At 67.8% G+C, this 110,864-nt stretch carries 110 protein-coding genes, 1 tRNA gene and 1 other RNA gene (1 of these 112 only partly in view); 51 read left to right on the forward strand and 61 right to left on the reverse strand.

What is annotated here, in order from left to right:
• The 3 genes from ACVPT3_RS00780 to ACVPT3_RS00790 all read right to left on the reverse strand — a co-directional run.
• Positions 1–197: the 5' portion of a hypothetical protein gene (locus ACVPT3_RS00780; RefSeq protein ID WP_492042337.1), read on the reverse strand. The gene continues 1,582 nt to the left of window position 1, outside the view; only the first 197 of its 1,779 coding nucleotides appear in the window; the start codon lies at positions 195–197; its stop codon lies beyond the left edge, outside the window.
• An 85-nt stretch (positions 198–282) separates the two neighbouring features.
• On the reverse strand, positions 283–1,029 hold the full coding sequence (pdeM, locus tag ACVPT3_RS00785) for a ligase-associated DNA damage response endonuclease PdeM (protein WP_492042338.1): 747 nt from the start codon (positions 1,027–1,029) through the stop codon (positions 283–285).
• Complete coding sequence (locus tag ACVPT3_RS00790) at positions 1,026–3,551, reverse strand: ligase-associated DNA damage response DEXH box helicase (RefSeq protein WP_492042339.1); 2,526 nt, start codon at positions 3,549–3,551, stop codon at positions 1,026–1,028. The genes pdeM and ACVPT3_RS00790 overlap by 4 nt, the downstream gene beginning before the upstream one ends.
• A 49-nt stretch (positions 3,552–3,600) precedes the next feature.
• Here ACVPT3_RS00790 and ACVPT3_RS00795 point away from each other — a divergent pair, with 49 nt between their 5' ends.
• From ACVPT3_RS00795 to hisC, 4 genes are all read left to right on the forward strand, one after another.
• Positions 3,601–6,462 carry an ATP-dependent DNA helicase gene (locus ACVPT3_RS00795; protein ID WP_492042340.1) on the forward strand — a complete coding sequence of 954 codons (2,862 nt, stop codon included), beginning with the start codon at positions 3,601–3,603 and terminating at the stop codon, positions 6,460–6,462.
• Positions 6,463–6,528: 66 nt separating this feature from the next.
• Positions 6,529–7,581, forward strand: coding sequence for a DUF2125 domain-containing protein (locus ACVPT3_RS00800; RefSeq protein WP_492042341.1), 1,053 nt, complete (start codon positions 6,529–6,531; stop codon positions 7,579–7,581).
• Positions 7,581–8,267 carry a hypothetical protein gene (locus ACVPT3_RS00805; protein ID WP_492042342.1) on the forward strand — a complete coding sequence of 229 codons (687 nt, stop codon included), beginning with the start codon at positions 7,581–7,583 and terminating at the stop codon, positions 8,265–8,267. Before ACVPT3_RS00800 ends, ACVPT3_RS00805 begins: the two co-directional genes overlap by 1 nt.
• A 14-nt stretch (positions 8,268–8,281) precedes the next feature.
• Positions 8,282–9,385 carry a histidinol-phosphate transaminase gene (gene hisC, locus ACVPT3_RS00810; protein WP_492042343.1) on the forward strand — a complete coding sequence of 368 codons (1,104 nt, stop codon included), beginning with the start codon at positions 8,282–8,284 and terminating at the stop codon, positions 9,383–9,385.
• A gap of 18 nt (positions 9,386–9,403) precedes the next feature.
• Here hisC and ACVPT3_RS00815 read toward each other — a convergent pair whose 3' ends face one another.
• The 5 genes from ACVPT3_RS00815 to ACVPT3_RS00835 are packed head-to-tail and all read right to left on the reverse strand — an operon-like array spanning position 9,404 to position 13,244.
• Entirely contained in the window at positions 9,404–10,216 is an 813-nt protein-coding gene (locus ACVPT3_RS00815; RefSeq protein ID WP_492042344.1) for a MipA/OmpV family protein, read from the reverse strand.
• A gap of 27 nt (positions 10,217–10,243) precedes the next feature.
• A complete protein-coding gene (locus tag ACVPT3_RS00820) occupies positions 10,244–10,975 on the reverse strand; it encodes a lysophospholipid acyltransferase family protein (RefSeq protein ID WP_492042345.1) in 732 nt (243 codons plus the stop codon).
• On the reverse strand, positions 10,976–11,629 hold the full coding sequence (locus ACVPT3_RS00825) for a YdcF family protein (protein ID WP_492042346.1): 654 nt from the start codon (positions 11,627–11,629) through the stop codon (positions 10,976–10,978).
• On the reverse strand, positions 11,626–12,528 hold the full coding sequence (locus ACVPT3_RS00830; protein ID WP_492042347.1) for a cell division protein FtsX: 903 nt from the start codon (positions 12,526–12,528) through the stop codon (positions 11,626–11,628). Before ACVPT3_RS00830 ends, ACVPT3_RS00825 begins: the two co-directional genes overlap by 4 nt.
• Complete coding sequence (locus ACVPT3_RS00835; protein ID WP_492042348.1) at positions 12,525–13,244, reverse strand: cell division ATP-binding protein FtsE; 720 nt, start codon at positions 13,242–13,244, stop codon at positions 12,525–12,527. Before ACVPT3_RS00835 ends, ACVPT3_RS00830 begins: the two co-directional genes overlap by 4 nt.
• A gap of 71 nt (positions 13,245–13,315) precedes the next feature.
• Here ACVPT3_RS00835 and ACVPT3_RS00840 point away from each other — a divergent pair, with 71 nt between their 5' ends.
• The 5 genes from ACVPT3_RS00840 (at position 13,316) to ACVPT3_RS00860 (ending at position 16,647) form a co-directional block, all read left to right on the forward strand.
• The gene (locus tag ACVPT3_RS00840) at positions 13,316–14,356 is read left to right on the forward strand and encodes an MJ0042-type zinc finger domain-containing protein (RefSeq protein ID WP_492042349.1); all 1,041 of its coding nucleotides are present in this window, start codon (positions 13,316–13,318) and stop codon (positions 14,354–14,356) included.
• On the forward strand, positions 14,349–14,882 hold the full coding sequence (locus ACVPT3_RS00845) for a phosphoribosyltransferase (protein ID WP_492042350.1): 534 nt from the start codon (positions 14,349–14,351) through the stop codon (positions 14,880–14,882). The genes ACVPT3_RS00840 and ACVPT3_RS00845 overlap by 8 nt, the downstream gene beginning before the upstream one ends.
• 121 nt (positions 14,883–15,003) lie before the next feature.
• The gene (rplU, locus tag ACVPT3_RS00850) at positions 15,004–15,558 is read left to right on the forward strand and encodes a 50S ribosomal protein L21 (protein ID WP_267515498.1); all 555 of its coding nucleotides are present in this window, start codon (positions 15,004–15,006) and stop codon (positions 15,556–15,558) included.
• A gap of 100 nt (positions 15,559–15,658) precedes the next feature.
• Positions 15,659–15,946 carry a 50S ribosomal protein L27 gene (rpmA, locus tag ACVPT3_RS00855; RefSeq protein ID WP_267515499.1) on the forward strand — a complete coding sequence of 96 codons (288 nt, stop codon included), beginning with the start codon at positions 15,659–15,661 and terminating at the stop codon, positions 15,944–15,946.
• A 167-nt stretch (positions 15,947–16,113) separates the two neighbouring features.
• The gene (locus ACVPT3_RS00860) at positions 16,114–16,647 is read left to right on the forward strand and encodes a GNAT family N-acetyltransferase (protein ID WP_492042351.1); all 534 of its coding nucleotides are present in this window, start codon (positions 16,114–16,116) and stop codon (positions 16,645–16,647) included.
• A gap of 1 nt (position 16,648) precedes the next feature.
• Here the strand turns inward: ACVPT3_RS00860 and ACVPT3_RS00865 are convergent, their stop codons facing one another.
• The 3 genes from ACVPT3_RS00865 to ACVPT3_RS00875 form a co-directional block, all read right to left on the reverse strand.
• Entirely contained in the window at positions 16,649–16,846 is a 198-nt protein-coding gene (locus tag ACVPT3_RS00865) for a hypothetical protein (protein WP_492042352.1), read from the reverse strand.
• Positions 16,847–16,948: 102 nt separating this feature from the next.
• Positions 16,949–17,431, reverse strand: a complete 483-nt coding sequence (locus ACVPT3_RS00870) for a BA14K family protein (RefSeq protein WP_492042353.1) — start codon at positions 17,429–17,431, stop codon at positions 16,949–16,951.
• Between the two features lie 78 nt (positions 17,432–17,509).
• Positions 17,510–18,022 carry a hypothetical protein gene (locus tag ACVPT3_RS00875; protein WP_492042354.1) on the reverse strand — a complete coding sequence of 171 codons (513 nt, stop codon included), beginning with the start codon at positions 18,020–18,022 and terminating at the stop codon, positions 17,510–17,512.
• Positions 18,023–18,233: 211 nt separating this feature from the next.
• On the opposite strand from ACVPT3_RS00875, the gene ACVPT3_RS00880 reads away from it, so the two are divergent.
• Together ACVPT3_RS00880 and ACVPT3_RS00885 are read left to right on the forward strand one after the other, a co-directional pair.
• Positions 18,234–19,436 carry a threonine ammonia-lyase gene (locus ACVPT3_RS00880; protein ID WP_492042355.1) on the forward strand — a complete coding sequence of 401 codons (1,203 nt, stop codon included), beginning with the start codon at positions 18,234–18,236 and terminating at the stop codon, positions 19,434–19,436.
• On the forward strand, positions 19,417–19,950 hold the full coding sequence (locus ACVPT3_RS00885) for an FKBP-type peptidyl-prolyl cis-trans isomerase (RefSeq protein ID WP_492042356.1): 534 nt from the start codon (positions 19,417–19,419) through the stop codon (positions 19,948–19,950). The genes ACVPT3_RS00880 and ACVPT3_RS00885 overlap by 20 nt, the downstream gene beginning before the upstream one ends.
• Positions 19,951–20,371: 421 nt before the next feature.
• Here the strand turns inward: ACVPT3_RS00885 and queG are convergent, their stop codons facing one another.
• Together queG and ACVPT3_RS00895 are read right to left on the reverse strand one after the other, a co-directional pair.
• Complete coding sequence (gene queG, locus ACVPT3_RS00890) at positions 20,372–21,493, reverse strand: tRNA epoxyqueuosine(34) reductase QueG (protein WP_492042357.1); 1,122 nt, start codon at positions 21,491–21,493, stop codon at positions 20,372–20,374.
• Positions 21,494–21,688: 195 nt separating this feature from the next.
• The gene (locus tag ACVPT3_RS00895) at positions 21,689–22,228 is read right to left on the reverse strand and encodes a DUF2239 family protein (protein ID WP_492042358.1); all 540 of its coding nucleotides are present in this window, start codon (positions 22,226–22,228) and stop codon (positions 21,689–21,691) included.
• 58 nt (positions 22,229–22,286) lie between these two features.
• Here ACVPT3_RS00895 and ACVPT3_RS00900 point away from each other — a divergent pair, with 58 nt between their 5' ends.
• Positions 22,287–22,622 (forward strand): GIY-YIG nuclease family protein, encoded by a 336-nt coding sequence (locus ACVPT3_RS00900; RefSeq protein ID WP_492042359.1) that lies wholly within the window; start codon positions 22,287–22,289, stop codon positions 22,620–22,622.
• Between the two features lie 90 nt (positions 22,623–22,712).
• Here the strand turns inward: ACVPT3_RS00900 and fzlA are convergent, their stop codons facing one another.
• On the reverse strand, positions 22,713–23,399 hold the full coding sequence (gene fzlA / locus ACVPT3_RS00905) for an FtsZ-binding protein FzlA (protein WP_492042360.1): 687 nt from the start codon (positions 23,397–23,399) through the stop codon (positions 22,713–22,715).
• Positions 23,400–23,442: 43 nt separating this feature from the next.
• Positions 23,443–24,501, reverse strand: coding sequence for a cation diffusion facilitator family transporter (locus tag ACVPT3_RS00910; RefSeq protein WP_492042361.1), 1,059 nt, complete (start codon positions 24,499–24,501; stop codon positions 23,443–23,445).
• A gap of 151 nt (positions 24,502–24,652) precedes the next feature.
• Here ACVPT3_RS00910 and ACVPT3_RS00915 point away from each other — a divergent pair, with 151 nt between their 5' ends.
• From ACVPT3_RS00915 to ACVPT3_RS00970, 12 genes are all read left to right on the forward strand, one after another.
• The gene (locus tag ACVPT3_RS00915) at positions 24,653–25,828 is read left to right on the forward strand and encodes a citrate/2-methylcitrate synthase (protein ID WP_492042362.1); all 1,176 of its coding nucleotides are present in this window, start codon (positions 24,653–24,655) and stop codon (positions 25,826–25,828) included.
• A gap of 23 nt (positions 25,829–25,851) precedes the next feature.
• A complete protein-coding gene (locus ACVPT3_RS00920; RefSeq protein WP_492042363.1) occupies positions 25,852–26,652 on the forward strand; it encodes an undecaprenyl-diphosphate phosphatase in 801 nt (266 codons plus the stop codon).
• Positions 26,653–26,699: 47 nt separating this feature from the next.
• On the forward strand, positions 26,700–27,611 hold the full coding sequence (locus ACVPT3_RS00925) for a class I SAM-dependent methyltransferase (protein WP_492042364.1): 912 nt from the start codon (positions 26,700–26,702) through the stop codon (positions 27,609–27,611).
• A gap of 38 nt (positions 27,612–27,649) precedes the next feature.
• Positions 27,650–28,339 (forward strand): pseudouridine synthase, encoded by a 690-nt coding sequence (locus ACVPT3_RS00930; protein WP_492043852.1) that lies wholly within the window; start codon positions 27,650–27,652, stop codon positions 28,337–28,339.
• A 27-nt stretch (positions 28,340–28,366) separates the two neighbouring features.
• Entirely contained in the window at positions 28,367–28,627 is a 261-nt protein-coding gene (locus ACVPT3_RS00935; RefSeq protein WP_492042365.1) for a type II toxin-antitoxin system Phd/YefM family antitoxin, read from the forward strand.
• 2 nt (positions 28,628–28,629) lie between these two features.
• On the forward strand, positions 28,630–29,043 hold the full coding sequence (locus ACVPT3_RS00940) for a type II toxin-antitoxin system VapC family toxin (protein ID WP_492042366.1): 414 nt from the start codon (positions 28,630–28,632) through the stop codon (positions 29,041–29,043).
• Positions 29,040–29,678: a phosphoribosylanthranilate isomerase gene (locus tag ACVPT3_RS00945; protein WP_492042367.1), complete on the forward strand. Its 639-nt coding sequence runs from the start codon at positions 29,040–29,042 to the stop codon at positions 29,676–29,678. The genes ACVPT3_RS00940 and ACVPT3_RS00945 overlap by 4 nt, the downstream gene beginning before the upstream one ends.
• A 77-nt stretch (positions 29,679–29,755) precedes the next feature.
• Positions 29,756–30,958, forward strand: coding sequence for a tryptophan synthase subunit beta (trpB, locus tag ACVPT3_RS00950; protein WP_492043853.1), 1,203 nt, complete (start codon positions 29,756–29,758; stop codon positions 30,956–30,958).
• Positions 30,955–31,428, forward strand: a complete 474-nt coding sequence (locus ACVPT3_RS00955; RefSeq protein ID WP_492042368.1) for a hypothetical protein — start codon at positions 30,955–30,957, stop codon at positions 31,426–31,428. The genes trpB and ACVPT3_RS00955 overlap by 4 nt, the downstream gene beginning before the upstream one ends.
• A complete protein-coding gene (gene trpA / locus ACVPT3_RS00960; protein ID WP_492042369.1) occupies positions 31,425–32,267 on the forward strand; it encodes a tryptophan synthase subunit alpha in 843 nt (280 codons plus the stop codon). Before ACVPT3_RS00955 ends, trpA begins: the two co-directional genes overlap by 4 nt.
• Before the next feature lie 10 nt (positions 32,268–32,277).
• Positions 32,278–33,168: an acetyl-CoA carboxylase, carboxyltransferase subunit beta gene (accD, locus tag ACVPT3_RS00965; RefSeq protein ID WP_492042370.1), complete on the forward strand. Its 891-nt coding sequence runs from the start codon at positions 32,278–32,280 to the stop codon at positions 33,166–33,168.
• Positions 33,169–33,173: 5 nt separating this feature from the next.
• Entirely contained in the window at positions 33,174–34,448 is a 1,275-nt protein-coding gene (locus tag ACVPT3_RS00970; protein ID WP_492042371.1) for a bifunctional folylpolyglutamate synthase/dihydrofolate synthase, read from the forward strand.
• A gap of 143 nt (positions 34,449–34,591) precedes the next feature.
• Here the strand turns inward: ACVPT3_RS00970 and ACVPT3_RS00975 are convergent, their stop codons facing one another.
• The 10 genes from ACVPT3_RS00975 to ACVPT3_RS01020 form a co-directional block, all read right to left on the reverse strand.
• Positions 34,592–34,774, reverse strand: a complete 183-nt coding sequence (locus ACVPT3_RS00975; protein WP_492042372.1) for a hypothetical protein — start codon at positions 34,772–34,774, stop codon at positions 34,592–34,594.
• 72 nt (positions 34,775–34,846) lie between these two features.
• Positions 34,847–35,182, reverse strand: coding sequence for a thioredoxin (gene trxA, locus ACVPT3_RS00980; protein WP_008259544.1), 336 nt, complete (start codon positions 35,180–35,182; stop codon positions 34,847–34,849).
• A 117-nt stretch (positions 35,183–35,299) separates the two neighbouring features.
• Positions 35,300–38,734, reverse strand: coding sequence for a double-strand break repair helicase AddA (gene addA, locus ACVPT3_RS00985; protein WP_492042373.1), 3,435 nt, complete (start codon positions 38,732–38,734; stop codon positions 35,300–35,302).
• Entirely contained in the window at positions 38,731–41,814 is a 3,084-nt protein-coding gene (addB, locus tag ACVPT3_RS00990; protein WP_492042374.1) for a double-strand break repair protein AddB, read from the reverse strand. The genes addA and addB overlap by 4 nt, the downstream gene beginning before the upstream one ends.
• Positions 41,811–42,527 (reverse strand): N-acetylmuramate alpha-1-phosphate uridylyltransferase MurU, encoded by a 717-nt coding sequence (gene murU, locus ACVPT3_RS00995; RefSeq protein ID WP_492042375.1) that lies wholly within the window; start codon positions 42,525–42,527, stop codon positions 41,811–41,813. Before murU ends, addB begins: the two co-directional genes overlap by 4 nt.
• Positions 42,524–43,621, reverse strand: a complete 1,098-nt coding sequence (gene amgK / locus ACVPT3_RS01000) for an N-acetylmuramate/N-acetylglucosamine kinase AmgK (RefSeq protein WP_492042376.1) — start codon at positions 43,619–43,621, stop codon at positions 42,524–42,526. The genes murU and amgK overlap by 4 nt, the downstream gene beginning before the upstream one ends.
• Positions 43,608–44,066, reverse strand: coding sequence for a tRNA (adenosine(37)-N6)-threonylcarbamoyltransferase complex ATPase subunit type 1 TsaE (gene tsaE / locus ACVPT3_RS01005; RefSeq protein ID WP_492042377.1), 459 nt, complete (start codon positions 44,064–44,066; stop codon positions 43,608–43,610). Before tsaE ends, amgK begins: the two co-directional genes overlap by 14 nt.
• On the reverse strand, positions 44,063–44,917 hold the full coding sequence (locus ACVPT3_RS01010) for a GNAT family N-acetyltransferase (protein ID WP_492042378.1): 855 nt from the start codon (positions 44,915–44,917) through the stop codon (positions 44,063–44,065). Before ACVPT3_RS01010 ends, tsaE begins: the two co-directional genes overlap by 4 nt.
• 40 nt (positions 44,918–44,957) lie before the next feature.
• Positions 44,958–45,341 (reverse strand): type II toxin-antitoxin system VapC family toxin, encoded by a 384-nt coding sequence (locus ACVPT3_RS01015; protein ID WP_492042379.1) that lies wholly within the window; start codon positions 45,339–45,341, stop codon positions 44,958–44,960.
• Entirely contained in the window at positions 45,338–45,583 is a 246-nt protein-coding gene (locus ACVPT3_RS01020) for a type II toxin-antitoxin system Phd/YefM family antitoxin (protein WP_492042380.1), read from the reverse strand. Before ACVPT3_RS01020 ends, ACVPT3_RS01015 begins: the two co-directional genes overlap by 4 nt.
• 111 nt (positions 45,584–45,694) lie before the next feature.
• Between ACVPT3_RS01020 and ACVPT3_RS01025 the strand changes: the two genes are divergently transcribed.
• Positions 45,695–47,806, forward strand: a complete 2,112-nt coding sequence (locus ACVPT3_RS01025; protein WP_492042381.1) for a S9 family peptidase — start codon at positions 45,695–45,697, stop codon at positions 47,804–47,806.
• 75 nt (positions 47,807–47,881) lie between these two features.
• On the opposite strand, the gene ACVPT3_RS01030 is transcribed toward ACVPT3_RS01025, so the two are convergent.
• Positions 47,882–48,235 carry a hypothetical protein gene (locus tag ACVPT3_RS01030; protein WP_492042382.1) on the reverse strand — a complete coding sequence of 118 codons (354 nt, stop codon included), beginning with the start codon at positions 48,233–48,235 and terminating at the stop codon, positions 47,882–47,884.
• A 199-nt stretch (positions 48,236–48,434) separates the two neighbouring features.
• Between ACVPT3_RS01030 and ACVPT3_RS01035 the strand changes: the two genes are divergently transcribed.
• The 3 genes from ACVPT3_RS01035 to ACVPT3_RS01045 all read left to right on the forward strand — a co-directional run bounded on the left by ACVPT3_RS01035 (position 48,435) and on the right by ACVPT3_RS01045 (position 51,781).
• Positions 48,435–50,471: an AsmA family protein gene (locus ACVPT3_RS01035; protein ID WP_492042383.1), complete on the forward strand. Its 2,037-nt coding sequence runs from the start codon at positions 48,435–48,437 to the stop codon at positions 50,469–50,471.
• A gap of 63 nt (positions 50,472–50,534) precedes the next feature.
• On the forward strand, positions 50,535–51,386 hold the full coding sequence (locus ACVPT3_RS01040; protein WP_492042384.1) for an alpha/beta hydrolase: 852 nt from the start codon (positions 50,535–50,537) through the stop codon (positions 51,384–51,386).
• Positions 51,387–51,610: 224 nt separating this feature from the next.
• A complete protein-coding gene (locus ACVPT3_RS01045; protein ID WP_492042385.1) occupies positions 51,611–51,781 on the forward strand; it encodes a hypothetical protein in 171 nt (56 codons plus the stop codon).
• A 30-nt stretch (positions 51,782–51,811) separates the two neighbouring features.
• Here the strand turns inward: ACVPT3_RS01045 and ACVPT3_RS01050 are convergent.
• The 11 genes from ACVPT3_RS01050 to ACVPT3_RS01100 all read right to left on the reverse strand — a co-directional run bounded on the left by ACVPT3_RS01050 (position 51,812) and on the right by ACVPT3_RS01100 (position 60,184).
• A tRNA-Leu gene (locus ACVPT3_RS01050) sits at positions 51,812–51,896 on the reverse strand.
• 53 nt (positions 51,897–51,949) lie between these two features.
• The gene (locus tag ACVPT3_RS01055) at positions 51,950–52,738 is read right to left on the reverse strand and encodes a hypothetical protein (protein WP_492042386.1); all 789 of its coding nucleotides are present in this window, start codon (positions 52,736–52,738) and stop codon (positions 51,950–51,952) included.
• The gene (locus tag ACVPT3_RS01060) at positions 52,735–53,271 is read right to left on the reverse strand and encodes a CcdC protein domain-containing protein (RefSeq protein ID WP_492042387.1); all 537 of its coding nucleotides are present in this window, start codon (positions 53,269–53,271) and stop codon (positions 52,735–52,737) included. Before ACVPT3_RS01060 ends, ACVPT3_RS01055 begins: the two co-directional genes overlap by 4 nt.
• A gap of 53 nt (positions 53,272–53,324) precedes the next feature.
• Positions 53,325–54,344, reverse strand: a complete 1,020-nt coding sequence (locus tag ACVPT3_RS01065; RefSeq protein ID WP_492042388.1) for a fumarylacetoacetate hydrolase family protein — start codon at positions 54,342–54,344, stop codon at positions 53,325–53,327.
• A gap of 46 nt (positions 54,345–54,390) precedes the next feature.
• Positions 54,391–55,110, reverse strand: coding sequence for a hypothetical protein (locus ACVPT3_RS01070; RefSeq protein ID WP_492042389.1), 720 nt, complete (start codon positions 55,108–55,110; stop codon positions 54,391–54,393).
• 57 nt (positions 55,111–55,167) lie between these two features.
• Positions 55,168–55,428, reverse strand: a complete 261-nt coding sequence (locus ACVPT3_RS01075) for a hypothetical protein (RefSeq protein ID WP_492042390.1) — start codon at positions 55,426–55,428, stop codon at positions 55,168–55,170.
• Positions 55,425–56,504: an isoaspartyl peptidase/L-asparaginase family protein gene (locus ACVPT3_RS01080; protein ID WP_492042391.1), complete on the reverse strand. Its 1,080-nt coding sequence runs from the start codon at positions 56,502–56,504 to the stop codon at positions 55,425–55,427. Before ACVPT3_RS01080 ends, ACVPT3_RS01075 begins: the two co-directional genes overlap by 4 nt.
• A gap of 372 nt (positions 56,505–56,876) precedes the next feature.
• Complete coding sequence (locus ACVPT3_RS01085; protein ID WP_492042392.1) at positions 56,877–57,053, reverse strand: hypothetical protein; 177 nt, start codon at positions 57,051–57,053, stop codon at positions 56,877–56,879.
• Between the two features lie 6 nt (positions 57,054–57,059).
• Complete coding sequence (gene hppD / locus ACVPT3_RS01090) at positions 57,060–58,169, reverse strand: 4-hydroxyphenylpyruvate dioxygenase (protein WP_492042393.1); 1,110 nt, start codon at positions 58,167–58,169, stop codon at positions 57,060–57,062.
• A 140-nt stretch (positions 58,170–58,309) separates the two neighbouring features.
• Complete coding sequence (locus ACVPT3_RS01095) at positions 58,310–59,437, reverse strand: DUF5694 domain-containing protein (protein ID WP_492042394.1); 1,128 nt, start codon at positions 59,435–59,437, stop codon at positions 58,310–58,312.
• A 111-nt stretch (positions 59,438–59,548) separates the two neighbouring features.
• A complete protein-coding gene (locus ACVPT3_RS01100; protein ID WP_492042395.1) occupies positions 59,549–60,184 on the reverse strand; it encodes an exopolysaccharide biosynthesis protein in 636 nt (211 codons plus the stop codon).
• A gap of 107 nt (positions 60,185–60,291) precedes the next feature.
• On the opposite strand from ACVPT3_RS01100, the gene ACVPT3_RS01105 reads away from it, so the two are divergent.
• Genes ACVPT3_RS01105 through ACVPT3_RS01115 form a run of 3 tightly spaced genes read left to right on the forward strand, consistent with a single transcriptional unit; the run spans position 60,292 to position 62,026 of the window.
• Complete coding sequence (locus ACVPT3_RS01105) at positions 60,292–60,867, forward strand: YqaA family protein (protein WP_492042396.1); 576 nt, start codon at positions 60,292–60,294, stop codon at positions 60,865–60,867.
• A gap of 39 nt (positions 60,868–60,906) precedes the next feature.
• Positions 60,907–61,449, forward strand: a complete 543-nt coding sequence (locus ACVPT3_RS01110; protein WP_492042397.1) for a disulfide bond formation protein B — start codon at positions 60,907–60,909, stop codon at positions 61,447–61,449.
• A 4-nt stretch (positions 61,450–61,453) separates the two neighbouring features.
• Positions 61,454–62,026 carry a demethoxyubiquinone hydroxylase family protein gene (locus tag ACVPT3_RS01115; RefSeq protein ID WP_492042398.1) on the forward strand — a complete coding sequence of 191 codons (573 nt, stop codon included), beginning with the start codon at positions 61,454–61,456 and terminating at the stop codon, positions 62,024–62,026.
• Positions 62,027–62,071: 45 nt separating this feature from the next.
• Here ACVPT3_RS01115 and ACVPT3_RS01120 read toward each other — a convergent pair whose 3' ends face one another.
• Entirely contained in the window at positions 62,072–63,274 is a 1,203-nt protein-coding gene (locus ACVPT3_RS01120) for an acetyl-CoA C-acyltransferase (RefSeq protein ID WP_492042399.1), read from the reverse strand.
• A 267-nt stretch (positions 63,275–63,541) separates the two neighbouring features.
• Between ACVPT3_RS01120 and ACVPT3_RS01125 the strand changes: the two genes are divergently transcribed.
• The 8 genes from ACVPT3_RS01125 to rimM all read left to right on the forward strand — a co-directional run bounded on the left by ACVPT3_RS01125 (position 63,542) and on the right by rimM (position 74,074).
• Positions 63,542–64,687: an OmpA family protein gene (locus tag ACVPT3_RS01125; protein WP_492042400.1), complete on the forward strand. Its 1,146-nt coding sequence runs from the start codon at positions 63,542–63,544 to the stop codon at positions 64,685–64,687.
• A gap of 304 nt (positions 64,688–64,991) precedes the next feature.
• Entirely contained in the window at positions 64,992–66,362 is a 1,371-nt protein-coding gene (locus ACVPT3_RS01130; protein ID WP_492042401.1) for a capsular polysaccharide export protein, LipB/KpsS family, read from the forward strand.
• Positions 66,363–66,536: 174 nt separating this feature from the next.
• A complete protein-coding gene (locus ACVPT3_RS01135; RefSeq protein WP_492042402.1) occupies positions 66,537–69,008 on the forward strand; it encodes a TonB-dependent receptor in 2,472 nt (823 codons plus the stop codon).
• Positions 69,009–69,166: 158 nt separating this feature from the next.
• The gene (locus ACVPT3_RS01140; RefSeq protein WP_492042403.1) at positions 69,167–70,186 is read left to right on the forward strand and encodes an agmatine deiminase family protein; all 1,020 of its coding nucleotides are present in this window, start codon (positions 69,167–69,169) and stop codon (positions 70,184–70,186) included.
• Entirely contained in the window at positions 70,183–71,046 is an 864-nt protein-coding gene (gene aguB / locus ACVPT3_RS01145; RefSeq protein ID WP_492042404.1) for an N-carbamoylputrescine amidase, read from the forward strand. Before ACVPT3_RS01140 ends, aguB begins: the two co-directional genes overlap by 4 nt.
• Positions 71,047–71,332: 286 nt before the next feature.
• Positions 71,333–72,895, forward strand: coding sequence for a signal recognition particle protein (gene ffh, locus ACVPT3_RS01150; RefSeq protein ID WP_492042405.1), 1,563 nt, complete (start codon positions 71,333–71,335; stop codon positions 72,893–72,895).
• 24 nt (positions 72,896–72,919) lie between these two features.
• Entirely contained in the window at positions 72,920–73,477 is a 558-nt protein-coding gene (gene rpsP / locus ACVPT3_RS01155) for a 30S ribosomal protein S16 (RefSeq protein ID WP_492042406.1), read from the forward strand.
• 69 nt (positions 73,478–73,546) lie between these two features.
• Positions 73,547–74,074 (forward strand): ribosome maturation factor RimM, encoded by a 528-nt coding sequence (rimM, locus tag ACVPT3_RS01160; protein WP_492042407.1) that lies wholly within the window; start codon positions 73,547–73,549, stop codon positions 74,072–74,074.
• Here the strand turns inward: rimM and ACVPT3_RS01165 are convergent.
• Positions 74,071–74,247, reverse strand: a complete 177-nt coding sequence (locus tag ACVPT3_RS01165; RefSeq protein WP_492042408.1) for a YegP family protein — start codon at positions 74,245–74,247, stop codon at positions 74,071–74,073. The genes rimM and ACVPT3_RS01165 overlap by 4 nt on opposite strands.
• A gap of 161 nt (positions 74,248–74,408) precedes the next feature.
• Between ACVPT3_RS01165 and ACVPT3_RS01170 the strand changes: the two genes are divergently transcribed.
• Positions 74,409–75,110 (forward strand): glutathione S-transferase N-terminal domain-containing protein, encoded by a 702-nt coding sequence (locus tag ACVPT3_RS01170; RefSeq protein ID WP_492042409.1) that lies wholly within the window; start codon positions 74,409–74,411, stop codon positions 75,108–75,110.
• On the opposite strand, the gene ACVPT3_RS01175 is transcribed toward ACVPT3_RS01170, so the two are convergent.
• From ACVPT3_RS01175 to ACVPT3_RS01210, 8 genes are all read right to left on the reverse strand, one after another.
• The gene (locus tag ACVPT3_RS01175; protein ID WP_492042410.1) at positions 75,107–76,288 is read right to left on the reverse strand and encodes a benzoate/H(+) symporter BenE family transporter; all 1,182 of its coding nucleotides are present in this window, start codon (positions 76,286–76,288) and stop codon (positions 75,107–75,109) included. The genes ACVPT3_RS01170 and ACVPT3_RS01175 overlap by 4 nt on opposite strands.
• A gap of 43 nt (positions 76,289–76,331) precedes the next feature.
• Complete coding sequence (locus tag ACVPT3_RS01180) at positions 76,332–77,129, reverse strand: enoyl-ACP reductase FabI (RefSeq protein WP_492028066.1); 798 nt, start codon at positions 77,127–77,129, stop codon at positions 76,332–76,334.
• Positions 77,130–77,255: 126 nt separating this feature from the next.
• Positions 77,256–78,134 carry a UTP--glucose-1-phosphate uridylyltransferase gene (locus ACVPT3_RS01185; RefSeq protein WP_492042411.1) on the reverse strand — a complete coding sequence of 293 codons (879 nt, stop codon included), beginning with the start codon at positions 78,132–78,134 and terminating at the stop codon, positions 77,256–77,258.
• A gap of 82 nt (positions 78,135–78,216) precedes the next feature.
• Positions 78,217–79,281, reverse strand: a complete 1,065-nt coding sequence (locus ACVPT3_RS01190; protein ID WP_492042412.1) for a substrate-binding domain-containing protein — start codon at positions 79,279–79,281, stop codon at positions 78,217–78,219.
• 105 nt (positions 79,282–79,386) lie between these two features.
• Positions 79,387–80,277 carry a phosphonate ABC transporter, permease protein PhnE gene (gene phnE / locus ACVPT3_RS01195; RefSeq protein ID WP_492042413.1) on the reverse strand — a complete coding sequence of 297 codons (891 nt, stop codon included), beginning with the start codon at positions 80,275–80,277 and terminating at the stop codon, positions 79,387–79,389.
• Positions 80,274–81,290: a phosphate/phosphite/phosphonate ABC transporter substrate-binding protein gene (phnD, locus tag ACVPT3_RS01200; protein ID WP_492042414.1), complete on the reverse strand. Its 1,017-nt coding sequence runs from the start codon at positions 81,288–81,290 to the stop codon at positions 80,274–80,276. The genes phnE and phnD overlap by 4 nt, the downstream gene beginning before the upstream one ends.
• Positions 81,287–82,096: a phosphonate ABC transporter ATP-binding protein gene (gene phnC, locus ACVPT3_RS01205; protein WP_492042415.1), complete on the reverse strand. Its 810-nt coding sequence runs from the start codon at positions 82,094–82,096 to the stop codon at positions 81,287–81,289. Before phnC ends, phnD begins: the two co-directional genes overlap by 4 nt.
• A 118-nt stretch (positions 82,097–82,214) precedes the next feature.
• Positions 82,215–83,453 (reverse strand): DUF2254 domain-containing protein, encoded by a 1,239-nt coding sequence (locus tag ACVPT3_RS01210; protein ID WP_492042416.1) that lies wholly within the window; start codon positions 83,451–83,453, stop codon positions 82,215–82,217.
• 230 nt (positions 83,454–83,683) lie between these two features.
• Between ACVPT3_RS01210 and ACVPT3_RS01215 the strand changes: the two genes are divergently transcribed.
• On the forward strand, positions 83,684–84,949 hold the full coding sequence (locus ACVPT3_RS01215; protein ID WP_492042417.1) for a type III PLP-dependent enzyme: 1,266 nt from the start codon (positions 83,684–83,686) through the stop codon (positions 84,947–84,949).
• A gap of 213 nt (positions 84,950–85,162) precedes the next feature.
• A complete protein-coding gene (locus ACVPT3_RS01220) occupies positions 85,163–86,218 on the forward strand; it encodes a 1,9-bis(guanidino)-5-aza-nonane synthase (protein ID WP_492042418.1) in 1,056 nt (351 codons plus the stop codon).
• A 310-nt stretch (positions 86,219–86,528) separates the two neighbouring features.
• Here the strand turns inward: ACVPT3_RS01220 and ACVPT3_RS01225 are convergent, their stop codons facing one another.
• The 4 genes from ACVPT3_RS01225 to cysQ all read right to left on the reverse strand — a co-directional run bounded on the left by ACVPT3_RS01225 (position 86,529) and on the right by cysQ (position 91,002).
• A complete protein-coding gene (locus ACVPT3_RS01225) occupies positions 86,529–87,662 on the reverse strand; it encodes a CobW family GTP-binding protein (RefSeq protein WP_492042419.1) in 1,134 nt (377 codons plus the stop codon).
• A gap of 46 nt (positions 87,663–87,708) precedes the next feature.
• Complete coding sequence (locus tag ACVPT3_RS01230) at positions 87,709–87,933, reverse strand: alkylphosphonate utilization protein (protein ID WP_492042420.1); 225 nt, start codon at positions 87,931–87,933, stop codon at positions 87,709–87,711.
• 93 nt (positions 87,934–88,026) lie between these two features.
• Positions 88,027–90,069, reverse strand: a complete 2,043-nt coding sequence (locus ACVPT3_RS01235) for an NAD(+) synthase (protein WP_492042421.1) — start codon at positions 90,067–90,069, stop codon at positions 88,027–88,029.
• A 105-nt stretch (positions 90,070–90,174) separates the two neighbouring features.
• Positions 90,175–91,002: a 3'(2'),5'-bisphosphate nucleotidase CysQ gene (gene cysQ / locus ACVPT3_RS01240; RefSeq protein WP_492042422.1), complete on the reverse strand. Its 828-nt coding sequence runs from the start codon at positions 91,000–91,002 to the stop codon at positions 90,175–90,177.
• Positions 91,003–91,110: 108 nt separating this feature from the next.
• Between cysQ and chpT the strand changes: the two genes are divergently transcribed.
• From chpT to ACVPT3_RS01255, 3 genes are all read left to right on the forward strand, one after another.
• Positions 91,111–91,779, forward strand: a complete 669-nt coding sequence (chpT, locus tag ACVPT3_RS01245) for a histidine phosphotransferase ChpT (protein ID WP_492042423.1) — start codon at positions 91,111–91,113, stop codon at positions 91,777–91,779.
• An 87-nt stretch (positions 91,780–91,866) separates the two neighbouring features.
• A complete protein-coding gene (locus ACVPT3_RS01250; protein WP_492042424.1) occupies positions 91,867–92,244 on the forward strand; it encodes a response regulator in 378 nt (125 codons plus the stop codon).
• A complete protein-coding gene (locus ACVPT3_RS01255) occupies positions 92,241–93,056 on the forward strand; it encodes a CheR family methyltransferase (protein WP_492042425.1) in 816 nt (271 codons plus the stop codon). The genes ACVPT3_RS01250 and ACVPT3_RS01255 overlap by 4 nt, the downstream gene beginning before the upstream one ends.
• Before the next feature lie 17 nt (positions 93,057–93,073).
• Here the strand turns inward: ACVPT3_RS01255 and ACVPT3_RS01260 are convergent, their stop codons facing one another.
• From ACVPT3_RS01260 to fliQ, 5 genes are all read right to left on the reverse strand, one after another.
• Positions 93,074–94,891, reverse strand: a complete 1,818-nt coding sequence (locus ACVPT3_RS01260; protein WP_492042426.1) for a DUF885 domain-containing protein — start codon at positions 94,889–94,891, stop codon at positions 93,074–93,076.
• Between the two features lie 93 nt (positions 94,892–94,984).
• A complete protein-coding gene (gene cckA, locus ACVPT3_RS01265; RefSeq protein ID WP_492042427.1) occupies positions 94,985–97,033 on the reverse strand; it encodes a cell cycle histidine kinase CckA in 2,049 nt (682 codons plus the stop codon).
• Positions 97,034–97,095: 62 nt separating this feature from the next.
• Entirely contained in the window at positions 97,096–98,172 is a 1,077-nt protein-coding gene (flhB, locus tag ACVPT3_RS01270; RefSeq protein ID WP_492042428.1) for a flagellar biosynthesis protein FlhB, read from the reverse strand.
• The gene (gene fliR / locus ACVPT3_RS01275; RefSeq protein WP_492042429.1) at positions 98,165–98,950 is read right to left on the reverse strand and encodes a flagellar biosynthetic protein FliR; all 786 of its coding nucleotides are present in this window, start codon (positions 98,948–98,950) and stop codon (positions 98,165–98,167) included. Before fliR ends, flhB begins: the two co-directional genes overlap by 8 nt.
• Before the next feature lie 4 nt (positions 98,951–98,954).
• Entirely contained in the window at positions 98,955–99,218 is a 264-nt protein-coding gene (gene fliQ, locus ACVPT3_RS01280; RefSeq protein WP_054764003.1) for a flagellar biosynthesis protein FliQ, read from the reverse strand.
• A gap of 679 nt (positions 99,219–99,897) precedes the next feature.
• Here fliQ and ACVPT3_RS01285 point away from each other — a divergent pair.
• From ACVPT3_RS01285 to ACVPT3_RS01300, 4 genes are all read left to right on the forward strand, one after another.
• A complete protein-coding gene (locus ACVPT3_RS01285) occupies positions 99,898–101,586 on the forward strand; it encodes a methyl-accepting chemotaxis protein (protein WP_492042430.1) in 1,689 nt (562 codons plus the stop codon).
• On the forward strand, positions 101,583–102,059 hold the full coding sequence (locus ACVPT3_RS01290) for a chemotaxis protein CheW (protein ID WP_492042431.1): 477 nt from the start codon (positions 101,583–101,585) through the stop codon (positions 102,057–102,059). The genes ACVPT3_RS01285 and ACVPT3_RS01290 overlap by 4 nt, the downstream gene beginning before the upstream one ends.
• Positions 102,060–102,216: 157 nt before the next feature.
• A complete protein-coding gene (gene folE, locus ACVPT3_RS01295) occupies positions 102,217–102,813 on the forward strand; it encodes a GTP cyclohydrolase I FolE (RefSeq protein ID WP_492042432.1) in 597 nt (198 codons plus the stop codon).
• A gap of 52 nt (positions 102,814–102,865) precedes the next feature.
• Positions 102,866–104,023, forward strand: coding sequence for an acyltransferase family protein (locus ACVPT3_RS01300; protein ID WP_492042433.1), 1,158 nt, complete (start codon positions 102,866–102,868; stop codon positions 104,021–104,023).
• Between the two features lie 4 nt (positions 104,024–104,027).
• Here ACVPT3_RS01300 and ACVPT3_RS01305 read toward each other — a convergent pair whose 3' ends face one another.
• The 3 genes from ACVPT3_RS01305 to ffs all read right to left on the reverse strand — a co-directional run bounded on the left by ACVPT3_RS01305 (position 104,028) and on the right by ffs (position 107,289).
• Positions 104,028–105,872, reverse strand: a complete 1,845-nt coding sequence (locus ACVPT3_RS01305) for a DNA polymerase III subunit gamma/tau (RefSeq protein WP_492042434.1) — start codon at positions 105,870–105,872, stop codon at positions 104,028–104,030.
• Positions 105,873–105,918: 46 nt separating this feature from the next.
• Complete coding sequence (locus ACVPT3_RS01310; protein ID WP_492042435.1) at positions 105,919–107,001, reverse strand: alpha/beta fold hydrolase; 1,083 nt, start codon at positions 106,999–107,001, stop codon at positions 105,919–105,921.
• Between the two features lie 192 nt (positions 107,002–107,193).
• An RNA gene (gene ffs, locus ACVPT3_RS01315) (signal recognition particle sRNA small type) lies at positions 107,194–107,289 on the reverse strand.
• Positions 107,290–107,338: 49 nt separating this feature from the next.
• Between ffs and nudC the strand changes: the two genes are divergently transcribed.
• Entirely contained in the window at positions 107,339–108,259 is a 921-nt protein-coding gene (nudC, locus tag ACVPT3_RS01320) for an NAD(+) diphosphatase (RefSeq protein ID WP_492042436.1), read from the forward strand.
• A 142-nt stretch (positions 108,260–108,401) separates the two neighbouring features.
• On the opposite strand, the gene ACVPT3_RS01325 is transcribed toward nudC, so the two are convergent.
• Positions 108,402–109,124, reverse strand: a complete 723-nt coding sequence (locus ACVPT3_RS01325) for a 3-deoxy-manno-octulosonate cytidylyltransferase (protein WP_492042437.1) — start codon at positions 109,122–109,124, stop codon at positions 108,402–108,404.
• A gap of 158 nt (positions 109,125–109,282) precedes the next feature.
• Here ACVPT3_RS01325 and ACVPT3_RS01330 point away from each other — a divergent pair, with 158 nt between their 5' ends.
• Positions 109,283–110,002, forward strand: a complete 720-nt coding sequence (locus ACVPT3_RS01330; protein WP_492042438.1) for a c-type cytochrome — start codon at positions 109,283–109,285, stop codon at positions 110,000–110,002.
• Between the two features lie 77 nt (positions 110,003–110,079).
• On the opposite strand, the gene ACVPT3_RS01335 is transcribed toward ACVPT3_RS01330, so the two are convergent.
• A complete protein-coding gene (locus ACVPT3_RS01335) occupies positions 110,080–110,694 on the reverse strand; it encodes a malonic semialdehyde reductase (RefSeq protein ID WP_492042439.1) in 615 nt (204 codons plus the stop codon).
• Between the last annotated feature and the right edge of the window lie 170 nt (positions 110,695–110,864).

Here is a 110,864-nt window from a genome sequence, read left to right on the forward strand (position 1 = left end):
TCGAGCGCCTCGATCAGTCGGCCGACCATTTCGAGCGATCCGGCCAAACGCTCGCCAGCGTCGGAGAAGCGACTCTCGACCAGGGCGCGGGCTGTTTCAAGCTGATCCATGACGTCGGGAGCCACGGCGCTCGCGGGGGGCGCAATGTCGAAATTCTGGGCTTCCGCCTGCATGGCCGGTCTCGTTCTGAGAGTCATGAGATCAGCTTGCCCTCGGACATGACAACCGACCGTAAACGACCGTCGTAATTTAATTCGCGGTGCGCGGCCTTGCCTGCGGACCCTAGGGGAGACGGTCCCAGGCGACGGCGTGAACCTTGTCGCGTCCCAGGACCGCAGCCATCGGCTCCTGGGCGAACAGGCCGGCGAAGGCGGGGTCGCGCACGCTGAGCCCGCCGGCGAAGGCCCCGAAGGCGGGGAGAACCAGGCGAGATCCGTCTGTGACGAAACAGGGGCGGCGGACTCCGCGACCATAGGCGACGACGCGGGCGGAGGGATGGAGATGACCGGCGACCTCGCCGTGGCGGTCGTCGTCCGGGGTGCGGGTTTCCGGTTCGTGTGTCAGCCGCAGGCCGCCCAGGATCATGTCGCCGACGATGCGGCCGGGCAGGCGCGGGCCGGCCTCGGCGTCACGCGCCAAGGCCTCGCGGTCGTGATTGCCCTCCAGCCAGATCCAGTCCCGTCCGGCGGCCAGCCTGTCCAGTCGCGCCCGATCCTCGGCCGCCATACGGGCGATGGCGCTGGAGTCGTGGAAACTGTCGCCCAGCAGGACGATCAGGGCCGGATCAAGTTCGCGGATCTCGGCCTCCAGCCGGTCGAGGGTGGCGCGGCTGTCAAAGGGCGGCAGCATCTGGCCGCGCACGGCGAAGGCCGAGCCCTTTTCGAGGTGCAGGTCGGCGACGATCAAGGCGCGGAAGGCCGGGGCCCATAGTGCGCCGGAACAGCGCAGATCGCACACCTCGCCGGCGACCCGGACCCGCAGGGCGCCACAGGTCTTGCGCGCCAGGCTCTGTCTCAGGGCGGCGTTCATGCGGCCTCGGGCTCCGCGTCGGCCATGACTTCGGCGATCAGATGTTCGGCGCTTTCGTCCAGGATCATTTCGGCCGCGTCGCCGCTCACCCGCTCTCGCCCGATCTGGACTAGGACCGGCACGCAGAAGGGCGAGGGACGGGTCAGGGGTTGATGCCGGATCCGGCCCTCGATCCGCGCCAGCATCTGGCCCAGCCGCGCCACGTCCAGCAGGCCTGACGCGGCGTCGGCGCGGGCGGTCTTCAGCAACAGATGGTCGGGTTGGTGGCGGCGGAGCACGTCGTAGATCAGGTCGGTCGAGAAGGTCACCTGGCGGCCGGTCTTTTCGGCGCCGGGCTGGCGACGTTCGATCAAGCCGGAGATCAGGGCGCAATTGCGGAAGGAGCGCTTCATCATGAAGCTCTCCTCCAGCCAGGCCTCCAGGTCGTCGCCCAGCATGTCGGACTGGAACAGGGCGTCCAGGTCGATCTGGTCCATCGGCTTGATCGACCAGATGGCCAGCGAATAGTCGGTGACGACGAAACCCAGCGGCCCGACGCCCAGCCGGTCCAGCCGCCGGGTCAGCAGCATGCACAGGGTGGTGTGGGCCAGATTGCCTTCGAAGGGATAGGCGACCAGGAAATGCCGACTGCCGCGCGGGAAGGTCTCGACCAGCATGGATTCGGCGTCGGGAATGGCGGACCGCTCGGCCTGAAGCTCCAGCCATTCCTGCACGTCAGGCGGCAGGACGCGCCAGCGATCCGGGTCCTGAACCATGGTGCGCACCCGGTCGGCCAGGGAGGTGGACAGGGGGAATTTGGACCCGCCCCAGGACGGGATCTTGGGCTCCTTGTCATTGGCGTGGCTGACCAGGGCGTCGGTCCCGACGATGCCCTGGAAAGCCCAGACCTGGCCGGCGAACAGGAAGGTGTCGCCGGGCGTCAGCTGTTCGAAATACCATTCCTCGGCCTCGCCCACCTTGCGGCCTGGGACCAACTGGCGCGAGGCCCCGCCGCGACGGCCGGCGATCCGCACGTTCAGGGTTCCGGCCGAGACGATGGCGCCGACGTTCATCCGGTGGCGCTGGGCGATGTGCTGGTTCCGCACCTTCCAGCGGCCGTCCGGGGTGCGGACGATGCGGGCGAACCGGTCGTAGGTGCGCAGGGCGTAGCCGCCGGTGGCGACGAAATCGACCACCTCTTCGAACTGCTCCCAGGTCAGGTCGCGATAGGGGCCGCAGCCGGTGATCTCGTCATACAGGGCCTGGATGTCGAAGGCTTCGGAGCAGGCGACGCCCATGACGTGCTGGGCCAGCGCATCCAGGGTGCCGATATGGATCGGCTCCCAGTCGAAGGCGTTGTCGGCCACGGCCTCGCGCGCCGCCTGGCATTCCAGCATCTCGAACCGGCTGGCGGGCACCAAAAGAGCGCGTGACGGCTCGTCCAGCCTGTGGTTGGCGCGGCCGATCCGCTGGACCAGACGGCTGGAGCCCTTGGGAGCGGCCATCTGGATGACCAGGTCGACGTCGCCCCAGTCGATGCCCAGGTCGAGCGTCGAGGTGCAGACGACGGCCCTCAGATCGCCGCGCGCCATGGCCGCCTCGACCTTGCGCCTTTGCTCCGCCGCGAGCGAGCCGTGGTGCAGGCCGATGGGCAGATTGTCGTCGTTGATCGCCCACAGCTGCTGGAAGACGAACTCCGACTGCCAGCGGGTGTTGACGAAGATCAGGGCCAGTCCGGCGCGCTGAATGGCGGCGTAGACCTCAGGGATGGCATGCTGGCCCGTGTGGCCGGCCCAGGGGACTTTGCCCTCTGAGATCAGCACATCGATGACGGCCGGCGCGCCGGGGTCGCCTTTGACGAGCACGACTCCTTCTCCCCTTGCGGGAGAAGGAAGTCTCGGGGCCAGCCACCCCCGGATCAGATCGGGGTCCTCGATCGTGGCGCTCAGCCCCACCCGACGCATACCCGGCGAAAACTGCTGCAGCCGTCCCAGCCCCAGCGACAGCAGGTCCCCACGCTTGCCGCTCCAGATCGCGTGCACCTCGTCCAGCACGACGCATTTCAGGTCGGCGAAATAGGACCGCGCCCCTTCCCAGGCGCAAAACAGGGCCAGTTGTTCGGGCGTGGTCAGCAGGATGTCGGGCGGGAAATCGCGCTGACGCTGGCGCTTGGACTGTTTGGTGTCGCCCGTTCGGGTCTCGACATGGATGTTCAGCCCGATCTCGCGGATCGGCGTCATCAGATTGCGCTCGACGTCGGTGGTCAGGGCCTTCAGCGGCGACAGATAGAGGGTGTGGACGCCGGATCCCGGTCCCGTCTGCGGCTTGGGGCCGCGTTCCGCCAGGTCGATCAGACTAGGCAGGAAGCCGGCCAGGGTCTTGCCTCCGCCGGTCGGTGCGACCAGCAGGGCGTGGCTCCCGGCCTGAGCCGCCGCGGCCATCTCCAACTGATGGCGCCGAGGCGACCAGCCGCGCGCGACGAACCAGTCGGCGAACAGCGGCGGAAGCGTTGCGGGGGCGGCGGCGGTCGTCACGAACGGCATATAGCATGTTCCCGTTCCGTTTCAGCCCCGGGGTCGCTATCTATCGGCCGTGTCCGACGAATCCGTCATTGCTGAATCCCGCCTGACCGGCGCCGAGCCTTGGCTGGCCCTGCCGCCGGCGCTCGCCACTCCGCCGGGGGCGGGGGCGGTGTGCGATGAAGCGGGGGCGAGGAAGATCGGGCGGGGGGCGGCCGAAGGGTTGTTCACCGGCGGGGCCGTGCTGGTGGCCCATGCGTCGCTGACGGCGCGGCGGCTGGGGCTGACGCCGCCGGCCCGGTCGGGTGATTTGATGGATGTGCTGGAGCTGTACGCCTTCGTGCGGCCGGCGCAGTTCTGTGCGCCGTCGCCGACAGGGCTGGCCCTGTCGTTGGGGCTGTCGGAGCCGAAGTCGCCCGAGGCGCAGGCGGCGGTGTTGCGTGAGGCGGCTGCCGTGCTGCTGCGTGAACTGGCTCAGGCCGCCTATCCGGAGCGTGAAGCCGCCTATGTCCTGTCCTTGACCCTGCAACGGGCGGGCTGGGCCTGGGGCGAGCGGGTGGTGCAGGCACTGGAGGCCGGCGGGGTGCGGGCGCGGCAGCATCGCGGGTCGGGGCTGGACGTCTGGAGCCGGCTGACGGAGTGGGAGGACGAGGCGCCGCGTGGCGAGGCGGGCTCGGCGCCGGTCGACAGCGAGAGCGCGCGCATCCGGCTGGCCAAACTGCTTCAGGCCTCGGGTCTGGACGAGACTCGGCCGACCCAGTCCGACTATGCCGCCGAAGCCGCCTTCGCCTTTTCGCCGCGTAACGAGGAGGGGCGGCCGCGCGTGTTGCTGGCCGAGGCGGGCACCGGCACGGGCAAGACCCTGGGCTATCTGGCGCCGGCCTCGCTGTGGGCCGAGCGGAACCAGGGGGCGGCCTGGATCTCGACCTATACCCGCGCCCTGCAACGCCAGATCGACCGCGAGAGCCAATCGCTGTGGCCCGATCCGGAGGAGCGGCGCAGGAAGACCGTGATCCGCAAGGGCCGCGAGAACTATCTGTGCGTCCTCAATCTTCAGGACATGGTCCAGGCGGCCCAGTTGGGGAACGGCGACCTGATCGGCCTGGCCCTGGCGGGGCGCTGGGCCTTGCATACGCGCGACGGGGACATGACCGGAGGGGATTTCCCGGGCTGGCTGCCGGGCCTGTTCGCCATGGCGCCCGCCCATGCGGCGGGGGCGGCCAATCTGGTGGATCGACGCGGCGAATGCGTCCACGCCGCCTGTCCCCACTATCGCAGCTGTTTCGTCGAGAAGACGATCCGCGCCAGCCGTCGCGCGGACCTGGTCATCGCCAACCACGCCCTGGTCCTGACCCAAGCCGCGTTCGACGGCGCGCGATCGGCGCGCGGGCAGAAGCAGGACGGCGAGACGGCGGCGCTGAAGCGGATCGTCTTCGACGAGGGCCACCACCTGTTCGACGCCGCCGACAGCGCCTTTTCCGCCTGTCTGTCGGGGCAGGAGGCGGCCGAACTGCGTCGCTGGATTCGCGGGCCGGAGGGCAAGGGGCGTCGCGGACGCGGCCTGGAGCAGCGGCTGGGCGACATGGTCGGGGACAATGACGCCGCGTTGAAAGCGCTTCAGGACGCCATCCGCGCCTCGGCCGCACTGCCGGGCGAGGGCGTGTCGGGCCGCGTGGCGCCGGCCTCAGGCGAGGTCAATCCCATCGGTCCCATCGAGGCCTTCCTGGCCGCCGCCCTGGATCAACTGCGCGCCCGCACCGCCGAGACCAACACCTATGGCGGCGCCGAATTCGGCATGGAATGCGCGTTGAAGCCGGTCACCGACCCGGTGGCGGAGACCGCCCGCGCGGCGGCCCAGGCCCTGGCCGCCATCGAGGCGCCCCTGCTGGCCCTGTCGCGGCATCTGGAGGATATTCTGGATGACGAGGCGGCCGAACTCGACGGGTCGCAGCGGTCGCGGATCGAGGGGGCGTTGCGCGGGCTGGACCGGCGCGCACGGATGACCTTGCCCGGCTGGCGTTCGATGCTGGCGGCGCTGGAGGACGGCGGGGATCAGCCTGATCCGGACTTCGTCGACTGGCTGTCGGCCGAGACCGCCTTCGGCCGCATTCACGATGTGGCCCTGCGCCGCCACTGGATCGACCCGACCGTGCCGCTGGAGGCGGCGGTGATCGCGCCCGCGCACGGAGTGCTGGTGACCTCGGCCACCCTGTCTGATCCGTTGCAGGAAGACCCGTTCGACCTGGCGCGGCTGCGGACCGGCTCGGCGCGGCTGATCGAGCCGCCGCGCACGCTGAAGGTCGAGAGCCCGTTCGACTATGCGGCCAACAGCCGGGTCATCGTCGTCAACGATCTGGTCAAGGACGATCCGCGCCAGACGGCGGCGGCGATGCGAGAGCTGTTCCTGGCGGCCGGGGGCGGAGGACTGGGCCTGTTCACCGCCATACGTCGGCTGAAGGCGGTCTATGAGCGGCTGGGGCCGGACCTGGCGAAGGCGGGGGTGCCGCTTTACGCCCAGCACGTCGATCCGCTGGAAGTCGGCGCCCTGGTGGATATGTTCCGGGTCGAGGAGAACGCCTGTCTGCTGGGCACCGACGCGGTGCGGGACGGGGTGGATGTGCCGGGACGGTCCCTGCGCGTGCTGGCCTTCGACCGCGTGCCCTGGCCGCGTCCGGATCTGTTGCACAAGGCGCGGCGCGAACGGCTGGGCAACCAGTTTTCGCAAGGCAAGGGATACGACGACGCCCTGGCCCGCGCCCGCATCGCCCAGGCCTTCGGGCGGCTGATCCGGCGCGGGGACGACAAGGGGGTGTTCCTGATGCTGGACGCCGCCACCCCGACTCGCCTGTTCGCCAGCCTGCCGCCGGGGACCGAGGTCCAGCGGATGGGCCTGGCCGACGCTGTGGAGACGGTGCGGACCTTCCTGGCGGACTGAACATCTCCGTTGCGGCGACGTTTCTGATAGTAGCGAGCAGGGCGTCGCATCGACTAAGAAGATCCCATGACTGAACTTCCGACCAGGCGTCACAGCCGCGCGGGGCTGTACGCGCCCTTCATTCTGTTGCTGATCGCCCTGGCCGCCTGGACAGGCTGGTGGTTCTATCTGACGCGCCGGATCGACGCGGGGCTGGAGCTCCAGGCGGCGGCCTTGCGTCAGCAGGGCTGGGAGGTTCGTTATGCCGAGAAGCGGATCGTCGGCTGGCCTTTCCGCGCAAACGTCAGGCTGACCCATGTGACCATCGCGGCCCCGTCGGGCCACGCCGTCGCCGCGCCCGAGCTGAACGCCGAGGCCAATGCCTACCAGCCGACCAAATGGGTCGTCGTCGCCCCGGACGGTCTGGTCCTGACACGCGCCGGCAAGGGCAGGGTCGCGGTCCACGGCGATGCGATCCGCATGAGCGCCAACGGCGTCGATCAGCGCTGGCCCAATCTGGCGGTCGAACTGATCAATCCGATCTTCACGGCCCTGCCTGAGGGCGAACCCTTCCCCATCGCCCGCGCGGCGCGGATCGAATTCTATTCCCGCCCGCATCTGGAGGGTTCGACGGTCGCCACGGACGACATCGACGTCATGTTCCGCCTGGTCGACGGGCAGGGGCGACGCGATGGTCCGATCGAAGGCTTTGCCCAGGACGGGCAGCTGACGACACAGCTGGAGGCGACGATCGGCCAGGCCAGCATGCTGAAGGGCGGAGACGCCGCCGGCGTCTTTTCCGAATGGACCAGGGGCGGCGGGACCTTCCGCAATCTGCGGGGCGATCTGCAGGCCGGAGACAGCCGCGCCACCCTGAGCAGCGATGTGCTGCGAGCCGACGCCGACGGGCGACTGACCGGCCGGGTGACGCTGCAGTCGCGCAAGCCGCTGCCGGCCCTGTCGGGGTTGCTGGACTCGCGACAGGGAACGGCGAACCGGGTCGGCGCCGCCGGGGCCGCCGCCGTGGCGGGCGCGGCGCAGGCGGCCGGTAGCGAAGAGGTTCCGCTGACCCTGGTCTTCCGCGACGGCCGAACCTGGCTGGGGCCCTTCCCCCTGGCCCCAGCGCCCAAGTTGTTCTGATGAGATTGTTGCATGAACCCCAGGCCAATGAGGCCCTTGACGCCCTGGACCGGGCGGTGGTCGAGGCCGTCCGGGCCAGACTCGCGGCCGGTCCGCGAGACCGGTTCGACGCCGGCGTCCTGACCCTGCGCGAATTGATGGCGGATATCGGCCCTGGCGAACGGGTGGCGCTGAAAGCCCTGTGGGGGCGAATCGAGGCGGCGACGGGGCCCGCCCTGGTGACGAGCGGCGGACTGGCGCAGACGCTGGCGACCGACAGATATGGTCTCGGCGCTCGTCCCCTGTCAGCCGACGAGGCCCTGAAGGCCGTTGAAGCCGGCTCGCGCGCCTTGCTCGACCTGTCGCCGGTCCGGCCCTGGTGGGGCCGGCTTCTGGCCCGGCCGGAGTTGAAGATCGTCGCTGCCCTGCCCGACGACGGGCGAGCGCGGCCCCAGGCCTTTCTCGTCTCCAGGGAAGTCTCCGGTCCGACCGGGGGCGACCGCAGCTTTTGGGTCACCGACAGCGGCTGGTCTGACGCCAAGATCATCGACGCCCTGGGCGAGGCCGGGCTGGTCGCAGATTCCCTTGCGGCGGCGGGCGGCTTGAAGCTGTTCATGCTGACGGGCTATGTGCAGGCCGAGGACGGGCGGCTGACCAAAGCCCCCGGCCGCCTGACCGGCGTTATCGGCGCCGCCCCCATCTTCTGAGTTCAAGGCTTTCCATGACCGACGCGCGCGCGCCCCAAGGCCCCCAGGCAAAGCCCGGCATTCTCGACATCGCCCCCTATGTCGGCGGCAAGTCGTCTATCGCCGGCGTCGCCGAGCCGATGAAACTGTCCTCGAACGAGAACATGCTGGGCGCCGGCGAGAAGGCGCGCGCGGCCTATGAGGCGGCGATCAAGAACATCCACATCTACCCGGACGGGCGTGCGACCAAGCTGCGCGATGCGGTGGCGGAGAAGCACGGACTGGAGCCCGAGCGGCTGATCTTCGGCAATGGCTCGGACGAGGTCTTCGCCCTGCTGAACCAGACCTATCTGACGGCGGGCGACAATATCGTCTGCGGCCAGTACGGCTTCCTGGCCTATCGGATCAGCGCCCTGGGCTGCGAGGCCCAGGTCAAGCTGGCGCCCGAACCCAATTTCAAGGCCGAGGTGGACGCCTTGCTGGCCCAGGTCGATGACCGGACCAAGATTGTCTATGTCTCCAACCCGTCGAACCCGACCGGCAGCTACAACACCGGCGAGGAAATCCGCCGCCTGCACGCGGCCCTGCCGGCCAATGTCATTCTGGTGATCGACGAGGCCTATGCGGAATATGTGACCGAGGCCGATTGGGAGACCGCCTTCCCTCTGGCCAAGGACGCGACCAACATCGTCGTCACCCGCACCTTCTCCAAGATCCACGGCCTGGGCGGTTTGCGCATCGGCTTCGGCTATGCGCCGCTGAAGGTGGCCGAGGCCATCGACCGCATCCGCCTGCCGTTCAACGTCTCCGTGCCGGGGCTGGAGGCCGCGACCGCCGCCCTGTTCGACGAGGCGCACCAGACGGCGTCGCGCGAGTTGGTGTCGAACTGGAAACCGCGCCTGACCCAGGCCCTGCGCGGCTTCGGCCTGGAAGTCCTACCCAGCGCCGGCAACTTCGTGCTGGTGGTGTTCGAAGGGGCTGAGCGCGCCGCCGCCGCCAACGACCATCTAAACACTCGGGGCGTCATCGTGCGCCCGGTCGGCGGTTACGGCCTGCCTCAGGCGCTGCGCATCACCATCGGCACGGAAGATCAGAACCGGGCCGTGATCGACGCGCTCAGCGAGTTCGCGGCGACCTGATCGGTCGCCGCCTTTTCCTCAGCCGCCGAAGCGGCGGGCGAAGAAGACGCCCGTGCGGATGGTGTCGTCTTCCTGGGACAGGGGGCTGTCGGCCACGTCGCCCAGGCGGCGCTCGTAGTTGACCAGGGCGCCGGCGCCCCATTTGTCGTTCAAGGGAACCAGCAGGAACAGGCTGGCGCCCGCGCCTTGCAGGCCGCTGCCCGGCGAATAGGCGTCGATGCCGTTGCGGGCGGCTTCGGCGGCGCTGACGCCATAATAGGCGTCGGCCAGCTTGGCGTCGCCGCCGCGGGCATAGACCGAAACATTCATCAGCCCGATCGGCGTCACGCGCTGATGGCCGACCGAGGCGTAGTATTCCGTGCCCTCGCTGACGTCCGTCACGTCACGGCTGACGCGGCCGCCGACCACGATATTGCCGGGCAGGCGCTTGAAGGCGTAGGCGGCGACGTCGGCGCCGAAGTCGGGGCGATCCAGGTCCAGGCCCTCGATGTCTTCGGGCGAGAAGCGCGGGCGCAGTTGCAGGCCGGCTCGGAAATCGTCGGTCTTGACGGCGTTCCAGCCCAGGCCGTCGATGGCGTTCACATAGACGACGTCGCGGTAGTTGGCGGAAACCCAGGGCACGACCTGGGTCTCGGAGCCCGTGTCGCCGCCGCTGTCCTTGCTGTAGAGGGCGCCGACGCCGAGATCGACGGTCCAGCCCTGCGGGGCGGGACGGATCTGCTCATAGGGCTGGGACTGGGCCAGGGCGGAGCCGGCGAAGGCGGTTGCGGCGACGGCGGTCAGAGCCAGGGTGCGAAGACGAAGGGGACGCGGAGACGGGACGCGGGACATGGAGGGGGAGTTCCTTGACGATATCGGTCACCCCATACGTTCGAGCTGGGCCTTTGGCTCCAAGAGGGCGGTTGAAGCCGTCTCTATGCGACTTTCCAGCAACGCCATCATCGCGCCGCGCTTCAGTCCGGCAGGGATCGGCTCCAGGAATTCGAACACCACCTTGCCCGGATAGCGGCGGAAGCCGTGGGCCGGCCAATGGACGCCCGAGTTGGTGGCGACCGGCCAGCAGGGGCCTTCCAGGTCCCGGTAGATGGCGGCGACGCCGGGCTTGTAGTCGCCGGGGACGCCGGGATCATTGCGGGTGCCCTCGGGGAAGATGACGATCTGGCGGCCTTCGGAAAGGCGCTCGCGGGCCTGGCGCGTCATGTCCTTCAACGCCTTGGCGTGGCCCGCGCGGTCCACGGCGATCATCTTGGCCTTCCAGGCGAACCAGCCGAAGAAGGGCAGGGGCATCAGCTCCTTCTTCATCACGAAACAGGCGTCGGGCAGGACGGCCAACAGGGCGACGATGTCCAGCATCCCCTGGTGTTTCGACGCGATCAGGGCCGCGCCCGACGGCGCGTGCTCCAGCCCCCGCACCTCGACCTTGACGCCCGCGATCCAGCGCAGGCCGAACAGCACGATCTTCGCCCAGAGTTTGCAGACGCCCTGCGCATAAGGGTGCGGCGCCAACAGTATGGGCGACAGGCCGATGGCGACGATCGGCATCGACAGATAGAGCCAGGCGGTGAAGAGCAGGGAACGCAGGGTGTTCACTTAGGCAGGGGCCTTTTCGGGGGGAAGGTCGGAGACAGGGGTGTCGGACCCAACGTCAGACGCGGGGGCGTCGCGACTGAGGCGACGGACGCCTTCGCGGCCCAGGGCGGCGAGATATTTCATGTATTCCAGCGTCATGCGACGCGCCGTCACCGTCGCCCGCCACCAGTGCCTGTTATCCAGGGACGGCGTCGAGACGGCGTAGGGGGTCAGCTTCACGCCCGGCAGCTGGCCGCGAATCTCAACCAGCGAGCGGGGCATATGATAGTCGGAGGTGACGACGATCAGGTCGTCATAGCCCTTGGACCGGGCCCAGGCGGCGATCTCCTGGGCGTTGCCGACGGTGTCTTCGGCCTCGAAGCCCAGGTCGACGCAGCAGTTGAACAGACGGCTGGAGCCCGGCGTCAGCTCGCGCAGCTCGCGGCGGCGGACCTCGCGGTTGACGCCCGAGATCAGGACGCGCTGGCCCTTGCCCTGTTCCAGCAGGCGGATGGCGGCGTTGACCCTCTCGGCCGATGGGCCGGTCAGGGCCACAATGGCGTCTGCGGCGACGGGATCGTCGGCAGGGGTCAGTTCGCGCACCCGGTGCGCGAAGGCGAACAGGCCGACCAGCCAGATCAGGACGACGATGCCGACAACGGCGAGCAGCCTCATGCCTTCCTCCTGTCTGAGCCCAGCACCTGCATGGCGGCGAATCTGGCCGCGACAAGCGCCACCGTAGCCGCCAGCAGCGGACATGGCGAGAGCAGCAGCAGGTCGCCCCAGGTCACCGGCAGGGCCTGGGTCAGGCCGTCCGAACCGCCCAGGAACCGCAGGAAGGCCAGCAGCAGGCCCGCCGATCCAGCGCCGATGGCGCCGGCTCCGGCTGCGATCAGGGCGAAACGCCGTTGGAACAGCCAGGCGATGCGACCGTCGGTGGCGCCGTTCAGGCTGAGGGTCTCGATCACCCCGCGCCCGGCGGCCAGGCCGGCGCGGGTGGCGTAGGCGATGGCGGCGGCGGCGGCGAAGGCGGTGGCCAGGAAGGCGGCGGCGGCCAGGGTTGTGATCAGGGCGGCCGAACGTTCGACCTCGCCGCGCCAAAGACTGTGGTCGTCGACCGTGGCGTCCAGCCCGGCCTCGGCCAGGGCGCGGCTGAGGCTGACCGCGCTGGCGGGGGCGTCCGGGTTCAGCCGCACCGTCACCAGATGGGGCAGGGGCAGGTCGGGCAGGACGGCGTCGCCCAGCCAGGGGCGCAACAGGTCCTCGGCAGCCTTGCGGTTCAGGGCTGCGGCCTCTTCGACCCCTTCAACGCCGGACAGGGTCTCGGCCGCGCGGGCGGCGGCGGTGTCGCCGCTTTCACCGACGCGGGGCCGGACCTGGACTGTCGCCTCGGAGCCCAGTTGGCGCGCCCAGCCGTGGGCGGCGCGGTCGGCGGCCGAGGCGGCGACGGCGGCGAGACAGGCCAGGAAGCACAGAACGGCGATGACGGTCATCAGCCAGGGCTCGCCCGCAGCGGCGGGCGGCAGCAGGCCGGGGCGTCCCGTCGACAGGCGGAAGTCGGACAGACGGATCATGCCGCAGCCCTTTGGGCCTTGCTGAGCCGGCCCTGGTCCAGCCGCAGCACCTGAGCGCCCGAGCGTTCGGCCAGGGCCTGGTCATGGCTGGCGATCAGGACGGTGGCGCCCAGACGGTTCAGCGACTGGAACAGGCGCAGCAGCTTGTCGGCCATGACGGCGTCCACGCTGCCGGTCGGTTCGTCGGCGACGATCAGGCCGGGCCGGGTGATGACGGCGCGGGCGATGGCCAGCCGCTGTTTCTCACCGCCAGACAGGGCCGGGGGGCGGGCGTCCATGCGGCGGCCCAGGCCGACCCATTTCAGCATCTCTTCCACATCGGCGGCGTAGTCGGCCTCGCGTCCGCCCGCCAGCCGCAGCGGCAGGGCGGCGTTGTCGAAGGCCGACAGATGATCCAGCAGGCGGAAATCCTGGAACACCACCCCCATGCGGCGGCGAAAGGCGGGGATGTCGCGCCGGTCGATGTCTGAGACGTTCGCCCCGAACAGGCGGATCGTTCCGGTGGTCGGTCGGTCGGCCAGGGTCAGCAGACGCAACAACGAAGACTTTCCGGCGCCAGACGGCCCGGTAAGGAAGTGGAAAGAGCCTCGCGTCAGAATGAGGTTAACGTCTCGCAGCACGTCGGGCGCGTCCGCATAGCCGAAACCCACGCCCGACAGGCGGACGGTCTCGGTCACGGGGGCGGAATCGGCGGCGCTGGGTGGCGGGGACGGCATTGAGTTTGTTTCAGGGACAGGGTGCGAAATCGCGCCTTACAGGAGGGGGCGACAGCCTCGCAGTCAGCCACATGATACTGACCTGCCCCGCCTGCGCCACCAGCTATTTCATTCCCGACGACGCCGTGGGCGCGAACGGGCGCAAGGTGCGCTGCAAATCGTGCGGCGAAATCTGGCGTGCGACCAGCGACGAACCGCTGGAACTGAGCGTCGCGCCCGAGCCCCGCGCCATCTCCACGCCCGAGCCGGACGCCGCCGCCGAACCCGCCAGCCTGGCCGAGACCCCGGCGCCTGAACTGCCCAAGGCCTTCCGCGCCCGCGCCGAACAGCAGCGTCGCCTGCGACGCGCCGCGACCCATGGCGTGGTCTGGGCGGGCCTAGCCAGCGCCTTTGTCGGCGTGATCGTCTCGGCCTTCCTGTTCCGGATCGAGGTGGTCGAGGCCTTCCCGCGCGCTGCGGCCGCCTATGCCGCCGTCGGCGCGCCGGTGAACCCTGTCGGCCTGGACTTCGAGGCCATGACCGCCAAGGAGGTCGCTACCCATCCGGGGATGGTTCTGGTCTCGGGCGCTCTACGCAATGTGCGTGACGCCGAGATCGTGGCCCCTCCGGTCCGCGTCGCCCTGCTGGACGAGCACGGCGCCGAGGTCGGATTCAAGATCGTCGCCATCGACGCCGCGCCGGTCCTGCCCGGAAAGGTCCAGGGGTTCGCCGTCCTTATCCCCGATCCTGGCGGTCACGCGGCCGATATCGGCGTCAACTTCGTGACGGCGGAAACCTCCCACGCCAAGCCGGCCAAGGGCCCCGGTTCTGACGATCATGGGGCGCCGGCGAAGGCGCACGCGGAAGATCATGGCGATGATCATGCCGCTCCGGCTCATCCCCCGGCTGATGCTCATGCGCCCGCCGACGCTCATGCGCCGGTCGATGCTCACCCTGCGGCTGACCACGCTCCTGCCGACGCCCATGCGGAACTTACGCCCGCCTCCAACGGCCTGCGTTCGGCCGTGGCGCCGGGGCTCAGCGGGCGTGGCCCGGGCGCTCCGATCGAGGCGCGGCCCATTCCCGTAGTGGACAGGGGTCATGGCGAGGCGGTATCCGCCTCGCATGGCTGATCTCTCTCCCGAGCCGACCGTCCTTCTGGCCGAGGCCGACATCGCCCGCGTCGTCGCGGAGCTTGCTGCACGCATCGCGCCGGTCATTGACGACGAGACGGTCGCCGCCGTCCTGCTGACCGGCGGTCTTTGGTTCGCCGCCGACCTGACCCGCGCCTTGTCGCGCGTCGGCCGCAATGTCCGGTTCGACGCCCTGTGGCTGGCCTCCTATGGCGACGACAAGACCAGCCGCGGCAAGATCGACGTCTATGCGCCGTTCCAGCGTCCCATCGCCGGTCGCAAGGTCCTGATCCTCGACGACGTCTTCGACACCGGCCTGTCCCTGGCCGAGGCGGTGCGGATCGCCCGCGAGGGCGGAGCGTCCGACGTCCTGACCTGCGTCTTCGCCCGCAAGCCCTGGCCTGCCCCGCGCGCGCCCGAGCCGGACTTCGTCGGCTGGGAGGCCCCGAACCGTTTCCTGGTGGGCTATGGCCTCGACAACGCCGGCGGATTGCGTGGCCTTCCGGACATCTGCGCGCTGGACTGACGATAAAGCAGCCGGTTCGGCGTTGACTCCGAGACGCCCTTCCGTATATGTCGCCGCTCTTCGCCCCCGGGGGTCTCTCCGGAGGGCGTCTTCATTTTTGCGTTTGCGCTGAGGCTTCAACATGTACGCGGTGATCAAGACCGGCGGCAAGCAGTACCGGGTCCAACCGGGCGATACGATTGTCGTCGAAAAGCTCGATGGCGACGCCGGCTCGGAGCTGAAGTTCGACAGCGTCCTGATGCTGGGCGGCGACAAGGGCGTGACCCTGGGCGCTCCCCTGATCGACGGCGCCTTCGTCGGCGCGACCCTGGTCGAAACCCGCAAGGGTGAGAAGATCAAGATCTTCAAGAAGACCCGTCGTCAGGGCTATCGCCGCACCAACGGCCACCGCCAGATGGAATCGGTCCTGCGCATCACCGGCATCGAAGGCGCCGGCGAGACCGCCAAGTGGGACGGCAAGGTCGATCTGACGACCAAGGCTGAGATCAACCTGCGGGCCCGCAACCTGGCAACCCGCGGCGCGACCTCCGCGCTGGGTTCGACCGAGACGGTCGTGACCGACGTGGACGGCGCCGAGATCAAGGGCGTCGTGGTCGAGAGCTCGGCTCCCGCCAAGAAGGCCCCGGCCAAGAAGAAGGCTGCGCCTAAGGCTGAAGCCGCCGGCGACGAAGCCTAAGACATTCACCGGCGCCTCACCGCGCCAGACCAGTTAAAGAGAGACGTCCTCAAGTAGGCCGAAAGGCCGGTAGGACACTCAGGAAAGACGGAGCGGCAAGATGGCTCACAAGAAATCCGGTGGTTCGTCGCGTAACGGTCGCGACTCCGAGTCGAAGCGCCTGGGCGTGAAGAAGTATGGCGGCGAGCGCGTGCTGGCCGGCAACATCATCGTGCGCCAACGCGGCACCACCTTCCACCCGGGTGAGAACATCGGCATGGGCCGCGACCACACCCTGTTCGCCCTGACGCACGGCGCGGTGAAATTCACCAAGAAAGCCGGCGGCCGATGCTATGTGTCGATCCTCGCGGCGAATGACGACGCCGCTCAGGCGCTCGCCGCCGAGTAACGCAGTCTGGAAAACTCCGGATCGCGTTGCTCCTGAAAGCAGCCGATCCGGACCAGGGAAGATATTCCGCGGGGAGTCTGGATCACCAGGCTCCCCGTTTGCGTTTCCCCGCCTCGAAGACCGTCCGAGCCCTCCAAGGAGGCGGTCAATGAGAGAGGCGACCGCCCATGTGCGTCATCGAAACCTCCCCCGTCGTAGAGACGCGGCGTCTGGTGCTGCGCGCGCCTGCGCCGCAGGATGCGCCCCGGATCGCGGCCCTGGCCAATGATCTCGACATCGCGCGGATGACCAAGCGGATGCCGCATCCGTTCCGCGTCCAGGACGCCGACGACTTCGTGCTTCAGGTCGCGTCCCAGGATCCGGCGCGGGCCAACACCTTTATCATCGAGCACGAGGCGGCGGGACCGGTTGGGGTCATCGGCCTGTTCGAGGGCGAGGATCGCGTGCCTGAGGCTGGATACTGGATTGGGCGCGACTACTGGGGCCGGGGCTTCGCCACCGAGGCCCTGGACGCCGCCCTGGTCTGGGCCAGCCGCAAGTGGAAGCGCCGGGCCCTGGTGGCGGGGCATTTCGCCGACAATCCGGCGTCGGGCCGTGTGCTGGAGAAGGCCGGCTTCCTCTACACCGGCGAGACGCGCCGGTCGTGGAGCCGGGCGCGGCGGGCCGAGGCGGATACGCGGATGATGGTGTGGCTGGCCTGATCTAGCCGACGGCGAGGCCGGGGCCGAAGACGGCGGCGGCGCCCAGAACGCCGGCGACCAGCATGGCCACGGCTCCGGCGACGAAGGCCGTCGCCGTGCGGGCGCGGCGGCGGCGCGCGCCGCCGGCGCGGTATTTGCGGATCAGGATCATGGGGCCTCGGGTAAAGGCCTCGGACCCGATGATGTTGTGCTGGGACAAGAAGGCGCTCCCCGACTGTCTCGTGAGCAGGGATCTGTCCGGGGTCGGAGTGGTCAGAAGATGGCGATCCGCGTTACCGGGGTCGTATCTTCGTGAGCGAGGTCAGCCGCAGAAGACCAGCCGCCCGTCATAGGTCCGGTAATAGCCGCTGGCGGGATCGTAGGAGCGGTAGGCGCTGCGGCACCAGTCGATGCGACGGGCGTCACGGCCGCCGTGTCCATAGGTCGAGCCGCCGCCGGGGTAGACCAGGTCTGGACGGCCGTAGGCGCCGGGATAGACGCTGGGACCGTAGCCGTAACCGTAGCCAGAGGCGCGGTAGCGGCGCGGATGGGCCGGTCTCTGGTCCCGCCAGGCGGCGCCGCAGTCGGTGCGGCCGGCGTCCCAATAGGCGTCGCAGCGATAATCGCCCGGCCGGTCGGCCTGACCCTGGAAGTCATAGCGGGCTCCGTAGTCCCTGGCGCGATAGGCGTCCCGCCCCTGATAGGCTTCGTGATCGTAGCGGATCGGGGGCTGGTACCAGGTCTGGGCCACGGCGGGGGCGGACGACAGGGTCGTGGCGACGGCGGCGATCAGGGCGAGTCTCATGATGGATCCCCAGGGCGGCCGAGGGCCGGGGCGGATGGGAACGCTTACTGAAGACGCTTATGGGGCAGGCTTACCGAACTAGAGCGTCACATTGACGACGCGGCCGCCCCGGGTGTCAACGCGGCGCATCAGCACCAGGGGGGGCTCGTCGCCTGTGCGGACCGGAACGATCAGGAACCAGCCGCCGTCGGGCAGGCCGCTGAAGCGAAAACGGCCGTTCTCGCAGGGCACAGAGCGGACGAAGCCGGTGTAGTTGGCGTTGGCGTCTGGCACGGTGCGGGCGCGGACGACGGCGGCGGGGACGGCGGCCCGCTCGGTCGAGCCGTACAGGGTGCGGAAGCGGGCGCGGGTATAGGGGGTGACGGGCGTCAGGCCGACCGAGGCGACGCAGGCATAGGTCTTGCCGTCCTGGACATAGGCCACGCGCCCCTCAATGGCGGACTGGCCCGAGCGTTCCGACCAGGCGAAGTCGGCCGCGTTGAAGGCGGCGGGGCCGCTGACGGGGGCGCCGCCGGGATAGGTCGTGGGCGCGCAGGCCGATACGGCGGCCGCGGCCAGGACGGCGGCGAGGGCGAGGGGGCGGATCGACATGGGCTTCCTCCGGGGGACCGGTCCGCCTCGGGGGAAGGCGGCCGGATAATCTTGGATCGGTCGCAGGCTGCGACCGATCCATTATCGCATGACCCACAACGCCTGTTCCACGGTCAAGGTTGCGCCCTCTGGACCGGGAACCGACAACGCGCGAAAGAAGCGCGAGAAAATTCGTCGGGCGCGCCGCCCGGCGGCCGTATGGATTACGCCCATGACCGTCACATTCGCCGATATCCAGGCCGCCCAGGCCCGAATCGCCGGCCAGGTCGACCGCACCCCGACCCGCCATTCCCGCAAGCTGTCGCAGCTGACCGGGGCTGAGGTCTGGGTCAAGTTCGACAATCTTCATTTCACCGGCAGCTTCAAGGAGCGGGGGGCGCTGAACCGGCTGCTGATGCTGAGCCCCGAGGAGCGTAAACGGGGCGTGGTGGCGGCCAGCGCCGGCAACCACGCCCAGGCTCTGGCCTATCACGGCGGGCGGCTGGGGGTGCCGGTCACCATCGTGATGCCGGAGGGGACGCCCTTCGCCAAGATCAACGGCACCCGGTCGCATGGGGCCACGGTGGTCATCCACGGCCTGGACTTCACCGGCTCGACCGAGGAGGCGCAGCGGCTGGAGGCGGAGAAGGGTTATGTCTTCGTCTCGGCCTTCGACGACGAAGGGATCGTGGCGGGCCAGGGGGTCTGCGCCATCGAGCTGCTGGAGGACGCGCCGGACGTCGAGGCCCTGCTGATTCCCATCGGCGGGGGCGGTCTGATCGCCGGCTGCGCCATCGCCGCCAAGGCGATGAAGCCGGACATCCAGGTGTTCGGGGTCGAGGCGGCGCGATACCCGTCCTTCACCGCCAAGCGGGCGGGCAAGCCGCCGGTCTGCACCGGCCAGACCATCGCCGAGGGGATCGCCATCAAGGCCGTGGGCGACATCCCCTTCGCTCTGGCCAACCCCTTGGTGGACGAGGTCTTCGTCTGCGAAGAGGCGGACTTCGAACGGGCGGTGGCCCATTACGTCACCTATGAGAAGACGGTGTCGGAGGGGGCGGGCGCCGGCGGTCTGGCGGCCCTGCTGGCCTATCCCGAGCGGTTCAAGGGGATGAAGGTCGGGCTGGAGCTGTGCGGCGGCAATATCGATGCGCGGATGCTGGCGGTGGTGCTGAACCGCGAGATGGTCCGTGAACGGAGGTTGCTGGTTTACCGGATCCTGGGCGACGACCGGCCGGGCATGTTGTCGGCCATGGCGGCGGTGATCGGGGGTCTGGGCGGCAATATCATCGACGTGGTCCACAACCGTCTGGCGCTGGACGTGCCGGCCAAGGGCGCCGAGTTCGACATCATGGTCGAAACGCGCGATAGCGCCCACGCCGACGAGATCGGCGAAGCCTTGAAGGAACGCGGCTATGAACTTCGGATGGGGTAGGGCGGCGGTCGTCGCCAATCTCTTGGGGGCCGTTCTGATGCTGGCGGGCTGCGGCCGGTCGGAACCGGTCGATCCGAACGCAGGCAAGGCGGAAGCCGCCGCCTTCATGGAGAAGAACGCCAAGGCGGAGGGGGTCCAGACCCTGCCCAGCGGGCTGCAGTACCGGGTGGTCCAGTCGGGATCGGCGGGCGGCGTCAGCCCGGATCGCAACGACCTGGTCAAGGTCGACTACGAGGGCAAGCTGGTCGACAATACGGTGTTCGACAGCTCGTTCGCGCGCGGTGCGCCGGCGGTGTTCACGCCGGAGTCCGTGGTGCCCGGCTGGACCGAGGCACTGCAGAAGATGCGCGTCGGCGACGAGTGGATCCTGTTCGTGCCGCCGGCCCTGGGCTACGGCGAGACGGGTGCGGGCGGGGATATTCCGGCCAACGCCGTGCTGATCTTCCGGCTGAAGCTGCTGGACGTGGCGCCTGTGCCGGGTGGTGGTTCGGCTTCGCCGACGGCGATGGGCTGAGTTCTCGTCCCTGTCGCGGAGCTGTGTCCACGCTGCGCTTCTCCGAAGGTTCGCGCGGACCCGCAAGCTTCTTCCAACGTCGTCTTGAAAAATCGGGGGAATCGGCTGTCATAGTGTGTCGCTAATCGAGTGAAATACGTCGTGAGACGATAGGAGAGACAAATGTTTACATCGGTGACGATCATCGATCTGGAAGCGGTTTACGTTGACTACGTGCCGAGCCAACCGCACGGCGATTTTTCAAGCTCACAGAGCGCCGCAGCTTATGAGCAGGGCTTGCTCACACGCTCACAAGCTATGACTGCGAGTTGGCAATCGGCCGTCCGGCCAAAACCTCCGTCGCCTGTCTGGAGGTAGGCGCTCGGCGTCTGTGCGGCGTCGGGCAGCCTCTCCACCACGCCCATTGGGAGCCGTCTCCTCCTCACGATGCGGGGAGGAGACGGCTCCACTCTTCGATAACCATGGGGTCTTGTTCCGTCGTTGCGTCGCGAAGGGCTGTGAACGCATCGCCAGGCATGAGTTGCGACAGGGCCCAGACGGCCGCGCCGCGCACCAGAGGGACGGGGTCGGCCAGCAGGGCCTGGGTCGGGGCGATCAGGCTCGGGTCGTCTGAATTGCCGACCGCATAGAGGACGTTTCTCAGGAACCGGTCGCGGCCGATGCGCTTGACGGGGCTCTTGGTGAACACGGCGCGGAAGGCGGCGTCGTCAAGCGTCAGCAGGTCGTGAAGGCGCGGGCTGTTGAAGGCGGGGCGGGGCGCCAGCCGGATCTCGCGGGCTTCCTGGGCGAACTTGTTCCACGGACAGACGGCTAAACAGTCGTCGCAGCCATAGATGCGCGAGCCGGTCAGGGTGCGGAACTCCACCGGCCATGGCCCGGCGAACTCGATGGTCAGGTAGGAGAGGCAGCGCCGGGCGTCGAGCTGGAACGGGGCGGGGAAGGCGTTCGTCGGACAGGCGTCGAGACAGGCGGTGCAACGGCCGCAGTGTTCGGTCTCGGCCGCGTCCGGTTCGATCTCGGCGGCGGTCAGGATGGTCCCCAGGAACAGCCAGTTGCCGTGGGTGCGGCTGAGCAGATTGGTGTGTTTGCCTTGCCAGCCCAGGCCGGCGCGCTGGGCCAGGGGTTTCTCCATCAGGGGGGCGGTGTCGACGAAGACCTTGATGTCGGCGCCGTTGCGCGCCGCGATCTGACCCGCCAGCTGTTTCAGCCGGCCCTTGATGACCTCGTGATAGTCGTCGCCCCGCGCATAGACCGAGATATAGGCGGCCGAACGGTCGGCCAACTGGTCCAGCGGATTGTCGTCGGGGCCGTAGTTCATGCCCAGGACGATGGCGGTCTTCGCCTCGTCCCACATGGCGGTGGGGTGCTGGCGGCGGTCCAGGGTCGTTTCCATCCACGCCATGTCGCCGTGCCGGCCTTCGTCCACGAAATGACGCAGCCGCTCGCCCGCCGGCCAGGCGTCAGCGGCCGAGGCGAAGCGGCAGACGTCGAAGCCGAGCTCGGCCGCGCGCTGGCGGATGAAGGTTTTCAGGCGGTCGGACACGGGGCGGGGGATAGCACGAAATGGGGCGAGGAAGACCTTGCCCCGCTTGCGGGGGAAGTGTCAGGTCGTGGCGCGAAGCGACACGCCTGACGATGGGGGAGGTCTAGCCTTTTGGCGACACTCCCCTCTCCGACCCTGGTCCGCTGCGCGGACGCCGGGCCACCTCTCCCGCAAGCGGGAGAGGGTCTTGGAGCGTCATTCGGTCGATGCGGCGCCATCGAACAGTTCTAGAATCTGGGCCTGGATGTCCGCAGGCCACGGCGCGATCAGGGCGGCGAGCCGGTTGCGGTCGTCCGCGAACATGGCGCGGCTGGCCTCTTCGAAATCGGGGGCGTCACCGGCCATTTCGACCATGAAGCCGTAGGCGGCCTCGGTGCGGCGTCGGCGGGCGCCCGCGTCCGCGCCGGTCTTGCGGGCCTGATCCACCAAACGTCGCAGGGCGGCCGAGGCGCCGCCGGGCTGGGCGGCCAGCCAGTCCCAGTGGCGAGGCAGGAGCGTGACCTCGCGCGCCGCGACGCCCAGGCGTGGGCGACCGCGTCGGGGCGGCGGAGCCGGTTCCCTCTCGCGGAGGTCCAGGTCGACTGGCCGACCGGTCGCCAGATCGAACACGCGCAGCGCGGCTTGAGGTGACGCCGCCACGGCCTTGCGGAAGGCGGACACCACAGCGGCGTCCGAGCCTCTGGCGATGCGGCGGGGGCCGTCGAACAGCACCAGATCGCGATCTTCGTCGCTCATGTATTTACCCGGATGAAATTAGCTGTCATGTTTATACCCGGATAAATAAGAGGACGCCATGACCCTGACAAGTCGCAAGACCCTGATCGCGGAATACAAGGAGCGGCCGACCATCGCCGGCGTCTACGCCGTCATCTGCAGCGCGACGGGACAGGTCTGGGTCGGCAAAAGCCGCCACATCGACACCGAACAGAACGGCCTGTGGTTTGCGCTGCGCCATGGCGGCAGCCCGTACCGGTCGCTGCAGGCGGCGTGGAAGGCGCATGCGCCCGAGGACTTCCGGTTCGAACAGCTGGACCGCCTGCCGGAGGATATTTCGGACCTGCGGCGCAAGGACGAACTGGTCAGTCGGGCGAAGCTGTGGATCGCGCGGTTGGGTGCGGAGGCGTTGTAAGGGGCGGCGGTGCGCTTGTGCTCTGCCGGCCCCACCCGGTCGCTGCGCGACCGCCTTCCCACGTGGGGGAGGGAGAGGCGGTGGTAGGCTTCAGAAATCCAGGTCCGCGTACCAGGCCGAGGGCGGCACGCCGACGAAGCGGTCCGCCAGCAGGGGGCGGAAGCAGGGGCGGGACTTGAGTTTGGAGTACCAGGTCTTCAGCGACGGCCAGTTGGCCCACTGGACCTCGCCGAAATAGTCGAGGACCGACAGGTGGGCGGCGGCGATCAGGTCGGCCTGGCTGAGCCGGCGGCCGGCCAGCCAGTCGCGGGCGGCGACAAGATCTTCCAGCATGGCGAGATGGGATTTCAGGGCGTCACGGCCGTGGCGCAGGGCGCGGGCCTCGGGCGGACCCAGTTTGAGCAGGGGTTTCTCCATCCGCTCGTGCAGCAGGACGGCGTCGACCTCGTCGGTGAAGCGGCGCTCGAACCAGCCGGTCAGGCGGCGCGCCTCGGCCCGTTCGGCGGGGTCGGCTGGCAGAAGCAGGGGGGATTTCTGCTGATCCTCGATCCAGCCCAGGACGGCGGGCAGTTCGCACAGGGTCAGGGGACGGCCGCGGTCGGTGGTCTGGACCACGGGCGGCAGGCCGGAAGGGTTGAGGGCGTTGACCGGGCAGTCGTCCTCCCAGGGACGAACCGGGGTGTCGGTCCATTCGATCCGCGCCTCGCCCAGGCCCAGGCGAGCCGCGCGCGACGCCGGCTGGAAGGGGAAGTGGAACAGGATGCAGGAACCGGACATCACCGCTAAATGCGCGGACACCCGTTAATGTCCGTTTACCGGATCAGGACCACGGGCCTTTGCGCGGCGCGGCGGTTTCAGGCGCAGCGGGCGGATCGTCGTCGCCTACAGACGGGGAGACGGACGGCGGAGCCGCTTGAGGCGGGGCGGCGTCCCCCGCTGGAGCATCGGCGGGAGGGGCGACGCGGGGCGCGCGTCCCCGCGGATCGGCGTGGATCAGGATGTCGGCGGTCGGATAATGGCTCAGGATGCGGTTCTCGGCCTCGACCACAATGGAGTGAGCAGCGTCCAGCGTCAGCTCGGGATCGAGATCGACGTGCATCTGGACCATCATCACCTGGCCGGCCATGCGGGTGCGCAGCTGATGGACGCCCGAGATGCGCGGATCGGCCAGGACGGCGTGGGTGACGGCGGCGCGGTCGGACTCGGGCGCGGCGCGGTCCAGCAGGTGATCGGCGGCGGCCCTCAGCATGCCGGTGGCGCCCCAGAACAGCCAGACGGCGACCACCAGGCCTGCGGCGGCGTCCAGGCCCGGCGCGCCCAGGAAGGCGCCGGAGATCACCCCGATCAGCACCACCAGATTGGCGGCTAAATCGGCGGCGTAGTGGGCGCGGTCGCCGGCGACAGCCAGGGAGCCGGTCTTCTTCAGCGCCCGGGTCTGCATCCAGACCAGCCAGGCAGTAATGGCGATGGAGACGATCACCACCCCCGTCGCCCAGCCGCCCGAGGTGACGGGGCGAGGATCCAGGATGCGCTGTATCCCCTCCCAGCCGATAAAGACGGCGGATGCGAAGACCAGACCCGCCTGAACGAGGGCGGCCAGGGCCTCGCCCTTGCCGCGGCCGTAGCGATGATCCTCGTCGGGCGGGGCGGCGGCCCAGCGCACTGCGAAGAAGGTGGCCAGCGACGCGACCAGATCCAGCACCGAGTCCGCCAGGGTCGCCAGGATGGAGACCGAGCCTGAGGCGCCTAGAGCGAAGGCTTTCAGCGTGATCAACGCCAGCGCCACCCCGACCGACAGGCGGGTGATCCGTCGGGTGGCGAGGTGGGCGTCCTCAATCGCGGACGACGGGGGCGGCGTGGGTGCGGGGGGCGGCGTCATTCGAGCCCTTTTCGCGCAATCCAGGCGGAATGCCAACCGCGCGCTCGATTCCCTCGCCCGGAACAAATCGCCGAACGCGTTAGGGTTAAGGACACAAAACGGCGCTATGGTTCACGATGTTCATTAAGATGGGCATCGTCGTGGAGACGGCATGAGCACTGACGAACGGTGGATTGCGAGAAGCGAGGCCCTGACCCGGCTTGGGGTCAAGGCCCAGACCCTGTACGCCTATGTCAGCCGGGGTCGGATCGCGGCCCGGCCCGATCCGACCGATCCCCGGCGCAGCCTTTACGCCGTATCCGACGTGGCCCGGTTGTGCGGAGACGCGGATCTCGCCTCGACCGAGGGCGCCGAGGTGCGCGCCCCGATCGTGGGGGCGGCGGCGCGCGGAGAAGCCGACATCCAGTCCTCGGTGACGCTGATCGCCGATGGACGACTGTTCTACCGCGGGCTGGACGTGGTCCAGCTGGCCGGGACGGCTACGGTCGAAACTGCGGCCCGCACCCTGTGGGACGCACGCGAGACCGATCCCTTCGCCGGGCTGAAGCCCCGGATCGACCCCATCGTCGGCGGATCGACCCAGAGACGGATCCTGGCCGTGCTGGGGCGGCGCGCCATCGAAGACCGTTCGCTGCGGGCGCATGATCCCGCCAGCCTGAAACACGAGGCCGCCTCGCTACTGAGCGAGGTGGTGGACAGCGTCTCGGGGCCGGGGCCGCGGCTCTATCTGCATCAGAGGCTGGCGCGCGGCTTCAAGGTGGCGGAACAGCATAGCCACCTGATCCGCCGGGCCCTTGTGCTCGGCGCGGACGCGCTGCTGGACGACGCTGTCCTGGCGACGCGAGCGGCGGCGGGCGGGGGCGCGCCCCTCGCCGGGGCCGTGCTGGCGGGCGCCACCACCCTCGCTGGGCGATCTCTGGCCGAGATGGACGATGTGGCGGCCTATGTCAGCGAGGCGCGCCGCGACCCGTCGGGCGCGGCGCAGCGCTGGATCGGGCTGAGGGGCTGCGTGCCCGGCTTCTCTGGCGATGCGGAATTCGGCCGGGTCGATCCACGGGCGACCGCCCTGTTGGCGGCGGCCGATCTGACGACTGATCTGGCATCGGTCTGGACCGACGGCGAGGCCGCCGGAGGCCAGCCCCCCGCCTTCAGCCTGGCCCTGGCCTTGACGGCGCGTCGGCTGGAGCTTGGACCTACGGGGGCGGGGGATCTGCTGATGCTGGGGCGTCTGGTCGGGCTTCTCGCCCATGCGCTGGATCAGGCGACGGACGGCTCGCCTATCCGGGCCCGATTGCGCTATGTGGGGCCGGAGCCGGGCTGCCACTAACCCGCCGGCTCGACGGGAATCCTATGTCTGACTGGCTTGCGGCGATCATTCTCGGTCTTGTCGAAGGACTGACCGAGTTCATACCTGTGTCCTCGACGGGGCATCTGCTGTTGCTGGGCCATTTCATGGGCTTCCAGAGCTCGGGCAAGACGTTCGAGATCGTCATCCAGCTGGGCGCGCTGCTGGCCATCGTCAGCGTCTATTTCAAACGGCTGTGGACCCTGGCGACGCGCTGGCCCTTTGATCCCGAGGCGCGGCGGTTCCTGATCGGTCTGCTGGTCGCGTTTGCACCGGCCGTGGTGATCGGCTTTATGGCCTATGGCTTCATAAAGGACGTGCTGTTCGAGACGCCGCAGGTGATCTGCGTCGCCCTGATCGTCGGCGGGATCATCCTGTTGCTGCTGGACCGGATGGACAAGCGGCCGCAATGGCTGGACGCCAACCAGTATCCGATGCGGGTCTATTTCCTGATCGGCCTGTTCCAGTGCCTGGCCATGATCCCCGGCGTGTCGCGCTCGGGCGCCACCATCGCCGGGGGTCTGCTGCTGAAGACCGACAAGCGGTCGGCGGCCGAGTTCAGCTTCTTCCTGGCCCTGCCCACCATGGGGGCGGCGGTGGCCTATGACCTGTTGAAGAACCACAAGACGCTGGATTTCAGCGACGTCGGCCTGATCGTGGTGGGCTTCCTGGTGGCCTTCCTGACGGCGCTGGTGGTGGTGCGGTTCCTGCTGGATTTCGTGTCCAAGCACGGGTTCGGCCCGTTCGCCTGGTGGCGGATCGTGGTCGGGGTGGTCGGGCTGGCGCTGTTGCAGGCGGGGTTCTGAGTCCCGCGACGCTGGCGAATTGCGGCGTCTGCCTCTAAGGGCGGGGCATGACCACGCTTCTTTACGGCCGACCGCCGGTCGTCTTCGATCCGCCCAGCACTGGAGCGGGCGCCGCGATCCAGACCTCGCCCCTGATCCCCGGCTCCACGCCGTTTGAGACCGTGCCGGAAAGCTCAGTCGACGACATCATGATCTACGCTCCCCCCGGCGTGCTGGAGCGGCGCTACACCCTGGCCCTGGCGCTGAGGGCGCTGAAGGTCGGCGGGCGGCTGGACGTCATGGCTCTGAAGGACAAGGGCGGGTCGCGGCTGAAGAAGGAACTGACCGGCTTCGGCGTCGAGGTGGGCGAGACGGCCAAGGCGCACCACCGCCGCTGTATCGTGATCAAGCCCGATACGATGGCCGGGATCGATGAAGCCATAGCCGAGGGCGCGGCGCGGATCGTGCCGGGCCTGGAAGCCTGGTCGCAGCCGGGTATTTTCGCCTGGGATCGGATCGACGCGGGCTCGGCCCTGCTGGCGCAGCATATGCCCGCGCTGAAGGGGACGGGCGTCGATCTGGGCTGCGGCTATGGAGCGCTGGCGACGGTGGCCCTGCGGTCGGGGGCTGTGACGTCGCTGCGGCTGATCGACCTGGATCGCCGGGCGGTCGAAGCGGCGAAGAAGAATGTCGAAGATCCGCGCGCGAGCGTCGAATGGGCCGATGTGCGGACGATGGCCGCGGACGGCGAACTGAACTTCGTCGTCAGCAATCCGCCCTTCCATGACGGCGGCGCCGAGGATCGGCGGCTGGGTCAGGCGTTCATCCGCAAGGCGGCGGAGCTTTTAAAAAAGGGCGGGGTCGCCTGGGTCGTCGCCAATCGGCATCTGCCCTATGAGGCGGAATTGAATGCGGCCTTCATGCGGGTGCGGCTGGTGACGGATTCGGGCGGGTACAAGCTCTTCGAGGCGGTGAAGTGAAGCCCCCCACATCGCGCGTCGATCGACTGCTCGGCTCGATGGGCTATGGGTCGCGGGCCGAGATGGCGCGGATGGCCAAGGCCGGGGGGATCGTGCTGGACGGTGCGGACCTGACGGACGTGTCCAAGCGTATTCCGGTGACGCGCGATCTGTCGACGCGGATGGAGATCGACGGAGAGCCGCTGGATCCGGTGCAGGGGCTGGTGATCCTGCTGAACAAGCCGCTGGGCATGACCTGTTCGCACAAGGAAGAGGGGGCGCTGGTCTATGACATCCTGCCGGGACGTTGGCGGGCGCGCGATCCGGCCATCTCGACCATCGGGCGGCTGGACAAGCAGACGACGGGCCTGTTGCTGCTGACCGACGACGGGGATTTGTTGCACCGGGTGATCAGTCCCAAACGCCATGTGGCCAAGGTCTATCGCGCCGGGCTGGCGCGGCCGTTGGTCGGGACGGAAGGGGCGCTGTTCGCCTCGGGCGAACTGGTGCTGGAGGGCGAGGACAAGCCGCTGGCGCCCGCCGTGCTGGAGGTGGTGTCCCCGACCGAGGCCCTGCTGACGGTGACGGAGGGCCGCTATCACCAGGTGCGCCGCATGTTCGCCGCCGCCGGCAACCACGTCGAGACCCTGCACCGCGAACGGCTGGGCGGCCTGACGCTGCCGGCCGATCTGGCGCCCGGACAGTGGCGGCTGCTGACGCCGGAGGAGATCGCGTCGATCTTCGTCTGAACCGAGATTGTGGACATTTGACGCCTGATGGCTATCTTGATGGCCATGTCCAGCTACTCCGTCGCCGAAGCCAAGAACAACCTGCCCAAGCTGCTGGATCGCATGCTGGCGGGCGAGGCCGTGACCATCACACGGCGGGGCGTCCCCGTGGCGCGGCTTGAGCCCGCGCAGGAGAGCAAGCCAACGCCCCGACATGTCGATATGGATTGGTTTAGACGGGTCCGCGCCAAGCCGGAGGATGGTCTGAACGCCGTCGATCTGGTCCGCCAGATGCGCGACGAAGACTGATTTTGGCCCTCTATCTTGATACCAGCGTCCTCGTCTCGGCCTTTGTTCAAGACGAGCATTCGGAATGGGCGGCGGCGTTGCTGATCCGCAGGACGGACGTGGTGGTCAGCCGGTGGGCTGAGGCGGAGTTCAGTTCAGCCTTGGGATTGCGCGTGCGGTCGGGCGCTATGAAGGCGGAGAAGCGCGATCAGATCGAGGCCGAGTTCGACGGTTGGCGCGTCGGGCGTGACGAATGCCGTCTGGACGACTTGGATTTTGTGACATGCCGTGCGCTGTTGCGCGATGGAACACGCTTAAGAACACCCGACGCCCTGCATCTGGCCGTGGTTCTGCGACACGGTTTTGACTTGGCCACTCTGGACAAAGAGCTTGCGGCAGCAGCCAAGCTGAAGGGCGTGGAGGTCGTTTCGCTATGACTGCGATCAAGATCTGCGGCCTGACAACCGCTGACACCCTGGACGCCGCGCTGGATGGCGGGGCGGATTTCGTGGGTGCGGTGGTGTTTGCGAAAAGCCCCCGGCATCTGGCGCCTGAGGCGGCCGCCGACCTGTTCGAACGGGCGCGAGGGCGGGCGAAGATCGTGGTGGTGACGGTCGATCCGGACGAGGCCTTGCTGGAAGAGATCGCGCGGACGCTGAAGCCCGATTTCATCCAGTTGCACGGATCCGAGACCCCTGCGCGGGCGGAAGGCGTGCGGGCCTTGACGGGGGCGGGGGTGATCAAGGCTCTGCCGATCCGGCAGGGCGACGACTTCTTCGCCGCCGACGAATGGGATTATCACGCCGACCATCTGATGTTCGACGCCAAGCCGCCCGAGGGCTCGGTCCTGCCGGGCGGGGTCGGGCATAGTTTCGACTGGACCCTGTTGGCGGACCGGGCGTTTCGCCATCCCTGGTTCCTGGCGGGCGGGCTGAATCCCGACAATGTGGCCGAGGCGTTGAGGATCACCGGGGCGCCGATGCTGGATGTGTCCTCTGGCGTCGAAAGCGCGCCGGGTGTTAAGGACCCCGACCGGATCGCGGCCTTCATCCAAAACGCGCGCCGGACGTAATTACGACGCCTCCCTGCGTGAAAGTTGGACTCGTGAACGCCCAGACCCCCATCCATACCCCTGATCCTGCTCAGCCGCTGTCCAACGCCTATGCCTGGCCGGACGCGCAGGGCCGTTTCGGGCCCTATGGCGGGCAGTTCGTCGCCGAGACCCTGATGCCGCTGATCCACGAGCTGGACGCGGCCTATAAGGCGGCCAAGGCGGACCCCAGTTTCCAGGCCGAGCTGGACGGTTTCCTGACCCACTATGTCGGGCGCGAGAGCCCGCTGTATTTCGCCGAACGCCTGACCGAACATTTCGGCGGCGCGCGAATCTGGCTGAAGCGCGAGGACCTGAACCATACAGGCGCGCACAAGATCAATAATTGCATGGGCCAGATCCTGCTGGCGCGGCGCATGGGCAAGACCCGGATCATCGCCGAAACCGGCGCGGGTCAGCACGGCGTGGCCAGCGCGACGGTGTCGGCGCGGTTCGGCCTGCCCTGCACGGTCTATATGGGCGCGGTGGACGTGGAGCGGCAGCAGCCGAACGTCTTCCGGATGCGGTTGCTGGGTTCGGAAGTTTTCTCGGTGACGGCGGGCGCGGCGACCCTGAAGGACGCGATGAACGAGGCGATGCGCGACTGGGTGACCAATGTCTCGGACACCTACTACATCATTGGCACGGCGGCGGGGCCGCACCCCTATCCGGCCATGGTGCGTGATTTCCAGTCGGTGATCGGCAAGGAGATCAAGGCGCAGTCGATGGCCCGGATGGGCAAGCTGCCCGAGGCCGTCGTGGCTTGTATTGGCGGGGGATCGAACGCCATCGGCGCCTTCCATCCCTTCATCGACGATGCGGCCGTGCGGCTGATCGGCGTCGAGGCGGCGGGCCACGGTCTGGATACGCCGGACCACGCGGCGTCGCTGAAGGGCGGTCGGTCGGGCGTGCTGCACGGCAACCGGACCTATCTGTTGCAGGACGACGACGGCAATATCGTCGAGGGCCATTCGATCTCGGCCGGGCTGGACTATCCGGGCATTGGGCCGGAACACGCCTGGCTGCACGACATCGGCCGGGCCGAATATCGGTCGGCGACGGACAATGAGGCGCTGGAGGCCTTCCAGCTGTGCTCGAAGCTGGAAGGCATCATCCCGGCGCTGGAACCGGCCCACGCCCTGGCGCGGACGGGCGAAGTGGCGCGCGAAGTCGGCAAGGGCGGCGATGTCGTCCTGCTGATGTCAGGACGGGGCGACAAGGACATCTTCCAGGTCGCCAAACATCTGGGAGTGGAACTGTGATCCGTAGCCTGCTGGCGGCGACCGCCGTGCTGAGCCTTTCGACCGCTGCTCAGGCCCAGACGGCGGCGCCCGCGCCTGCGCAGGTCCAGCCCGCTGATGTCGCCCTGCTGCCGGGCGCGCAGCTTTCGCCCGATTGCGGCGGTCTGAACAATCTGGCCGGCCGGGCCTGGTGCGTCACCGCGCCCCTGGGTCAGGTCGGCGCCCTGGCCGAGGCCTATATCGCCGATCTGGAAACCAAGGGCTGGCTGGCGGCGGGCGGCGACGAGAACCGCGTCGTCCTGATCAAGCGTCGCGAGGGCGGCGGTTGCGACGGCATGCAGATGGTCGCCTTCTACGACACCACCAAGACCGCCGTCGCCGAACTGCCCGGCTATCTGGGCTTCGCCGTCGTGCCCGGCGACGTGTGCGCCCAAGCCGCTGCTGACAAGTCCGCCGCCGAGAAGCCCGCTTCGGAAACCACGCCGCAATGACCACCGCCCGTATCGACGCCTGTTTCGCCGCGCTGAAGGCCGAGGGCCGCGCGGCCTTTATTCCCTATGTGATGGGGGGCGATCCGTCGCGTGAGGAGGCGCTGGAGCTTCTGCGCGGCCTGCCCGCCGCCGGGGCCGACATCATCGAGCTGGGCTTTCCGTTCAGCGATCCGATGGCCGAGGGGCCGCCGATTCAGCGGGCCGCCATTCGCGGGATGAAGGCGGGTTTCGGCCTGCGTTCGACCATGGATCTGGCGCGCGAGTTCCGGAAGGGCGACGACGCCACGCCGATCGTGCTGATGGGCTATCTGAACCCGATCGAGAGCCTGGGCTATGACGCCTTCGCCGCCTATGCGGCCGACTGCGGCATAGACGGGCTGATCGTGGTGGACTGCCCGCCGGAAGAGGCCGGGCCGCTGATCGAAGCGCTGGACAAGGTCTCGATCTCGCTGATCCGACTGGCGACCCCGACCTCGGACGACGAACGGCTGAAGATCGTGGTCCAGGGCACGTCGGGCTTTGTCTATTATGTCGCCGTAGCCGGCGTGACGGGCGTCAAGGAAGCGAACGCCGACATCGTGGCGCCGGCGGTGGAACGGGTGCGAAAGGCGTCGGGCCTGCCGGTCGCCGTCGGCTTCGGGGTCAAGACGCCGGAACGGGCGGCCGAGATCGCGCGTGTGGCCGATGCGGTGGTGGTCGGCTCGGCCCTGGTGGATGAGGTGGCGGCGGCGCTGGAGGCCGGCGAAGCCGTTGCGCCGCGCGTGCTGGCCCGAGTGAAGGCCCTGGGCGACGCGGTCCGATCGGTCGTCAGTAGTGCTTCCGCCGTGGAAACCGTCTAAGAGCCCGTCCATGGTCGACAAGAACAAACCCCAGGAAAAGCGCGGCGGCTGGCTGAGCCGTTTCGCGCCCGGCGTCCGCAAAATCGTGTCGCGTCGCGACACCCCCGACAATCTGTGGGTCAAGGATCCCGATACGGGCGAGATGCTGTATCGCTCGGATCTGGAGGCCTCGCTGTGGGTGACGCCGTCGGGCCGCCATATGCGGATCGACGCGCCGACGCGGCTGAAGGCCACCTTCGACGACGGCCAGTTTGAGTCCATCGACACGCCTGACGTGCCGGAAGACCCGCTGAAATTCTCGGACGGCAAGTCCTACAAGGATCGGCTGAGCGCGGCGCGCAAGGCGGCGGGGCGCAAGGACACCATGGCCATCGGCTATGGCGTCGTCGGCGGCCAGGCGGCCGTTGTAATCGTCCAGGACTTCACCTTCATGGGCGGGTCGCTGGGCATGGCGGCGGGCGAGGCCTTCATCAAGGCCGCGCGCGAGGCCGTGGCCCGCAAGGTTCCGATGATCTGCTTCACCGCCGCCGGCGGCGCACGGATGCAGGAAGGCGCCCTGTCGCTGATGCAGATGGCGCGGACCACCCTGGCCATCGAAGAGCTGAAGACCGCGAAACTGCCCTACGCCGTGGTCCTGACCGACCCGACGACGGGAGGAGTGACCGCCTCCTACGCCATGCTGGGCGACGTGCATCTGGCCGAACCCGGCGCCCTGATCGGCTTCGCCGGTCCGCGCGTGATCGAGGCCACCATCCGCGAGAAACTGCCGCCGGGCTTCCAGCGCGCCGAATATCTTCAGGAAAAGGGCATGGTCGACCGCGTGGTCGTGCGCGCCGACCTGCCGCGCGTCCTGGGCCAGATCCTGTCCATGCTGATGGGCGGAAACCGCCAGGCGGCCTGACGGCCGTGGACCCGATCTCCGAGCGACTGCGCGCGCGACATCCGCAGCGGATCGATCTGTCGCTGGATCGGATGAAGGCCCTGTGCGCGGCCCTGGGCGATCCGCAGCACAGGCTGCCGCCGGTGGTCCATGTGGCGGGGACGAACGGCAAAGGGTCCACCGTGGCCATGATCCGGGCCATCGCCGAGGCGGCGGGGCTGAAGGTCCATGCCTATACCTCGCCCCATCTGGTGCGGTTCAATGAGCGGATCCGGCTGGCGGGGCGGTTGATCGAGGACGATCATCTGAACGCCATCCTCGACCGGATCGAGGCTGTGGGTAGCGAGGCGACGGTGTTCGAAAGCACCACCGCCGCCGCCTTCCTGGCCATGGCCGAGACGCCGGCCGATCTGGCCGTCATCGAGGTCGGACTGGGCGGGGTGCTGGACGCCACCAATGTGATCGAGCGGCCGCTGCTGAGCGTGATCGCGCCGGTCGATTACGACCATGCGGAGTTTCTGGGCACGGACCTGGCCGTCATCGCCTCGGAGAAGGCGGGGGTGTTGAAGGCGGGTGCGCCGGCGGTGATCGCGCGCCAGCAGGAAGAGGCGATGAAGGCTATCGAGCGGCGGGCCGTCGATGTTCATGCACGACTCACCGTGTTGGGGGTGGATTTCGACGCCTGGGCGGAGCGGGGCGGGCTGGCGTTCCAGACGGCCGAACTGTTCATGGACCTGCCGGCGCCGGCCCTGGCGGGGGCGCATCAGATCGACAATGCGGCCTTGGCCGTGGCGGCGGCGGTCGAGCTGGACCTGCCCGAGGCGGCGATCGCGCAGGGGCTGAAGGCCATGCGCTGGCCCGCGCGGCTGCAGCGGATTTCCGCGGGTCCGTATGGCGAGGCTGCGAAGGCGGCGGACGCCGAACTGTGGCTGGACGGGGGGCACAACCCCCATGCAGCGAGGGCGCTGGCGGCGTTTCTGGCCGAGCGGCAGGCGCGGGCGCCGCGTCCGCTGGCCCTGATCTGCGGGATATTGTCGAACAAGGATGCGGGCGGGTTCTTCGCCGCCCTGAAGGACAGTCAGGCGACGGTGTTCACGGTCGGCTTCGACGGGGCGGCGGCTGAGCCGACGGCCCTGGCGGCGGTGGCGCGCGGTCATGGGCTGGCGGCGACGCCGGCGGGGTCGGTCGGCGAGGCGCTGGATTTGGCGCTGCGGCTTGGTGCGGGGCGGGTGGCGATCTGCGGGTCGCTGTATCTGGCGGGGGAGGTGCTGGGGGCCAGCCGGGACACCTGGCCGGAGTGATTTATCTCCCTCCCCTTCATGGGGAGGGACGATCGCGCAGCGATCAGGGTGGGGCCCGAATGGGCGCGAGCGAGGTCCTGACTGCCCCACCCCGGCTGCGCTACGCTCCGCCGTCGCTCCCCATGAAGGGGAGGGAGATTTGTCTACTTGCTCATCCAGGGCCGCGACTTGCCCGCCGCGATCCTGGCGTTCTGTTCGCGCTGGAAGCGCCCGCCGCGCGGGGCCTGGGGACGGGCGTTGAGCGCCGCCTTCTTCAGGCGCAGGGCGCGCTGGACGGGGGTTTCGCCGGGGTCGTCAGCCGGGATCGGGGTGTCTTCGTCGCTCATGAGATCATCCTAGCATGAAAAACGCCCGCCGGTCGGGACCGGCGGGCGCTTGATCTTCAACGGGGCGAAGGATCAGGCGTCGGCCTTGACGCCCGCCTCGGCCAGCCATTCGACGATCTTGCCCTTGGGCATGGCGCCGACCTTCATCGAGGTCATCTGGCCGTCCTTGAACAGCATCAGGGTGGGGATGCCCTTCACGCCCAGCTTGGACGGGGTCATGGGGCTGTCGTCAATATTGATCTTGGCCACGGTGACCTGACCGCCCAGTTCGTCGGCGATCTGTTCCAGCGCTGGGCCGATCTGTTTGCAGGGGCCGCACCATTCGGCCCAGAAGTCCACCAGAACGGGGGTGGAGGATTTCAGAACGTCGGCGTCGAAGCTTTCGTCCGTGACTTTTACAGTCGCCATCAATGGCTCCTTGGGGCGCGGTCGCCGGGCCCGCGGGGGCGAACGGCTTGAGCGCGTGTTGATGTTGGCCGGAGCGTCCGGGTTCGGTCGCAGATGTGGGAGCGAATCGCGGGCAATTCAACTGTCCGCCAACGCCGCGTCCAGCATCGCTTCCGGGATGGGCATCAGTTTGGGCCCGTCGGTCCAGACCAGGGCGGCCTCGACCGGGCGGTCGGGATAGAGGCGTTTCAGCACGGCGACATAGACGGCGGCCTGAAGCACATAGGCGGGATCGACCCGGTCGAGGGCGTCGGGGGCGGGGCGGTTGGTCTTGTAGTCGATGACCAGGACCCGGTCGGGTGTCACCACCAGCCGGTCGATGCGGCCGTTGATCGCCACGCTGGACGGGCCAGGCAGGGCGCCGGTCAGGGCGACCTCGGCGCGGGAGCCGGGGCCGAAGACGGGGGCGAAGCGGGCGTCGTCCAGCACCGAGAAGGCGGCGGCGATCATTTCGGCGCGCTGGGCTTCGTCCAGATCGGTCTCGCGCGCCAGCAGGCGCCGTGCGGCGTCGGGACGGTCGGCGGGCGCGATCTCGGGCAGGCGCTCCAGCAGCCGGTGGATCAGGTCGCCGCGCCGGAACCGGCCCAGGGCCGCGCCGCCGGCTGCGCTGCGCGCCAGGGGCGAGGGGGCGGGGATGCGGATCGAGCCCTCCATCCGCGACGGCGCCGCGAAGCGGGCGGCGGCGTCGGCGGGCGGCGGGGCGGCGGCCCAGGCGGGCAGGGCTGCGGTCGTGCGGTCTTGGGCGGTCGCGACGGGGCGGCGTTCGGGATCGACGCCGAAGCGGCGGACGCCGTTCTCGACCTCGCGCACCTGGTCGCCCGATTCAGCGGCGAGCCGGTCGAAGGTCTCTTCGATCACCGACCACCAGCTGCCGGGCTCGGCGCCCCGGCTGGAGGCGCGGCCCATGACGATGACCCGGTCGCGGGCGCGGGTCAGGGCGACATAGAGCAGACGCAGGGTCTCGTCGTCGGTGCGGGCCTGGCGCGCCGCGCGGGCGTCGGCCGAGGCGGGGCAGTCGTCCTTGGCCGAGCCGGGGGCCATCAGCCAGGCCTCGCCTTCACCTTCATCGGTGACAGCGGGCATCAGGGACGGGCCCTGGGCCTTCGCCTTCATGGTGGTGTCGGGCAGGATGACGATGGGCGCCTCCAGCCCCTTGGCGCCGTGGACGGTCATGACGCGGACCTCGCCGCGCGCCCCCTCCAGTTCGCGTTTCACCTCGACGTCGGCGGCCTCCAGCTGGGCCAGGCAGGTCTCCAGGTCTATGGCGCCGCGATTTTCGGCGGCCAGCACCTGGTTCAGGGTCTCGTCTATAGCCTCTTCCGCCTCGCGGCCCAGCCGGGCCAGGATGCGGGCGCGGCCGGATCGGCCCGTGTCATCCACCCGGTTCAGGGCCCGGGAGAAGAAGGCGAAGGGGTCGCCGCCGCGCGCGGATATGGCGGCCTGGAGCGTGTCGCGGGCGCGGGTCCATTCGGGGCGTTCGTGCGCCCGGTCGCGCAGGTCGCGCCACAGCTGGCCGGACTTGCGGTTCTCGCGGCCGGCGAGGGCGTAGAGGCCGTCCTCGTCCACGTCGCACAGGGGGCCGCGCAGCACCTCGGCCAGGGACAGGTCGTCGTCGGGGAAGAGGGCGAACCGGGCCAGGGCGATCAGGTCGTCGAAGACGATATGGCTGGACAGCTTCAGCCGGTCGGCCCCGGCGACGGGGACGCCCTCGGTCTTCAGAGCGCGGATGATCTCTTCGAAGGTGGCGTCGCGTCGGCGGACCAGGACGATGTAGTCGCCGTAGCCTGCGGGGCGGAGCTCGCGGGTGCGGCTGTCGAAGACGGCGAGGCCGCTTTCGACCTGGCGGCGGATTTCGCGGGCCAGGTCGCGGGCGAGGCGTTTGCGGGCGCTGCCGACGCTTTCCTGATCGACCGGGTCGTCCCAGGCGTCGGTCTCGGGCGCGGGCTCGTCGAGAAACAGGGGCCACAGGTCGACGGCCCCGCGCTGGCCGATGCGCGCGGGGATGTGGCGGGCGATGTCGCCCTGGGGGCCGGTCAGGGCGCGGGTGCGGTCGGGGTCGGCGAAGACGGCGTCGACGAAGGTCAGCACTTCTTCGGTCGAACGGTAGGAGGTGTTCAGCTCGGGCCCCGCGAAGGGTTCGCCGGCGCCCTCGGCCAGGGCCAGGAAGTCGGCCCGTTCCTGGCGCAGACGTTCCGGCCGGGCGCCCTGGAAGGAGTAGATCGACTGTTTCTCGTCGCCGACGGCGAAGACGGTGCGGCCTGACGTCTGGCCGGAATAGAACTCCCCGGTCAGGGCGCGGACGATGGCCCATTGCTCCGGCGCGGTGTCCTGGGCCTCGTCGATCAGGACGTGATCGACGCCGCCGTCCAGCTTGTACAGCACCCAGGCGGCGGCCCCGCTGCGAGTCAGAAGGGCGGCGGCGCGGGCGACCAGGTCGGGGAAGTCCAAGGCGCCGCGTTGGGCCTTGGCGGCCTCGTAGAAGGCGGCGTGGGCGCGGGCCAGGGTCAGGACCTTGATCGTGTCGTCGGCGATCCGCGCCTTGCGCAGGGCCTCGCGGGTGGCGAGGAATTGGGTTTGCAGATCGACCAGCCAGCCGACCGCCCCTTGCGGCGCCGACTTGGTGCCCATGCTCTTTCGCGGCTCGCCCGCCTGGGTGCAGAAGACTGCGGCCAGGGCCGCGAACCCGGCGTAGGGGGGCGCGGCCACGCTCATGGCGTCGGCGATCTTGCGGTCGTTGGTCGAGCCGGTCTCCATGGCCTCGGCCATGCGGTTCCATTCGGCGGGGTCGATCCAGGCGACGAAGTCGTGTTCCAGCTCTTCGGGACTGCGGCCCGTCTCGGCGCCGGTCAGGGCGTAAGGGTCGGGCGCGGTTCCAGCCTCGGCGCGGTCGATATAGTCCAGCAGATCGGCGCGCTTGGCCTCGATCATCGACAGCAGGGCCTGGAATCTCTGCCAGTCCAGTTCGACGGCGAAATGGCTGTAGGCCAGGCCGATGGGACCGTCCGGGGCGGCGACGGCGGCGCGGGCCAGGTCCTCGCGCGCGGAATGGCTGAGGGCGGTGGCGGCCTGGTCTTCCAGCACGGTGAAGCGGGGCGAGACCCCGGCCTCGAGCGGGAAGCGACGCAGCAGTTTTTCGCAGAAGGCGTGGATGGTCTGGATCTTCAGCCCGCCGGGCGTCTCCAGCGCGCGGGCGAACAGTTTGCGGGCGCGGGACAGCGCGGCGTGGTCCATCGCCTGCGGGTCGCCGTCGTCCAGCCGAGCCAGTTCACGCGAGAGGGCGGCGTCGTCCAGCACGGCCCAGCCGCCCAGCTGGTCGAACAGTCGGGCCTGCATCTCGGCGGCGGCGGCCTTGGTGTAGGTGACGCACAGGATGGCGCCCGGATCGACCTGGTCCAGCAGCAGCCGCGCCACCCGGTTGACCAGGGTGGTGGTCTTGCCTGAGCCGGCGTTGGCCGTGACGAAGACGGTCAGGCGCGGGTCGGCCGCAACGATCTGAGGGGAGGGTGAGGTCATTCGCCGTCGTCCACGTCGCCGATCACTGACCATTCCCAGACGCGGGCCAGATGGTCGTAGTTGCCGCCCTGGTTGCCCATGAACTGGGGCGCGGCCCAGGAAACATAGGGGGTGTTCTCGTCGTCGAAGCGGGCGATGCGGCGCTTCAGCCCGTCCAGCGCCGCCTGGGCCAGGTCGGCGGCTTCTGCGCCCGAGGCGCGGGTGATGACCTCGCCCGCCGTCTTGCGCCCGACCACGCGGACATAGGTCAGTTCGTCGGGCGTGACCGGGCCGTTGGTCCGCTCGAACCCCCCGTCGGCCAGGATGGCGGCGGTCAGGGTCAACTGGGGGGCGAAGCCGGACTTGACCTGTTTGGCGCTGGGGGCCGCGCCGGTCTTGAAGTCCATCACCGCCGCGCCGTCGGAGGCCAGTTCGATCCGGTCGGCGAAGGCCTTGACGGTGAAGGGGCCGACGGGGGCGTCGAAGGTCATGGTCCCCTGTTGCTCGACCAGGATGTCGATGCCCCGTGCGCGGCGGCGGCGCTCGAAATCGGTCAGCCAGCGGGCACAATTGCGGGCCAGGGGCGCCTCGCGGGCCATGGCCGCATCCTCGAACCCGCGCGCGCCCAGTTCGCGCAGCAGATGGTCGTGCAGGATGGTTTCGCAGTCGTCAGGCAGGTCGTCGGGCCAGTCCAGCGTCAGCCGTTCGATGGCGGCGTGGACGGCGTTGCCGCGCGCCAGGGCTTCAGCCGAGGCGCCGGGCCGTTCCATCGCCTCCAGCCCCAGCACCCACAGGGCGTAGATGGCGTAGGGGTCGCGCACCCAGCGCTCGATACGGGTGACATAGAGGCTGCGCGGACGGCGATGCACCGGCGGGCGCGGCTCGGGCCGTCTGGCGAAGCGCGGCGGGCCGGGCGGGGGCGCGTCCAGGGCGCGGGCCCAGTCGAGGACGGTGGTCGGGCGGGCGATGGAGACCGGCGTCTCGGCCGCATCGGCGCCGCGCGTCAGCATCTCCAGCCTCCACAGCCAGCGCGAACGCACGGCCGGCTGGCCGCCGCGCCGTTCGCTGTGGACCAGGATCACCTCGTCGGCGCAGGCGGCCTGGACAAAGTCCTGGGCCGTCTGGCCCAGGCGGCGTTCGGGCGGGGGCAGGCCTAGGGCCTTTCGCATCGGGCGCGACAGGAAGGGGTCGGTCGGGGCGGCCTGGGGCCAGACGCCTTCTTCCAGCCCGGCCAGGATCATCCGGTCGGCGCGGACCAGGCGGGCCTCGATGGCCCCCAGAATCCGCAGCGACGGATGTGTCGCCCCACCGGTGCGGACCACGGTCTCCTGCACCAGGGACGCGACCAGTTCCGCCAATTCGGCGCGGCGGATGCGGCCCAGGGAGGCCCCGCCCTCGATCAAGCCGGACAGAAGGCCGGCGGCGGCCTCGCCGTCGGGGCCGGCCCAGGCGTCCTGACCGGCAAGCGCTTCGATCAGCCGGGTCAGGGCCGAGGCGGCCGTGTTCAGATCGGCGTCGGGCGTGAAGAGGGCGGTCGCGGCTTCGACGGCGGTTTGCAGATGATCGACCAGGCGGGTGGCGGCCGACAGTCGGGTCTGTTTCCACTCGGGCGGGGCCTTGCCGCGCCGGTCGGGCTGGACCGCCTCCAGCAGGCGGCGGCGGATGGCGGCGAAGTCGCGGGGGCGGGGGCCGCGAAGGGCGTGTTCCTCCAGCGCGGCGACGGCGGCGGCCTGAGGGGAGTCGCCCAGCTCGAACCGGGCCAACGGGTGTTTGACGACGGCCAGCAGCAGATGGGGCTGGACCGGATCGGCGATCCAGCGGGCGCACAGATCGACCAGAGCGCCGGCGGGCAGACGCGACAGGGGCGCGCCGGCCGACGAATCCGGGATGACGCCCCAGCGTTCCAGCCGCGCGGCGACGCGGCGGCCCAGGGCCTGGTCGGGCGTGACCAGCGCGCAGGTCTTGCCCGTTCCATCAGGATTGGGCGTTTCCAGCGTTTCGCGCATCATCAGGGCGATGGCGGCGGCGGCCTCTTCCTCAGCGCGGACGGTGAGCAGGGACAGGCCCTGAAGCCCCTCGGCGATGGGGTCGCGCGCCTCGCCCCGCGCGGCGGCGGCCGAACGGATGTCGCGGATGGCGCGGCGCCAGTCGTCGGTGGCCTCGGCGGGGCGCAGGGCTTCGTTGACCAGGCGCTGGCGGGCCTGGCCACGGGCTAGGTGCGCGGGGAGCTGGGACGGGGCGAACCAGGGGCGGACATCGGCGCGGGCGACCTCGACCCGGTCCAGCAGTCGCTTCATCGCGCTTTGCGGATGTTGTTCGTCCAACTGGTCCCAGACCTGGGCGTCCAGATCGAGATCGAGGCCGGGCAGGACGACGCAGCCCAGGGGCGCTCTAGCCACGGCGCCCAGGACGTCGGCGGCTGCGGGGACGGTGCCGGTCGAACCGGCGGCGATGACAGCTTGCGCCGGAGGCGTGTGGTCCCACAGTTCGGCGAGGCGGCGCAGCAGGGTCGCGCGGCGCCAGGCGGGATCGACCAGGCCCAGTTCGACGAGGCGCTTCGGCCAGGCCTCGACCGCCAGCCCCAGGAATTCGGCCGAGCGTTCCCAGTGTTCGGCCATCTCGCCGTCGACCAGGGTCGCAATCCGTTCGGGGTTCTGGACCTCTTCCAGCTGGCAGGAATCGAGGAAGCCGCCCAGGGCGTCGGCCAGGTCCAGGGCGCGCATCGGCGTCAGACTGTCGTCGAACTGTTCGACGATCATCCGCGCCATCTCGAACCGGCGGGTCAGGGCGGGGATGGCGGGCGGCAGGTCCAGGCCGAGGGCGCCGGGGGTGAAGGGCGGCTCGTCCTCCTCCAGATCGCCCAGCGGCCGGACCTGGGGCAGCAGGATGGGGCGCCCCTGCGAGAGTTTCGACAGGGCGCCGGTGAAGGCGCGGGCGGCGCGGCGGTTGGGCAGAAGGATGGTGGCGTCGGACAGGGTCTCGGGCGGGAGATCGCCCAACCAGGCCAGGACGCCGGCGGCCAGGTCTTCGAGGAACGGCCGGTGGGCCGGGACGGCGTACCAGCGGGGGCTGGACGCCGTGAAAGGATCGAACGCGCTCACGCGTCTCCCGCCAGTTTCGCCTCGGCCTGATCCCGCGCCTGGGGATCGCCGACGTGCATCCAGTCGCCGTCCAGGACGCAGCCGTGCAGGCGACCCTCGGCGGCGGACTTGCGCCACAGGGGGCTGAGGGAGAAGGGACCGTCGGGGCCGGGGTCGGCATAGCCGGGGCGGGTGATGTGGACGCCCATATAGGCGAAGGGGGCGGACGGGGCGTCGCCACGGAAGGTCAGCGTCCCATCCTCCGCCAGGAAGAAATCGCCGTCGCCCTCGAAACCGATGGAGCCCTCGCGGCGGGCCAGCAGCAGGGCAGCGTCCATTGTGTCCGGGTTCCACAGGCGGATCAGATCGGTCAGGGCGTCGCCTCTGTCGATCCAGACGCTGTCGATATTGGCCACGAAGACGGGATCCTCGCCCAGCATGGGATGAGCCTTCTTCAGGCCGCCGCCGGTTTCCAGCAGTTCGGCGCGTTCGTCGGAGATGATGATCCGTGGGTCGCGTCCGCGCGCGGCCAGATGACCTTCCAGCCGGTCGGCGAACCAGTGGACGTTGACCACGGCGGTCTCGACCCCAGCGCCCGCCAATCGGTCCAGCACATGGTCGATCAGGGCGCGGCCCGCCACCTCGACCAGGGCCTTGGGCCGGTCGTCGGTGAGGGGACGCATCCGGGTGCCGAGGCCGGCGGCCAGGACCATCGCAGTCTTGGGAGCGGTCATGCGCGCACCTCGGCGGGGACATGGCGGTCGAACCAGCGGGCGACGGGCACCAGGGCCGGCTGGTCCAGATTGGCGTTCAGATGCCGCCACATGCGCGGCAGGAACTGGCGGTAGCGAGGCTTGCCGTCGCGGGCGATCAGCCGGGCGAAGATGCCGATGATCCGCGCCTCATTCAGGGCGGCCAGGCCTGAGTAGTCGGCCATGAAGGCGGCGCGGTCGACCTGGGGCCGCAGGGCGAAATAGCGGTCCAGGGCCTCGGCCTCCAGCGCCGGCGACACGTCGCGGCGGGCGTCCTGGAGCAGGGAGTGCAGGTCCCAGGAGGGGTGGGCGCGCACCGCGTCCTGGAAGTCGATCATGCCGACGCGGGCGGGACCGTCGCGCTCGGGCAGCCAGATCAGGTTCTCGGCGTGATAGTCGCGATGGGCCATGACCGAGGCCCCCGCTGCGCCCGAGGCGACCAGGGGCGCCCAGGCCTCGCGCCAGTCGGCGACGGCGGCGGCGTCGAAGGCGACGCGATCGTCGAGCCGAGGCAGCCATTCGACGAACAGGTCCGCCCCGCCCTGAAGCGCCGTCTCGTCATAGGTCAACAGGGGCCAGTCGCCGCCGGGGCCGTGCAGGGTCTGCGGTGGGGCGCCGGCCTCGTGCAGGGCGGCCAGGGCCTCGATAGCCGTCAAATACAGCGGCGCCTCGTCGGCGCCGTCCTCGATCACGCGGGCGAACAGCGCGTCGCCGAAATCCTCCAGCACCGCCAGGCCGTTCGGGGCGTCCAGCGCCGGGATTTCGGGGGCGGACAGGCCCAGCGACTTCAGATGGGCGGCGACGGCGGCGAAGGCCTCGATCCGGCCGGCGGACAGGCGGGCCACGGCGTTCCAGCCGGCGGCCTGGCGCTGCTGCGGCGTCCAAGCCGGATCGGCGGGCGGGCTTTCGGCGGCGGGCGCCTGGTCCATCAGCATCAGGCTGGCGCCGTCCGGCGTGGTCAGCCGCTCGTAGCGCCGCGTCGAGGCGTCGCCGGGCAGGGGCGCGCGCGCCGCCTCGGCCAGGCCGGCGCCCTTCAGGAAGTCGAGGCGAAGCTGTTCGCGGTCAGAAACGGACATGGTCGATCAGGTCTTCCCACCGGCCTGCGCCGGAAACGGTCGCAACACGGCCGTCGCCGTGTTCGGAAATTTCGATGACCAGCCGGTCCGGGCCCAGGAACCGCTCGGGCGTGTCGCCCAGACGCTCGGGCCATTCGATGATGGCGCAGCCCTCGTCCAGGGCGTCGTCCAGGCCGATCTCGAACGCTTCTTCCGGTCGGGTCAGGCGATAGAGGTCGAAATGGGCGACGGGCGGGTCGCTCTCGTAGAACTGAACCAGGGTGAAGGTCGGACTGGGCACGTCCTCGTCCGGCGTGGTCAGGGCGCGGATCAGGCCGCGCGCCAGGGTGGACTTGCCCATGCCCAGCGGCCCGTACAGCAGCAGGCTGTCACCCGCCGCCAGCAGGGGGGCGATAACCTGGCCCAGACGGGTCGTGGCCTCGGCGTCGGGAAGTTCGATCTTCATGGGAACACCGCGTCGGGATCGGCGGCCAGGGTGCGTTCGGTGAAATGTTTCAGGGCCACGGTGGCCTTTACGGCGTCCACGTCCAGGCGGTCGGGCGGGATCGGCAGACCGACTACGGCCCCGAAGGGTTTGCCCGCCTTGTTCAGCAGTTCGTGGAACAGGGTCACGTCGCGCAGTTCCTGCGAGACCTTGTCGAACAGGTGGAACAGCCGGCTGTAGGGGCCGGTCACGTGCATGGGAATGACCGGAGCGCCGTATTTGCGCGCCAGGGAGGCGGCGGTCGCCGCCCATTCGGGATCGGTCAGGACGCCGTTCTGCTCCCGGGCCAGACGGCCGGCGGGGAACATGACGACGCAGCGTTCGGCCTCGAAGGCCTCCTTGGCGGCGTTCAGGGTGGCGCGGGTCTTTTCGCGGGTGCGCTTGTCGTGGACCCATTCGACCGGGATGACCGTCTCGGCCAGGCGCGGCGAGACGCGCAGGGCGTCGGCGTTGGCGAAGAAGATGGCGTCGGGGCGACGCCGGCGGACGGCGTCATAGACCGCGACCCCGTCGGCGATGCCGGTGGGATGATTGGCGACGACGACGCACCGGCCGGTCGCGGGCAGGCGGTCCAGATGGGTGGTGGAGACCTTCAGGCTGAGCAGGTCCGAGACATAGTCCAGCGTTTCGGCCCCCGACCGGCCTTGGATGGCGTCGGCCATGCGCACCGCAGCCTTGTAGTTCAGCACGGAATACAGACCCGGCCGCACCGCTGGCCACCAGGGCGAGGCAGTCAGACGCGGGGCGCGTTCGGCGATGAGGACATCGACGATATGGGGCGGGCGGCGGACGGGAAGGGCGGCGGAATTCATGGACGACCGCTTGTCGCCGGTTCGGCGAAAGGGAGCAAGCCTACCAGAGGCGGGCCACGCCGAAGCTGTCGAACACCTGTTCATTGGAGACGAGCGTCAGGTTGTTGATCAGGCCCTGCGCGATCAGCAGTCGGTCGAACGGGTCGCGGTGCTCGCCCGCCATTCGCCCGGCCAGGCTTGCTTCCTGCCAGCTCACGGGCAGTTCAGCGAAGGCCTCGTTTTGCATGACTTGAACAAAGTGCTCGGCCAGAACTTGGCCGTTCGGAAGTTTGCCGATGCGGTATTTGATGGCGATCTCGATAGCAGAGACGCCGCTTATGAAGACGGTTTCAGCATTTCGGATCGCATGGCGCGCCGTCTGCGACAGCCGTTCGTTGTCCCAAACCCACCACATCAAGGCATGGGTATCGAGCAGGATGTTCAATCGCCGCGCCCCTCCCAGAGGCGAAGTTCGTCTTCGGGGAGCGGGTCGAAGAAGCTGTCGTCAAACCCCCCGATGCCCTTCAGCCGACCCGGCTTGCGTTCAGGCTTCACGGCCGGCTCGAAGGGCACAATCCGTACTGCGGGCTTGTCGCCGCGCGCAATGACGACTTCTTCTCCGCGTTCGGCGGCGGCGATCAGTTTGGAGAGATGGGTCTTGGCGTGGTGGACGGTGACAGTGGTCATGTCGCGCTCCTTGGTCCAAGCAACTTAGCTAACTTCTGACCTGTCAGCAACTTTCGCCCGGCGAACGGTGGTGCTACGCCTCGCCGCTGCGAGTTTTGCGAGGAATGCCCCATGCGCCACCGTTCTCTCCTGTCCGCCGCCTGCGCGGCGGTTGCTCTGATGAGCGCCGCTCCGGCCCTGGCCCAGGTTCCGCCCGCGCCGGTTCCGGCTGCGCCCGCGACGCCCGACGCCTTCACCTACCGCGACATGATCACCGCCAACCGGCTGGGCGATCCGCAGGTGTCGCCGGACGGTCACTACGTCGTCTATTCGGTGACGACGACGGACGTGGAGGCGAACCGCCGCGCCGGCAGCCTGTGGATCCTGGACCTGAACACGCCGGACGTGGCGCCGCGCCGTCTGGCCATTTCGGACCAGGGCGCCAACACAGCCCGCTGGGGCGGGGACGGCAATCTGTATTTCCTGTCGGGCAAGTCGGGCGCGAGCCAGGTCTGGCGGGTGGCGTCTCCGACGGCGACGCCGGTGCAGGTGACCAATCTGCCGCTGGACGTGAACGCCTATCGGATCAGCCCGAGCGGCGACAAGGTGGCGGTGTCGCTGGCCGTCTATCCGGATGCGGTCGACCTGAACGCCTCGGTCGAGATGGGCAAGGCCGTGGCCGAGCGGAAAACGACCGGCCAGGTCTATGACCGGATGTTCGTGCGCCACTGGGATACGTGGAACGACCACACCCAGAACCATCTGTTCGTCCAGTCCATTGGCCGTAACGGCCAGGCGACCGGTTCCCCTGTCTGGGTGACCAAGGGCTTCGACGGCGACACCCCGTCCAAGCCGTTCGGCGACGAAAGCGACTTCGTCTTTACTCCCGCCGGCGACGCGGTCGTCTTCTCGGCGCGCCTGGCCGGCAAGACCGAGCCGTGGAGCACCAATTTCGACCTGTGGCGGACCAACGGCCTGACGGGCGACGGGACCTTCACCAATCTGACGTCGGACAATCCGGCCTGGGACGCGGGTCCGGTGTTTTCGCCGGACGGCCGGACCCTGGCCTATCGCGCCATGGCGCGGCCCGGTTTTGAGGCCGATCGCTATCAGATCGTGCTGATGGATGTGCAATCGGGCCAGAAGCGCGAGATCGCGTCGAACTGGGACCGTTCGGCCGACACCCTGCAATGGTCGCGCGACGGCCAGACCCTGTACACGACCGCCGGCGACGTGGGTTCGACCAAGCTGTTCGCCGTGGATACGCGCAACGGCGTCGTCACCCCGGTCACCGGCTCTGGCCATGTCTCGGCATTCCAGCAGACGCCGTCTGGTTTCGTCTTCGCCCAGGACAGTCTGAAATCGCCCAGCGATCTGTATTTCAAGACCTATCTGGGGCGTGAAATGCCCCGTCGCCTGACCGTGGCCAATCCGGCCCTGGAGGCCAAGGCCTTCGGCGAATACGAGCAGTTCAGCTTCCCCGGATGGAACAACGAGACCGTGCACGGCTATGTCATCAAGCCGGTCGGCTATGAGGAAGGGAAGAAATACCCGGTCGCCTTCCTGATCCACGGCGGGCCCCAGGGGTCGTTCGGCGACGGCTGGTCCTATCGCTGGAACCCCGAGACCTACGCTGGGGCGGGCTATGCGGTGGTGATGATCGATTTCCATGGCTCGACCGGCTATGGTCAGGCCTTCACCGACGCGATCAGCCAGCACTGGGGCGATCGGCCGTTGGAGGATCTGCAGAAGGGCTGGGCCGCAGCGCAGCAGAAGTATGATTTCCTGGACGGCGACAACGCCTGCGCCCTCGGGGCGTCCTACGGCGGCTATATGATCAACTGGATCGCCGGAAATTGGTCCAATGAATTCAAGTGCTTGGTCAACCACGACGGCGTCTTCGACACCTTCGGCATGGGTTATTCGACCGAGGAGCTGTGGTTCACCGAGTGGGAATACGGCGGCACGCCGTGGGACAAGCCGGAGGGCTATCAGAAGTTCAACCCGGCCAACCATGTCGAGAACTGGAAGACACCGATGCTGGTGGTGCAGGGCGACCTGGACTTCCGCATCCCGACGGCCCAGGGCCTGTCCACCTATACGGCGCTGCAACGCCGGGGCATCGACAGCCGCCTGATTGTCTTCCCGAACGAGAACCACTGGGTGCTGAAGCCGGCCAACAGCCTGCAATGGCACAATGAGGTGTTCGGCTGGCTGAACAAATACCTGACCCCGGCCCAGTAAGTCGGGTCATCTCCAGAACGAAAGAGGGGCGCAGCCGCAAGGCCGCGCCCCTTTTTCACTGCGTCGCCTCAGGCGTCAGAGCGAGGCGCGGGTCTGGGTCATGGAGACCAGCCGGTCGTACTGCCGCTCGGTCATGCAGCGCGGGGCGGCCCAGCCCTGGCCGGCCTGGCGGGCTTCCACCGCCTCCTGAGCGGTGACGAAGACCGGGGGGGCGCCGAATTCGCGTTGATAGGCGCGGCGGGTGGCGGCGTCTGTGGCGCAGACCATCACGGACTGAAGCTTGGCCGGTCGGGCCGTCGGCGCGGGTGCAGACTGAGTGCGCCCAGACTGGGTGCGCTCAGACGGGCTACGCTCAGACTGGGCCAGGCCGGGGGTGGCGACCGCGGCCAGAGCGGCGGCGATCAGGACGGGCGTTACGAAACGGGTCATCGGGCATCCTCCTTTGGCCTGAATTAAGATCAGGGCTCTGATGAAATATGCGCCGATTTTCGGCCTTGTAAAGTTTTTACGACAACTGAGCTTAGTTCGGATTATAAATCTTCTCTGACCCGAATGGCCGCTTCGTCCCGTGGCGCCAAACCCGGCCTGGTGCGTTTGTCCAGCTGTTAGAGCCGACGACTGGGCCAAAATGCTGAAATGGAACGAATTCTGGTCGAAGCTGCGCCTTCGTGGCATGGCGCCGGTGGTCGCGCATGCGCGCGAACTTCGCGATTGGGTCCGGGCGAACGATCCTGTCTACGCCGCCGTTCGCCGCCCCGGCCGAACTGAGGCCTGGGCGGGCGGGATCGGCCTGATGCTGATCGGGCTCGTGGCGCTGGCTCTGGTTCTGTTCGACTGGAACATGCTGCGCGGGCCCATAGGACGATGGGCGTCGGCCGAATATGATCGCGAGATCGCGCTTCGCGGCGATCTGGACGTCCATCTGTTTAGCTGGACTCCTTCGGTGGTGGTGCGCGGGCTGAGGATCGGCGGCCCCGACTGGGCGAGAGACCGCGACACGGCCGATGTCGCGGAAATCCGCGCATCTGTGCGGCTGCGCAAGTTGTTCGCCGGTCAGATCGAGATGCCGCTGCTCAGTTTCACCCGCCCTGAGGTCGTGTTGATCGCGACGGAGGACGGCCGCAAGAGCTGGGAGCTGACCCCCGACAAACCCGACACCGGCGAGGGCGTGAAACTGCCGGTCATCCAGCAACTGGTCATCACAGACGGCCGTCTGAGCTTCGATGAACGGCGTCGCGACCTCAAGCTGGAAGCCGCCGTCGATGCGCGCGAGGGTGCGGACGGGGCGGCCGGCTTCGTGCTGGAAGGCCAGGGCACGGTCAACGGCTCGCCCCTGACCTTGAAGGTCCAGGGCGGTCCCTTCATCAATATCCGCCGCAATCGGCCCTATCAGTTCGAGGCCGAGGTCAGCGGGGCCGGCTCCCGCCTGAAGGCCAAGGGCGCCATTACCCGGCCGTTCGATCTGGGCCGGTTTGACGCCGCCCTGACCCTGGAGGGCCGCGATCTGTCGGACCTCTATCTGCTGACGGGCGTCACCCTGCCCAATACCCCGCCCTATCGGCTGTCCGGGGCCCTGAACCGAGACGACAGCGTCTGGAACTTCGAGGGATTCAAGGGCCGTGTCGGCGCCTCGGACCTGTCGGGCGATGTGCGGGTCGACGCCGCCGACCGGCTGAGAGTCGACGCCCGTCTGGCTTCGCGCCGGCTCGACATCGACGACCTCGCCGCCGTCCTGGGCGCCCGGACCGTCACGAATGCGGGGGGGACCGATACGGAGGCGCCCGTGGCCACCGGCGGCAAACTCTTGCCCGACGCCCCGCTGCAGACCGAGCGGCTGCGGACCATGGACGGGAGCCTGACCTATCGCGCCGCCTCGGTGAAGGCGAACGATCTGGACGTGCGGGCGGTGAACCTGGGCGCGGATCTGAAGGACGGAATCCTGAACCTCGACCCCGTCAGCTTCAATTTCAACCGAGGCGAGCTGAACGGGACGGCGCGGATCAATGCGACGCAGGACATGCCCTACAGCACGGTCGATTTCCGCCTCGCCGGCTATCCGCTGGAATCGATCATTCCCGCCCGCAACGGTTCTGCGCCTCTGACCGGCCGCGCCCTGGGGCGCGCGAAGCTGGAGGGGCCGGGCGCCTCGATCCACGATTTTGCGGCCGCCTCCAAGGGATCGCTCAGCCTGGTCGTGCCCGACGGCAGGATGCGGGCGGCCTTCGCCGAGCTTCTGGGCATCAACGCCAGCGCCGGCCTGTTGAAACTGCTGAGCGGCGACCAGTCGACGGCTCAAATTCGTTGCGCCGTGGCCGATTTCGACGTGCGCGGCGGCACGGCCGCCGCCAAGACCCTGATCATCGACACAGACGTCGTCCTCGCCCAGGGCGCGGGCTCGATCGACCTGGGGCAGGAGAGCCTCAATCTGCGGATCGACGGTGAATCCAAGAAGCCGCGGCTGTTGCGGATCTGGGCCCCGATCACTGTCCAGGGCGCGCTCACGGCGCCGCGCGTCGGCGTCGATGTCGGCGCAATCGCGGGACAGGGCGGGCTTGCCGGACTGCTCGGCGCGGTGGCGGCGCCGGTCACCGCCCTGTTCGCCTTCGTTGATCCGGGCCTCGCCGAGGACGCCAACTGTGGTCGGTTGATCGCCAACGCCCGATAAATCGACTCCGGGCTTGAGCCAGATCGCGTCCGTGGGCGTATTGCAGGTCATGGATTGTATCGCATGACACGCCGGGGTCTTCTGGAGCCCGCCCTGGGATTTATCGCCGCCGCCTGTTCGCCGCTGAGCCTGCTCAACAGCCTCGGCCCCAGGGATTCCGGGGCTCGCCGCGTGGTGCGCGACCTCGCTTATGGCGAGAATCCGCGTCAGCGGATGGACCTCTATGCGCCCACAGCGCCGGGACCCCATCCGGTGCTGGTCTTCTTCTATGGCGGCGGTTGGGATTCGGGGTCGCGAGATCTGTACGGCTGGGCGGCCCAGGCTCTCTCGGCCCAGGGGTTTGTCGTGGCCCTGCCGGATTACCGGCTCGTGCCCCAGGTGCTGTTTCCAGCCTTCATCGAGGACGCCGCCGCCGCCACGGCCAAGGCGGCCGATGTCTGCGCCGTCCATGACGGGGATCCGGGCCGGCTGGGCGTGCTGGGCCATTCAGCCGGCGCGCATCTGGCCATGATGATCGCCCTGGATCGGCGCTACATGGCGGCCGTCGAGCGGCCCGGCCTGATCAAGGCGGCCGCAGGCCTGGCGGGACCCTACGATTTCCTGCCGCTCGACGTCGGGGCGGCGCGCAACGCCTTCGGTCGGGCGGCGGACCCGACCCTGACCCAGCCCGTCGCCTTCGTCCGTTCCGATGCGCCGCCCATCTGGCTGGGCCACGGGACGGACGACGTCGTGGTCCATGCCGAGGACACGACCATTCTGGATGCGCGGATGAAGGCCGTGGGCGGGCGCTCGGAAGCCAAACTCTATCCCGGGCTGGACCACGCCGACCTTGTGGCGACCTTCTCGCCGCTGTTTCGCAAGAAGGCCACGGTCCTTGCCGATGTGGCGGGTTTCTTCCACAGCGTTTTGGGCTGACCGACCCGCCGTTAACGATCGTTAGGTCACTAAGGGGTTTCCAAGACTGCGACTTAGTGCCAATAACGAGCCCGGTCGGATTCAGTTCGTACCGATCACCACGGCCCGCCCCGAACCTCCGTTGGCTCCGACGCGATCTCGCGCCGAACCTCCTTGGCTGCGGGACGGGCCGTGCTCCGTTCGTCCATCGGAGAACCCACGCCTTTGTCCGGCGTTAGCGGTCTATGGACAACGACGACCTTCCCGACATGCCGCCGATCGAAGTCGATCACCGCAACCCCGATGAAGAGGTCGCGCAGCGGGGCGTTCGCCTTATCGCGGGGGGAATCGCGGCGGCCGCTGTGGTGATGCTCGGCCTGATCGCCCTGTATCTGTGGTGGAGCCCGGCGGCCTGATCAGGCCAGAGGCGGTCAAACCAGGCGGGATGGTGCGGGCGGCCGGGGTCGAACCGGCACTCCTCTCGGAACTGGATTTTGAGTCCAGCGCGTCTACCAATTCCACCACGCCCGCAGCGGAAGGACCGCCTCATGCCACAGACGGGCAAGGCGGGTCCAGAGGCGTCTTCATTGCATGATGAAGTTCACGCGAAACGCCATCATGCGCGGCGCTGTAGGTTGGTCGCCATCATAGGCGACGGTGGCGTCGCCGGCGGCCTTTAGCACTGCCTCGCCGAACCGGCCATCACCCGGATGCTCGGTCTCGATCACGCAGTCGCGCAGCCTTCCGTCCGGTTGGGCGACACAGGTCGTGACAGCGAAGCCTTCCGAGTAGCGGCTCTGGAACGGATAGCGCGGGCGAATCCGGCGATCCCAGCGCATGCCGACCTGGAGACCGTCTTCGGCGATGGCGTCCAGTTCCTGGTCACGCGGATCTTCCAGCGGGCGGTTGCAGGCGGTCAAGGTCTCGTCGATGGCGGAGCCTGAAGCCGGGAGGTTCAGATCGTAGCGCAGGTTGCGTCCCTCGCCGGCGCCATCCGGCACGACGATCTGAAGACGGCCGCCCTGACGCAACTCGCGAGCGAAGGGGGCAGGAAAATCGGCCACCGCGCCCGCCCGATCGGTCGTGACGTTCCAACGCCACTCCGAGGCTTCTTCGTCGCGGAAGGTGATCTGCAAGGGTCGAGTCTTGGTCCGGCGGGTCACCTCCGGCAGGCCGTATATCAGCGCCGAATAGCCCGAGCCCACGCAGCGGGTAGCGATGGACAGGCCCGTCGTCGTGGTCACATAGGCGACCGTGCTCTTTTTCCTGGCGTCCTTGGCCAGGTCCCAGTCTTCTCCCGTTGCCGCAGCATCCTGTGCGACGGCAGGGCTGGTCGCCAGCACCAGGGTCAGAGCCGTCAATGCCCGTTTCACGCAGCGACCTCCACATGCGGGTCCACACCACCGGCCAGAACGCGCTTGGCGCGGATGTACATCTCAACGCGCTGAAGGACGATCAGTCCCATGGCGAAGACCAGGAAGGCGTCGGTGACGGCCATGGCGTTCAGATGCCATTCGGCGGCGTGGGCTTCGATCAGGTCGCGCAGGCCGGCGCGGCCCGCGAACAGCACGATCAACAGGATCAGACCCAGTGGCGAGGCCTGTGCCATCAGGGAGCCGTCCGGCTCCTTTTCGATGGTGACGGTCTTGCCGCGATACCAGCCGGCGAGGCCGCCCAAGACGGCGCCCAGGGCCAGAACGGCCCAGGCGTCGGGGCCGAACGGGGCGTGGACGGCGCGCGGGCTGTAGCTCGAACCCCAGATGCCAAGCCCGATAAGGGGCACGACGATGGCGGGCATGATCCAGAGGAACTGAGGCCTCAGCACCCGCTTGCGCCGGTTCTTCAGAAGGACCAGGACTAACACGGCCGGGAAGACCAGCAGCGGTATGAGCTTCTCGGGCGACATGGCGATCCTCCGGCGCCTCCCCCCGGAGACTGATCGCGATCAGCCTAGCGCCGTCAGGCCTCGCTTGGAAGCGGGGCGACGGTCTGTTCGATGGCGCCGAAGATCGAGTGGTGATGCGCGTCCAGCATCTCGATTCGAACCGTGTCGCCATAGGCCAGGAAGGGGGTTTCGGGGGCGCCGCGCAGGATCGTTTCGACCGTGCGGACCTCGGCGATGCAGGAATAGCCCAGGCCGCCTTCGGCGACCGGCTTGCCGGGGCCGCCGTCGGCGTCGCGGTTCGACACAGTGCCCGAACCGATGATCGTCCCGGCCGACAGGGACCGGGTCTTGGCCAGGTGGGCGATCAGGGTTCCGAAGTCGAAGGTCATGTCCACGCCGGCGTCGGCCTTGCCAAAGTCGGCGCCGTTCAGCTGGACGGTCAGTTGGCCGTGCAGCTTGCCGTCTTTCCAGCGGTCGCCCAGGGCCTCCGGCGTGACAAAGACGGGGGACAGGGCGCTGGCGGGTTTGGACTGGACGAAGCCGAACCCCTTGGCCAGTTCGGCCGGGATCAGGTTGCGCAGGGAGACGTCGTTGACCAGGCCGACCAGGCGGACGGCGGCCAGGGCCTCGTCACGCGTCGCACCCTGGGGCACTTCGCCGACGACCACGACGATCTCGGCCTCGAGGTCGCAGCCCCAGGCGGGGTCGGCCAGCGGGATGGGATCGCGGGGCGCCAGGAAGCCGTCGGAGCCGCCCTGGTACATCAGCGGATCGGTCCAGAAGCTGGCGGGCATCTCGGCGCCGCGCGCGCGGCGCACCAGCTCGACATGGTTCACATAGGCGGAGCCGTCGGCCCACTGATAGGCGCGGGGCAGGGGAGAGGCGGCGTCGCGTTCGTGGAAGCGGCCACGCGGCACGGCCTCGTGCTCGAGGCTCTCGGCCAGGGCCAGAAGCCGGGGACCGCAGCGGTCCCAGTCGTCCAGGGCGGCCTGGAGGGTGGGGGCGATCAGGAAGGCGTCGGTGAACCAGTGCAGGTCCTGCGAGACGACCACGAGGCGGCCGTCGCGGCCGTGCTTGAGCGAGGCGAGTTTCATGCCCAAGGCCTAGACCGAATTCGCGGCGGGGGGAACAGAGGGGCGATCAGTGACGGGGGCTGGGCGGGGCGTCGTCCTTTTCCACCCTGGGCGGCAGGGTCGTCGCGAAGGCGCGCTGGAGGTCCGTGAGTTCTGAAATCCGGCTGGCTCTATCGCTCCAGTAGATGTGGAACGTCTCGACCGCTTGTCGGATCTGGATGCGATGGGCCGCCACAAGCTCTTGCGGGGACGGACAAGGCGGGGGCGCGGGCGGAGGGGGCGGCGCGGCCTCCGTCACGACATAGCCGTCCTCGACACCCGTTCCGCAGAGGCCGGACGTGAGAACCTTCGCCTCTTCCAGCTTGTAGCTGATCGGGACCGGTCGCACCGGGGGCGGGCTCGGTTCCGGGGACTTTGGCTTGGGCTTGTCGGCCGCCTTGCCCTCCAGCGCGTCATCCAGCTTCTTGAGCGGCAGGCCAGAACAGATGGTCAGGACAAATCCCAGTTCGCGCCGGACAGTCGCCACAAGCTCTCGCGCCGCCGGCTCTCCGTCGCCGACCGCGCGGATGGCGCGTTCTGACGCTTGCAGAATGATCTCGTACTTGCGCTTGATGATCGTGACCAGGACGACTTCCTGTCGCCGGCGCTCGCCGTTTACGCCCAGCCAGTTCGCAATGACGGCGGCCGCCACGGCGCTGAGGATCGAGAGGATGAAGGCGGTCGCGCCGTCCCAGATTACGGGCGTCGTGGCAATCTCGGCGGGAAAGTCGGTTTGTGTCGGCAACATTGTCATCCCCCACTCCCCGCATCATGCCGCAGCGACGAAGCCGGGCCAAGTGAAAGCTTAACGATGTTCGGTGAGCAGAGCCTTGGCTTCCGCGCCGGCGCGGGCGGCGGGGTCGCGCACCTCGACCTCGACGATGACGCCGCCCGCAGGTTCGACCGCCCACAGATAGCGGCGCTCGACCTCGACCTCGCGGCCGGACGGGGCGAAGCCGACATAGGAGTCGCCCCAGGGGGTGATCTTCTTCAGCTCTACGAAGGGCATGGCGCAGGCGGCGTCCAGCTCTTCTTCGGCCATCACGGTCAGTTCGTCGTCGGTCAATCCAGGTCTCCTTCGTCGGCATAGATGGCGACGTGGGGCGGAGTATTCGAGGCCACGGCGCCCCGATACATGCCCGAGGTGTTCATGGCGAAGGCCGGGGCCCCGGTCAGGCCCATGACGATGACGCCGCCGTCGCCGCCGATGGAGCCGACGTCGGCGATCTCGGCGTCCGCCGCCGCCTGGACGGTGGCGCCGTCGGCGGTGCGGCGGCAGATGTCGCGGGCGACGGTGGAGCGGATGAAATACTCGCCCGAGCCGGTCGCCGAGACGGCGCAGCCATCGGCGTTCGAGGCGTAGGTGCCGGCGCCGATGATCGGCACGTCGCCGACCCGGCCCCAGCGTTTGGCGGTCATGCCGCCGGTCGAGGTGGCGGCGGCGAGACGGCCCTGGCTGTCCAGGGCTACGGCGCCGACGGTGCCGAACTTCTTCTCGTTCAGCGGCGGGGCGACGGCTGCTTGCGCGCCGGGCGCGGGGGCTCCGGCGGGACGTTCCGGGAGGGGCAGGCCGGCCTCGGTCAGGGCCTTGATCAGGCCCTGCCAGCGGCGTTCGGTGAAGAAGAAGGCCGGATCGACCTGTTCCAGCCCGGCTTGGGCGGCGAAGGCGTCGGCGCCGGGACCGATCAGCATGACGTGCGGGGACTGTTCCATCACGGCGCGGGCGGCGGCGACCGGGTGGCGGGTGGTGGTCAGGCCGGCGACGGCGCCGGCGGTCAGGTCCGCGCCGTTCATGACGGCGGCGTCCAACTCGTTGCGGCCGGCGGCGGTGAAGACGGCGCCGCGACCGGCGTTGAACAGGGGATCATCCTCCATGACCTGGATGGCGGCCTGGACCGCGTCGAGGGCCGAGCCGTCACGCGCCAGCACCGCCGATCCGGCGTCCAGCGCCCGTTGCAGGGCTGCGCGATAGGCCGCGTCCTGTTCCGGCGTCAGGCTGGACCGCTCGATGACGCCCGCGCCGCCGTGGATGGCCAGGGACCAGCGGGCGGCGTCGGTCGGGGTCTGGGCGGTTGCGACGGCGGGAGAGGCGGCCAGGACGGTCAGGGTCGCCAAGGCGGACAGGAGGGCGCGCGTCTGCATGAATGCACGATTCCACCCTGGTTTTTTTGAATCCAATTGAGTGGATTCTTGGGGGACCCTGGGATGAGGCGTCGGGCGGCCGCGCGCCTGTGGTTCAGTCCGTGTCGTTCGCGTCATGGCCGGCTCCCCGCTTGAGGCCGCTATTCTAACCGGGCGGTAGGGCGTGTCAGGTCGATTGTGGTGAGAATCTGAAACGCTGTAGGTTTTCAACGTCGGAGCGGACAGAATCGGGATGAGATAGGCCCTGGTTCCCGTCCCCCTCGGGCCTGTCCCGGGGCCCGCCTGTCCGCCGCATAAAAAACGGCCAACCCAATTCGCATCGGCCGTGGACCCTCGGGACAAGCCCGAGGGTGATGGATGGGGTGCGAGGGTTCACCCCCTGTGGTGCAGCCGTTTCCAGACGTAGTAGACGATGATGGGGGCGAAGCCGATGAAGAGGGCGGCGAGTAGGGAAATCCAGAACCCGCCGCCCAGCCACATCCCGACGGAGCCGGCGCCCAGCCCGGCAAAACCCGGCCCCAGATAGGGCAGCCAGGTCGGCGGCCGCATTCGCATTCAGGCGTCGACCTTGATGACGCCGCGACGGATCTGGTCCAGTTCAATGGAGTCGAACAGGGCCTGGAAATTGCCGTTGCCGAAGCCTTCGTTGCCCTTGCGCTGGATGATCTCGAAGAAGATCGGGCCGAAGGTGTCCTGGGTGAAGATCTGCAGCAGCAGGCCCTCTTCATCCGAACCGTCGATCAGGATGCGGTTCTTGCGCATCCGCTCCACGTCCTCGCCATGGTTGGGCAGGCGTTTGTCGATCAGTTCGAAATAGGTCTCGATCGTGTCCTGGAAATCGACGCCCCGGGCGCGCATGGCCTCGACCGTCTCGAAGATGTTCTCGGTGGTCAGGGCGATGTGCTGGATGCCCTCGCCATTGTAGCGGCGCAGGAATTCCTCGATCTGGGAATTGTCGTCCTGGCTCTCGTTCAGGGGAATGCGGATGGCGCGGTCGGGCGCGATCATGGCTTGCGAGAACAGGCCGGTCGCCTTGCCCTTGATGTCGAAATACTTCTGCTCTTCGAAGTTGAAGACCGAGCCGTAGAAGCCCGACCAGGTGCGCATCTGGCCGCGACGGACATTGTGGGTCAGGTGGTCCAGGATCTCGAGACCCATCGAATTCTTGCGCTCGGCCTCTTCCCAGCCCTCGATCTCGTCCCAGGCGTCGTACAGCGAGCCGGCGTCGCCATACTGGTCGATGACGTACAGCAGCGAACCGCCGATGCCCTGAAGGATATAGGGATAGTCGCCCAGCGCCCCGCCGTTCGCATCGTTCGCCGCCACGGCGCCGCGTTCGAGCGCGCCTTCATAGGCGGCCTTGGCGTCGCTGGTGCGGAAGGCCATGCCGTTGGCCGAGGGGCCGTGGTCGGCGGCGAACGCCTGGGCCTGGCCCTTGGGCGTGCGGTGGACCAGGAAGGAGATGTCGCCCTGTTTGAGGCGCACGACATCCGTCTTGGGGTTCACGTGGGTCTGGGTGAAGCCCATCAATTCCAGGCGTGAAATCATCGCCTTGGGTTCGGGGCCGGTGAATTCGACGAATTCGAATCCGTCGACGCCGAGGGGGTTTTCCAGGTTGATCTGTTCCGCAGTCGTCTGATTAGAGGTGGGGGTCATGTCGTTCATGGCGCGTCTCCCGCATAACTTTTGTGGCGGGCTTAACCGAAAGGGGCCGCCGATTGGCGCGGAACCTAGTCGCGGATGACGACAGAGCCAAGGCAGACCCACGGGGTCGTGATGGCGACGGCCCCGCTCGGCCTATGCGATCAGCGCAGCACCGCCTCCACATCCGCCAGACGCACATCATGCATCTGATCCAGATAGGCGTCGTAGTAGCCCTTGTGCGCCGCGCCGACGATGGTCAGCATCCGCGTGCCCGGATAGCGGCCCAGCACGTCGCGCATATTGGCGACCATGCGCAGGTTGCGGGTTTCCCAGAAGCCGACGTACCGGCGACCGAAGCCTTGCGGCGAGGGCTCCGTCAGAGCGGCGCCGAAGTCCGACTGGTAGACCAGCGCCGGCGCATCCGGGGCGTTATAGGTGCGATACATCTGAAGGACGCCCTCCGGTTCGGCCAATGCGGCGCCGAGGCGGATATCCGTCGCCCTGCGGGCATGGCTGGCGGGATTGTCCCATGCGCTCATGATGGCCGCGCCATAGGCCTCCACTTCGGCGGGATCTGCGCCGTCCGGCGTGTCGGCGGAATGGTCGTCGACGCTCCAGAGACGCTCCAGGCCGAGTTGAGCCGCAAGGGGCGCCGCGATCAGATAGGTCTCGTTGTGCTGGCTCTTGATCCTGTTCAAGCTTGTGACCAGAGCCGCGTTCAGGCCGTCTTGCGCGATACGCTCCTCCGGTTGGAGGCGAAGCCACTGCACGAGCGCGGATCCGTTTTCTCCCGCCGCCATGAAGACCGCCGCCAGACGGCGTCGCTGGGCGGGCGTGGGTTCAGCGGGCCAATCCGCCAGAAGACGTTCGGCCTCGGCATTGGCGGCCGGCACGTCCAGGCTCACGGCCGCGTTGGCGGCGGCCGTATCGTCGCAATAGGTCTTAACCGTCTCGGCATAGCGCGACGGGTAGCGACGCAGGCTGTCGCACTGCAGACCCGATAGATCTTCCGTTGCGATGGCGGTGGGTCGCCAAGCGGCCAGGCGATCCATAAGCGGCGTCAGCAAGGCCGGCTGGAAGGCCTCGTCGAGGTTGGAAAGATGCGGCGTGCCGAGCACCAGAACTTCATTCGGCGCCCCGGCGGGCGGTCCCTTCAGTTCGGACGGATGGAAGGAGGGGCGAAAGGCGGGCGGCGTCGCATCCTGAGCCAGGGCGGCCGATCCTGCAGCTAGGGCCAGCAGGACGGACGACAGGATCATCGAGGGAAATCGGCGGGAAGGACGGATCATGGCGGGCGCCTCAAAGCGAGAAAACCGCATCACTTCATAGCGACGCTTGGGTCTTCTTCCGACAAAACGACGTTCTATGCCCGTTAAACTTTGGACATTCTGTCGCGCGCCTCACCCCGGCAGAAGCCGCGTCGCCCATTCGGCGCCCAGCAGCAGCCCGGTCGCCACCGCGCCCAGGATCGTCAGCCAGGCCGTCGTCACCGCCGCCCCGGCGATCACGAACAGGCCGTCCCGCTGGATCAGGCCGACCGACAGGAGCGCCAGGGCCACGGAGGGGATGGTGTTGGTCATCGGCAGGACGATGGTCAGGGTAGCCAGGATCATGAAGACCGCCGCCAGTTTCTCGCCCGGTCCGTCGGCGAAACGGCGCAGGCGGGGACGGGAGAACCGGTCGATCCAGCCCAGTTTCGACTCGGCGAAATCGGCCATCGCCTTGAGCCACGGGCCCTTGGCGCGCAGGTTCAGGAACCAGCGGGGCAGCCACGGCTCTTCGCGTCCGACCAGCATCTGGGCGGCCAGCAGAATGACGATGACGCCGACCACCTGGGGCACGCCGTACAGGCCAGGGACCAGACAGGGGATCGCCAGCAGCAGGATCAGCAGTCCATAGGCCCGCTCGTCCAGCCGGTCGCGGATCTCGTCCAGCGTCAGACCCGCCTCGCCGCCCTCGTCGGACAGGCGGCGCAGCAGGCGGGTGATATCGTGGCTGACGTCATCAGCCTGGCGGGGCGCGCGGGGAGCAGACATAGAGGCTCTTTAAACGGCGACGACGGCGGTCGCGAGCGTTGCTGTGTCGCAGCGGGTGACGGGGAGGCCGGGTCTTGCTACGGCCTATGTCTCCCGGGGGACTATCCATGCTTCGCAAGCTCTATGACGGCGTCTTCAATCTGGCGCGCCATCGCCATGCCACGCCCGCCCTGGCGGTGGTGTCCTTCGCCGAGAGTTCCTTCTTTCCAATTCCGCCCGACGTGATGCTGGCGCCGATGATCCTGGCCAAGCCGGAGAAGGCCTACTTCTATGCGGGGGTCTGTACGGTCGCGTCGGTGTTGGGCGGTGTGCTGGGTTACGCCATCGGCTATTTCCTGACCGATGTCGGCTTGGCGATTTTGCGGATGCTGGGCCATTCGGACGGGCTGGACCATTTCCGCGAATGGTTCGCTCAGTGGGGGCTGTGGGTGATATTGATCAAGGGGTTCACCCCCATTCCCTACAAGCTGGTGACCCTTGCCTCGGGCCTGGCGGCCTTCAGTTTCCCTATCTTCATGGCGGCGTCGACGGCGACACGCGGCGGCCGGTTCTTCATTGAGGCGTGGATACTGAAGACGTGGGGGCTGGCCATGCTGGCGCAGCTCGAAAAGCGGTTGGCCCTGTGGTCCGGAATCGGGCTGGCGGTGCTGATCGTGCTGATCGTCGTGGTGAAGCTTCTGTAAGTCGACGTCGGCGTTGGACCGGAGTAAGACCGTTTCACGATGAGAAAACTCTATCGCCTGCTGACCCGTTGGTGGACTGCCTTCGCCCTAGCCGCGTCCCTGGCGATGCTGGGCGCGGCCCATGCTTTCGAACGGTTCATGGGCTTGGCGCCGTGCAATCTGTGTCTGAAGCAGCGCGAGGTCTATTGGGGCGCGGTGGCCGTGGCGCTGGTGGCGACGGCCTGGACCATTCTGAGTGGCAGTCGGCGCGGCACGCCGCGGATCGCGTCGTTCCTGCTGGCGGCAGTGTTCGCCACCGGCGCCGCGACCGCGATCTTTCACATGGGCGGCGAGTACAAGTGGTGGAGCCTGCCGGCGACCTGCGTCGGCGGGGGCGATATCGATCTAGAGAGCCTGACCGCCTTGGCGCTGGGCACAGGGCCGGCTCAGCGGGTGGCCATGTGCGACTCGGTGGCCTGGAGCTGGTTGGGCGTGTCGATGGCCGGTTGGAACGGCCTGATCTCCCTGGCGTTGGCCATATTCAGTCTGCTGGCCGCCAAACGCCCCAAGGACGCCCGCGCCCCCCGGTTCGAAAAGGCCTGACGCCATGACCGACGCCGCTTCTCATATTCCTCTGCCCCGCCCTGGAATGGGCGCGAGCAAGGCGCGGATGGACGAAGTCCTGCGTGTCGATCACGCTGGCGAATATGCGGCCGTGTTGATCTATCGCGCCCAGAAGGCCGTGTTCGAGGGGCGCAAGACGCATGGCGACATGGTGCGCGACCTGGGCGAGATGCAGGACCAGGAGGCAGTGCATCTGGCGCGGTTCGAACGGCTGCTGAACGAGCGCCGGGTGCGGCCCACGGCGATGACGCCGCTGTGGCGGATCGCGGCCTCGGCCCTGGGCGCCGGCACGGCCCTGATGGGCGAGAAGGCGGCGCACGCCTGCACCGAGGCGGTCGAGAGCGTGATCGAGAAACACTATGCCGATCAGATCGCCGAGATCGGCGACCGCGACCCGGCCTTGGCCGTCGAGCTGAAACAGTTCCGTGACGAGGAATTGGCCCACCACGACCACGCCATCGACCACGGCAGCCGCGAGGCGCCGGCCTATCGGCTACTGAGCGGGGTGATCAAGGCGGGGTGCCGGGTGGCCATCAAGGTCAGCGAGAAGGTTTAGACCGTCTCCTCCCCACCGCTTCGCGGCGGGGAGGAGACGAGAGCCTCAGAAAATCTCGAACAGGCCCGCAGCGCCCATGCCGCCGCCGATGCACATGGTGACGACGCCGTATTTGGCGCCGCGCCGCTTGCCTTCGATCAGCACGTGGCCCGTCATCCGGGCGCCGGACATGCCGTAGGGGTGGCCGATGGAGATGGCGCCGCCCGAGACGTTCAGCAGCTCGTCCGGGATGCCCAGCTGGTCGCGGCAGTAGAGAACCTGGACGGCGAAGGCCTCGTTCAGCTCCCAGATGCCGATGTCGTCCACCGTCAGGCCGTGGCGTTTCAGCAGTTTGGGCACGGCGTAGACCGGGCCGATGCCCATTTCGTCCGGCTCGACCCCCGCCACCGCCATGCCGCGATAGGCGCCCAGCGGCTGAAGATTGCGCTTCACCGCCTCGCCGGCCTCCATGATCACGCAGGCGGAAGCGCCGTCCGAAAGCTGGGACGCATTGCCGGCGGTGATATATTCGCCCTGCTGAATCTCCTCGCCGCTGCCGAACACCGGCTTCAACGCCTTCAAGCCCTCAAGTGTGGTGTCGGGCCGGTTGCCCTCGTCTTTCGACAGGGTCACTTCTTTCGAGGTGGTCTCGCCGGTCGCCTTGTCCGTGACCAGCATGGTGGTGGTCATGGGCACGATCTCGGCGTCCAGCCGGCCCGCCGCCTGGGCCGCCGCCGTGCGCTGCTGGGACTGAAGGGCATATTCGTCCTGGCAGTCGCGGCTGATGTCATAGCGCCGCGCCACGACCTCGGCCGTCTCCAGCATCGACATATACATATGGGGCGCCAGCTTCAGCAGGGCCTCGTCCTTGCCGCGGTACAGGTTCATGTGCTGGTTCTGGACCAGGGAGATGCTCTCCAGCCCGCCGCCGACCGCCATCTTCTGCTGGTCGAACACCACTTGTTTGGCCGCCGTGGCGATGCCCATCAGGCCCGAGGCGCACTGGCGGTCCAGGCTCATGCCCGGAACCGAGGACGGCAATCCTGCGGCCAGGGCGATCTGGCGGGCCACGTTGGTTCCGGTCGAGCCCTGCTGCAGGGCCGCGCCCATGATCACGTCCTCTATCTCGGCCGGATCGACGCCGGCGCGCTGGACCGCGTGTTTCACCGCATGAGCGCCCAGCTGCTGGGCCTGGGTGTCGTTGAAGGCGCCGCGATAGGCCCGGCCGATCGGCGTGCGGGCGGTAGAGACGATGACGGCTTCGCGCATTGGATTCTCCTGGGTGCGATCGCCCTTTGGGTCGATCGATCGTTTTCTCTTTGCCGGAAGTTAGGCCCGTCACGCGGGGTCAACGCAAGGGCGTAGATGTACGGCGCGGGTCCGCTACGAGCCGTCGTGCGCCGAGTTGTGTTGAAACGGCGCCACAGTCGCCACATTCGTGAACCTGCGAATGGAACTAGGCCGCAGCCATGCCGTTCGGCTCGGGAACGTCGGGCGACAGCTCGGCTTCGGGCATTTTTACAGAATGAGGAAGCTATGAAGCTCAAACTTCTCGCCTCCGTCGCCGTAGCGGGGCTGTTCGCAGCTGGCGCGGCTTCGGCAGAACCTAACGGCTGGTACGGGGCGATCGACGCCGGCTACCACATGATCGACGACATCAACGCTGAGTCGTCGACCACGGCGGTGAACTGGAACTACGAACTGAACGACGGCTGGGCGGCCTTCGCCCGTCTCGGCTATCGCTTCAATCCCAACTGGCGCGTCGAACTGGAAGGCGGCTATCGTTCGGGCGACATCGGCACAGTGCGCGCCGTTTCGGGTCCCGGCGGCCTCTGCAACGCCACCCCGGCCACCGGCGGCTGCTTCTCTCCGGAAGGCAGCATGGACTCCGCCACCCTGATGGCGAACGTCATCTATGACTTCGGCTACGAAGCCTGGGGCGTGCGTCCGTTCGTCGGCCTCGGCGCCGGCGTCAACCGTGTCGACACCAAGGTTTCGGGCTATCTGCGCGACAACCGCGGCGCCGCGTTCGCCTCCGACGAAGACTCGACCGAGTTCGCCGCTCAGGCGATCGCTGGTCTGGCCTGGGCCGTCGGCGACCGCACCAACATCGACCTGACCTACCGCTACCTGACCGGCGACGTGTCGTTCGATTCGGCCACCGTGGGCGGCACCGCCTTCGGCGAATGGGACGGCGACTACGACCAGTCGCACACCGTGACCCTGGGCCTGCGCTACAGCTTCGGCGCTGAAGAGATGGCGCCTCCGCCGCCGCCTCCCCCCCCGCCGCCGCCGCCGCCTCCCCCGCCGCCGCCTCCCCCGCCGCCGCCGGTCGCTCAAAAGCCGACCCCGCGTCAGTTCGTGGTCTACTTCGACTGGGATCGTTCGGACCTGACGGCTGAGGCCCGCTCGGTGGTCAGCCAGGCCGCCAGCTACGCCAAGACCGGCGCAGCCACCCGCGTCCTGATCGTCGGTTACACCGACACCTCGGGCTCGGCCGCCTATAACCTCGGCCTGTCGAACCGTCGTTCGCGCACCGTCGCGGACGCTCTGGTCGCCCAAGGCGTCAACGGCGGCGTCATCGCCCTCGACGGCAAGGGTGAAACCGCCCTGGCCAAGCCTACCGCCGACGGCGTGCGCGAACCTCTGAACCGTCGCGCCACCATCGACATCAACTTCTAAATCCCGCGCGTCCAGGCCCAGGTCGCCGGCTCGATCCTCATCGAGCCAGCGACACAGGTCGGGATTGTATCGGGATGGTTCTGCGGAGCCGTCGCCTCCTTGCGGTGGTGGCGGCTCTTCTGAATTTGGCCGTCGAGCAACAGCGCCCAGAAACCGCCTGGAGCGCCTGTCAATTCGGTTGAACCCCCACGCGCGACAGGTCACATAGGCCGGGATGATCGCCTCTCTCGCTAAATCTCTTGATTGCACAGGTCCGGCCTGCGCAAATCGGCCCGGCGGCGCCCCGCAATCCAGAGACGTCTAAATGGTCGACATTCGTCCTGTTCACCGTCCTGTTTCGGCGCGTCGTCAACGCCGTTACCGGCTTCGCGCGGAGCCGTCGGTCATCCCCGCAAGGGCGCGGCTCCTGCCGAGGACGCAGCAGTTCGAAGAGACGACGCCCGCCTCGGCAGTCCGGTCTGCGGTCCCGGAGGCGCTCCGCCCCGGCCGTCTTGACGGCCGTCGTTTCCTGATCGTTTCCGCACCCTTCGGCCCCTTCGGCGCCGCCCTGGCGGGCGTGCTTGAGGCGCGGGGCGCCGTGGTTCGCCGCATGATCTTCAACGCCGGCGACGCCATGGACTGGCGCCGGAGCGGCGGAGTCGCCTTCAAGGGCGGGGCCGACGCCTGGACGTCCCGCCTGGAGGAGGTCGCCGCCGGTTTCACCGACCTGATCCTGTTCGGCGAGGGCGGCCCCTATAATCGCGCCGTACTGTCGGCGCGGGACGGCCTGACGGCGAGCGTCTGGGTGCTCGAAAACGGCTATTTCCGACCGGACTGGATCACCGTCGAACGAAACGGCGTCAACGCCTCGAGCGGTCTGCCGCGCTTCCGCCAGGGCTACCCCTCGCCCGCGCCGATCCTGGTCGAACCCGTGCCGGTCGGACGGATCCTGCCCTATCATGTGGTCAACATCAGCGCCTATCACCTGGTCCAGGCGCTGGGGGGGCTGCTGTTCCCACGCTACGCCAACCATTATACGGTGTCGCCGCTGGCCCAGTGCATCGGCCATATCCGGCGCTATCTCGGGCTGGCGTTCCAGTCGAGCGCGGCTAGCCATGTGGACGCCATCGCCCCACGCGGCGCCTTCTTCATCGCCTGTCTCCAGCGCGAGGGCGACGCCCAACTGCTCCGCTATTCACGCTATCCCGACAACACCGCCTTCCTCGCCGAACTCCTGACCAGTTTCGCGGCCCATGCGCCGCGGGAAGCGCGGCTGGTGGTGAAGAACCATCCGCTCGATCCCGGCGTGGTCGACCTGGCGGCGGTCACACGGCGGCTGGTCATCGAGCGGGGCCTGCAGGGCCGGGTCGACTTCATCGACGGCGGCAATCTGGCCCAGCTGTGCCGCGCATCCTGCGGCATGGTGGTGAACAACTCCAGCGCCGCCCTGTCGGCCCTGGGCTTCCAGACCCCAGTCAAGGTGCTGGGCGACGCCTTCTTCGACTTCGACGGCCTGACGGACCAGAAGCCGCTCGACGCCTTCTGGTCGGCGCCTCAAGGCCCGGATCCGGCCCTGTTCACCCGGTTCCGCGCCCATGTGATCGCCCAGAGCCAGGTGAATGGAAATTTCCACGAACCCCGGTCCATCCAACGGACAGCGCACGGCGTGGCGGACATGTTCGAGCGGGTCTTCTAACAAATCGGGGCCTGTCCCGAATTTGTTGCGCCATAGCCACAGCGTGGCCATGTCATCCATCTGTCACATAACTGTCGCCCTGCATTTCAACAGCGGACGTAGATGGGGCCGACTTCGACAGGCGATCTCGCCTGCCGCCTCGGGCCAATACGGTCCATCTTCTGGGGATATGCAATGATCAACCGCAAGCGCCTCTTCTGGGCGACCACCGCCATCGTCGGCACGCTGGCCGGCGCCGGCGCCGCCTCCGCGCAATCGACCGGTACGGAAGCCGCCGAACTGAACGAAATCGTCGTCACCGGTCAGCGCGGCCCGCGCACCATCGACGGCGCCATCGTGGCTGAAAACGTCGGCAAGAGCCGCTCGACCATCACGCAAGAGTTCATCTCGACCCAGGCCTCGGGTCAGTCGATCAACGAGATCCTGAACCTCGTTCCCGGCATGAACTTCACCAACAACGACCCGTACGGTTCGTCGGGCGGCAACATCCGTCTGCACGGCTTCGACGGCAACCGCATCGCCCAGACTTTCGACGGCATGCCGCTGAACGACTCGGGTAACTACGCCCTCTATACGAACCAGCAACTGGACGCTGAGCTGATCGACCGCGCCACGGTCAACACCGGCACGACCGACGCCGACAGCCCCTCCGCCTCGGCCACCGGCGGTACGATCAACATCTCGTCGCTGACGCCGACCGAAGACTTCGGCGGCTTCGTGAAGGGCTCGCTGGGCGACTTCAACTACAAGCGCGTCATCGGCATGGTGAACACCGGCGCCGTCGGCCCCTGGGGCACCCGCGCCTGGCTGGCCTATTCCGACCAGTCCTATGACAAGTACAAGGGCATCGGCGACCTGGGCAAGATCCAGTACAACGCCAAGGTGTATCAGCCGATCCGCGACAACGGCGACTTCGTTTCGCTGGCCGCGCACTGGAACCGCAACCGCAACAACAGCTACAACGGCCCGAACCTGTTCCGTAACGCGGATGGCTCGCTGGGTTCGACGGCCGACACCAGCCCGTTCGGTTGGAACGTCGATCTGACCCCGACCTATACGGCGCCGACCTTCGTCAACGGTGCGGCTGACATCGACCGCAACCCCACCAGCTATTGGGGTCTGCGTATCAACCCCTCGGACACGGGCAACCTGCGCGGCCAGTCGCGCTTCACCCTGGCTGAAGGCCTGATCTTCACCTTCGACCCCTCCTTCCAGTACGTTCTGGCCAACGGCGGCTCGCAACAGAGGACCCTTTCCGAGACTGACGCCCTGCTGCGCGGTTCCAAGACCACGGGCGGCGTGGACCTGAACGGCGACGGCGACACCTTGGACACCGTCCGGGTCATGACCCCGTCGAACACCCACACCCAGCGTTATGGCGTCAACTCGTCGCTGATCTGGAACCTGAACGACAACCACTCGATCCGCGCCGCCTATACGCTGGACTGGGCGCGTCACCGTCAGACCGGCGCCTACGGCACGATCGACTTCTCCAATCCGTCCGAGCCGCGTTTCTCGAACTACTTCGGCGGCCGTAACGGCGAGACCATCACCAACCTGGACGGCTACGACCTGCGTGCGCGTGACCGTCTATCCTACGCGATCCTGAACCAGGGCGCGCTGGAATACCGCGGCAAGTTCATCGATGATCACCTGCGCGTCAGCCTGGGCGTCCGCGTGCCCTACTTCAAGCGCGAGATGAACCAGAACTGCTACTCGGCCAAGGGTTCCAGCTCGGTGGTCTGCACCACGCAGACGACGACCGTGTCGCCGAACTCGACCGCCAACTACACCTACTACCGCATCGGCACCTCGACGACGGACTACATCGCGCCCTACAGCCGCGAGAAGACGTTCGACGACGTCCTGCCGAACCTGAACGCCGTCTGGCGCTTCGACGGCGCCAGCAGCATCTACTTCTCCTATGCGGAAAGCCTGACCCTGCCGCGCACCGACAACCTGTACACGGTTCTGTATGACACCTCCGGCGAACTGATCAGCCCGATCCTGAACCCGGAAACCAGCAAGACCTACGACGCCGGCTACCGCTACCAGACCGGAACCCTGATCGCTTCGGCCAACGTCTGGTACACCCAGTTCCAGAACCGCATCCTGTCGGCCTATGATCCGGAAACCAACATCAGCACCGACCGTAACGTCGGCGATGTGGACATGATGGGCTTCGACGCTCAACTCGGCTACTCGCCGATCGAGTCGCTGTCCTTCTATGCCTCGGCTTCGTATAACGACAGCGAGATCCAGGACGACTACCGCTCCAGCTCCAGCACCACCATCCCGGTCGGCGGCAAGAGCCTGGTGGAAACGCCGGATTGGACCTTCGTCCTGAGCGCCAAGTACGAAACCGGCCCGCTGAGCGCCGGCATCCAGGCCCGCTACGTCGGCGAGCGTTGGCTGACCGACGTCAACGACCTGGCCGTGCCGAGCTACACTGTCGTCAACGCCGACGCCCGCTTCGACCTGGGCTACTTCGGTTATGACGGCACCAGCGTCAGCGTGAACGTGATCAACCTGTTCGACGAGCAATACTACGGCTCGTTGGGCACCGGTTTGAACTCGAGCTCGTCGCTGTATGCCTCGCAAGGCGCGCCGCGCACGGTTCAGGCCTCGGTCCGCTACGCCTTCTAAGGCCAAGCCAGACTGAAACGACGAAGGGCGGTCCGTTCGCGGGCCGCCCTTTTCTTTGCGCAACGCCCGCCGTTGAAGTCGGGGGCGGGAGGGGCCATATGGCGCGGCTCGCGGGTCGCCCGCCGACACCTCCGGAACCCAGACAGGACCGTCCGCCCATGACCGCTCCCATCTCCGCTCCCATCCCCGCCGAGTGGGCGCCGCACCGCGCCATGTGGGTGGGCTGGCCCAGTCATGCCGAGTACTGGTTCGAGGCGCTGGAACAGGCGCAGGACGAGGTCGAGGGTCTGGTGCGGGCCCTGGCCGGGCCGGGGCGTGAACAGGTCAGGCTGATGGTCGGCAAGGCCGAGGTGCTGGCGGACGCCCGGGCGCGCTTTGAGGGCGTCGAGAATGTCGAGGTCGTGCCGGGTGAGTTCGGCGACATCTGGCTGCGCGACACCGGGCCGATCTTCGGCGCGGGGTCGAAGACGGCGGCGGCGTTCCGGTTCAACGGCTGGGGCGGCAAGTACGACATGCCGGGCGACGAGCTGGTCGCGGGCCAGATCGGCGAGCATTCGGGCGTGCCCCTGACGTGGAACGACTTCGTCATGGAGGGCGGGTCGCTGGATCACGACGGGGAGGGGACGGTCCTGACCACGCGCCAGTGCCTGTTGAACCCCAACCGCAACCCGGCGTGGAATCAGGACGAGACGGTCGCGACCGCGGCGCTGGAGACGGCCATTGGCGCCAAGGCCGTGCTGTGGCTGGGCGACGGCCTGCTGAACGACCACACCGACGGCCACGTCGACAATCTGGCCCGTTTCGTCGCGCCGGGCGTTGTGGCCTGCCCGATCGCCTGGGGCCGTGACGATCCGAACGCCGAGGTCTATGACGCCGTCGCTCGCGACCTGTCGGGCATGACCGACGCCGCAGGACGCAAGATCCGTGTGCTGAGGATCCCTTCGCCGGGCCTGGTTCTGGACGAGGACGAGCGTCCGATCCCGGCCAGCCACATGAACTTCCTGATCGCCAACGGCGCCGTGGTCGTGCCGACCTATGGCGACGACGAGGCCGCGCGGTTCGCCTGCGAGGCCCTGGCGACTGCCTTCCCTGATCGCGAGATCATTCCGCTGCCGTCCAAGGCCATCCTGACCGGCGGCGGCTCGTTCCATTGTATCTCCCAGCAGGAGCCCGCATGACCCGCAACATCACCGTCGCCGGCATCCAGACCTCTTATGGCGAGGACATGCAGGCGAACATCGCCAAGACCATCGACTTCGTGCGCGAGGCGGCGGGCAAGGGCGCGCAGGTGATCCTGCCGTCCGAACTGTTCCAGGGGCCGTATTTCTGCGTGTCGCAGGAGGAGCACTGGTTCAGCCAGGCCTATGAATGGCGCACGCACCCGTGCGTCACGGCCATGGCGCCGGTGGCCAGGGAACTGGGCGTGGCCATTCCGGTCTCGATCTTCGAGAAGGACGGGCCGCAGTATTACAACTCGCTGGTCATGCTGGACGCGGACGGCGAGGCTCTGGGCGTCTATCGCAAGAGCCATATTCCCGACGGCCCCGGCTATCAGGAGAAATATTATTTCCGGCCGGGCGATACGGGCTTCAAGGTCTGGAACACCCGGTTTGGCAAGGTCGGGGTCGGCATCTGCTGGGACCAGTGGTTCCCGGAAGCCGCGCGGGCGATGATGCTGATGGGCGCCGACGTGCTGATGTATCCGACCGCCATCGGCACCGAGCCGCATGACGCGACCTTGCACACGGCTCAGCCCTGGCGGCGGGCCATGCAGGGCCATGCGGTGTCCAACGCAGTGCCGGTGGTCGGCGCCAACCGGATCGGCCATGAGACGGTGACCGAGGTCGGCCAGACCTTCTACGGCCATTCCTTCATCGCCGATCAGCAGGGCGATCTGGTCGAGAGCCTGGGCGCCGAGGAGGAGGGGGTGCTGGTGCACCGCTTCGACCTGGATGAACTGGACAAGTATCGCGCGGCCTGGGGCTTCTTCCGGGATCGGCGGACGGATCTGTATGGGGCGCTGACGGGCGGGAAATAGGGCGAAAGAACCAGGGCGGTCGACAGAGAGTCGACATTCCCCTTGTTTTCCTTCATAAGCCGGCGCTTCCGACGCAAGTGAACCTCGCGTCTCCACCAGCACGACAGCTTTTCTGTTGTGCTATCGCGCCTGGCGGTACTTGAGCACGGCCCTTTCGGGCTCAAGTAGGCCGAAGGCCGGTAGCCCCAAGGAAAGAACGAGGCTGGCGAGAACCCTCTGCCGACGTGATCGTCGCCAGAGGCCGTTGTCGTATGGAGCCGCTTCACCCGTCGCCACGAGGTAGTGAATGTTCGAGGCTCTGAACGAGCGGCTGACAGGCGTCTTTGACCGGATCACCGGCCGCGGCGCCCTGTCCGAAAAGGATGTCGCCGAGGCGATGCGCGAAGTGCGCGTGGCCCTGCTCGAGGCTGACGTCGCCCTGCCGGTCGTCAAGGAATTCATCGCCTTCGCCACCGAACGCGCGACCGGTGAAGAGGTCATCCGTTCGGTCAAGCCGGCCGACCAGGTGGTCAAGATCGTCTATGACGGCCTGATCGAGATGCTGGGCGGCGAAGAGCCGGTCCCGCTCAACACCAACGCCACTCCGCCCGCCGTGGTGCTGATGGCCGGCCTTCAGGGCTCGGGCAAGACCACGACCTCGGCCAAGCTGGCGCTGCGCCTGACCAAGTTCGATCGCAAGAAGGTCATGATGGCCTCGCTGGACACCCGTCGTCCGGCCGCGATGGAACAGCTGGCCCAGCTGGGCAAACAGATCGACGTCGCCGTCCTGCCCATCGTGGCGGGCGAAAGCGCCGTCCAGATCACGCGCCGGGCGCTGCAGTCGGCCAAGCTCCAGGGCTTCGACGTCCTGATCCTCGACACCGCCGGCCGCATCACCCTGGACGAAGGGCTGATGAACGAGGTGGCCGAGGTCGCCGAGATCTCCAAGCCCGTCGAGACCCTGCTGGTCGCCGACAGCCTGACCGGCCAGGACGCGGTTCGCACCGCGGCCGCCTTCCACGCCCGCCTGCCCCTGACCGGCCTGGTCCTGACCCGCGCCGACGGCGACGGTCGCGGCGGCGCCATGCTGTCGATGCGGGCGGTCACCGGCCTGCCGATCAAATATCTGGGCGCCGGCGAAAAGGTCGACGCCCTGGACGTCTTCGACGCCCGTCGCGTCGCCGGCCGTATCCTGGGTCAGGGCGATATCGTCGCGTTGGTCGAAAAGGCCAGCCAGGACCTGGACCAGGCCAAGGCCGAGAAGATGGCCCGCAAACTGGCCAAGGGCCAGTTCGACCTGGACGATCTCGCCGGCCAGCTTCAGCAGATGAAGCGGATGGGCGGGCTTCAGGGCATCATGGGCATGTTGCCTGGCGTGGCCAAGATGAAGGGCCAGATGGCCGAGAGCGGCATCGACGACCGCATGATCCTGCGCCAGGAAGCCATCATCTCCTCGATGACCAAGGCCGAGCGCAAGAAGCCGGACCTGCTGAACGCCAGCCGCAAGAAACGGATCGCCGCCGGCGCCGGCGTGGATGTGCAGGACGTGAACCGGGTCCTGAAACAGCACCGCCAGATGGCCGATGTGGTCAAACAGATGGCGCGCGGCGGACCCAAGAAGATGCAGCAGATGGCCGCCATGCTGGGCGGCCTCGGCGGCGGCGGGGGCATTCCCGGCATGCCGGGCATGGGCGGCGGCCCCGATCTGAACCGATTGAAGGCCCTGGGCGGCGGCAAGACGCCGGAACCCAGCGCCGACGAACTGAAAGCCATCCAGGACCGCCTTGCGGGCCTTGGAAACCCCCTCGGGGGCGGCGGACAACTTCCGGGCGGCCTTCCGGGCCTTCCGGGCTTCCCTCCCAAGAAATAACGACTTCCTAGAAAGAGACTGACAATGCTGAAGATTCGTCTGGCCCGCGGCGGCGCCAAGAAGCGCCCCTACTACCACATCGTCATCGCTGACTCGCATTCGCCCCGCGACGGCAAGTTCATCGAGAAGGTCGGCAGCTACAACCCGATGCTGCCCAAGGACGGCGCCCAGCCGCGCGTCGCCCTGAAGGTCGAGCGTATCGCCGAATGGCTCGGCAAGGGCGCCCAACCGACCGACCGCGTCGCCCGCTTCCTGTCGCAGGACGAGACCCTGGGCCAGAAGGTGAAGTGGACCCAGTCCAACAACCCGAACAAGGCCCAGCCCGGCAAGAAGGCGCAAGAGCGCGCCGCCGAACGCGCCCAGCGCGAAGCCGACCGCCTGGAAGCCGAAGCCGCCGCCAAGGTCGAGGCCGCTGAAGCCGCCGCCCGCGCCAAGGAAGAAGCCGCCGCCGCCGCCGCTGCTCCGGCTGTCGAAGAAGCTCCGGCTGAAGAAGCGCCTGCCGAAGAAGCGCCCGCCGCTGAAGCCGCTGCTGAAGAAGCTCCGGCTGCTGAAGAAGCAACCGAAGAAAAGACCGAAGCCTAAGGCTTTCGGTCTCGACACGATCAAGGCGGCGTCCTTCGACGCCGCCTTTTTCATGCGCTAAGGACGACCATGACCACGGACAGCAGATTGATCCTCGTCGGCCAGATCGGCGGCGGTTTCGGGGTGCGGGGCGAGGTGCGGGTGACCGCCTTTACCGCCGATCCCCTGGCCCTGACCGCCTATGGCCCGCTGCTTCGCGCCGACGGCACGGTCGCCCTGACCCTGTCCGCGACCCGCCCCGACAAGAGCGGCGTGGTCGGCCGGGCCAAGGAGATTGCAACGAAAGAGGAGGCCGACGCCCTGCGCGGCCTGAAACTCTACGTCCCCCGCAACCGCTTCCCGGAGCCGGAGGAGGACGAATTCTATCTTGCCGACCTGCTGGGCGTAGAGGTCCGCGACACGGCGGGCAGGGTCATGGGCACGGTCAAGTCGGTCCAGAATTTCGGCGCCGACGACATGCTGGAGATCGCCCCCGCGACCGGCGGCCCCACCTGGTACCTGCCCTTCACCAAGGAAGCGACGCCCGAGCTGCACCTGGCCGACGGCTGGCTTCTGGCCGTGCCGCCGACCGAGGTGGGCGAGCGCGAGCCGGACTAGGTTTTGTCCTCGACCTCGGCGTCCGGGCCGTTCTTCTTGATGGAGTCGATGGCGTTCTGGGCGGAGGCCTTGGAACTGTAGCCCTCGGTCGAGAACAGGGTCTCGGAATTGTATTTGAACCGGACCCGGAACTCGCCAGCCTTGTCCTTGTAGATCTCGAACTTGTGCGCCATCGGGCGTCTCCCTTCCTGCGACCTGTGATCGGCCAAGGCCAAGCTTGCACCCTCTCAAGTCCGGTTCCAGACACAAGCCCGCGACCAAATCGTGCCGATGACAGTTGCGAACGTCGCGCGTGGCGCCGACATGGTCGTCATCACAAGTCGAGGCTGAACCCATGACAGACCTGTCCGCCTTTCCGATCACCCGGCGCTGGCCGGCCCAGCATCCTGAACGACTCCAGCTGTATTCCCTGCCGACGCCCAATGGCGTGAAGGTCTCGATCATGCTGGAGGAGATCGGCCTGGCCTATGAGCCGCACCTGATCGACATCACCAAGAACGAGACCTGGGGGCCGGAGTATCTGTCGCTGAACCCCAACGGCAAGATCCCGGCGATTCTCGATCCGGACGGTCCCGGAGGACGGCCGCTGGCCCTGTTCGAGTCGGGCGCTATCCTGATCTATCTGGCCGAAAAGACCGGCAAACTGCTCTCCGCCGATCCTGCGACCCGGTACGAGACCATCCAGTGGGTCATGTTCCAGATGGGCGCGATCGGCCCGATGTTCGGCCAGCTGGGCTTCTTCCATAAGTTCGCCGGCAAGGACTATGAGGACAAGCGTCCGCGTGACCGCTACGTCGCCGAAAGCCGCCGCCTGCTGGGCGTGCTGGAAATCCGATTGGAAGGCCGGGACTGGATCATGGGCGACTATTCCATCGCCGACGTCGCGACGCTGGGCTGGGTCCGCAATCTGGTCGGCTTCTACGAGGCGGGCGAGATCGTCGGTTTCAAGGACTTCCCTCGCGTCGCCGCCTGGCTGGAACGCGGGCTAGCTCGTCCGGCCGTGCAGCGCGGCCTGAACATCCCGGCGCGGGATTAGGCTCGGCGGAGGAAGCGGCCCGCACCCAGGGCCGCGAATCCGACCACCAATCCCCAGAAGGCCGATCCCACCCCGAACAGGGCCAGGCCCGAAGCTGTCGCCGCGAAGGTCAGGACGGCGGCCTCGCGCGACGGCGCCTCGGCCGTCAGGCTCAGCAAGGCGCCGGTCAGGGGCGCGATCAGGGCCAGGCCCGTCACGGCCGCCAGCACGGCCGGGGGCATGGCGATGAACAGGCCCGCCAGCGGCGCGGCGAACAGGGCCACGATGAGATAGAAGCCGCCGTATATCACGCCGACGATCCAGCGTCGGCCCGCATCCGGATGGGCGTCGGGTCCGGTGCAGATCGCCGCCGTGATGGCGGCCAGATTGACCCCGTGCGCCCCGAACGGCGCGGCGACCAGGCTGGCGATCCCGGTGGACAGGATCAGGCGGTTCGCCGGCGGCGGATAGCCGGCGCTCTGCAGCACGACCAGTCCCGGCAGATTCTGCGCCGCCAGGGTCACCAGAAACAGCGGGAAGCCCAGGCTGATCGCGGCCTTTGCATCGAAGGCCGGAATGACAGGCTCCAGTCGGCCGAACAGGTCGGTTCCCTCAGGAAGCGCCAACTGCCCTCGCAGCGCCAGAACGGCAAAGGCCGCCGCCAGCACGGCGGGCAGGGCCCAGGTGGGCCAGAGCCGCCGGAAGACGAGAAAGACCGCGATCAGGCCCAGGGTCAGCGCCGTCTCGTCCGGCACGACCTTGAACAGCCGCAGTACGAAGGGCAGCAGCACCCCCGCCAGCATGGCCGAGGCTATGGCCGACGGGATCCGCCCCGCCAGCCGCCCCAGGGCCGGGATCAGACCGGTCAGGATCATCAGGACAGCGGAAATGACGAAGGCGCCGACCGCCGTCTGCCACGACAGCCCCAGGGCTGATGCGGCCAGCAGGGCTGCGCCCGGCGTGGACCAGGCCAGGACCACGGGGATCTTCAGCCGCCAACTCAGCAGGGCGCCGGGAATGCCGATGGCCAGGCACAGCGCCGTGACCATGGAGCCGATCTGGCTGGCGTCCGCGCCCAGGGCCTGCCCCGCCTGCACCACCAGGGCCACCGTGCCCCCGAACCCGATGACAGTCGCCACGGCGGCGGACGAAAAGGCGGAGGCGGGCGGGACGCGCATGGAAAAGGCCGGAGCAGTCATGCCCCGGCCTTAAACCGTCGCCGTAAAGGGGAAAAGAGCCCGATCAGCCTTCCATGTCGTCCGGCAGACCCACGGCATGGAAGCCGGCGTCGACGTGAACCACTTCGCCCGTCGTCGAACGACCCAGGTCGGAGCACAGCCACAGGGCGGCGCCGGCGACGCCCTCCATTGAGGTCTCTTCCTTGATCAGCGAGAACTGGGCGCTCTTGGAGTGCAGGCCGCGCCCGCCCGAGATGCCGGCCAGCGACAAGGTGCGCATGGCGCCGGCCGAGATGGCGTTGACGCGGATGTTCTTGGGCCCCAGGTCGCGGGCGATATAGCGGGTCGCCGCCTCCAGCGCGGCCTTGGCCACGCCCATGGTGTTGTAGTTCGGAATGACCCGTTCCGACCCCAGATAGGTCAGGGTGATCAGGCTGCCGCCGTTCGGCATCAGCTTGGCGGCCCGCTTGGACACGTCCACGAAGCTGAAGGCCGAGATGTTCATGGCCAGAAGGAAGCTGTCGCGCGTGGTGTTGTCGACGAAACTGCCCTTCAGCTCGTCCTTGTTGGCGAAGGCCACCGAATGGACGACGAAGTCGATCGTGCCGAAGGTCTTTTCCAGCTCGGCGAAGGCGGCGTCCATCGAGGCGTCGTCGGTGACGTCGGCCTGGATCAGCAGCTTGGCGCCGACGCTCTCGGCCAGCGGACGCACGCGACGCTCCAGGCTCTCGCCCAGATAGGTGAAGGCCAGTTCCGCGCCCTGGGCCGCCAGCTGGGACGCGATGCCCCAGGCGATGGAGCTGGAATTGGCCACGCCCATGATCAGGCCCTTCTTGCCCTTCATGAGATCGCCGGTCGGCATGTCCCAGCCTTCGGAAGTGGCCATGGTTCGTCTCCTGATGATTTGCGCGGAGGGTTAGCAGGCCGAACAGGCTGGCTCAACTTTTCTCCCTCCCCCTGCTGGGGGAGGGAGAGCCGGCTGTCTGTCTTACAGCAGGGCCGAAACCGCCGCCCGTGCGGCCTCGCCCAGGTCGGGGCGTTTCAGGGCCAGGGCGACATTGGCGCGCAGCAGGCCGATCTTGTCGCCGCAGTCATGGGTCACGCCTTCATATTCGACGGCGGTGAACGGTTGATCGGCCATCAGCCGGGCCATGGCGTCGGTCAGCTGGATTTCGTTGCCGGCGCCGCGTTCCTGGGTGGCCAGGAGGTCGAAGATTTCCGGCTGCAGGATGTAGCGGCCCGAGATCGACAGGTTCGACGGCGCGGTCCCCTTGGCCGGCTTTTCCACCATGCCCTTCATGGTGATGCGGCGGCCGTCGCGGCCGGCCGGATCGACGATGCCGTATTTGTGGGTCTCGCTCTCCGGCACGGCTTCGACGCCGATCAGATTGCCGCCCACGTCCGCATAGGCGTCCAGCAGTTGTTTCAGCGCGCCGGGTTGGCCGTCGACGATGACGTCGGGCAGAAGCACGGCGAAGGGTTCGCGGCCGATGATGTCGCGGGCGCACCAGACGGCGTGGCCCAGCCCCTTGGGCTGCATCTGGCGGGTGAAGCTCATCTCGCCGGCCGAGGCCAGTTCGGCGTTCATCATTTCCAGAATGTCGGTCTTGCCCTTGGCCAGCAGCTGGGCCTCAAGCTCGATCTGGTGGTCGAAATAGTCCTCGATCGCGCCCTTCGAGCGGCCGGTGACGAAGACGATATGTTCGATGCCGGCTTCGCGGGCTTCTTCGACGATGTAGGAGAGGATCGGCCGATCGACGACGTTCAGCAGTTCCTTGGGGGTCGTCTTTGTGCCGGGCAGAACCCGGGTGCCGAGGCCCGCGACGGGCAGAACGGCCTTGCGCAGACGCGCGGGCGTGGTGGTCATCAATGAATCCTGACAGCTATCCCGCCCCTCTTAGCCGGTGCGGGCCGGCGAAAGAAGGGGCGGGACGGCTGTCGGTTCCGCCTCAGCTGGCGGGACGCTGCATCGGGGTCATGGCCGTGGCGGCGGCGCGCTGGGCCTGGAGCTGGTCTTCCGGCAGCGGGATCAGGCCGCGGTCGGCCAGATAGCCGCCCTTGCCCGCCGCGCCCTCCGACAGGAATTCCTGCACGAACTGTTGCAGGCCGGGGATCACGCCGATGTGGGCTTTCTTCACATAGATGAAGAGGCTGCGCGACAGCGGATACTCGCCGCTGGCGATGGTGTCGGCGGTGGGGGCGACACCGTCGATGGTCTCGGGCTTCACGGTGTCCAGGTTCTGTTCCAGGAACGAATAGCCGAACACGCCCAGCGATCCGGGCGTGCGGCTCAGGGTCTGGACGATGGCGTTGTCGTTCTCGCCCGAGTCGATCCAGGCGCCGTCTTCACGCAGCGTGTGGGCCAGGGCCTCGAACCGGTCCTTGTCCGTCTTTTCCACGGCGGCGGCGGCGGGAACCAGCTTGGCGCCCGGCGTCATGCCCAGTTCGAGGAAGGCGTCGCGCGTGCCCGAGGTGGGGGGCGGCCCATAGACCTGGATGCGCTGGTTCGGCAGGCCGCTGTTGACCTGATCCCAGGTCTTGGCCGGGTTGGCGATGAAGGCGCCGTTCGGGCCGGGCACTTCCTTGGCCAGGCCTTCATACAGGTCGTTCAACTCAAAGTTGAAGCTGTTTCCATTGCGCGCCGTGGCGATGACGATGCCGTCGAAGCCGATCTTCAGTTCGACGATGTCGGTCACCCCGTTCTTCTGGCAGAGGTCGAACTCGGACGCCTTCATCTGACGCGAGGCATTGGCGATGTCCGGCGTCGTCGGGCCGACGCCCTGGCAGAAGGCCTGGATGCCGCCGCCGGTGCCCAGGGATTCGACGCGCGGCGCCGAACCGCCCGAGGTGCGGGCGAAATTCTCGGCGACCCGGGTTGAGAAGGGAAACACCGTCGAAGATCCTGCCGCCCAAACGCCCGACCGGGCTCCGGAGCTTCCGCCGCCGCCGTCCCCGCAGGCGGCCAGGGCCAGCAACACGGCCGCGGAGGTCGCAAGTTTCAGTGTGCGGATCATTTGAGCTCTCCCTGAGCATCGTTTCACGACGTTTAGATCAGACGAGTGTGAAGGTTTTTCAGGCGCGGCTCGACGCTCGAAACCCGAGTGCAAGGACGCAAACCGTTACAGCAGGCGCTTGCGCATGACCTGGGACAGGGTGTCGATCAGGGTCACGGCGACCACGATGACGATGGCGATGGCGGCGACGCGGCTATAGTCAAAGGCCTGGATGCTCTCGAACAGGGTCTGGCCGATGCCGCCCGCGCCGATCAGGCCCAGCACGGTGGCCGCGCGGCTGTTGGATTCGAACCGATACAGGGCGAACGAGGTCCACAGCGGCGCGACCTGGGGGAAGACGCCCCAGACGATCTCGTGCAGCTTGCCGGCGCCGGTGGCTCGCACCCCCTCGACCGGGCCCTTGTCGATCGACTCGACCGCCTCGGAGAACAGCTTGGCCAGCACCCCGCCGGTGTTCAGCGCCAGGGCCAGCACGCCCGCCAGCGGGCCCAGACCCACGGCGACGATGAACAGGGTGGCGATGACCAGGTCGGGGATCGACCGCAGCAGGTCCATGAACCGGCGCACGATGAAGACCATCCAGCCCGGCGCGATGTTGCGCGACGCCATCAGGCTGAGCGGCAGGGCCAGGAAGACGGCCAGGAAGGTGCCCCACAGGGCGATCTGCACGGTCAGCCACATCTGGCCGGCCAGGCTGGTCGTCGGCTGGGTGAATATATGGGTGAACGAGGTCCAGAAATCGCCGGGCGGGAAGATGGCCGCCCAGTCGGGGCGCAGCAGATCCGACCCATAGGTCGAGATGTTCGACGAGCCCGAGAAGAGGCGGCCGAAATTCTGCATGTCCACCTTGCCGAAACTGGCGATCAGGATGATCGCCAGACCGCCCCACAACAGGATGTCGAACAGGGTCGAGGACAGGGACTTGGTCGGCGCCGAGGGGATGGAGCCTGGGGCGACGCCGCCCCGGGCCGCCATGTCTGCGGTGACTTCGGTCAAGGCTGGACCTCGCGCTTGGTGCGCAGGGCGGCCAGATCGCGCTCGGCGGCGGCGACACCGGCCGGGTCGTTCTTGGCCTTGGCCTCAGTCAGCTTCTGGTCGGCGACCATCTCGCGCACCGGGTCCAGATAGGAGTCGTCGGCGGCGCGGAACATCGAATAGTTCAGCCCCGCCAGCACCTGGCGCTGGCGGTCGGCTTCAGGCCCCTGGCCTTGGCCATAGGTCAGGAAGAAGCTGCGCAGCTTCTCCTTCAGCGCCGGGTCCAGGTCCTCGCGGATGACGATGCCGGATTCCGGGATCGGCGGCGACACCCAGATGTCCTCGATCTGCGACGCCAGCTGCGGGTTCTCGCGGCGCATGAAGACGGTGTTGACCGAGTTGGAGGTGGCGACGTCCACCACGCCCGTGGCGACGGCGAAGGCGTTGGCCTGGTGGCTGGCCGACCGTACGGTCTTGAAGCACTGGTTCGGCACGATGCCGCGCGGATTGAACAGGAAGGTCAGGGGCGCCAGGGTGCCCGAGGTGGACTGGGCGTCGCCGATGCCGAAGTCATACTGCTTGCCGCAGGCCAGCACCTTGTCCAGCGTGATGCCCGAACCCTTACGCACGATCAGGGTCGAGGTGTAGCTGTCGCGGCCTTCCGGATCGACGATGCGGGCGATGACCTCGCCCTGGGCGCGGTCGACGGCTTCCAGCGCCGGCTTGGCCGAGAACCAGGCCACCTGGGTCTGGTTGAACCGCATGGCCTCGATCAGGACATTATAGTTGCCCGCGAAGAAGGGCTTCACCGGAATGCCGATCGCTTTGGACATGTCGTCCAGCAGCGGCTGCCACAGCGGCCCGGACGAGGCCTGGCCTTCTGCGGACAGGATCGAGAAGGTCAGCTCCGACGGCATGGATCCGGCGGCCTGTTTTTCATCGCCGCCGCCGCACGAGGCGACGCCCAGCAGCATTACGGCGGCGCCGGCCGCCGCGAACAGACGGCGGGTGGCGGAAATGCGGGACAGGCTCATGCCTTGGTCTCCCAGAACGCGTCCTCGAATTCGGGACCGTAGATATCGATCAGGCGCTGGTGATCCAGGCCCGTGGCGGGACCGTCATAGACGATCTTGCCGCCCTGCAGCGCGATGACGCGGTCGCAGTAGCGGATGGCGTAGTCGACCTGGTGCAGGGTGACGATCACCCCCATGCCGTCGCGGCGGTTCAACTCGACCAGCAGCTCCATCACCTTGCGCGCGGACACGGGGTCCAGCGAGGCGACGGGTTCGTCGGCCAGGATGGCCTTGGCGCCCTGGACGATGGCGCGGGCGATGGCGCCGCGCTGCTGCTGCCCGCCCGAAAGCGTATTGGCGCGCTGACCGGCGTAGTCGCTGACCCCGACCCGGTGCAGGGCGGCCATGGCCCGGTCCTTGTCGGCCTGGGGCCACAGGCCCAACAGCCCCTGCCAGGCCGGCAGACGCCCCAGGGCGCCCAACATGACATTGGCGAACAGGCTCAGCCGGCCGACCAGATTGAACTGCTGGAAGATCATGCCCAGCTTGCCGCGCGCCTTGCGCACCGCGCCGGTGACGCGACCGTCCTTCTGCACCGTCTCGCCGAACACGGTGATCACGCCCTTGCCGGGGTCGATCGACTGAAGTCCGGTGATCGAACGCAGCAGGGTGGACTTGCCGGACCCGGAGGGGCCGATCAGGGCGACCATTTCGCCCGAGGCGACGGAAATCGTGACGCCGTCCAGCGCCTTTCGAGATCCGAAGGTCTTCGACACGTCGCGCGCCAGGACTAGCCCGGGGGCGACGGCGGCTGCGGATGAACTCATGAACTCGCTGGGAGGCTGTGGCGAACGGGCGCCGCATGACGCGATAGGGGCGTTTGGGCAAGTCTTAATCGCACGTCGGGCGCGACCTCGTCCAGACCCCGCCTTGGCGCGTCTGCCTTCAGCGCGCCAGCGCCGCGGCTTCAAGCCGCTGAACATCGGCGGCGAGCGGCAGAGCCGCGCGAGATCTGTCCAGCGCCTCCTGCGCCAGGCTAGCGACGGGCGACGCTAGAGCCGGAGTCTTCGCCAAGGCGCCGAGCCCCTTCTGTAGTCTTAGGGCGACGACCAGATCACCCGCACCATATCGCGCGATCGGCCCGAACAGGTCTTCCAGCAGATCCTCATGGGTCACTGGGGGCGCGAACAGGCGATCACAATGGGGTTCGCGCCCCTCGCGACCGCGATCTTCGGGAGGTTGAACCCAGATGTCCAACAGCCGCACGCCTGTTCCGATCACCTGTATGGCCGTGCCCGGATCATTAACGCCGGGCGATAGGGCCTTGGCGGCTATTTCGCCTAGGACGATCATTCCGAAACGGGGGTCCTGGTCGAAGGATCGCGCATCTCCCAGGGTGAAGGCCGAACGGAAATCAGCCTGCGCCTCGTCGTCGCAGGCGGGCAGGCTGATGCGCGCCAAGACGCCGCCGCGGCGCACGAAGGCGCCGGGCACCGCCACGATCTCCACCTGGCAGTCTCGAGCCTTGGCCATGGTTTGCAGTCGTGCGGGATCGACGTTCTGGACATAGCCGGTGGTCTTGGCCGTGACATCGGCGCCGGCGTTCAGACGGCCCTCTCGGCCGCCGAAGAAGGGGTCGTCCCGGCGCGTCTCCAGCGCCTTCAGCGCGCGCGCTTCGACCAGATTGATCGTATGACCCACCCGCGCCAGGCTGGACAGGCGGTTGATCCAGGCCAGCAGCCGATAGGCCACCATCCCGACCATGGCCAGACTGACCAGGAACAGGATGGCGCGGCCGTTCTGACCATAATAGTGGGCGTTGATCGCCGTCACCGAGACGATGGCGTACAGAAACGCCCCGACAAAGGTGGCTAACGCCTTCTGGGTCTCCTCGTCGGTCGTGACCAGGGCGGCGACGCGCGGACTGGCCGCTGTGGACACCGACGTATAGGCGGTCACCATGGCCCCGACCGAGAAGGTCGCGACCCCCAGCAGGCTGGACGCCAATATGGTCAGTATGGACTCGACCGACTCGCCGCCCAGTCGTTCGGCCATATCATCGGGAACCCAGGGCGCCAGGGCGGCCGCCAGCAACGACGCCGCGACGCCCACGCCTGCATAGGCCGTCGCCTTGACCCACAGTTGGCGCGCCAGCTTGCGCCACAGGAACAACCAGCGATTCATGAAATCCTCCGCCTGCCGCAACGATCCAGAACGGCAGAGGTTGCCCCACGACGGCCCCCTAGGAATTGTGACAGCTATTCTGTCGGCCGCCCCAGGCCCCGCCACGAAAAAACCCCTTTACATGACAGTTCGATGCCCCCATATCGCGGCTTCCGGCGGACCCCGTGGTCTAACCGTTAAGCGCTGCTAACGCCGGTCTGGGTTTCACAATTAGCAGGGGGTTACGTGAATTGCGCACGTATCAGCTTCCCCTGGACCTGGTCCGTGAGCGGTCCCCTGAACGTCCCGTCGCCCTCGTGCGGCCGCGTTCGGTTTCCGTAGCGGCGCGCTGGTTCCAGGATAATCTAAAGGCCGACGTCTTCTATGCGGTGAAGGCGAACCCGTCGCGTTGGGTCGTCGAGACCCTGATCGAGGCCGGCGTTCGCGGCTTCGACGTGGCGTCCATCGCCGAGATCGAGCTGGTCCGCTCGGTCAGCCATGACGTTCGCCTGGCCTTCATGCACCCGGTCAAGAGCCGGTCTGCGATCACCAAGGCCTATTTCGAACACGGCGTTCGCACCTTCTCGCTCGACTGCGTGGATGAGCTGAACAAGATCCTCGACGCCACCGGCGGCGCAGATGATCTGAATCTCATCGTGCGTATGGCCGTCTCGGCCGACGGCGCCGCCTATACGCTTTCGGGCAAGTTCGGCGTCTCGTCGGATCAGGCGCCGGCTCTGCTGATGGAAACGCGTCAGGCGGTCAAGAACGGTCTGATGGGCGTCAGCTTCCACGTCGGCAGCCAGTGCATGCGCCCGACCGCCTACCAGGCCGCCATGGCCCAGGTCGGCCGTTCGATCAGCCGTGCGGGCGTCATCGTGGACATCGTCGATGTCGGCGGCGGCTTCCCCTCGGTCTATCCGGGCATGGTCCCGCCGGACATGAGCGAATACGCCGACGCCATCCATCGCGGCTTCAACGAGATGCCGGTGTCGGAAACGACCGAGCTGTGGTGCGAACCCGGCCGGGCCCTGGTCGCCGAATCCTCGTCGATCCTGGCCCGCGTCGATCTGCGCAAGGGCGACGCCCTGTATCTGAACGACGGCTCGTACGGTTCGCTGTTCGACGCGACCCACTCGCGCTGGCCCTTCCCGACCAAGCTGGTCCGGGACGGTGAAAGCGCCGGCGAGCTGAAGGCCTTCCAGTTCTACGGCCCGACCTGCGATTCCATCGACCATATGCCGGGTCCGTTCTGGCTTCCGGCCGACATCCGCGAAGGCGACTTCATCGAGATCGGCATGCTCGGCGCTTACGGCGTCGCCATGTCGACGGGCTTCAACGGCTATGGCGAACACGACATCGCCGCAGTCGAAGACGCCCCGATGGCCTCGCTCTACGGCCTGGCCCCGCGCTCCATCCCGACCGTGCGCACCACGGCGGAAGAGAACGCCCGCAAGGTCGTGCGTCTGTCACGCCCGAAGGGTAAGGCCGGTCAGCGCAAGTCGCGCCGGAAATAGGTCGCTTCCAACCCTATCCGCGATCCTCGGGCTCGACCCGAGGATCGGGCCGTCTGCGACTCCCTTGCGGGAAGTTCGCGGCGGCGCGTCCGACCCTCGGATCAAGTCCGAGGGTGACGGCTTGAGGCTGGGAGTCTATCGGTCCTGTCGGTCGCTCCGTCCCGGCATGTCTGCTTGTTCGACGGGCGCTCAAATCAAAGGGAAACCTCCGAAATGAACGCACCCGTCCAGGCCAATACCAAGGCCCAGCTGCTACAGAATGTCGTCGAGCACGTGGACATCACGTCCTTCGACGCGCGCCCGATCATCGACAGCATGCGCAAGATGTCCTTCAGCTCGCGCGACACCGCCCGCGCCGCCGACATCTTCTCCATGGCCATTGAGGACGAGGACTGCTCGCCCTGGCTGATCCTGGCCGGTTCGACCTCGGCCGGCGGCTGCATGCACGTCTACCGCGACATGGTGAAGTTCGGCATGGTCGACGCCGTGGTCGCCACCGGCGCCTCGATCGTCGACATGGATTTCTTCGAGGCCCTGGGCTTCAAACACTATCAGGCCGCCGGCGAGGTGGACGACAATGTCCTGCGCGAAAACTACATCGACCGGATCTACGACACCTATATCGACGAGGAAGAGCTCCAAGCCTGCGATCATACCATCCTGGAGATCGCCAACCGGCTGGAGCCGCGCGGCTATTCCTCGCGCGAGTTCATCTGGGAAATGGGCAAGTGGCTGTCCGAGGGCAACGCCAAGAAGCCCGGCTCGCTGATCCAGACCGCCTATGAAGAGGGCGTGCCGATCTTCTGCCCCGCCTTCGTCGACAGCTCGGCCGGCTTCGGCCTGGTCAAGCACCAGAAGGAACGCGCGGCCGCCGGCCAGGCCTATCTGATGCTGGACGCCATCGCCGACTTCCGCGAACTGACCGACATCAAGATCGCCGCCGGCGTCACCGGCCTGTTCATGGTCGGCGGCGGCGTGCCCAAGAACTTCGCCCAGGACACCGTCGTCTGCGCCGAAATCCTGGGCGTCGAGGCCGAGATGCACCGTTATGCGGTTCAGATCACCGTCGCCGACGTCCGCGACGGCGCCTGTTCCTCCTCGACGCTGAAAGAGGCGGCCTCCTGGGGCAAGGTCCAGACCACCCACGAACAGATGGTCTTCGCCGAAGCCACCACTGTTGTCCCCCTGATCGGCTCCGACGCCTATCACCGCGGCGCCTGGAAGGCCCGCGACAAGCGCCGCTGGAACAAGCTGTTCGAGAAGGTCTGAGCCGAAGCGACGCTAAGGTCAGGCTTGTTGCGACCGTGCGCGCTTTGAACATTCCAAGAACATCCGGAGTTTTATCCGAGGGTTCTGTACGGATTTGAGCGATAGTTTATTGCCGGATCGCTTGAATCCTGCCGAATTAGCATCACGGCGGGCGATTCGTTGCCCGTGGGTGACCGGATTGACCTGCACGTCGATCCGGTCAGCAGTCGGCAAAGGGTCGGCAGATTAGGGGCGGGGCCGCGTCTTTTGATGCGGCCCTTGCCTTGTTTGAATCATCTGATTCTGCGGGTCAACCTTGCTGAAGGCTTGATTACGCCGCGCAACCCTCGAACCCGGCCCGCAGCGCGGCCTCGTCCAGCTCGCGGCCGATGAAGACGGCGCGGCTCCAGCGGCGTTCGCTTTCGCCCCATTCGCGCTGAAGGTCGCCCTCCAGGATCATGTGGACAGCCTGGAAGACCAGACGGCGGTTCTCGCCCTGGACGTCGATGATGCCCTTGGCGCGCAGGATGTTCTGACCCTGTTCGCCCAGCAGCCGGTCCAGCCAGGCGGTGAACTTGGCGCCGTCCAGCGGACGGTCCAGCGACAGGGAGATGCCCTTGATGTCGTCCTGGTGGGCGTGACCCCTCGCGCCATGGGAATGGGCGCCATGGGAATGGTCGCCGTGCGAATGATCATGCCCGTGGTCGTGGTCATGATGATGGTGGTCGTGGCCGCAGTGCTCGTCGTGCACATGGCCGTCCGCGCCGTGCGGCGGGTTGGCGAAGTCCGGCTGGACCTCCAGAATCCGCTCCAGATCGAAGGCGCCCAGGCCCAGCACCTGGTCCAGCGGCACGTTCGACCGCTCGGCCCGGACGATGGGCGCCAGGGGGTTCAACGCCCGCAGCCGGGCCTCGACGGCGTCCAATTCTTCCGGCGTGGCCAGATCGACCTTGTTCAGGATGATGCGGTCGGCGAAGGCCACCTGTTCGCGGGCCTCCTTGGAGTCGTCCAGCCGCGCCATCACATGTTTGGCGTCCACCAGGGTGGTGACGCTGTCCAGTTGGGTCTTGGCCTTGACGTCCTCGTCGACGAAGAAGGTCTGGGCCACCGGGCCGGGGTCGGCCAAGCCCGTGGTCTCGACGATGATGGCGTCGAAGGCGGGTTTGCCGGGGCGCTGGCGTTTCATCAGGCCGGCGACCACGCGGATCAGGTCGCCGCGCACCGTGCAGCAGACGCAGCCGTTGTTCATCTCGAACACGTCCTCGTCGGCGCCGACCACCAGGTCGTTGTCGATGCCGATCTCGCCGAACTCGTTGACGATGACGGCGTAGCGTTTGCCGTGATCCTCGGTCAGGATTCGGTTCAGCAGGGTGGTCTTGCCCGCGCCGAGATAGCCGGTCAGGACGGTGACGGGGATCTTGCCAGTTGCGGCGGTCGAAACGGGGGCGGCGAGGGTGTCGGTCATAGGCCGCTAGATGGCGGCTGACGTCCTGTTTGGGAAGAGGGGGCGGTCAGGCCTTCTTCACGAACTCGACGCGTAGGACCAGGCCGCGCACCTTGTCCACATTGGCCTCGATCTCGTCGGTGTCGCCGGTCAGACGGATGTTCTTGACCAGGGTGCCGCGCTTCAGCGTCACCCCGCCCGAACCCTTGACCTTCAGATCCTTGATCAGGGTCACGTTGTCGCCGTCGGCCAGGATGTTGCCGTTCGAGTCTTTGGTCACGTCTTCGGTCATGGCGAAGCTTCTAGCGAGGGGATCGCCGAATATCCACACTCGAGATGCGGGATTTTTGCGTAGTCTCCTCCCCGCCAAGCGGGGAGGAGACATTTAATCCGGGACGTTGGCGTCCAGTTCGTCCAGCCAGACCCGCGCATTGCCGTCGGACGGGGCGCGCCAGTCGCCGCGTGGGGACAGGGAGCCGCCGGTCACCACCTTCGGCCCGTTCGGCAGGGCCGAGCGTTTGAACTGGGCGGTCTGGAAGAAGCGGATCAGGAACTTCCTCAGCCAGGCCTTGATGGTCGCCAGGTCGTATTCGACCTTTTCGTCGTCGGGCGTGTTCGCGGGCCAATGTCCGGCGCCGGCGTCGCTCCAGGCCTGGTGCGCCAGGAAGGCGACCTTGGACGGCTTCAGGCCGAAGCGGCTGATGTAGAACAGGAAGAAGTCGTTCAGCGCATAGGGGCCGACCGTCCCCTCGGTGGACTGGATCACGCCGTCCTTGGCCGGAACCAGTTCGGGCGAAATCTCGGTGTTCAGGATGGCGTGCAGGGTCGGGGTCGCCTCGGCGCCGACCAGTTCGCGATCGGCCACCCAGCGGATCAGGTGACGGATCAGGGTCTTCGCCACCCCGCCGTTGACGTTGTAGTGGCTCATATGGTCGCCGACGCCATAGGTGGCCCAGCCCAGGGCCAGTTCCGACAGATCACCGGTGCCCAGGACGAAGGCCCCGTTCTGGTTGGCCAGCCGGAACAGATAGTCGGTCCGCAGTCCCGCCTGCACATTCTCGAAGGTGATGTCGTGGACCGGTTCGCCCGCCGCATAGGCGTGGCCGATGTCCTTGAACATCTGTTCGGCGGCGGGGCGAATGTCGATCTCGGCCCCGGTGACGCCCAGGGCCTTCATCAGGGCCCAGGCGTTCGACTTGGTCCCGTCCGAGGTCGCGAAGCCCGGCATCGTATAGGCCAGGATATTGGTCCGTGGCAGGTTCAACCGGTCGAAGGCGCGGCAGGCGACCAGCAGGGCCTGGGTCGAATCCAGCCCGCCCGACACCCCGATCACCAGCCGTTCGGCCTGGGTCGCCGTCATCCGCCGCATCAGGCCCTGGACCTGGATGTTGAAGGCCTCGTAGCAGTCCTGATCCAGCCGCCCGGCGTCGTCGGGCACGAAGGGGAAGCGGTCCAGCGGCCGGATCAGCTCGCTCTCGACCGCGTCTTCGCGCGCCATGAAGGGCACGACGGTCGCCGGCTCGCCCTCGACACGGGCGCATTCGGCGAAGGTGCCGTTCCGCAGCCGATCCAGCCCGATCCGGTCCACGTCCACGTCGGCGAGGGTCAGATGGTTCTCCAGGGCGAACCGTTCGCCTTCGGCCAGTTTCGAGCCCAGTTCGTGGATGGTCGCCTGACCGTCCCAGGCCAGGTCGGTGGTGCTCTCGCCCCAGCCTGATGCGGTGAAGACATAGGCCGACAGGGTGCGGGCCGAATGGCTGGCGCTCAGCATGGCGCGCTCGTCGGCCTTGCCGATGACGATGTTGGACGCCGACAGGTTCAGCAGGATGCGCGCCCCCGCCAGGGCCGCGCGGGTCGAGGGGGGCAGGGGCGCCCAATAGTCCTCGCAGATCTCGACCGCGAAGACGAAGCCCGGCCGGTTGACCGCCTCGAACACCAGGCCGGGGGCGAAGTCCACCGTCTCGCCGTTCAGCCGGATCTCGTCCTCGGCGCGGGCCGTCGCCGGGGCGAACCAGCGTTTCTCGTAATATTCCCGGTAGTTGGGCAGATAGGTCTTGGGCACGACCCCCAGAACCTCGCCGGCGCCCATGACCACAGCGCAGTTGTACAGGGCGTCGCCGTTGCGGATCGGCGCCCCGACCACCGCCACTAGATCGTGCTCGCCCGTCGCCTGGGCGATGACCGCGATCTGACGCTCCACCTCGTCCAACAGGGCGGCCTGCATATGCAGGTCGTCGATGGCGTAGGCCGACAGCGACAGTTCTGGAAACACCATCAGGTCCACGCCCTGATCGGCCGCCTGACGGACCAGGGCCAGGTGCTCTTCGGCATTCGCCTTCGGATCGCCGACATGGCTGACCGGGGTCGCCGCCGCCACGCGCACGAAACCGTGGGTCTTGGGGGAATGGAACGGGGTGGTGTCGGCCATCGGATCGTCCGCTGCTCCGGCGCGCGCCGGTCGTCGATCTCCATATAGGCGGGAATGACGGCGGGAGAGAATCCTCTCCCGCCGTCGTGTCGCATTTCGGACGGATCAGCCGCCCATGGCGACGAAGGGCCCGTTCAGGAATTTCGGTTTGCCATAGGCCAGCCTCTGGCCGTCGTCGGCCAGGACGCGGCCGCCGGCCGCCTCCAGCACGGCCTGACCCGCCGCCGTGTCCCATTCGGACGTCGGGCCGGAGCGCGGATAGGCGTCGAACCGGCCCTCGGCGATCAGGCAGAACTTCAGCGACGAATCCGTGCCTTGCCAGCGGGTGCAGCCGTGGCGGGCGGCCAGACGCGCGGCCTCTTCGTCAGTGACGCTATGGCTCAGCAGGGCCATGCCCTCTTGCGGCCGGTCCCGAACCCGGATCGGACGCCAGTCGGCGCCGGCATGGGCCTCGCCTTCCTGCTGTTCGCCGAACTGGCGACGGAAGGCGCCGCCGCCCGGGACGTCGGTGCGCCAGGTGGTCGCGGTCGCCGGGGCGGTGACCACGCCCGCGACCGGATAGCCGGCGTTCATCAGGGCGATGTTGACGGTGAAAGCCTCGCCGCCGCGCACGAACCCCTTGGTGCCGTCCAGCGGATCGATCAGCCAGAACCAGTCGTCGGCCGAGGCCGGGGCGCCGTTCGCGGCCACGGCCTCCTCGGCCACCGTCTGGACGCCGGGATAGAGGGCGGCCAGCCGTTCCAGGATCAGGGCCTCGGCGGCGCGGTCCGCCTGGGTGACAGGGCTGTCGTCCGACTTGGTCTCGACCGCCGTGTCGCTGCGCCAGTAGGGCAGGATCAGGCGCGCGGCGTCTTCGGCGATCTCTGCGATCGCCAGGGACAGGGCGCCGGAAGTCAGATCCAGCGCCAACATGTTTTGGGGGGAGGTCGTCATCGCGGGCTCGATAGACCATTGCGGCGGTTCCATGAACCGGCAAATCACGTCAACTTCACGCGTGATACGAACTGTGACCTGAACGCCGACGAAAGTATGCTGGCCTCCATGACTTCGATTGACGCCGCTCAACGCCCGCTGGATCTGCCTGTCGACGGCGCGGAATTGGCCACCTTCGTCGCCGCCAAACTCTGCCACGACTTCATCAGCCCGTCGGGCGCCATCGTCTCTGGCCTTGATCTCATGAAGGATCCATCGGCCCAGGACATGCGCGACGACGCCATGGCCCTGATCGAACAGAGCGCGCGGAAGATGGTCGCCCTGGTGCATTTCGCCCGCGTCGCCTTCGGCGCCGCGACCACCAGCGAGCGGTTCACCGCGCGCGAACTTCAGGCCCTGGTCGTCGGCATGACGGAGGGCGGCCGCGCCTCTCTGGACTGGCGCATCGCGGAGGGTGAATTCTCCAAACCCCAGGCCCGCGCCCTGACCAACCTAGCCTATCTGACCATCGGCGCCTTGCCGATGGGCGGCAATGCGGTGGTGCAGTCGCGCGTGGAGGACGGCGCCCTGTTCATCGAGGGTTTCGCCGAAGGCTCCCGCGCGCGGCTCAAGCCGGAGGCGGTTACGGGCTTGGCCGGCGAGCGGCTGACCGAGGGGCTGGCGGGCCAATGGATCCAGCCCTACTGGCTGTGGCTGACCGTTTCAGAGGCCGGCGGCGCCCTGGATGTGACAGTTGAGGACGGCCGGGTCACGCTCGCCGCGCGAATGCCGGCTTGAGCCATTTCCCAACGACTCGTTAACTGGAATCGCGCGATGCTGCACGACGCGTGACTTGTGCCAGAGTCCAGCGCCTGGGAGCCCGTCTTGGATTTCAAAACCTGCCTCATCGTCGACGACAGCCGGATCATCCGCAAGGTGGCTCGGCGGATCGTCGAGGGCCTCGACTATGAGGTGGACGAGGCGGCGGACGGGGCGGAGGCCTTGGCCTACTGCTCGGGCGCCATGCCGGACATGCTGCTGATCGACTGGAACATGCCGGTGATGGATGGGCTGACCCTGCTGCGGCGGCTGCGCGCCCTGCCGGGCGGCGACCGGCCCAAGATCCTGTTCTGCACCATCGAGACGCGCCCGGAACGGATCGCCGAGGCCCTGGCCGCCGGCGCCGACGACTATGTGATGAAGCCTTTCGACGGCGAGATACTTCAGTCCAAGCTGATGGAGGTCGGTGCGATCGCGGCATGACTCCAGAGGACTTCGACAGGCTGCAGGGACTATTGGCCACGCGCGCCGGCTATCGGCTGACGCGGGATCGCATCCACCTGGCCGAACACAGGCTGGGGCCGATCGCGCGCCGCGAGGGTTACGCCAATGTCGAGGCCCTGTTGTGGAACCTCTGGTCCAACCCTGTCGCCTCCCTGGGCTGGGCGGTGATCGAGGCGTTGCTGAACGCCGAGACCTGGTTTCGGCGCGACCGTTCGCCCTTCGTCGTACTGGAGAAGGAACTGCTCCCAGCCCTGAGCCGCGTTCGGCCGGGCGGGCGGGTCAGCGTCTGGTCCGCCGGTTGTTCGACCGGCCAGGAGGCCTGGTCGATCGCCATGGCCGGGCTGGACATCGGCGTGCCCCTGGATCTGACCGCCACAGACCTGTCGCAGCGTGCGGTCGAAAAGGCGCGTTCGGGTGTCTATACAGGCTTTGAAATCCAGCGCGGCCTGACCGCTCGCACCATGCTGCGCTGGTTCGAACCGGTCGAAGATAATTGGCGGGTGCGCGAAGAACTGGCCGCCTCGGTCCGTTTCGGTCGGGCCAATCTGCTGGACGAGCCGACCGACGACGCCCGCTTTGACGTCATCTTCTGCCGCAATGTGCTCGGCGACATGGAGCCTGCGCGGCGCGCCCGCGTGCTGGACGGGCTGGAACGCCGGCTGGTCGACGACGGCTGCCTCTTCCTCGGTCTGGATGAGCAGCTTGAGGGCGAGACTGTTGCCTTCCGTCCCGTCAGCGGCCGCAAGGGGCTGTACGTCAAAAGCCCCTCGGCCCTTCGCCGCGCGGCCTGATCCGCGGCGACGGCGCGTCAGGCCGTCATGATCTTCTGCAGCACCGACAGCGGGACCGATCCGTTCGCCAGGACCTTGTCGTGGAAGGCCTTCAGATCGAAGTCGGCGCGTGCCTGTGCCTCCCGGCGCAGTCCGGCGATGACGGTGTGGCCGATCTTGTAGGAGCAGGCCTGGCCCGGCATGACGCAGTAGCGGTCGATCTCGCTGGCCGAGGCGTCGCCCGGCTTGGCGCCCGAGGCGGCCATATAGTCGATGGCTCGCTGGCGGCTCCAGCGCTCGTGGTGCAGTCCGGTGTCGACCACCAGCCGCACTGCCCGGAACAGGTATGAGCCGAGGAAGCCGACCCGTCCCAGCGGATTTTCGGCATAGACATCCAGGTCGTCGGCGGCGACGCTTTCGGCATACAGGGCCCAGCCCTCGTTGAAGGCCGAGAAGCCGCCGGCGCGGCGGTAGATCGGCAGGCTGTCCATCTCCCGCGCCAGGGCGACCTGCAGGTGATGGCCCGGCGAGGCCTCGTGATAGGTCAGGGTCGGCAAGGCGAACTTGGGCCAGTTGGCCGTGTCGCGCAGGTTGATGTAATAGGCGCCCGGCCGCGACCCATCCAAGGTCGGCGCCTGATAATAGCCGCCGGGCGCCCCGACCTCGATCGAAGGCGGCACGCGGCGGACTTCGACCTTCGATTTCGGCAGATGGCCGAAGACGCGCGGCAGGAGAGGCTGCAAGGCTTCGACCTGGGCGTTCAGCGAGGCGATCAGCTCGACCTTGGCCGCGTCGGTGTTGGGCCACAGCTGGGCGGGGTCGGCGTTGAGGGCGGCGATCCGTTCCCCCACCGTGCCCTGGGTCAGGCCCTGGGTCTTCAGTATGGCGTCGATCCCGGCGCTGATCTCGGCGACCTGTTCCAGTCCCATGCGGTGGATCTCGCCGGCGGACAGGTCGGTGGTGGTGTAGGTTTTTAGGTTCTGGGCGTACAGTTCGTCGCCGCGCGGGAAGCGCCACACCCCGACGTCTTCGGAAGCCCTGGACTGTTGGGCCTTCAGGGTTTCGGCCTGGCGGGCCAGGGCCGGCTTGACCTTGTCCTCGACCAAGGCGGCGGCGCGGGCGCTCCAGTCGCCGGGGATCCCCTTCTCGCCGGTCTTGCGGCCCAGCGCCTTGACGAAGGCCATGTCCGCGCCGGGCAGACCGGCCAAGGTCTCCAGCTGGCGCAGGGTCTTGCCCATCAGCACGGACGAGAGGACGATGTCGCGATCCCCGTCGATCCGGACCCGCTCGGTCTCTTGATCCAGCACGACGCCGAAGGCCTCGACACGCGACAGGAAGGCCTCGGCGTCCGCCGGCGTCTCGATCCGGTGCTGGTTCTCCAGGAAGTCCGGCACGTTGAAATAGGCGCCGGACATCTGGGTGACGACATAGGGGCCCTGATAGCCGCCGCCGCCCACCGACCCATAATCGAAGCTCGCCGCACTGGCCGCCGTCTCGCCGGTGAAGGCGGCGATCTCGTAGGTGACCAGCGAGGCCGGGCTCAGACCTGCCGTGGGGAAGGCCTGTAGCGTCCGCCACCGTTCGACGGCCTGGGCCTTGTCCCGGGCCACGTCGGCCGGGCCGCGCTGTGACAGTCGACCGGACAGATGGGCCCGCTCGCCCTTGTCGAGGCCCAGGCTGGTCGCGCTTTCGGGGCGTTCGTCGATATTGTCGTTGAACCAGCCGGTCAGCAGGGCGTCCAGCCGTGCGTCGGCGTCGGGCGTCTGCTGGAAGGCCTTGGCCGCGACTTGGTCGGGCAGGACGGTGGTCAGGCCCAGCCCGGCGGCGGACAGCATCAGACGGCGACGATCGATCATGGCGGGCCTTCTTTGGAAACAGAGGCCGCATTGGTCCGCGCTTCGCCGGCTCTGGCAAGTGCGTCGACCGTCGCCGCCAGAGATGCGGGCAGGTCAGCCCGCGTGCAGTTCCTGTTTCACCCGTTCCGCCAAGGTCTTGATGTCCAGAGGCTTGGGCAGGAAGGAGACGCCGACCTCGTCCTGAAGCAGGTCCGAAAAGTCGCTTTCGGCATAGCCCGAGATGAACATGACCGGGGCGTCGCCCAGGTATTTGCGCGCCTTTTTCAGCAACGACGGGCCGTCCAGGCCAGGCATGATGACGTCGGAGATCATCATGTCGATCTGGCCCGCATATTCTTCGGCCAGGATCAGGGCCTCCTCGCCGTCGGCGGCCTCGATCACCTCATAGCCGCGCTGACGCAACAGACGGGCGGCGATGCCGCGCACGGCGTCCTCGTCCTCGACGAACAGGATGCGGCCGGCGCCCGACAGGTCGCGCGGCGCCTTGACCTTGACCTCGACCGGCTGAACCTCGGCCAGTTCCGCCTCGCCGGCGGCCGGCAGGAAGATGCGGAAGGCCGCGCCCATGCTCATGCCGTGCGGGCCCTCGATATTGCTGACCGAGATATGGCCGCCGGCCTGCTGGGCGATGCCGTAGACGGTGGCCAGGCCCATGCCGGTGCCCTCGTTCACCGCCTTGGTGGTGAAGAAGGGTTCGAAGATCTTGTCCACCAGTTCAGGCGGCACGCCGGGGCCAGTGTCGGACACTTCGATCAGGGCGACTTCGTCGGTGGGGGCGTCGAGCCAGCCCAGTTGACGAGCCTCGCTTCCGGTCAGGCGGCGGGTGGTGATGGTCACGACGGCGTCGCCCGGCTCCACAACGCCGCGCATGGCGTCACGGGCGTTGACGGCCAGGTTCATCACCGCCGTCTCCAGCTGGCTCTTGTCGGCCAGCACCACCGGCAGGTCGCGGCCGTAGTCGGTCTCCAACCGCACGTCCTCGCGCAGCAGGCGGCGCAGCAGGACGGCGAACTCGCCGACCAGTTCGCCCAGGTCCAAACGTTCGCGCCGGACGGTCGATTTGCGCGAGAAGGCCAGCAGCTTGCGCACCAGGTCGGCGGCGCGGATGGCGGTCTGGCGGATCTCGTTCAGTCCCTCGTAGGAGGGGTCGCCGACCGGATGCCGCTCCAGAAGACCCGACAGCTGAAGCTGGATGGCCGTCAGCAGATTGTTGAAATCATGCGCCACGCCCCCGGCCAGCTGGCCCACGGCCTGCATCTTCTGGGCCTGGGACAGCTGAAGCTCCATCGACTTCTGCGCCGAGACGTCGAACAGCCAGATGCGCTGCCGCCCGCCCTCGGGCGCCACATACAGGTGCAGCATCTTGTCGGGGTGGGCGCGGGCGACCAGTTCGACCGGGCCGGACGATCCGGCGGCCAGCTTCACCCGGGCCTCGCTCACGCCCAGGGGGTCAAACAGGTGCCCGAAGGCGGCGTCGCGGGCGGCGTTGGGGCCGGTCAGCACGGCCAGGGCGGCGTTGGCCTCCGCCGCCCGTCCGGCGAACAGGTCTGCGCCGTCGATCACGGCTGAGCCGAAAGGCGCGCCGGCGGCCATGGCCCGGGATTCGCCCGCGCCGGCGCCAGTGGCCGGGGTCGGCGCGGCGGCCAGGGGCAGGACGGCCTCGGGCGCGACCCGCATCAGGAACCGGTCGTCGCCGGCCCTGCCGATGACGACCTCGGCCTCGCGCTCGCCGATCTGGACGATGGCGTGGCCCGGCTCGCCCCGGCGCGCCTGGGCGAAGGCCATGTACAGGGCCTGGGCCGACTTGCCGCGGGGCAGGGCGGTGGTGGCGCCGTCGGCCTCGGCCCAGGCGGCGTTGAAGGCCAGGATCTGGCCGGTGTCCCACACCAGGGCCGCCGGCTCGGGCATGGCGTCCAGCAGGTCCACCGCGACATCGCTGGACGGCTTGACCGAGCCGGCGCGGCGAAATCCAAACAGGCCGATCAGGGCGATCAAACCGACGGTGATGATCAGAATCATGCCCGGGGCCGAGGTCGGATTGGTCTTGAACGCCGGATAGGCCAACGCCGCGACCGCCACGACGACGCCGAAGGCCGTCGCGGCGGACAGGAGATCGAACGAACTGCGACGGATGGGCGTCATGCGGCCTCGCGAATCAGAGGAGCGATCATAACCCCAAATGGGGCTGCAAGCCTTACAGGGTCTTACCGGCGTTTGCGCGACTGGAAGACGAAGCCGATGATCTTGGCGGCGGCCTCGAAATGTTCTTTCGGAATGACCGCGTCCACCTCGACAGAGGCGTACAGCGCGCGAGCCAGGGGGACGTTCTCGACGATCGGCACCTTGTGCTCCCTGGCCACCTCCCGGATGCGCATGGCCAGGGCGTCGACGCCCTTGGCGACGCAGACGGGCGCGCCGTCGCCCTGGTCGGGTTCGTAGCGCAGCGCCACCGAGTAGTGGGTCGGGTTGGTCACGATCACCGTGGCCTTGGGCACATTGGCCATCATCCGTTGACGACTGCGCTGCATACGGATCTGTTTCAACTTGGCCTTGACGTGGGGATCGCCCTCGGACTGCTTGTAGTCCTCCTTGACCTCTTCCTTGGTCATCATCATCCGTTTGGCGAAGCGGAACTTCTGCCAGATGAAGTCGGCCCCCGCCGTGGCCCCCAGCAGGATGACCGCCGCCACGAACAGGGCCAGGGCCATGTCCCGCGCCAGCGGCAGGATCGCCAGCGGGCTCATGGCCACCATGTTCTCGAACTCGCGGACATGGGGCTTCAGCACCATCCAGCAAACGACGCAGACCGCGATCAGCTTCAGGAAGGTCTTGACGAACTGGGCCAGGCCGTCGGGACCGAAGATCCGTTTGAACCCTTCCAGCGGGTTCACCGCCGACCATTTCGGCTTCAGCTTCTCCGCCGTGAAGATCAGGCCGGACTGGGCCAGGTTGCCGCCCGCGCCGCCGATGATGGTGGCCAGCATGACGGCGCCGAGGAACGGGGTCATGGCCCACAGGGCCCTGCCCAGGATCTGCACGCCGCCGCCGGATTCGAGCATTCCCAGCATCTCGTGGGGCTGGGCGATGAAGGGGGCCAGTTGTTCGGCCATGGACGAGGCGAACCACCCGCCGCTGGTCAGGACGACCGCCGCAGCCCCGGCCAGGGACAGCACCTGCGCGACATCGGGCGATTTGGCGGAATCGCCCTTCTTGCGCGCCTCCTCGAGTTTTCGTGGGGTCGCGTCTTCGGTTTTAGACTCGGGATCGGCGCCTTCAGCCACCGGCGCCTCCCCCCAGCGCGCCCGCCGCGAACACCTCGGCGAGGCGGCGGTAGCGGTCGATGAAGACGGTGCCCAGGGCGCCCAGGCTGAGCGCGAAGATGGACAGGCCCAGGATGACGCTCAACGGCGCGGCGGCGAAATAGACCTGGAAAGACGGCATGACCCGCGCCACCAGGCCCGAGGCCAGGTTGAAGATCAGGGCGAAGACCAGCACTGGCGCCGACAGCTGCACGCCCAGCAGGAAACTGTCGCCCAGGGTCCGCACGGCCATCTCGGTGAAATCGCTCATCATCAGGGGGCGGGCCGGAGCGATCAGATCATAGGAGCCGACCATGCCGGCGATGAACAGGTGATGGGTGTCGGTCGCGAAGATCAGCGTCACGCCGAACAGCATAAGGAACGAGGCCACGGTCGAGCCCGGCTGGGCCTGCAGTGGATTGGCCGTCTGGGCGAAGCTGAGCGTGGTTTGAAGCGACACGATTTCGCCCGCCGTCGTCAGCGCCGTCAGGAACATGCGCAGCAACATGCCGATCATCAGGCCGGTCGCCACTTCGCGGATCACCCAGCCGGCCATGCCGCCCAGGGTCTCGGGCAGACCGGGAAGGCCGGCGCGCACCACCGGCCACAGCGCCAGGCTGATCACCAGGGCCAGGGACAGCCGGATGCGCGGTGAGACATAGGTCTCGCCGATGCCGGGAATCAGCATCAGGATCGCCCCGATCCGGGCGAAGATCAGTCCGCCCGCCCAGACCTGATCTGCGGTGGCGTAAGCCTCCACCGCGTCACATGCCCGCGATACGGGCCGCGATCTGACGCATGAAGCCGCCCAGCAAGGCCCCCATCAGCGGCAGGAACAGCAGCAGGGAGACGAAGATGGCGATGATCTTGGGCGCATAGATCAGGGTCTGTTCCTGGATCTGCGTCAAGGCCTGGAACAGGCCGATCACCACGCCGACGACCAGACCCACGATCAGCACGGGCAGGCACAGCTGGATCGTCAGCCAGATGGCGTCGCGCCCCACATCCAGAACTTCCGCGCCGTTCATCGCCTCACGCTCCCGCAAATCACTGGGCAGAAAATGCCGGGAGGATGGTTAACGGGTAGATAATGACTGATCCGACTCCTGCGCTTTTCGGTCGGGACAAGACAGGATCAGAGCCCTATCCGGGCCAATGTCATAACCGGGTTCAGGGCGACCTGCGCCGCCCTGCCGTAGGATAAAATTGTAGCTGCAATTCTGCCGGCGGCTTGCTGTGAACGCCACGATCTTCCGCTTGGCGCGACCCGTAGATGTGTCTCAGGCGAGGCGGAGCTTTCGTCTGAAAGCGACCAGAAAGTGTATGGTTAGAGGCGCATCGGCTGGAGCTGGAGGCTAAAAAAATGCATTGATAGTAGAGGCTTATGGATAAGTATAACTCCCTATCGGGCGTTTGAAGTCGACTTAACCATATCCACTGATGGTGAGCATAAGTTGTGTTTTTCGCGCTGCGGAGATGGGGTTAGGGATGAGGAAGCGCCTACCAGTAGATGTGGCTGTCGAGGTTCGTGATGTTGCGAGCCGCCGAGGGTCCACGTCCGCGACCGATGACACGTTGGTCGTCCAGCCGGCGCTGATTTTCGTCCTGATCGCCCTCGGATATTCGGCTGTCTGCAATCTGCCCCAGGACGCAAGCTCGCCGGTCGCGTCCGCCGCTCGTCATGATCGATTTTTCGGGAGATAGGTTATGCGTTTCACCATCAAGGCCAAGTTGATCGTGACGTTCGGGGTACTGATCGCGGCGATCGCCGTTTTGGTCGGCGTCTCTCTCAGTCATCTGTCATCGCTGCACGCCGCCATCCATGAGGTGGTCGCCGGGCCGGCCACCCAGTTGAGCCGGGCCCAGAGCATCCAGACCGAGTTCAGCAGCTATGTGAGGCGTGAGCGCGGCATGCTGCTGACCACGGACCCGGAAGCGGTCCGTGAGCTTTCCGACGAAGTAGGACAGGGCCGAGGCATGTTGGAGGAACTGCTGGCGCAAGGCCAGGCGGCCGCGTCGGTAGAAGCCAAGGCCGATTGGGTTTCGCTGGCGAACGCCTGGACGGAATACAAGCCGATCAGCGAAGAAATTCACAGGCTGGCGCTGGCCGGCGACAACACCGGCGCCAAGGTGTTGATGATGACCGAGGCGCGCGCCAGTCTTTCTGCGATCGAGGACGCCGCCCAAAGCATCGTCGCGACGGACAAGACGCTGATGGCGCAGGCCGAGGAAGGCGCCAAGGCGGTGTTTGAAGAGGCGCGTTTAGGCCTGATCGTCGCTGGCGTCTTCTCTCTACTCGCCGCCGTCTTCGGTTGCGTCTGCATCACCCTGGTGGTCCGGAAAGGACTGATCCGCGCCACTGAAGCGGTTCGCGCCGTCGCCGAAGGCGACCTGACCCAGGCGATCGTCGTCACCAATCGAGACGAAATCGGCGATATGCTGGGGGACCTCAACCGGATGATCGAACGCCTGCGCAGCGTGGTCGGCGATGCGCTGACGGCCGCCGACAACGTCTCCGCAGGAAGCCAGGAACTGTCGTCTTCGTCCGAACAGATGAGCCAGGGCGCAACCGAACAGGCCGCCGCCGCCGAGCAGGCCTCGTCTTCGATGGAAGAGATGGCGGCCAACATCAAGCAGAACGCCGACAACGCCGCCCAGACCGAGAAGATCTCGCGTCAGTCGTCCAGGGACGCGGAAATCAGCGGCGAGGCCGTGCACCGCGCCGTCGAGGCCATGCGCACCATCGTCGCCAAGATCGGCATCGTGCAGGAGATTGCGCGTCAGACCGATCTGCTGGCCCTGAACGCGGCGGTCGAGGCCGCCCGCGCCGGGGAACACGGCAAGGGCTTCGCCGTCGTCGCCTCGGAAGTGCGCAAGCTGGCCGAACGCAGCCAGACGGCCGCCGCCGAGATCAGCTCGGTCTCGGGCGACACCGTCAAGGCGGCCCAGGAAGCCGGCGACATGCTGCAACGCCTGGTGCCGGACATCCGCAAGACCGCCGAACTGGTGTCCGAGATCAGCGCCGCCTGCCGCGAGCAGGACGTCGGCGCCAGCCAGATCAATGAGGCCATCCAGCAACTGGACAAGGTCATTCAGCAGAACGCCGGCGCGGCCGAGGAGATGTCGGCCACCTCCGAGGAACTGGCGGCCCAGGCCGAGGAACTGCAGACCTCGATCGCCTTCTTCCGCACGGACGCCGAAAGAACACCTGCCCGTGCCGCGGCCTCAGCCTCGACCTTCAGGTCCACGGTCAAGCCGGCTGTCCGGCCGGTCGTCAAGGCCGCGCCGGCCAAGTCCTCGGTCCGCGCCCAGCAGGCCCGCGCCAAGGGCTTCGCCCTGGACATGACCACGGGCGGCGCGGACGCCGAGGACATGGACTTCCGGGAGAGCGCATGATGTCCGGCGCCGAAGAGGGTCAGTATGTCGCGTTCGGCCTGGGCGATGAAGTCTTCGCCGCCCCGGTCGGCCTAGTGCGGGAAATCCTGACCTATCAACCGCCGTCGCGCATCCCCAACAGTCCCGACTATCTTCTGGGGCTGACGGACGTGCGGGGGCAGGGGGTTCCCACGGCGGATCTGCGGATCCGCCTGGGCATGGCGCCGACCGAACCGACGTTGAACACCCGTATCCTGGTGTTGGACATTCCGTTGGAGGACCGGACCCTGAGCCTGGGTCTGGTCGCCGACCGGGTCCTGGAGGTGACGGCCTTCACCGCCGATCAGATCGAGTCCTCGCCCGACATCGGGATCAAGTGGCGTTCAGACTATATCGAGGGGGTGGTGAGACATGACGACGGCTTCGTCGTGCTCATTAACCTGCCCCAACTGCTGTCGACGACGGACGCCGTCGTTCTGGGGGCGATGTCGTAGACCGACCCCGGCGCACCTGAGCGCAACGGCGCAGACGAGCTGTCCGGCGCATTGGCGAAGTTCCCGACCAGCCGGGTGCGTCTGAATCGGTCGCCGCGACGTAAATGGCGGGCGGAAGGCTTTCCCTTCTCCGCTTCCCCTCGCTAATAGGCCCGCAATGACCAACGCGCCCCCCATCCCCCCCGCCTCCCGTCTGACCCAGGCCGATGCCGAAGCCGCCGTGCGCACCCTGATCGAATGGGCAGGGGATAATCCCGATCGCGAGGGGCTGCTGGAGACGCCGGCGCGGGTGGCGCGCAGCTATCGCGAGCTGTTCTCGGGTTACGAGGTCGATCCCCTCTCCTATCTGGAGAAAACCTTCGAGGAGACCGGCGGCTACGACCAGCTGGTAGTGCTGAAGGACATCCGTTTCGTCAGCTTCTGCGAGCACCATATGCTGCCCGTGGTGGGCAAGGCCCACGTAGCCTATCTGCCGACCGACCGCGTCGTCGGCATCTCCAAGCTCGCCCGTGTGGTGCGCGGTTTCGCCCGGCGCCTGCAGATCCAGGAGAAGATGACGGCCGAGATCGCGGAGGCTATCCAGACCGTGCTGCGACCCCAGGGTGTCGGGGTGGTGATCGAGGCCGAGCACAGCTGCATGACGCTGCGCGGCGTCAATGCGCCGGGCGCCAGCCTGTCGACCAGTCACCTGATCGGCGTGGTCCGCAATGATCCCCGCACCCGCGAGGAGTTCCTGCGCCTCGTGCGTGGCTAGAGGCTCCTCCGGCCCGGCATTTGCGAGATCGGGATCATAGGAGGCGTTCGCCGTGCCCTGGAGCCTGATTTCGACCCGAAACGAGACAACGCCGATCGCCCGAGGCGGCTGGCTGGACGCGCTGCGTTTCATTGTGGCCTTCCTGATCATCCTGCATCACTTCCAGGGGGCGGGGCCGGTTCCTCTGGCCGAAGCGGTGCATCCGGTGTTCGCGCGCGGCGGTTTCCTGCTGACCAACTTCTTCCTGATCGACTCCGGCTATGTGCTGATGCGGGTCTATGGGGCCGCCGTGGAACAGGGTCGGATGTCGGCGGGCGACTTTGTGCTGAAACGGGTCCTTCGCGTGGTCCCCGCCCACCTGATCATGGGGCTGTCGCTGGTCGCCCTGGTGCTGGTGAGCGAGGCGGCCGGGGCGGCGCCGCGAAATCCTGAATGGTTCCGCTGGGACCAGCTGCCGGCCCAGTTGCTGCTGCTGCAGTCCTATGGCGTGCCCGGCGGCCTGGGCTGGAATGCGCCGACCTGGTCGATATCGGCCCTGATCGGCTGCTATCTGTGCTTTCCCTGGATCCTGCGCGGCCTGACGCGCCTGGGGCCGTGGGGCGCTCTGGTCCTGGGGTTGGCCGTCTATCTGATGGCCAACCAGCTGTGCTGGAGCCTCCTGGGCTATCCGGTTTATCAGATGCCGATGGGCTACGGCTTCGTGCGCGCTCTGCCGCTGTTCTTCCTGGGCATGAGCCTGGCCTGGTTCGCCCAGAAGATCTGGATCAATCCTCGCCTGGCCGGCTGGGTCGGCGTCGCGGCCTTCTTCGGCCTGGCCCTCGCGCAGGCCTTCGGCAAGAACGCCCTGATCTCCCTGGCGATGATCTCCCTGATCATTCTCGCCGCCGGCGCCGTGCCGGTGCGTCGCCCGTCGAAGCTGGTGGAGACCGCCGCCATGGTCTCCTTCTCGATGTTCATTTCAAATGAGGTGGTCCGCATCGCCTGGTTCGGGGTGGTCAATGCGGCTGCGGCCCGCTTCGCCCTGTCGGCGCCCGTGCAGTGGGCGCTGTGGGGCGGCGGGGTGCTGGCGGCAGTCGCCTTCGCCTTCGCTTTCCATTTCGCGATCAACGACCGGATCCAGTCGCGGATCCGGACATGGCTGAAGCGCCGCCGGGGCGGACGTCCGGCGACCCCGGTGGAAGCGGGGCCGGTGGTCTCGCTCGAGGGGTAGGGCCTCAATCCTCGTCGTCGTCCTCGGACGGTTCAGGGATTTCAGGCGTGACCACGGTCGGGGCGATGGTCTTGATCTCGCCCAGCTTGGCGCCGGGGAAGGCCAACAGAACCGCCTTGATGAAAGGGTCGGCCTCGACCTTCTCGCGTTCGGCGGCCCGTTCCTTCTTCTGACGCTCGATCAGGGTCTCGCCCCCGCCCTGTCCGTTGGCGGCGATCAGCCAGGTGCGGCCGGTCCATTCCCGCAGTCGGCCGGCCAGGCGCCGGGCCAGTTCGACCGGCGCGCCCTCGACGCTTTCATAAACGATGGCGCCGGGCTTGAACGAGACGGGTTTGACGAACCGTTCGACGTCCATCTGCAGCCCGACTTCGCGTTTCTCGCCGATCAGGGCGACCACCTGTTCGAAGCTCTGCGGATCGGGCAGGGCGGGGGCCATGACGGGTCGGGCGGCCAGTTGCGCGGACGTTCCGCCGCCTCCACCGCCGCCGCCGCGCGGGGCCGAACCGCCGCCGAAGGGTTCGCCCGACTGAAGCCGCTTCAACGCCTCCTCCGGTCCCGGCAGGTCGGCGGCATAGGCCAGGCGGACGATAGCCATTTCCACGGCGTCGGCGGGATTGGGCGCGCGTCTCACCTCGTCCAGCGCCTTCAGCAGCATCTGCCAGGTGCGCGACAGGGTGGCGGCCGGGATGGCGGCGCCCAGGGCGGCCAGCTTCTGGGCCTGGTCGTTGGGCAGGCGGGTCGCGTTCGGGCCCAGCATCTTGGCGACCGAGGCGGCGTGGCAGTGTTCCAGCAGGTCGTTGGTCACCTGCACCGGATCGGCGCCGAAGCCGTACAGGGTACGGAAATTCTCAAGCGCCTCCGGCGTGCGGCCGGCCATGACGGACTCGAACAGGGCGATGGTCTGGCTACGGTCGGCCAGGCCCAGCATGTCGCGCACGGTCTCGGTCTTGACCATCTCGCCGCGCTCGGCCTGGACCAGGGCCTGGTCGAGCAGGGACAGGCCGTCGCGGACCGACCCCTCGGCGGCGCGCGAGATCAGGGCCAGGGCGTCCTGTTCGATCTTCATCCCCTCGCGCTCTGCGATCCGGCCCAGGTGATCGACCAGGATCTCGGGCTCGACCCGGCGCAGGTCGAACCTCTGGCAGCGGCTGAGGATGGTCACCGGCACCTTGCGGATCTCGGTGGTGGCGAAGATGAATTTGGCGTGGGGGGGCGGCTCTTCCAGCGTCTTCAGCAGGGCGTTGAACGCCTGCGTCGACAGCATATGGACCTCGTCCAGCACATAGACCTTGTAGCGGGCCTCGACCGGGGCGTAGCGGACGCTCTCCAGGATGTCGCGGATGTCGTTGACGCCGGTGTGGGAGGCGGCGTCCATCTCCATCACGTCCATGTGCTGGCCGGCCATGATGGCGGCGTCGTGCCGGCCGTGGGCGGTCAGGGTCAGGGACGGCCGGTCGATGGTCTCCGTCTCGTTGTTCAGGGCGCGGGCCAGCAGGCGGGCGGTGGTCGTTTTGCCGACCCCCCGCACCCCGGTCAGCATGAAGGCGTGGGCGATCCGGCCGGTCGAAAAGGCGTTGGTCAGGGTACGGACCATCGCCTCCTGGCCGATCAGATCCTCGAAGGTGCGCGGCCGATATTTGCGCGCCAGCACCTGATAGGCGGACCCGTCGTCGGCATGGGCCTCGACTTCCGCGTGGGCGACGGCGGGTGCGGTCACGGTCGGAGCAGGGGCGGCGGGCTCAGGCGTAGCGGCCGGCGCGCCGAACATGTCGTCGGTGTTCTCGTCGCGCGCGACGACCTCGTCCTCTTCCCAGGGCGGGCCGTCGAGATTCGGGTCGTTGTCCGTCATGGGCGAAGTCTTACAGCCTGCAGCCGCCGTGGCGAAGCCGTTTTACTCAGCGTATGTCCGTCGTTACGGCGTCTGCGCGCGCCCTTATCAAGGCCTTGTATTGCGCATCGATCATTATGCGATTCAGGTCGTGTCCCGTTCGAGCCAAAGATACAAAAGTCTTCTGCGGGGCGGAAAGCTCATCGAAATAGGCGCGGGAGACCTGTGTCGGGGTGACCAAATCCTCCTCACCCTGCAGCATGTAGACAGGCATGGCGAAATCCATTCCTAGCGCGCGCAGGTCGATCCCTGGGCCCATGCCATTATTGGCGGGACCGACGAAGGCGAAGAAGGAGTAGTCCTCGCCCGCCGTATAGTCGGCCTCGTAGGCGGGCGTGTCGTACCCCGGGCCGAAGGTGAACCAGCCAGCCGGCGGCGGTTCGCTGACCAGGGCTTCGTATCTGCGCGATATCCGCCGCAGAACTCCGAATGCCCGCGGATTAGTCCACGGCGGCGCGCCCAAGGCCTCTAGCCTGGCCATGGCCTCGCTGTCGCTGGCGGCCGTCGCCAGGGCAAGGGTGCGCGCATAGCCGACCTTCAGATCGTCCTGATAGTTCACCAACTGGCCGGTTCCCACATAGGCGTGGAACAGGTCCGGCGCCGCCATCGCCATATGGGTCGCCAGGGCCGAGCCCCAGGATCCGCCCATCAGGATGACCTTGCGCTTGCCGAAGCGCTGAATCGCATAACGCGTCACCTCGACCCCGTCCGCCGTGAGCGCCTGCAGGGTCAGCGGTTCGTCCTCGGCGGGCCGGTTAGCGCCATAGGTCTTACCCGAGCCCCGCTGGTCCCATTGCACGATGGTGAAGTCGTTTTCCCAGTCTGCGAAGATATTGCGGGCGAAGGGGGTGTTGGGATTGCCCGGCCCGCCGTGCACGATCACCACGACCGGGTTGCGGCAGTCCGCGCCATCGACGACCACCCATTGCTCGATGCCGCCGATTGAGACGAAGCCAGCCTCATGAATCGCTTGTCCAGCTGTCTGGCAAGCAGGGCTCAGATCGGACGCGCCCGCCTGCTTGACGCCGCCAATACACAGCATCAGTCCCGCCGCAATCAAACCCCCAATTTTCATGCCGCCCTCGGTCAAATATCGGAGGCTTATAGACCAAGCATATCGTCGAGGAACACTGCTCAGATGGTGCGGCGTCAGACGCCCCAGACAGCAAGCGATACGCGCAAACGCGCTCAAGCCGCGAGCCGTCGCGCGGCGAGCGATAGCGCAAAAGCCGCGCTCAAGCCGCGAGCGACCGCGTCGCGAGCGTAGCGCACCAAAATGTGTGAAGTAGAGACCGCGCGACCCGAAGGGGAATTCGTTGTGGCTGCTGCCTTCCGGCCCTGACCAGATTGGCGAAACCTTCGCCCGCGCGATCTCCGAGAGGGGATATGACGGGTGCGGCGGATGGAATCAAGGGTTACAAGGCCGCATGGCTCATCAGAACATCTTCGCCGGCAATCCGCTCGACCGCGCCGGCGACCTGCGCAACGATCCGGAATGGCTGGCCGCGCAGGAAGCCAACCCCGAAGCCCAGGCCCTGGTGCTGTGGGAGGGACGGCCCCTGGTCGAGGAAACGGCAGACGGACCGCGCCTGGCCTGGCTGTCGCTGAAACACGCCCGCGACATCGTGCCGGACCGCGACGCCTTCCTGGGTCTCTGGAAGGATGCGCCCGTCTTCGCCATCGAGTTCGAAGGCTCCATCGACCCGACCGAGGGGGCGCTCAAGGGGGTGGGCGTCTTTCACGAGATGCGCGGCGCCGCCGCCATCCTGCCGGGCCAGGACGCGGCCATGGCGGGCGGGGCCAAGAGCCTGTTCGACTGGCGGCGCAAACACGGCTTCTGCGCCAACTGCGGCACGCTGAGCGAGACGACCTCGGGCGGCTGGAAACGGCGTTGCCCGGCCTGCGGGACCGAGCATTTCCCGCGCGTGGATCCGGTCACCATCATGCTGCCGGTCTATAAGGGCGGGGCGGAGCCCCTCTGCCTGCTGGGTCGCCAGGCGGCCTGGCCGGCGGGGCGGATGTCGGCCCTGGCCGGCTTCCTGGAGCCCGGCGAGTCGATCGAGGAGGCCTGCGCGCGCGAGGTCAAGGAAGAGGCGGGGTTGACGGTGGTCGACGCTGTCTACCACTCCAGCCAGCCCTGGCCCTTCCCGTCGCAGCTGATGATCGGCCTGATCGCTGAAGTGTCGGATGACCAGGCCCGACCCGACCAGACCGAGCTGGAATCGGTGGCCTGGCTGACGCGGGCCGAAGCCAGGGCGGTGCTGGCCGGCGAACACCCGACCATTCAGGCCCCCCCGCCCTTCGCCATCGCCCACAGGCTGATCAAGGCCTGGGCGGAGGAAGCCTAATCTCCCTCCCCTTCATGGGGGAGGGGCGATCGCGTAGCGATCGGGGTGGGGGCCTGAAAGGGCGCGAGCGAGGTGTCCTGACGGCCCCACCCGGGCTCGGCTCCGCCTCGCCGTCCCTCCCCATGAAGGGGAGGGAGATTCGTCAGGCCAGCGCCCGCGCCGCCTCCAGGTCCGCCGGATTGTCGACCGACAGGGGAGCTTCGTCGATGACGGCGGCCCAGATCTGCATCCCCATCTCCAGCGCCCGCAGCTGTTCCAGCTTCTCACGCTTCTCCAGCGGCGACTGGGGCGCGGCGCAGAAGCGGTTCAGGGCCGCGCGGCGATAGCCATAGACGCCGATGTGCCGCCAGATGGGCGCATCGCCGTACAGGGTCGAACGGGTGAAATAGAGTGCGCGGGCCTGACGCTCGTTCTCGCCCAGGGCCAGGACGGCTTTGACGACATCGGGATTGGTCCGGTCCGACAGATCGGCCTCGGCGGCGACCAGGGTGGCGATGTCGCAGCTCGGCTCGCCGTGCAGGATGGCGGCGCAGGCGACGGCCAGCCCGGGATCGGCGAAGGGCATGTCGCCCTGGACGTTGATCACGGCGTCGAAATCGCCTTCCGGGTCGATGGCGTCCACTGCAGCGCGGATCCGGTCCGAGCCCGAGGGCAGGTCGGGATCCGTCATAATGGCCCGGCCGCCGATGGCCTCGATGGCGGCGACGATCTCTGGGTCGCCGGCGGCGACGGCGACCGGCAGGCCGGACGCCTCGGCCTGCTGATAGGCCCGCACGATCATGGGTTTGCCGCCGATCTGGGCGAGCGGCTTGTTCGGCAGACGGGTCGCAGCCATGCGAGCGGGAATCATTATCAGCGGATTCATGGTCATCCTTGGTCTGCGTCGATCATCCGGCCGTCGTCGATGGCTTCGCGCCGGTTGCGAACCCCGCGCTACCGTGCCAGACGTCATCCGGCAAGGAAGGCTTCGCCGCGTAAGACGGCGAGGTTGGGAAACCTCTGGGACGGGATGAGACGACGCGCATGAGCGGCGATCTGAAATGGAACAAGATTTTCGGTGCGGCCCTGGGGACGGCGTTCGTCATCCTGGTGGTGCAACAGGCGTCGGGCCTGATCTATCATTCCGAGCCGCCGGAAAAGATGGGCTATTTCGTCGACGCGCCGGACGAGGCCGCGGGCGCTGAAGAGGCCGAGCTGCCGCCGGACTGGGGCACGGTCCTGCCGGCCGCCGACCTGGCCGCCGGCGAGGCCGCCTTCGCGCGCTGCCAGGCCTGCCACAATGCGGCGCAGGGCGGGGCGGACGGCATCGGTCCGAACCTGTACGGCGTGGTCGGCGGCCCGGTCATGCACCGTGCGGGCTTCGCCTATTCGGACGCCATGAACAAGCACAAGGCCGAGGCGCCGACCTGGGGCTATGACGAGCTGAACAGCTTCATCACCGCCCCGGCCCGCTATGTGCCGGGCACCAAAATGTCCTTCGCCGGCATTCGCGACACCCAGACCCGGATCAATCTGATCGCCTGGCTGCGGAACCAGGGCTCCGGCGGATTCGCCATCCCGGCGCCCGATCCGGCTCGCCAGCCCGGCGCTGCGGCTCCGGCCGAAGGAGAGGCGCCGCCCGCAGAGGGCGCGCCCGCGACCGAGGCGACCGGTGAAACCCCGGCTGTCGGCGAGGCGCCCACCACCCAGCAGACCCCGCCGGCCCCGCCGGCCGCGACCAGCGCGGCGCCGCCAAACACCTGAGATCGACTTCGCATCGCCTGAATTAGAGCGGGGCGGCCTTTGCAGGCCGCCCCGTTGTCTTTTGGCAGATCGCGGGCTCAGAGGATCTGCGCCGCCTGCTCGAATGACAGGCGCGGCGAGCGGGGGAACAGGTTCTCGTCGGTGCCGTAACCCAGGTTGAGGATGTAGTTCGGCTCGACATTGCTGTCGGGGAAGAACTCGGCCTTCACCGCGGCCGCGTCGAAACCGGACATGGGGCCGACGTCCAGCCCCAGGGCGCGGGCCGCGATGGTCAGATATCCGCCCTGAAGCGAGGCGTTGCGGAAGGCGCTCTCGCGACGCCCGGCCTCGTCGGCGAACCAGGCCTTGGCGCCGGGCGCGTGCGGGAACAGGGCGTCCAGATGCTCGTGGAAGTCGATGTCCTGGCCGATGATCAGGTTCACCGGCGCCTGCTGGGTCTTGGCGCGATTGCCTTCGCTCATCAGCGGGATCAGGCGGGCCTTGGCCTCGGGCGAGGTGATGAAGACGAACCGGGCGGGGCTGTTGTTGACCGCCGTGGGGCCGAACTTGGTCAGGTCATACAGTTTGCGCAGCAGTTCCGGCGCGACCGGGCGGTCGCTCCAGGCGTTGCGGGTGCGCGCATCGGTGAAGAGTTGCGACAGGGCGGCGTCCGACAGCGGGGCGTCGCGTTGGGTGACAGCATCATAGGCCATGGGAGGCGTCCTGATTACGATAGGCAACAAGTGCAGGTGCAGATTTAGTCGCGTCAGCAACTGTTGCAAGTGCAGATGTCGCAATCCATCGTTTCCGATCGCGCGCTCATCCGGGCGCGGTGAGAAACGGGATGTGGCGAAACACCCCTGTCGCACCGCCCGGCTTCGTC

It is taken from the genome of Brevundimonas sp. FV1ps31S, from assembly GCF_058681265.1.

Coding starts and splice junctions, on each gene's coding strand:
- ACVPT3_RS00875 (WP_492042354.1), bottom strand. CDS start 18,022: ATGTCGATCCGCCCCCTCGCCCTCGCCGCCGTCCTGGCCGCGGCCGCC.
- ACVPT3_RS01035 (WP_492042383.1), top strand. CDS start 48,435: ATGCTGAAATGGAACGAATTCTGGTCGAAGCTGCGCCTTCGTGGCATG.
- ACVPT3_RS00790 (WP_492042339.1), bottom strand. CDS start 3,551: ATGCCGTTCGTGACGACCGCCGCCGCCCCCGCAACGCTTCCGCCGCTG.
- ACVPT3_RS01290 (WP_492042431.1), top strand. CDS start 101,583: ATGATGTCCGGCGCCGAAGAGGGTCAGTATGTCGCGTTCGGCCTGGGC.
- ACVPT3_RS00975 (WP_492042372.1), bottom strand. CDS start 34,774: ATGAGCGACGAAGACACCCCGATCCCGGCTGACGACCCCGGCGAAACC.
- ACVPT3_RS00925 (WP_492042364.1), top strand. CDS start 26,700: ATGACCACGCTTCTTTACGGCCGACCGCCGGTCGTCTTCGATCCGCCC.
- hisC (WP_492042343.1), top strand. CDS start 8,282: ATGACCGACGCGCGCGCGCCCCAAGGCCCCCAGGCAAAGCCCGGCATT.
- ACVPT3_RS01065 (WP_492042388.1), bottom strand. CDS start 54,344: ATGAAACTCGCCTCGCTCAAGCACGGCCGCGACGGCCGCCTCGTGGTC.
- rpsP (WP_492042406.1), top strand. CDS start 72,920: ATGCTGAAGATTCGTCTGGCCCGCGGCGGCGCCAAGAAGCGCCCCTAC.
- ACVPT3_RS00805 (WP_492042342.1), top strand. CDS start 7,581: ATGAGATTGTTGCATGAACCCCAGGCCAATGAGGCCCTTGACGCCCTG.
- ACVPT3_RS01330 (WP_492042438.1), top strand. CDS start 109,283: ATGAGCGGCGATCTGAAATGGAACAAGATTTTCGGTGCGGCCCTGGGG.
- ACVPT3_RS01140 (WP_492042403.1), top strand. CDS start 69,167: ATGACCGCTCCCATCTCCGCTCCCATCCCCGCCGAGTGGGCGCCGCAC.
- ACVPT3_RS01170 (WP_492042409.1), top strand. CDS start 74,409: ATGACAGACCTGTCCGCCTTTCCGATCACCCGGCGCTGGCCGGCCCAG.
- ACVPT3_RS01010 (WP_492042378.1), bottom strand. CDS start 44,917: ATGAATTCCGCCGCCCTTCCCGTCCGCCGCCCGCCCCATATCGTCGAT.
- ACVPT3_RS01030 (WP_492042382.1), bottom strand. CDS start 48,235: ATGACCCGTTTCGTAACGCCCGTCCTGATCGCCGCCGCTCTGGCCGCG.
- ACVPT3_RS00935 (WP_492042365.1), top strand. CDS start 28,367: ATGGCTATCTTGATGGCCATGTCCAGCTACTCCGTCGCCGAAGCCAAG.
- ACVPT3_RS01040 (WP_492042384.1), top strand. CDS start 50,535: ATGACACGCCGGGGTCTTCTGGAGCCCGCCCTGGGATTTATCGCCGCC.
- ACVPT3_RS00835 (WP_492042348.1), bottom strand. CDS start 13,244: ATGCCGTCCCCGCCACCCAGCGCCGCCGATTCCGCCCCCGTGACCGAG.
- ACVPT3_RS01325 (WP_492042437.1), bottom strand. CDS start 109,124: ATGAATCCGCTGATAATGATTCCCGCTCGCATGGCTGCGACCCGTCTG.
- ACVPT3_RS01210 (WP_492042416.1), bottom strand. CDS start 83,453: ATGAATCGCTGGTTGTTCCTGTGGCGCAAGCTGGCGCGCCAACTGTGG.
- ACVPT3_RS01120 (WP_492042399.1), bottom strand. CDS start 63,274: ATGCGCGAAGCCGTCATCGTCTCTACCGCCCGCACGCCGATCGGCCGG.
- tsaE (WP_492042377.1), bottom strand. CDS start 44,066: ATGAAGATCGAACTTCCCGACGCCGAGGCCACGACCCGTCTGGGCCAG.
- ACVPT3_RS00840 (WP_492042349.1), top strand. CDS start 13,316: ATGATACTGACCTGCCCCGCCTGCGCCACCAGCTATTTCATTCCCGAC.
- ACVPT3_RS01095 (WP_492042394.1), bottom strand. CDS start 59,437: ATGATCCGTCCTTCCCGCCGATTTCCCTCGATGATCCTGTCGTCCGTC.
- fzlA (WP_492042360.1), bottom strand. CDS start 23,399: ATGTCCGGTTCCTGCATCCTGTTCCACTTCCCCTTCCAGCCGGCGTCG.
- ACVPT3_RS01220 (WP_492042418.1), top strand. CDS start 85,163: ATGAACGCACCCGTCCAGGCCAATACCAAGGCCCAGCTGCTACAGAAT.
- ACVPT3_RS01135 (WP_492042402.1), top strand. CDS start 66,537: ATGATCAACCGCAAGCGCCTCTTCTGGGCGACCACCGCCATCGTCGGC.
- ACVPT3_RS00825 (WP_492042346.1), bottom strand. CDS start 11,629: ATGAGGCTGCTCGCCGTTGTCGGCATCGTCGTCCTGATCTGGCTGGTC.
- ACVPT3_RS00895 (WP_492042358.1), bottom strand. CDS start 22,228: ATGAGCGACGAAGATCGCGATCTGGTGCTGTTCGACGGCCCCCGCCGC.
- ACVPT3_RS01185 (WP_492042411.1), bottom strand. CDS start 78,134: ATGACCACCACGCCCGCGCGTCTGCGCAAGGCCGTTCTGCCCGTCGCG.
- ACVPT3_RS01125 (WP_492042400.1), top strand. CDS start 63,542: ATGAAGCTCAAACTTCTCGCCTCCGTCGCCGTAGCGGGGCTGTTCGCA.
- pdeM (WP_492042338.1), bottom strand. CDS start 1,029: ATGAACGCCGCCCTGAGACAGAGCCTGGCGCGCAAGACCTGTGGCGCC.
- murU (WP_492042375.1), bottom strand. CDS start 42,527: ATGACCGCTCCCAAGACTGCGATGGTCCTGGCCGCCGGCCTCGGCACC.
- ACVPT3_RS01110 (WP_492042397.1), top strand. CDS start 60,907: ATGAGAAAACTCTATCGCCTGCTGACCCGTTGGTGGACTGCCTTCGCC.
- phnD (WP_492042414.1), bottom strand. CDS start 81,290: ATGAGCCTGTCCCGCATTTCCGCCACCCGCCGTCTGTTCGCGGCGGCC.
- chpT (WP_492042423.1), top strand. CDS start 91,111: ATGACTTCGATTGACGCCGCTCAACGCCCGCTGGATCTGCCTGTCGAC.
- rpmA (WP_267515499.1), top strand. CDS start 15,659: ATGGCTCACAAGAAATCCGGTGGTTCGTCGCGTAACGGTCGCGACTCC.
- ACVPT3_RS01045 (WP_492042385.1), top strand. CDS start 51,611: ATGGACAACGACGACCTTCCCGACATGCCGCCGATCGAAGTCGATCAC.
- ACVPT3_RS01060 (WP_492042387.1), bottom strand. CDS start 53,271: ATGTCGCCCGAGAAGCTCATACCGCTGCTGGTCTTCCCGGCCGTGTTA.
- ACVPT3_RS00900 (WP_492042359.1), top strand. CDS start 22,287: ATGACCCTGACAAGTCGCAAGACCCTGATCGCGGAATACAAGGAGCGG.
- amgK (WP_492042376.1), bottom strand. CDS start 43,621: ATGTCCGTTTCTGACCGCGAACAGCTTCGCCTCGACTTCCTGAAGGGC.
- ACVPT3_RS00815 (WP_492042344.1), bottom strand. CDS start 10,216: ATGTCCCGCGTCCCGTCTCCGCGTCCCCTTCGTCTTCGCACCCTGGCT.
- ACVPT3_RS00945 (WP_492042367.1), top strand. CDS start 29,040: ATGACTGCGATCAAGATCTGCGGCCTGACAACCGCTGACACCCTGGAC.
- ACVPT3_RS00870 (WP_492042353.1), bottom strand. CDS start 17,431: ATGAGACTCGCCCTGATCGCCGCCGTCGCCACGACCCTGTCGTCCGCC.
- aguB (WP_492042404.1), top strand. CDS start 70,183: ATGACCCGCAACATCACCGTCGCCGGCATCCAGACCTCTTATGGCGAG.
- ACVPT3_RS00915 (WP_492042362.1), top strand. CDS start 24,653: ATGAGCACTGACGAACGGTGGATTGCGAGAAGCGAGGCCCTGACCCGG.
- nudC (WP_492042436.1), top strand. CDS start 107,339: ATGGCTCATCAGAACATCTTCGCCGGCAATCCGCTCGACCGCGCCGGC.
- trxA (WP_008259544.1), bottom strand. CDS start 35,182: ATGGCGACTGTAAAAGTCACGGACGAAAGCTTCGACGCCGACGTTCTG.
- ACVPT3_RS01230 (WP_492042420.1), bottom strand. CDS start 87,933: ATGACCGAAGACGTGACCAAAGACTCGAACGGCAACATCCTGGCCGAC.
- ACVPT3_RS01070 (WP_492042389.1), bottom strand. CDS start 55,110: ATGTTGCCGACACAAACCGACTTTCCCGCCGAGATTGCCACGACGCCC.
- ACVPT3_RS00880 (WP_492042355.1), top strand. CDS start 18,234: ATGACCGTCACATTCGCCGATATCCAGGCCGCCCAGGCCCGAATCGCC.
- phnC (WP_492042415.1), bottom strand. CDS start 82,096: ATGAGTTCATCCGCAGCCGCCGTCGCCCCCGGGCTAGTCCTGGCGCGC.
- ACVPT3_RS00910 (WP_492042361.1), bottom strand. CDS start 24,501: ATGACGCCGCCCCCCGCACCCACGCCGCCCCCGTCGTCCGCGATTGAG.
- ACVPT3_RS01190 (WP_492042412.1), bottom strand. CDS start 79,281: ATGATCCGCACACTGAAACTTGCGACCTCCGCGGCCGTGTTGCTGGCC.
- ACVPT3_RS01225 (WP_492042419.1), bottom strand. CDS start 87,662: ATGACCGACACCCTCGCCGCCCCCGTTTCGACCGCCGCAACTGGCAAG.
- ACVPT3_RS01235 (WP_492042421.1), bottom strand. CDS start 90,069: ATGGCCGACACCACCCCGTTCCATTCCCCCAAGACCCACGGTTTCGTG.
- ACVPT3_RS00930 (WP_492043852.1), top strand. CDS start 27,650: ATGGGCTATGGGTCGCGGGCCGAGATGGCGCGGATGGCCAAGGCCGGG.
- cysQ (WP_492042422.1), bottom strand. CDS start 91,002: ATGACGACCTCCCCCCAAAACATGTTGGCGCTGGATCTGACTTCCGGC.
- ACVPT3_RS01175 (WP_492042410.1), bottom strand. CDS start 76,288: ATGACTGCTCCGGCCTTTTCCATGCGCGTCCCGCCCGCCTCCGCCTTT.
- ACVPT3_RS01255 (WP_492042425.1), top strand. CDS start 92,241: ATGACTCCAGAGGACTTCGACAGGCTGCAGGGACTATTGGCCACGCGC.
- ACVPT3_RS01130 (WP_492042401.1), top strand. CDS start 64,992: ATGGTCGACATTCGTCCTGTTCACCGTCCTGTTTCGGCGCGTCGTCAA.
- accD (WP_492042370.1), top strand. CDS start 32,278: ATGGTCGACAAGAACAAACCCCAGGAAAAGCGCGGCGGCTGGCTGAGC.
- ACVPT3_RS01100 (WP_492042395.1), bottom strand. CDS start 60,184: ATGTCTGCTCCCCGCGCGCCCCGCCAGGCTGATGACGTCAGCCACGAT.
- ACVPT3_RS00845 (WP_492042350.1), top strand. CDS start 14,349: ATGGCTGATCTCTCTCCCGAGCCGACCGTCCTTCTGGCCGAGGCCGAC.
- folE (WP_492042432.1), top strand. CDS start 102,217: ATGACCAACGCGCCCCCCATCCCCCCCGCCTCCCGTCTGACCCAGGCC.
- fliQ (WP_054764003.1), bottom strand. CDS start 99,218: ATGAACGGCGCGGAAGTTCTGGATGTGGGGCGCGACGCCATCTGGCTG.
- ACVPT3_RS01025 (WP_492042381.1), top strand. CDS start 45,695: ATGCGCCACCGTTCTCTCCTGTCCGCCGCCTGCGCGGCGGTTGCTCTG.
- ACVPT3_RS00830 (WP_492042347.1), bottom strand. CDS start 12,528: ATGATCCGTCTGTCCGACTTCCGCCTGTCGACGGGACGCCCCGGCCTG.
- cckA (WP_492042427.1), bottom strand. CDS start 97,033: ATGACGCCCATCCGTCGCAGTTCGTTCGATCTCCTGTCCGCCGCGACG.
- ACVPT3_RS01165 (WP_492042408.1), bottom strand. CDS start 74,247: ATGGCGCACAAGTTCGAGATCTACAAGGACAAGGCTGGCGAGTTCCGG.
- ACVPT3_RS01085 (WP_492042392.1), bottom strand. CDS start 57,053: ATGCGGCCGCCGACCTGGCTGCCCTATCTGGGGCCGGGTTTTGCCGGG.
- rimM (WP_492042407.1), top strand. CDS start 73,547: ATGACCACGGACAGCAGATTGATCCTCGTCGGCCAGATCGGCGGCGGT.
- ACVPT3_RS01285 (WP_492042430.1), top strand. CDS start 99,898: ATGCGTTTCACCATCAAGGCCAAGTTGATCGTGACGTTCGGGGTACTG.
- ACVPT3_RS01180 (WP_492028066.1), bottom strand. CDS start 77,129: ATGCCGACCGGCGATCTCATGAAGGGCAAGAAGGGCCTGATCATGGGC.
- ACVPT3_RS01105 (WP_492042396.1), top strand. CDS start 60,292: ATGCTTCGCAAGCTCTATGACGGCGTCTTCAATCTGGCGCGCCATCGC.
- ACVPT3_RS01260 (WP_492042426.1), bottom strand. CDS start 94,891: ATGATCGATCGTCGCCGTCTGATGCTGTCCGCCGCCGGGCTGGGCCTG.
- ACVPT3_RS00885 (WP_492042356.1), top strand. CDS start 19,417: ATGAACTTCGGATGGGGTAGGGCGGCGGTCGTCGCCAATCTCTTGGGG.
- ACVPT3_RS01305 (WP_492042434.1), bottom strand. CDS start 105,872: ATGACGGACAACGACCCGAATCTCGACGGCCCGCCCTGGGAAGAGGAC.
- rplU (WP_267515498.1), top strand. CDS start 15,004: ATGTACGCGGTGATCAAGACCGGCGGCAAGCAGTACCGGGTCCAACCG.
- ACVPT3_RS00800 (WP_492042341.1), top strand. CDS start 6,529: ATGACTGAACTTCCGACCAGGCGTCACAGCCGCGCGGGGCTGTACGCG.
- trpA (WP_492042369.1), top strand. CDS start 31,425: ATGACCACCGCCCGTATCGACGCCTGTTTCGCCGCGCTGAAGGCCGAG.
- addA (WP_492042373.1), bottom strand. CDS start 38,734: ATGACCTCACCCTCCCCTCAGATCGTTGCGGCCGACCCGCGCCTGACC.
- ACVPT3_RS01020 (WP_492042380.1), bottom strand. CDS start 45,583: ATGACCACTGTCACCGTCCACCACGCCAAGACCCATCTCTCCAAACTG.
- ACVPT3_RS01335 (WP_492042439.1), bottom strand. CDS start 110,694: ATGGCCTATGATGCTGTCACCCAACGCGACGCCCCGCTGTCGGACGCC.
- ACVPT3_RS01115 (WP_492042398.1), top strand. CDS start 61,454: ATGACCGACGCCGCTTCTCATATTCCTCTGCCCCGCCCTGGAATGGGC.
- hppD (WP_492042393.1), bottom strand. CDS start 58,169: ATGAACGACATGACCCCCACCTCTAATCAGACGACTGCGGAACAGATC.
- ACVPT3_RS01080 (WP_492042391.1), bottom strand. CDS start 56,504: ATGCAGACGCGCGCCCTCCTGTCCGCCTTGGCGACCCTGACCGTCCTG.
- ACVPT3_RS00860 (WP_492042351.1), top strand. CDS start 16,114: ATGTGCGTCATCGAAACCTCCCCCGTCGTAGAGACGCGGCGTCTGGTG.
- ACVPT3_RS00920 (WP_492042363.1), top strand. CDS start 25,852: ATGTCTGACTGGCTTGCGGCGATCATTCTCGGTCTTGTCGAAGGACTG.
- ffh (WP_492042405.1), top strand. CDS start 71,333: ATGTTCGAGGCTCTGAACGAGCGGCTGACAGGCGTCTTTGACCGGATC.